The 112,586-nt window shown below is 56.0% G+C and carries 115 protein-coding genes, 1 tRNA gene and 1 other RNA gene (2 of these 117 running past the window's edge); 46 read left to right on the top strand and 71 right to left on the bottom strand.

Annotated features, from left to right (window positions below; all coding sequences use genetic code 11):
• From CU081_RS08500 to CU081_RS08490, 3 genes are all read right to left on the bottom strand, one after another.
• Positions 1 to 123, bottom strand: the 5' portion of a protein-coding gene (locus tag CU081_RS08500; protein ID WP_003862809.1) for a GntR family transcriptional regulator. It extends 651 nt beyond the left edge of the window; the window shows 123 of its 774 coding nt (coding positions 1–123); it begins with the start codon at positions 121 to 123; its stop codon lies beyond the left edge, outside the window.
• 78 nt (positions 124 to 201) lie between these two features.
• Positions 202 to 1,629, bottom strand: a complete 1,428-nt coding sequence (locus tag CU081_RS08495; protein ID WP_003862810.1) for a glycoside hydrolase family 1 protein — start codon at positions 1,627 to 1,629, stop codon at positions 202 to 204.
• A 7-nt stretch (positions 1,630 to 1,636) separates the two neighbouring features.
• Positions 1,637 to 2,962 (bottom strand): PTS sugar transporter subunit IIC, encoded by a 1,326-nt coding sequence (locus tag CU081_RS08490; RefSeq protein ID WP_003862812.1) that lies wholly within the window; start codon positions 2,960 to 2,962, stop codon positions 1,637 to 1,639.
• Positions 2,963 to 3,261: 299 nt separating this feature from the next.
• Here CU081_RS08490 and CU081_RS08485 point away from each other — a divergent pair, with 299 nt between their 5' ends.
• Positions 3,262 to 4,299, top strand: a complete 1,038-nt coding sequence (locus CU081_RS08485; RefSeq protein ID WP_003862814.1) for a LacI family DNA-binding transcriptional regulator — start codon at positions 3,262 to 3,264, stop codon at positions 4,297 to 4,299.
• Here the strand turns inward: CU081_RS08485 and lysA are convergent.
• The gene (gene lysA, locus CU081_RS08480; protein WP_003862815.1) at positions 4,269 to 5,531 is read right to left on the bottom strand and encodes a diaminopimelate decarboxylase; all 1,263 of its coding nucleotides are present in this window, start codon (positions 5,529 to 5,531) and stop codon (positions 4,269 to 4,271) included. The two genes, CU081_RS08485 and lysA, sit on opposite strands and share 31 nt — an antisense overlap.
• Positions 5,532 to 5,651: 120 nt before the next feature.
• On the opposite strand from lysA, the gene CU081_RS08475 reads away from it, so the two are divergent.
• A complete protein-coding gene (locus CU081_RS08475) occupies positions 5,652 to 6,578 on the top strand; it encodes a LysR family transcriptional regulator (RefSeq protein ID WP_022651792.1) in 927 nt (308 codons plus the stop codon).
• Here CU081_RS08475 and CU081_RS08470 read toward each other — a convergent pair.
• The gene (locus tag CU081_RS08470; RefSeq protein WP_003862819.1) at positions 6,573 to 7,265 is read right to left on the bottom strand and encodes an aspartate/glutamate racemase; all 693 of its coding nucleotides are present in this window, start codon (positions 7,263 to 7,265) and stop codon (positions 6,573 to 6,575) included. The genes CU081_RS08475 and CU081_RS08470 overlap by 6 nt on opposite strands.
• Positions 7,266 to 7,400: 135 nt before the next feature.
• On the opposite strand from CU081_RS08470, the gene CU081_RS08465 reads away from it, so the two are divergent.
• Complete coding sequence (locus tag CU081_RS08465; protein WP_003862821.1) at positions 7,401 to 7,724, top strand: cupin domain-containing protein; 324 nt, start codon at positions 7,401 to 7,403, stop codon at positions 7,722 to 7,724.
• Between the two features lie 33 nt (positions 7,725 to 7,757).
• Here the strand turns inward: CU081_RS08465 and wzz(fepE) are convergent, their stop codons facing one another.
• Positions 7,758 to 8,894, bottom strand: coding sequence for an LPS O-antigen length regulator Wzz(fepE) (wzz(fepE), locus tag CU081_RS08460; protein ID WP_003862823.1), 1,137 nt, complete (start codon positions 8,892 to 8,894; stop codon positions 7,758 to 7,760).
• Between the two features lie 544 nt (positions 8,895 to 9,438).
• Between wzz(fepE) and CU081_RS08450 the strand changes: the two genes are divergently transcribed.
• Genes CU081_RS08450 through CU081_RS08435 form a run of 4 tightly spaced genes read left to right on the top strand, consistent with a single transcriptional unit; the run spans position 9,439 to position 13,664 of the window.
• A complete protein-coding gene (locus CU081_RS08450) occupies positions 9,439 to 10,329 on the top strand; it encodes a carbohydrate ABC transporter permease (RefSeq protein ID WP_003862825.1) in 891 nt (296 codons plus the stop codon).
• Entirely contained in the window at positions 10,322 to 11,224 is a 903-nt protein-coding gene (locus CU081_RS08445) for a carbohydrate ABC transporter permease (protein ID WP_003862827.1), read from the top strand. The genes CU081_RS08450 and CU081_RS08445 overlap by 8 nt, the downstream gene beginning before the upstream one ends.
• A 12-nt stretch (positions 11,225 to 11,236) precedes the next feature.
• Positions 11,237 to 12,364 carry an ABC transporter ATP-binding protein gene (locus tag CU081_RS08440; RefSeq protein ID WP_003862829.1) on the top strand — a complete coding sequence of 376 codons (1,128 nt, stop codon included), beginning with the start codon at positions 11,237 to 11,239 and terminating at the stop codon, positions 12,362 to 12,364.
• Between the two features lie 13 nt (positions 12,365 to 12,377).
• Positions 12,378 to 13,664 (top strand): ABC transporter substrate-binding protein, encoded by a 1,287-nt coding sequence (locus CU081_RS08435; RefSeq protein ID WP_058647459.1) that lies wholly within the window; start codon positions 12,378 to 12,380, stop codon positions 13,662 to 13,664.
• A gap of 82 nt (positions 13,665 to 13,746) precedes the next feature.
• Here CU081_RS08435 and araE read toward each other — a convergent pair whose 3' ends face one another.
• The 3 genes from araE to kduI all read right to left on the bottom strand — a co-directional run bounded on the left by araE (position 13,747) and on the right by kduI (position 17,136).
• On the bottom strand, positions 13,747 to 15,162 hold the full coding sequence (araE, locus tag CU081_RS08430) for an arabinose-proton symporter AraE (RefSeq protein WP_003862834.1): 1,416 nt from the start codon (positions 15,160 to 15,162) through the stop codon (positions 13,747 to 13,749).
• 312 nt (positions 15,163 to 15,474) lie between these two features.
• Positions 15,475 to 16,236, bottom strand: coding sequence for a 2-dehydro-3-deoxy-D-gluconate 5-dehydrogenase KduD (gene kduD, locus CU081_RS08425; RefSeq protein ID WP_003862835.1), 762 nt, complete (start codon positions 16,234 to 16,236; stop codon positions 15,475 to 15,477).
• A 63-nt stretch (positions 16,237 to 16,299) separates the two neighbouring features.
• Positions 16,300 to 17,136 carry a 5-dehydro-4-deoxy-D-glucuronate isomerase gene (kduI, locus tag CU081_RS08420; protein ID WP_003862837.1) on the bottom strand — a complete coding sequence of 279 codons (837 nt, stop codon included), beginning with the start codon at positions 17,134 to 17,136 and terminating at the stop codon, positions 16,300 to 16,302.
• A gap of 300 nt (positions 17,137 to 17,436) precedes the next feature.
• On the opposite strand from kduI, the gene CU081_RS08415 reads away from it, so the two are divergent.
• Positions 17,437 to 18,612, top strand: a complete 1,176-nt coding sequence (locus CU081_RS08415; protein ID WP_003862840.1) for an oligogalacturonate lyase family protein — start codon at positions 17,437 to 17,439, stop codon at positions 18,610 to 18,612.
• Positions 18,613 to 18,799: 187 nt separating this feature from the next.
• Here the strand turns inward: CU081_RS08415 and CU081_RS08410 are convergent, their stop codons facing one another.
• The 3 genes from CU081_RS08410 to CU081_RS08400 all read right to left on the bottom strand — a co-directional run bounded on the left by CU081_RS08410 (position 18,800) and on the right by CU081_RS08400 (position 21,939).
• Positions 18,800 to 19,483: an oligogalacturonate-specific porin KdgM family protein gene (locus CU081_RS08410; RefSeq protein ID WP_003862842.1), complete on the bottom strand. Its 684-nt coding sequence runs from the start codon at positions 19,481 to 19,483 to the stop codon at positions 18,800 to 18,802.
• 318 nt (positions 19,484 to 19,801) lie between these two features.
• On the bottom strand, positions 19,802 to 20,980 hold the full coding sequence (locus tag CU081_RS08405; protein WP_003862843.1) for an acetyl-CoA C-acetyltransferase: 1,179 nt from the start codon (positions 20,978 to 20,980) through the stop codon (positions 19,802 to 19,804).
• 92 nt (positions 20,981 to 21,072) lie between these two features.
• The gene (locus CU081_RS08400; RefSeq protein ID WP_003862845.1) at positions 21,073 to 21,939 is read right to left on the bottom strand and encodes a LysR family transcriptional regulator; all 867 of its coding nucleotides are present in this window, start codon (positions 21,937 to 21,939) and stop codon (positions 21,073 to 21,075) included.
• Between the two features lie 101 nt (positions 21,940 to 22,040).
• Between CU081_RS08400 and CU081_RS08395 the strand changes: the two genes are divergently transcribed.
• Positions 22,041 to 22,505 carry a multidrug/biocide efflux PACE transporter gene (locus tag CU081_RS08395; RefSeq protein ID WP_022651793.1) on the top strand — a complete coding sequence of 155 codons (465 nt, stop codon included), beginning with the start codon at positions 22,041 to 22,043 and terminating at the stop codon, positions 22,503 to 22,505.
• 114 nt (positions 22,506 to 22,619) lie between these two features.
• Positions 22,620 to 23,849 carry an amino acid permease gene (locus CU081_RS08390; RefSeq protein WP_003862847.1) on the top strand — a complete coding sequence of 410 codons (1,230 nt, stop codon included), beginning with the start codon at positions 22,620 to 22,622 and terminating at the stop codon, positions 23,847 to 23,849.
• Between the two features lie 33 nt (positions 23,850 to 23,882).
• On the opposite strand, the gene CU081_RS08385 is transcribed toward CU081_RS08390, so the two are convergent.
• Positions 23,883 to 24,155: a GNAT family N-acetyltransferase gene (locus tag CU081_RS08385; protein ID WP_003862848.1), complete on the bottom strand. Its 273-nt coding sequence runs from the start codon at positions 24,153 to 24,155 to the stop codon at positions 23,883 to 23,885.
• Positions 24,156 to 24,165: 10 nt separating this feature from the next.
• Entirely contained in the window at positions 24,166 to 24,396 is a 231-nt protein-coding gene (gene yjdI / locus CU081_RS08380; protein ID WP_003862849.1) for a 4Fe-4S mono-cluster protein YjdI, read from the bottom strand.
• A gap of 453 nt (positions 24,397 to 24,849) precedes the next feature.
• Between yjdI and CU081_RS08375 the strand changes: the two genes are divergently transcribed.
• The 7 genes from CU081_RS08375 to CU081_RS08345 all read left to right on the top strand — a co-directional run bounded on the left by CU081_RS08375 (position 24,850) and on the right by CU081_RS08345 (position 31,203).
• On the top strand, positions 24,850 to 25,038 hold the full coding sequence (locus CU081_RS08375; protein ID WP_022651794.1) for a general stress protein: 189 nt from the start codon (positions 24,850 to 24,852) through the stop codon (positions 25,036 to 25,038).
• A 90-nt stretch (positions 25,039 to 25,128) separates the two neighbouring features.
• A complete protein-coding gene (locus CU081_RS08370) occupies positions 25,129 to 25,626 on the top strand; it encodes a YciE/YciF ferroxidase family protein (protein ID WP_003862851.1) in 498 nt (165 codons plus the stop codon).
• A gap of 62 nt (positions 25,627 to 25,688) precedes the next feature.
• Positions 25,689 to 26,195, top strand: a complete 507-nt coding sequence (locus tag CU081_RS08365; RefSeq protein ID WP_003862853.1) for a ferritin-like domain-containing protein — start codon at positions 25,689 to 25,691, stop codon at positions 26,193 to 26,195.
• A gap of 17 nt (positions 26,196 to 26,212) precedes the next feature.
• The gene (locus tag CU081_RS08360) at positions 26,213 to 27,085 is read left to right on the top strand and encodes a manganese catalase family protein (RefSeq protein ID WP_003862855.1); all 873 of its coding nucleotides are present in this window, start codon (positions 26,213 to 26,215) and stop codon (positions 27,083 to 27,085) included.
• A 70-nt stretch (positions 27,086 to 27,155) separates the two neighbouring features.
• A complete protein-coding gene (locus tag CU081_RS08355) occupies positions 27,156 to 28,559 on the top strand; it encodes a cytochrome ubiquinol oxidase subunit I (RefSeq protein WP_003862857.1) in 1,404 nt (467 codons plus the stop codon).
• Positions 28,559 to 29,569 carry a cytochrome d ubiquinol oxidase subunit II gene (cydB, locus tag CU081_RS08350; RefSeq protein WP_015571779.1) on the top strand — a complete coding sequence of 337 codons (1,011 nt, stop codon included), beginning with the start codon at positions 28,559 to 28,561 and terminating at the stop codon, positions 29,567 to 29,569. Before CU081_RS08355 ends, cydB begins: the two co-directional genes overlap by 1 nt.
• Positions 29,570 to 29,577: 8 nt before the next feature.
• On the top strand, positions 29,578 to 31,203 hold the full coding sequence (locus CU081_RS08345) for an alpha-amylase family protein (RefSeq protein WP_022651796.1): 1,626 nt from the start codon (positions 29,578 to 29,580) through the stop codon (positions 31,201 to 31,203).
• Here CU081_RS08345 and CU081_RS08340 read toward each other — a convergent pair whose 3' ends face one another.
• Genes CU081_RS08340 through CU081_RS08325 form a run of 4 tightly spaced genes read right to left on the bottom strand, consistent with a single transcriptional unit; the run spans position 31,204 to position 33,695 of the window.
• The gene (locus tag CU081_RS08340; protein WP_022651797.1) at positions 31,204 to 32,190 is read right to left on the bottom strand and encodes an SDR family oxidoreductase; all 987 of its coding nucleotides are present in this window, start codon (positions 32,188 to 32,190) and stop codon (positions 31,204 to 31,206) included.
• Positions 32,191 to 32,206: 16 nt separating this feature from the next.
• On the bottom strand, positions 32,207 to 32,725 hold the full coding sequence (locus CU081_RS08335; protein WP_032645678.1) for a 2-oxo-tetronate isomerase: 519 nt from the start codon (positions 32,723 to 32,725) through the stop codon (positions 32,207 to 32,209).
• A 10-nt stretch (positions 32,726 to 32,735) separates the two neighbouring features.
• Complete coding sequence (locus CU081_RS08330) at positions 32,736 to 33,182, bottom strand: DUF421 domain-containing protein (protein WP_003862865.1); 447 nt, start codon at positions 33,180 to 33,182, stop codon at positions 32,736 to 32,738.
• 9 nt (positions 33,183 to 33,191) lie between these two features.
• Positions 33,192 to 33,695, bottom strand: a complete 504-nt coding sequence (locus tag CU081_RS08325; RefSeq protein ID WP_022651799.1) for a hypothetical protein — start codon at positions 33,693 to 33,695, stop codon at positions 33,192 to 33,194.
• A gap of 139 nt (positions 33,696 to 33,834) precedes the next feature.
• Here CU081_RS08325 and CU081_RS08320 point away from each other — a divergent pair, with 139 nt between their 5' ends.
• Complete coding sequence (locus tag CU081_RS08320) at positions 33,835 to 34,224, top strand: YdeI family stress tolerance OB fold protein (protein ID WP_058647458.1); 390 nt, start codon at positions 33,835 to 33,837, stop codon at positions 34,222 to 34,224.
• Between the two features lie 61 nt (positions 34,225 to 34,285).
• Positions 34,286 to 35,170 carry an SDR family oxidoreductase gene (locus CU081_RS08315; RefSeq protein WP_022651800.1) on the top strand — a complete coding sequence of 295 codons (885 nt, stop codon included), beginning with the start codon at positions 34,286 to 34,288 and terminating at the stop codon, positions 35,168 to 35,170.
• Between the two features lie 33 nt (positions 35,171 to 35,203).
• On the opposite strand, the gene CU081_RS08310 is transcribed toward CU081_RS08315, so the two are convergent.
• Positions 35,204 to 37,186, bottom strand: coding sequence for an alkyl/aryl-sulfatase (locus CU081_RS08310; protein ID WP_022651801.1), 1,983 nt, complete (start codon positions 37,184 to 37,186; stop codon positions 35,204 to 35,206).
• A 171-nt stretch (positions 37,187 to 37,357) separates the two neighbouring features.
• On the opposite strand from CU081_RS08310, the gene CU081_RS08305 reads away from it, so the two are divergent.
• Entirely contained in the window at positions 37,358 to 37,756 is a 399-nt protein-coding gene (locus CU081_RS08305; RefSeq protein WP_022651802.1) for a hypothetical protein, read from the top strand.
• Between the two features lie 59 nt (positions 37,757 to 37,815).
• Here the strand turns inward: CU081_RS08305 and CU081_RS08300 are convergent, their stop codons facing one another.
• From CU081_RS08300 to CU081_RS26240, 5 genes are all read right to left on the bottom strand, one after another.
• Positions 37,816 to 38,427 carry an outer membrane beta-barrel protein gene (locus CU081_RS08300; RefSeq protein ID WP_022651803.1) on the bottom strand — a complete coding sequence of 204 codons (612 nt, stop codon included), beginning with the start codon at positions 38,425 to 38,427 and terminating at the stop codon, positions 37,816 to 37,818.
• Positions 38,428 to 38,527: 100 nt separating this feature from the next.
• Positions 38,528 to 39,157, bottom strand: a complete 630-nt coding sequence (locus CU081_RS08295; protein WP_022651804.1) for a winged helix-turn-helix transcriptional regulator — start codon at positions 39,155 to 39,157, stop codon at positions 38,528 to 38,530.
• Positions 39,158 to 39,220: 63 nt separating this feature from the next.
• Positions 39,221 to 40,396 carry an OmpP1/FadL family transporter gene (locus CU081_RS08290; RefSeq protein WP_022651805.1) on the bottom strand — a complete coding sequence of 392 codons (1,176 nt, stop codon included), beginning with the start codon at positions 40,394 to 40,396 and terminating at the stop codon, positions 39,221 to 39,223.
• A 223-nt stretch (positions 40,397 to 40,619) separates the two neighbouring features.
• Positions 40,620 to 41,288: an isochorismatase family protein gene (locus CU081_RS08285; protein WP_017382881.1), complete on the bottom strand. Its 669-nt coding sequence runs from the start codon at positions 41,286 to 41,288 to the stop codon at positions 40,620 to 40,622.
• A 259-nt stretch (positions 41,289 to 41,547) separates the two neighbouring features.
• Positions 41,548 to 41,691, bottom strand: a complete 144-nt coding sequence (locus CU081_RS26240) for a hypothetical protein (RefSeq protein ID WP_015571788.1) — start codon at positions 41,689 to 41,691, stop codon at positions 41,548 to 41,550.
• Between the two features lie 412 nt (positions 41,692 to 42,103).
• Here CU081_RS26240 and CU081_RS08280 point away from each other — a divergent pair, with 412 nt between their 5' ends.
• Positions 42,104 to 42,913 carry a DUF4225 domain-containing protein gene (locus tag CU081_RS08280; RefSeq protein WP_003862880.1) on the top strand — a complete coding sequence of 270 codons (810 nt, stop codon included), beginning with the start codon at positions 42,104 to 42,106 and terminating at the stop codon, positions 42,911 to 42,913.
• Here the strand turns inward: CU081_RS08280 and CU081_RS08275 are convergent.
• The 3 genes from CU081_RS08275 to actS all read right to left on the bottom strand — a co-directional run bounded on the left by CU081_RS08275 (position 42,910) and on the right by actS (position 44,639).
• Positions 42,910 to 43,224, bottom strand: coding sequence for a hypothetical protein (locus CU081_RS08275; RefSeq protein ID WP_003862882.1), 315 nt, complete (start codon positions 43,222 to 43,224; stop codon positions 42,910 to 42,912). The genes CU081_RS08280 and CU081_RS08275 overlap by 4 nt on opposite strands.
• A 520-nt stretch (positions 43,225 to 43,744) precedes the next feature.
• Positions 43,745 to 43,818: transfer RNA gene (locus CU081_RS08270), tRNA-Gly, on the bottom strand.
• Between the two features lie 80 nt (positions 43,819 to 43,898).
• Entirely contained in the window at positions 43,899 to 44,639 is a 741-nt protein-coding gene (actS, locus tag CU081_RS08265) for an amidase activator ActS (protein ID WP_022651807.1), read from the bottom strand.
• A 163-nt stretch (positions 44,640 to 44,802) separates the two neighbouring features.
• Between actS and idi the strand changes: the two genes are divergently transcribed.
• Entirely contained in the window at positions 44,803 to 45,345 is a 543-nt protein-coding gene (idi, locus tag CU081_RS08260) for an isopentenyl-diphosphate Delta-isomerase (RefSeq protein WP_003863454.1), read from the top strand.
• 48 nt (positions 45,346 to 45,393) lie between these two features.
• Here the strand turns inward: idi and lysS are convergent, their stop codons facing one another.
• The 5 genes from lysS to xerD form a co-directional block, all read right to left on the bottom strand.
• Entirely contained in the window at positions 45,394 to 46,911 is a 1,518-nt protein-coding gene (gene lysS, locus CU081_RS08255) for a lysine--tRNA ligase (protein ID WP_003863452.1), read from the bottom strand.
• A gap of 9 nt (positions 46,912 to 46,920) precedes the next feature.
• Positions 46,921 to 48,019, bottom strand: a protein-coding gene (gene prfB / locus CU081_RS08250; RefSeq protein WP_096147815.1) for a peptide chain release factor 2 whose coding sequence is annotated in 2 segments (ribosomal slippage) — positions 46,921 to 47,943 and positions 47,945 to 48,019 — 1,098 coding nt in all. Because the reading frame shifts where the segments join, the coding sequence is not laid out codon by codon here.
• 90 nt (positions 48,020 to 48,109) lie between these two features.
• Positions 48,110 to 49,843, bottom strand: a complete 1,734-nt coding sequence (gene recJ / locus CU081_RS08245) for a single-stranded-DNA-specific exonuclease RecJ (protein ID WP_022651808.1) — start codon at positions 49,841 to 49,843, stop codon at positions 48,110 to 48,112.
• Positions 49,844 to 49,848: 5 nt separating this feature from the next.
• Positions 49,849 to 50,562 (bottom strand): bifunctional protein-disulfide isomerase/oxidoreductase DsbC, encoded by a 714-nt coding sequence (gene dsbC / locus CU081_RS08240; protein WP_003863443.1) that lies wholly within the window; start codon positions 50,560 to 50,562, stop codon positions 49,849 to 49,851.
• A gap of 28 nt (positions 50,563 to 50,590) precedes the next feature.
• Complete coding sequence (gene xerD, locus CU081_RS08235) at positions 50,591 to 51,487, bottom strand: site-specific tyrosine recombinase XerD (protein WP_022651809.1); 897 nt, start codon at positions 51,485 to 51,487, stop codon at positions 50,591 to 50,593.
• Positions 51,488 to 51,588: 101 nt separating this feature from the next.
• Here xerD and fldB point away from each other — a divergent pair, with 101 nt between their 5' ends.
• Positions 51,589 to 52,110 (top strand): flavodoxin FldB, encoded by a 522-nt coding sequence (gene fldB, locus CU081_RS08230; RefSeq protein ID WP_003863440.1) that lies wholly within the window; start codon positions 51,589 to 51,591, stop codon positions 52,108 to 52,110.
• 1 nt (position 52,111) lies between these two features.
• On the opposite strand, the gene CU081_RS08225 is transcribed toward fldB, so the two are convergent.
• Both CU081_RS08225 and sdhE read right to left on the bottom strand, forming a co-directional pair.
• A complete protein-coding gene (locus CU081_RS08225; protein ID WP_022649305.1) occupies positions 52,112 to 52,522 on the bottom strand; it encodes a protein YgfX in 411 nt (136 codons plus the stop codon).
• Entirely contained in the window at positions 52,503 to 52,769 is a 267-nt protein-coding gene (gene sdhE / locus CU081_RS08220; RefSeq protein WP_003863437.1) for an FAD assembly factor SdhE, read from the bottom strand. The genes CU081_RS08225 and sdhE overlap by 20 nt, the downstream gene beginning before the upstream one ends.
• A gap of 294 nt (positions 52,770 to 53,063) precedes the next feature.
• Between sdhE and ygfZ the strand changes: the two genes are divergently transcribed.
• Positions 53,064 to 54,044 (top strand): tRNA-modifying protein YgfZ, encoded by a 981-nt coding sequence (gene ygfZ / locus CU081_RS08215; protein WP_003863435.1) that lies wholly within the window; start codon positions 53,064 to 53,066, stop codon positions 54,042 to 54,044.
• A gap of 85 nt (positions 54,045 to 54,129) precedes the next feature.
• On the opposite strand, the gene trhA is transcribed toward ygfZ, so the two are convergent.
• Positions 54,130 to 54,789: a PAQR family membrane homeostasis protein TrhA gene (trhA, locus tag CU081_RS08210; RefSeq protein ID WP_003863433.1), complete on the bottom strand. Its 660-nt coding sequence runs from the start codon at positions 54,787 to 54,789 to the stop codon at positions 54,130 to 54,132.
• A gap of 266 nt (positions 54,790 to 55,055) precedes the next feature.
• Between trhA and CU081_RS08205 the strand changes: the two genes are divergently transcribed.
• From CU081_RS08205 to CU081_RS08180, 6 genes are all read left to right on the top strand, one after another.
• On the top strand, positions 55,056 to 55,787 hold the full coding sequence (locus CU081_RS08205) for a MurR/RpiR family transcriptional regulator (RefSeq protein WP_003863431.1): 732 nt from the start codon (positions 55,056 to 55,058) through the stop codon (positions 55,785 to 55,787).
• 116 nt (positions 55,788 to 55,903) lie between these two features.
• The gene (gene bglA, locus CU081_RS08200) at positions 55,904 to 57,337 is read left to right on the top strand and encodes a 6-phospho-beta-glucosidase BglA (RefSeq protein WP_022651811.1); all 1,434 of its coding nucleotides are present in this window, start codon (positions 55,904 to 55,906) and stop codon (positions 57,335 to 57,337) included.
• Positions 57,338 to 57,461: 124 nt separating this feature from the next.
• Positions 57,462 to 57,821, top strand: coding sequence for a hypothetical protein (locus CU081_RS08195; RefSeq protein ID WP_022649310.1), 360 nt, complete (start codon positions 57,462 to 57,464; stop codon positions 57,819 to 57,821).
• Positions 57,822 to 57,869: 48 nt separating this feature from the next.
• Positions 57,870 to 59,879: a protein-disulfide reductase DsbD family protein gene (locus tag CU081_RS08190; protein WP_022651812.1), complete on the top strand. Its 2,010-nt coding sequence runs from the start codon at positions 57,870 to 57,872 to the stop codon at positions 59,877 to 59,879.
• 1 nt (position 59,880) lies between these two features.
• Positions 59,881 to 60,483 carry a DsbA family protein gene (locus tag CU081_RS08185; RefSeq protein WP_003863423.1) on the top strand — a complete coding sequence of 201 codons (603 nt, stop codon included), beginning with the start codon at positions 59,881 to 59,883 and terminating at the stop codon, positions 60,481 to 60,483.
• Complete coding sequence (locus CU081_RS08180; protein WP_003863422.1) at positions 60,473 to 60,973, top strand: protein disulfide oxidoreductase; 501 nt, start codon at positions 60,473 to 60,475, stop codon at positions 60,971 to 60,973. The genes CU081_RS08185 and CU081_RS08180 overlap by 11 nt, the downstream gene beginning before the upstream one ends.
• Before the next feature lie 2 nt (positions 60,974 to 60,975).
• Here CU081_RS08180 and CU081_RS08175 read toward each other — a convergent pair whose 3' ends face one another.
• From CU081_RS08175 to CU081_RS08140, 8 genes are all read right to left on the bottom strand, one after another.
• On the bottom strand, positions 60,976 to 61,719 hold the full coding sequence (locus CU081_RS08175; protein ID WP_022651814.1) for an SDR family oxidoreductase: 744 nt from the start codon (positions 61,717 to 61,719) through the stop codon (positions 60,976 to 60,978).
• A gap of 70 nt (positions 61,720 to 61,789) precedes the next feature.
• Positions 61,790 to 64,663 (bottom strand): aminomethyl-transferring glycine dehydrogenase, encoded by a 2,874-nt coding sequence (gene gcvP / locus CU081_RS08170; protein WP_058647456.1) that lies wholly within the window; start codon positions 64,661 to 64,663, stop codon positions 61,790 to 61,792.
• Positions 64,664 to 64,788: 125 nt separating this feature from the next.
• Positions 64,789 to 65,178 (bottom strand): glycine cleavage system protein GcvH, encoded by a 390-nt coding sequence (gene gcvH, locus CU081_RS08165; RefSeq protein WP_006811885.1) that lies wholly within the window; start codon positions 65,176 to 65,178, stop codon positions 64,789 to 64,791.
• Positions 65,179 to 65,201: 23 nt separating this feature from the next.
• Positions 65,202 to 66,296, bottom strand: coding sequence for a glycine cleavage system aminomethyltransferase GcvT (gene gcvT / locus CU081_RS08160; RefSeq protein WP_003860107.1), 1,095 nt, complete (start codon positions 66,294 to 66,296; stop codon positions 65,202 to 65,204).
• 397 nt (positions 66,297 to 66,693) lie between these two features.
• The gene (gene ubiI / locus CU081_RS08155; RefSeq protein WP_022651816.1) at positions 66,694 to 67,896 is read right to left on the bottom strand and encodes an FAD-dependent 2-octaprenylphenol hydroxylase; all 1,203 of its coding nucleotides are present in this window, start codon (positions 67,894 to 67,896) and stop codon (positions 66,694 to 66,696) included.
• A 12-nt stretch (positions 67,897 to 67,908) separates the two neighbouring features.
• A complete protein-coding gene (gene ubiH, locus CU081_RS08150; RefSeq protein WP_003860103.1) occupies positions 67,909 to 69,087 on the bottom strand; it encodes a 2-octaprenyl-6-methoxyphenyl hydroxylase in 1,179 nt (392 codons plus the stop codon).
• Positions 69,084 to 70,397 (bottom strand): Xaa-Pro aminopeptidase, encoded by a 1,314-nt coding sequence (gene pepP / locus CU081_RS08145; RefSeq protein WP_086527952.1) that lies wholly within the window; start codon positions 70,395 to 70,397, stop codon positions 69,084 to 69,086. The genes ubiH and pepP overlap by 4 nt, the downstream gene beginning before the upstream one ends.
• Positions 70,398 to 70,428: 31 nt before the next feature.
• Positions 70,429 to 71,007 (bottom strand): YecA/YgfB family protein, encoded by a 579-nt coding sequence (locus CU081_RS08140; RefSeq protein WP_003860099.1) that lies wholly within the window; start codon positions 71,005 to 71,007, stop codon positions 70,429 to 70,431.
• Positions 71,008 to 71,174: 167 nt separating this feature from the next.
• Here CU081_RS08140 and zapA point away from each other — a divergent pair, with 167 nt between their 5' ends.
• From zapA to CU081_RS08120, 3 genes are all read left to right on the top strand, one after another.
• Positions 71,175 to 71,504 (top strand): cell division protein ZapA, encoded by a 330-nt coding sequence (zapA, locus tag CU081_RS08130; RefSeq protein WP_003860096.1) that lies wholly within the window; start codon positions 71,175 to 71,177, stop codon positions 71,502 to 71,504.
• Positions 71,505 to 71,545: 41 nt separating this feature from the next.
• Positions 71,546 to 71,729, top strand: a non-coding RNA gene (gene ssrS / locus CU081_RS08125) — 6S RNA.
• 24 nt (positions 71,730 to 71,753) lie between these two features.
• The gene (locus CU081_RS08120) at positions 71,754 to 72,350 is read left to right on the top strand and encodes a 5-formyltetrahydrofolate cyclo-ligase (protein ID WP_003860095.1); all 597 of its coding nucleotides are present in this window, start codon (positions 71,754 to 71,756) and stop codon (positions 72,348 to 72,350) included.
• Between the two features lie 102 nt (positions 72,351 to 72,452).
• On the opposite strand, the gene serA is transcribed toward CU081_RS08120, so the two are convergent.
• Together serA and rpiA are read right to left on the bottom strand one after the other, a co-directional pair.
• On the bottom strand, positions 72,453 to 73,685 hold the full coding sequence (serA, locus tag CU081_RS08115) for a phosphoglycerate dehydrogenase (RefSeq protein ID WP_017692705.1): 1,233 nt from the start codon (positions 73,683 to 73,685) through the stop codon (positions 72,453 to 72,455).
• A 266-nt stretch (positions 73,686 to 73,951) separates the two neighbouring features.
• Positions 73,952 to 74,611: a ribose-5-phosphate isomerase RpiA gene (gene rpiA, locus CU081_RS08105; RefSeq protein WP_003860091.1), complete on the bottom strand. Its 660-nt coding sequence runs from the start codon at positions 74,609 to 74,611 to the stop codon at positions 73,952 to 73,954.
• Between the two features lie 127 nt (positions 74,612 to 74,738).
• On the opposite strand from rpiA, the gene argP reads away from it, so the two are divergent.
• Entirely contained in the window at positions 74,739 to 75,632 is an 894-nt protein-coding gene (gene argP, locus CU081_RS08100) for a DNA-binding transcriptional regulator ArgP (RefSeq protein ID WP_003860089.1), read from the top strand.
• A 48-nt stretch (positions 75,633 to 75,680) separates the two neighbouring features.
• On the opposite strand, the gene CU081_RS08095 is transcribed toward argP, so the two are convergent.
• The 7 genes from CU081_RS08095 to tkt form a co-directional block, all read right to left on the bottom strand.
• A complete protein-coding gene (locus tag CU081_RS08095) occupies positions 75,681 to 76,421 on the bottom strand; it encodes an oxidative stress defense protein (RefSeq protein WP_003860087.1) in 741 nt (246 codons plus the stop codon).
• Positions 76,422 to 76,513: 92 nt separating this feature from the next.
• Positions 76,514 to 77,149 (bottom strand): arginine exporter ArgO, encoded by a 636-nt coding sequence (argO, locus tag CU081_RS08090; RefSeq protein WP_039269094.1) that lies wholly within the window; start codon positions 77,147 to 77,149, stop codon positions 76,514 to 76,516.
• A 145-nt stretch (positions 77,150 to 77,294) separates the two neighbouring features.
• Positions 77,295 to 78,149, bottom strand: coding sequence for a small-conductance mechanosensitive channel MscS (locus CU081_RS08085; protein WP_022651818.1), 855 nt, complete (start codon positions 78,147 to 78,149; stop codon positions 77,295 to 77,297).
• A gap of 187 nt (positions 78,150 to 78,336) precedes the next feature.
• The gene (fbaA, locus tag CU081_RS08080) at positions 78,337 to 79,416 is read right to left on the bottom strand and encodes a class II fructose-bisphosphate aldolase (protein ID WP_003860079.1); all 1,080 of its coding nucleotides are present in this window, start codon (positions 79,414 to 79,416) and stop codon (positions 78,337 to 78,339) included.
• A gap of 92 nt (positions 79,417 to 79,508) precedes the next feature.
• A complete protein-coding gene (gene pgk, locus CU081_RS08075; RefSeq protein WP_003860077.1) occupies positions 79,509 to 80,672 on the bottom strand; it encodes a phosphoglycerate kinase in 1,164 nt (387 codons plus the stop codon).
• A 49-nt stretch (positions 80,673 to 80,721) separates the two neighbouring features.
• Entirely contained in the window at positions 80,722 to 81,741 is a 1,020-nt protein-coding gene (gene epd, locus CU081_RS08070) for an erythrose-4-phosphate dehydrogenase (protein WP_003860076.1), read from the bottom strand.
• Positions 81,742 to 82,078: 337 nt separating this feature from the next.
• Positions 82,079 to 84,070, bottom strand: coding sequence for a transketolase (gene tkt, locus CU081_RS08065; protein ID WP_003860074.1), 1,992 nt, complete (start codon positions 84,068 to 84,070; stop codon positions 82,079 to 82,081).
• Between the two features lie 272 nt (positions 84,071 to 84,342).
• Here tkt and CU081_RS08060 point away from each other — a divergent pair, with 272 nt between their 5' ends.
• Complete coding sequence (locus tag CU081_RS08060) at positions 84,343 to 85,101, top strand: M48 family metallopeptidase (RefSeq protein ID WP_003860073.1); 759 nt, start codon at positions 84,343 to 84,345, stop codon at positions 85,099 to 85,101.
• 45 nt (positions 85,102 to 85,146) lie between these two features.
• On the opposite strand, the gene CU081_RS08055 is transcribed toward CU081_RS08060, so the two are convergent.
• The 14 genes from CU081_RS08055 to CU081_RS07990 all read right to left on the bottom strand — a co-directional run bounded on the left by CU081_RS08055 (position 85,147) and on the right by CU081_RS07990 (position 97,841).
• Positions 85,147 to 86,787: a thiamine pyrophosphate-binding protein gene (locus tag CU081_RS08055; RefSeq protein ID WP_022651819.1), complete on the bottom strand. Its 1,641-nt coding sequence runs from the start codon at positions 86,785 to 86,787 to the stop codon at positions 85,147 to 85,149.
• Between the two features lie 13 nt (positions 86,788 to 86,800).
• The gene (locus CU081_RS08050; protein WP_022651820.1) at positions 86,801 to 88,270 is read right to left on the bottom strand and encodes an aldehyde dehydrogenase; all 1,470 of its coding nucleotides are present in this window, start codon (positions 88,268 to 88,270) and stop codon (positions 86,801 to 86,803) included.
• A 9-nt stretch (positions 88,271 to 88,279) separates the two neighbouring features.
• Positions 88,280 to 89,050 (bottom strand): aspartate dehydrogenase, encoded by a 771-nt coding sequence (locus CU081_RS08045; RefSeq protein ID WP_022651821.1) that lies wholly within the window; start codon positions 89,048 to 89,050, stop codon positions 88,280 to 88,282.
• A gap of 9 nt (positions 89,051 to 89,059) precedes the next feature.
• A complete protein-coding gene (locus CU081_RS08040; RefSeq protein WP_022651822.1) occupies positions 89,060 to 89,854 on the bottom strand; it encodes an SDR family oxidoreductase in 795 nt (264 codons plus the stop codon).
• Positions 89,838 to 90,608: an alpha/beta fold hydrolase gene (locus CU081_RS08035; protein ID WP_022651823.1), complete on the bottom strand. Its 771-nt coding sequence runs from the start codon at positions 90,606 to 90,608 to the stop codon at positions 89,838 to 89,840. Before CU081_RS08035 ends, CU081_RS08040 begins: the two co-directional genes overlap by 17 nt.
• Positions 90,609 to 90,617: 9 nt before the next feature.
• On the bottom strand, positions 90,618 to 91,148 hold the full coding sequence (locus CU081_RS08030; RefSeq protein WP_003860061.1) for a cupin domain-containing protein: 531 nt from the start codon (positions 91,146 to 91,148) through the stop codon (positions 90,618 to 90,620).
• Positions 91,149 to 91,158: 10 nt separating this feature from the next.
• Positions 91,159 to 92,415, bottom strand: a complete 1,257-nt coding sequence (locus CU081_RS08025) for an MFS transporter (RefSeq protein ID WP_003860059.1) — start codon at positions 92,413 to 92,415, stop codon at positions 91,159 to 91,161.
• A gap of 25 nt (positions 92,416 to 92,440) precedes the next feature.
• Complete coding sequence (locus CU081_RS08020) at positions 92,441 to 93,628, bottom strand: NAD(P)/FAD-dependent oxidoreductase (RefSeq protein WP_022651824.1); 1,188 nt, start codon at positions 93,626 to 93,628, stop codon at positions 92,441 to 92,443.
• On the bottom strand, positions 93,625 to 94,551 hold the full coding sequence (locus CU081_RS08015) for a VOC family protein (RefSeq protein WP_003860055.1): 927 nt from the start codon (positions 94,549 to 94,551) through the stop codon (positions 93,625 to 93,627). The genes CU081_RS08020 and CU081_RS08015 overlap by 4 nt, the downstream gene beginning before the upstream one ends.
• Positions 94,552 to 94,629: 78 nt before the next feature.
• A complete protein-coding gene (locus tag CU081_RS08010; protein WP_003860053.1) occupies positions 94,630 to 95,418 on the bottom strand; it encodes an IclR family transcriptional regulator in 789 nt (262 codons plus the stop codon).
• A gap of 12 nt (positions 95,419 to 95,430) precedes the next feature.
• A complete protein-coding gene (locus CU081_RS08005; RefSeq protein WP_003860050.1) occupies positions 95,431 to 96,180 on the bottom strand; it encodes an SDR family oxidoreductase in 750 nt (249 codons plus the stop codon).
• Positions 96,180 to 97,202 carry an aromatic ring-hydroxylating oxygenase subunit alpha gene (locus tag CU081_RS08000; protein WP_022651825.1) on the bottom strand — a complete coding sequence of 341 codons (1,023 nt, stop codon included), beginning with the start codon at positions 97,200 to 97,202 and terminating at the stop codon, positions 96,180 to 96,182. The genes CU081_RS08005 and CU081_RS08000 overlap by 1 nt, the downstream gene beginning before the upstream one ends.
• Before the next feature lie 10 nt (positions 97,203 to 97,212).
• Entirely contained in the window at positions 97,213 to 97,521 is a 309-nt protein-coding gene (locus CU081_RS07995; RefSeq protein ID WP_022651826.1) for a recombinase-like helix-turn-helix domain-containing protein, read from the bottom strand.
• Positions 97,518 to 97,841: a Rieske (2Fe-2S) protein gene (locus CU081_RS07990; RefSeq protein ID WP_003860044.1), complete on the bottom strand. Its 324-nt coding sequence runs from the start codon at positions 97,839 to 97,841 to the stop codon at positions 97,518 to 97,520. The genes CU081_RS07995 and CU081_RS07990 overlap by 4 nt, the downstream gene beginning before the upstream one ends.
• A 415-nt stretch (positions 97,842 to 98,256) precedes the next feature.
• On the opposite strand from CU081_RS07990, the gene CU081_RS07985 reads away from it, so the two are divergent.
• Entirely contained in the window at positions 98,257 to 99,468 is a 1,212-nt protein-coding gene (locus CU081_RS07985) for an MFS transporter (protein WP_032645738.1), read from the top strand.
• 3 nt (positions 99,469 to 99,471) lie between these two features.
• Here CU081_RS07985 and speB read toward each other — a convergent pair whose 3' ends face one another.
• The 4 genes from speB to CU081_RS26825 all read right to left on the bottom strand — a co-directional run bounded on the left by speB (position 99,472) and on the right by CU081_RS26825 (position 102,953).
• Positions 99,472 to 100,392 carry an agmatinase gene (gene speB / locus CU081_RS07980; RefSeq protein ID WP_003860040.1) on the bottom strand — a complete coding sequence of 307 codons (921 nt, stop codon included), beginning with the start codon at positions 100,390 to 100,392 and terminating at the stop codon, positions 99,472 to 99,474.
• A 209-nt stretch (positions 100,393 to 100,601) separates the two neighbouring features.
• Positions 100,602 to 102,578: a biosynthetic arginine decarboxylase gene (speA, locus tag CU081_RS07975; RefSeq protein ID WP_003860039.1), complete on the bottom strand. Its 1,977-nt coding sequence runs from the start codon at positions 102,576 to 102,578 to the stop codon at positions 100,602 to 100,604.
• 8 nt (positions 102,579 to 102,586) lie between these two features.
• Complete coding sequence (gene yqgB, locus CU081_RS07970; protein WP_057979949.1) at positions 102,587 to 102,718, bottom strand: acid stress response protein YqgB; 132 nt, start codon at positions 102,716 to 102,718, stop codon at positions 102,587 to 102,589.
• A 94-nt stretch (positions 102,719 to 102,812) separates the two neighbouring features.
• On the bottom strand, positions 102,813 to 102,953 hold the full coding sequence (locus CU081_RS26825) for a hypothetical protein (RefSeq protein WP_418235904.1): 141 nt from the start codon (positions 102,951 to 102,953) through the stop codon (positions 102,813 to 102,815).
• A gap of 425 nt (positions 102,954 to 103,378) precedes the next feature.
• Here CU081_RS26825 and metK point away from each other — a divergent pair, with 425 nt between their 5' ends.
• The 8 genes from metK (at position 103,379) to ruvX (ending at position 110,518) form a co-directional block, all read left to right on the top strand.
• Entirely contained in the window at positions 103,379 to 104,533 is a 1,155-nt protein-coding gene (metK, locus tag CU081_RS07960) for a methionine adenosyltransferase (RefSeq protein ID WP_003860037.1), read from the top strand.
• 416 nt (positions 104,534 to 104,949) lie between these two features.
• Positions 104,950 to 106,347, top strand: a complete 1,398-nt coding sequence (gene galP / locus CU081_RS07955) for a galactose/proton symporter (protein WP_015571832.1) — start codon at positions 104,950 to 104,952, stop codon at positions 106,345 to 106,347.
• 58 nt (positions 106,348 to 106,405) lie between these two features.
• Positions 106,406 to 106,903 (top strand): SprT family zinc-dependent metalloprotease, encoded by a 498-nt coding sequence (locus tag CU081_RS07950; RefSeq protein ID WP_003860035.1) that lies wholly within the window; start codon positions 106,406 to 106,408, stop codon positions 106,901 to 106,903.
• Positions 106,904 to 106,997: 94 nt separating this feature from the next.
• Positions 106,998 to 107,705, top strand: coding sequence for a deoxyribonuclease I (endA, locus tag CU081_RS07945; protein ID WP_022651828.1), 708 nt, complete (start codon positions 106,998 to 107,000; stop codon positions 107,703 to 107,705).
• 51 nt (positions 107,706 to 107,756) lie between these two features.
• Positions 107,757 to 108,488 carry a 16S rRNA (uracil(1498)-N(3))-methyltransferase gene (gene rsmE, locus CU081_RS07940; protein WP_022651829.1) on the top strand — a complete coding sequence of 244 codons (732 nt, stop codon included), beginning with the start codon at positions 107,757 to 107,759 and terminating at the stop codon, positions 108,486 to 108,488.
• 31 nt (positions 108,489 to 108,519) lie between these two features.
• Positions 108,520 to 109,467: a glutathione synthase gene (gshB, locus tag CU081_RS07935; RefSeq protein ID WP_003860032.1), complete on the top strand. Its 948-nt coding sequence runs from the start codon at positions 108,520 to 108,522 to the stop codon at positions 109,465 to 109,467.
• Between the two features lie 74 nt (positions 109,468 to 109,541).
• Complete coding sequence (locus CU081_RS07930) at positions 109,542 to 110,102, top strand: YqgE/AlgH family protein (protein ID WP_003860031.1); 561 nt, start codon at positions 109,542 to 109,544, stop codon at positions 110,100 to 110,102.
• Positions 110,102 to 110,518, top strand: a complete 417-nt coding sequence (ruvX, locus tag CU081_RS07925) for a Holliday junction resolvase RuvX (RefSeq protein ID WP_006811925.1) — start codon at positions 110,102 to 110,104, stop codon at positions 110,516 to 110,518. The genes CU081_RS07930 and ruvX overlap by 1 nt, the downstream gene beginning before the upstream one ends.
• 9 nt (positions 110,519 to 110,527) lie before the next feature.
• Here the strand turns inward: ruvX and CU081_RS07920 are convergent, their stop codons facing one another.
• A complete protein-coding gene (locus tag CU081_RS07920) occupies positions 110,528 to 111,508 on the bottom strand; it encodes a type IV pilus twitching motility protein PilT (RefSeq protein WP_022651830.1) in 981 nt (326 codons plus the stop codon).
• Between the two features lie 17 nt (positions 111,509 to 111,525).
• Here CU081_RS07920 and CU081_RS07915 point away from each other — a divergent pair, with 17 nt between their 5' ends.
• Complete coding sequence (locus tag CU081_RS07915; protein ID WP_003860026.1) at positions 111,526 to 112,227, top strand: YggS family pyridoxal phosphate-dependent enzyme; 702 nt, start codon at positions 111,526 to 111,528, stop codon at positions 112,225 to 112,227.
• Positions 112,228 to 112,248: 21 nt separating this feature from the next.
• Positions 112,249 to 112,586 carry the 5' portion of a YggT family protein gene (locus CU081_RS07910; protein WP_003860024.1) on the top strand. Its footprint extends 229 nt past the window's final position, so 338 of the gene's 567 nt are visible here — the first part of the coding sequence; it begins with the start codon at positions 112,249 to 112,251; its stop codon lies off the right edge, out of view.

Genomic DNA, 112,586 nt, shown 5'->3' with positions numbered 1-112,586 from the left:
GATGTTGCGCTCCGGCGGCAGACGCGATCCCACGGGATAATGCCCCTGGATAATCTGCGCCCGTAAATCCTCGCCAATCTCCTGGTACTGTTTTTTTTCCGGCAGGATGACAGCCTTATCCACGTTTTCACCTGTGTTTTTCAGTTAATGCGCGAGCCGGACGTCCTCCCGGCCAGTTTGTGCGCTATTTTACCAGAAGGCTTACTTCCATTCATCGTCTACCCTGAGCGTCAGCACACGCTCATCGCGCAGCTGGCGGAACCAGGACGCTGATTTCTTTGCCCGCCGTGCGCGTTGATTTTCAAGGTCGATCTCAATCAGCCCGTAGCGGTTTTTAAACGCGTTCATCGGCGAGACGTTGTCGGTGAAGGCCCACAGCATATAACCGTGACAGTTTGCCCCCGCCTCCCGCGCCAGCAGCGTGTAGTAGAGATGTTCGCTGATAAACGCGATGCGGTACGTGTCATCGATAATGCCGTCGCGATTGCGAAACTGCGCTTCGTTCTCCACACCCATCCCGCTTTCCGCTACAAACCAGTCAATGTTGCGATAGTCGTTTTTAATCCGCATCGCCATGTCGTAAATAATGCGCGGGAAGATCTCCCAGCCGCGGGAGGTGTTCATCCTCCGCCCCGGCAGCTCGAACGGCTCGTAGTAATACGCCGGGTGGAACGGCGTCTCCGGGTGCCAGGCGCGGGACGGGGCTTTGACGCGATGCGGGTAATAGAGGTTAATGCCCAGCTCGTCGACGGTGTTGTCGGCAATCAGCGCCAGCTCGTCAGCCGTGTAGTCCCACTGCACCTGATGCTGCGCCAGCAGGGTAAAGAGCGCCTGCGGATAGCGCCCGTGCACCAGTGGGTCGAGAAAGACGCGGTTGTAGAACAGATCGTACATCTCTGCCGCTCGCACGTCATGCGGTGCGCGCGAGCGTGGATAGGTCACTTCCGGGTTAAGAATACAACCCACTGAGCCGTCATACCCTTTCTCGCGAAACAGCTTCACCACTTTCGCCGTCGCCAGCACTTTATGGTGGTTCCACTGCATCCAGGTGCTGGTGTTCTGCTCATAGGGCCAGCGCAGTGCGTCAAGGTAGACGCGCGTCTGGACCACAATCGGCTCGTTGAAGGTAAACCAGCGGGTGACTTTGCCGTGAAAGCGCTCAAACACTTTTTCCGCATAGCGAACGAACAGCTCGACGACGTGCTTCGACGCCCAGCCGCCGTAGGTTTCCAGCAGCACGCCCGGCAATTCGTAGTGTTCCAGGCAGATCATCGGCTCAATGCCCTGACGGTGCATTTCATCGAACAGCGCGTCGTAATAGGCGGCGTACTCTTCATCTACGGTGGCGTTTTCATAGTCGGTCAAAAAGCGCGACCAGTTGATCGAGGTGCGATAGTGCGTCAGGCCCGCCTGCTTCATCAGCGCCACATCTTCACGGAAGCGATTAATAAAGTCGGTTGCCACCGCCGGGCCATAGCCGTTGTGCCAGACGTGACGATCGTTCTTGTACCAGAGATCGATCCACGAATCCTGCCCTGGCTTTTTGCCGCTCCAGCCCTCGGTCTGCCAGGCCGATGCCGCCGCGCCCAGCATAAAATCCTGCGGTATAGTTATCTGTTTTATGCTCATCCGGTCCTCATGCGTTATCGGTGGCTTGTTGCAGCGCGGCCTGCTCTGCGCGGCGTGAGGCAATTTTCACAAACGGCAGATAGATAATCACCGCGGTCACGATGCAGATAAACTGGGTGATCACCGCCCCCATGGAGCCCGCGGTTGACAGCCAGGCGTTGATCAGCGGCGGCGTGGTCCAGGGCACCATCACCACGGCTTTCCCGGCAAATCCGGTCACGGTGGCAAAGTAGCCAATCGAGCCCGTCACCAGCGGCGTGATGATGAACGGGATAGCCAGGATCGGGTTGAGCATGATTGGCATCCCGAAGATCACCGGCTCGTTGATATTAAAAATACCCGGGCCGATGGAGAGCTTAGCGATCTCCTTCATCTCTTTACGTTTGGTGGCAATCATGACGGCGATCAGCAGGCCGATGGTCAGGCCGGAGCCGCCGATGCTCATATAGACGTCCCAGAACGGCATGGTGATGATGTTTGGCACCTCTTTGCCCTGCTCGAACGCGCTCATGTTAACGGTGATTGCCCCCAGCAACAGCGGCTCGCGGATCGGCTTGATCATCTGGTTGCCGTGAATACCAATCACCCAGAACAGCTGGGCGACAAACATCAGCAGCAGGATCCCCGGCAGGCTTTGCACCACGCGCTCCAGCGGCTGTTGCACCACCTGGTAAACCGCGTCGTAGAGATACATGCCGGTAATCTGATGAAACACGAAGCCAAAGGTGGCGATGGCAGTGGTGGTGATAATGGCCGGGATCAGCGCAGAGAACGACGCGGCGACGTTCGGCGGCACCGTGTCCGGCATCCTGATTTTCAGCCCCTTGCGGTTTTCCAGCCAGCAGTAAATCTCCACTGACAGGATGGCGATAAACATGCCGAGGAACAGGCTGCGGGTATCGGAGAACTGGCGCAGCAGCACGTCTTTCACCACGTGCATCTCGCCGTCCACCAGCATTTCCACCGTGGTTGGCGTCACGCAGATAAAGCAGATCACCGCCAGCAGGCCGGGGAACAGGGACTTAATGCCGTTAATACGCCCCAGCTCAATGCCGATTAAAAACACCGCACCGATGTTGAGAAAGTTAAGCGTGGCATAGTTGAGCGCGCTGGTGATCGGCTTTAACGCCGCCAGAAACGACAGCGACTGAAAGCTCGCCAGGCCGTTTTTCGGATCCAGCACCATATTGGAGATCAGTACCGAGAACGCCCCCACAATGATGACCGGCATTAAGGTAATAAACGCAGACTTGATCGCCTGGATATAGCGATAGCTGTTGAAGGTGGTGGCAAAACTGCCCAGAGCGTCGATCAGTTTTTCCTGAAATGCCATAGGGTAATACCTCAGTAAAAGGGCTTTTATTGAATAAGATGGACAGCCGGATACTATTGGTATGCCAAAAATAGCGTCCACAGGCGCTTTGTTCTGTGATTAAGCTCTCAATGAGGTAAGAGGTATTCCAGATTGCGATTTATCACCATTTTGGCATGCCAATGACAGGCATTTATCCCGCGGGCGAGGATCGTTACCGAAAAGCGTGATCGTTATGGGGTTTTGCCCTTCCCACGTCGCTTATGCGCCGGATGGTCTGTGTTAAACTGCAAACCATTACGTGGAAACAGGAATTTCGAATGGCAACAATGCTGGATGTCTCACTGCGTGCGGGCGTGTCGAAGGCCACCGTTTCGCGCGTGCTGAACGGCACAGGTCAGGTTAAAGAGAGCACGCGTCAGCAGGTATTTCGCGCGATGGAGGAGTTGGGCTATCGTCCGAACTTTCTCGCGCGTTCGCTGGCTAACCAGACCAGCAACAGCATTGGTCTTGTCGTCTCGACGTTCGACGGTTTTTACTTTGGTCGTTTGCTACAGCAGGCGTCACGGCAGACCGAAAAGCACGGAAAACAGCTGATTGTTACCGACGGTCACGACGCCCCTGAACAGGAAGAACAGGCGGTGCAGATGCTCGCCGACCGCAAGTGCGACGCCATCGTGCTGTACACGCGATACATGAGCGAAAAGACGATCCTGAAGCTGATCAACAGCGTGCAGACGCCGCTGGTGATCATTAACCGTGAAGTGAGCCAGGCGGCGGATCGCTGCGTCTTCTTTGAACAGCAGGACGCGGCCTTCAAAGCGGTGGATTACCTGATAAGCCAGGGTCATCGGGAGATCGCCTGTATCACCGTCCCGATCCACACCCCAACGGGTAAAGCGCGGCTGATGGGCTACCGTAAGGCGCTGGAGAAGCACGGTATTCGTCTCGACGAGCGGCGGATTAAATACGGCGATGCAGGCATGACGCGGGGTTACGAGCTGTGCAAGGAGCTGATTGCGGAAAAGACATCGTTCAGCGCCCTGTTTGCCTGTAATGATGATATGGCCCTGGGCGCCTCCAAAGCATTACACCAGGCCGGGCTGAAGATCCCGCAGGATATTTCGCTGTTTGGTTTTGACGATGCCCCCAGCGCAAAGTGGCTGGAGCCTGCCCTGTCGTCGGTATATTTGCCGATCGACAACATGATCGTCACGGCAATCGACCAGGCGATCCGGCTGGCAAAAAACCAGCCGGTTGAAGCGATCCCGCCGTTCACCGGCACGCTGGTGTTACGCGATTCGGTGACAACAGGGCCGTGGTTTAATCAGACCAGCTCTAACGCCAGCAGCTCCTGAATGGTCTGGCGACGGCGAATCAGCCGCGCCACGCCGTTATCAAACAGCACTTCCGGCAGCAGCGGGCGGCTATTGTAGTTGGAAGACATAGACGCCCCGTACGCACCGGTATCATGCAGCACCAGATAATCTCCCGGTTTTACCTCTGGCAGCGAACGGGTTTCGACTTTCCCGCCTTCCTGCTGAGTAAAGACGTCACCGGATTCACACAGCGGGCCGGCAACAACGGTCTCGATGCGCGGCGCGTTGACCAGATCGCGGCCATCGGCGGCAAGCGCGGTAATGTGATGATAGCTGCCGTACATGGACGGGCGCATCAGGTCGTTGAAGCCAGCATCAATCAGCACAAAGTGACGGCTTCCCATCTCCTTCACGCTCCGCACCTGCGCCACCAGCACGCCAGCTTCGGCGACCAGGAAACGACCCGGCTCAATCTCCAGCTTCACCGCATGGCCCAGATGGGCAGCGATCCTGTCACGCGCGGCGCTCCACAGGCCGTAATAGTGATCCGTGTCGATCGCCTCTTCTCCTTCGCGGTAAGGGATCGAAAGCCCTCCCCCGGCGGAGATCGCCTCCAGATCCTGACCAAAATCGATAACCTGACGCACCATTGCGCCACAGACCTGCTCAAGATGGCCATAATCCACGCCGGACCCGATATGCATGTGAATGCCCACCAGCTTGAGGTTGTAGCGTTGTAAAACCTCCAGCGCCGCAGGCATATCGGCATACCAGATCCCGTGTTTACTGTTTTCGCCCCCAGTGTTGGTTTTCTGACTGTGGCCGTGACCAAAGCCCGGGTTGACGCGCAGCCAGACGCGATGGCCAGGAGAGACCTGCCCAAGCTGTTCCAGCATATCCACCGAACCAGCATTGACCGGGATTTGCAGCTCGTGCACGCGCGCCAGCGTGGCGTCGTCTATCAGGTCAGCGGTGAAGACGATCGCGTCGCTGTCGGCTTTCGGATCAAACCCGGCCGCCAGCGCACGTTCGATCTCACCCAGCGATACGGAGTCAACCTTCACGCCCTGCTCGCGCATCAGGCGCAGAATATGAATATTGGAGCAGGCTTTCTGCGCAAAACGCACCACGTCAAACTGATGCAGCGCGGCGATCTTCTCGCGGACAATCTGCGCATCGTAGACCCACACCGGACAGCCGAATTCGGCAGGCAGGCGCAGCAGGTTATCGGCGTTTAAATCGGTTTCGGTCTGGTTGAGCGGGCGTGGCATGGTCGTCTCCGGAAATCTGTTTTTTATCATTACGCCATAGCCTGAAGAGAATAAAAAATATCGTTTTATCGTGAGTCTATGCAAAAATGATATGGAACACGCTCAGCCATCAGGTGCCCTATGCCCGCCGTTAACCTACGCCATATCGAGATTTTTCATGCGGTGATGACCACCAGCAATCTCACTGAAGCCGCGCACATGCTGCACACCTCGCAGCCGACGGTCAGCCGCGAGCTGGCGCGTTTTGAGAAAGTGCTGGGGCTGAAGCTGTTTGAACGCACCCGCGGCAGGCTGCATCCAACGGTGCAGGGTTTACGTCTGTTTGAGGAGGTTCAGCGCTCCTGGTACGGGCTGGACAGGATCGTGAGCGCGGCAGAGAGCCTGAGGGAGTTCCGCCAGGGCGAACTGTCCATCGTCTGCCTGCCGGTCTTTTCCCAGTCATTCCTGCCGGTACTGTTACAGCCGTTTCTGGCCCGCTATCCGGAGGTCAGCCTGACCATCGTGCCGCAGGAGTCGCCGCTGCTGGAGGAGTGGCTTTCGGCCCAGCGCCACGATCTGGGTCTGACTGAAACCCTCGTCACGCCAGCGGGAACGGAACGCACGGAGCTGCTGTCGCTGGATGAGGTCTGCGTGCTGCCTGCCAGCCACCCGCTTGCCCACAAAACCGTGCTGACACCGGCGGATTTTCACGGTGAGAACTATATCAGCCTGTCGCAGACCGACAGCTACCGGCAGCTTCTGGATGGCCTGTTTGCCGAACATCAGGTGAAGCGGCGGATGGTGATGGAAACGCACAGTGCGGCGTCAATTTGCGCGATGGTGCGCGCGGGCGTGGGTATTTCGGTGGTGAACCCGCTCACGGCCATGGACTACGCCAGCAGCGGCGTGGTTCTGCGCCGTTTTAGCGTTTCCGTTCCCTTTACCGTGAGCCTGATCCGCCCGCTGCACCGGCCCGCCTCAGCGCTGGTTGATGCCTTTAGTGAACATCTGATTGCGCACGCGCGTCAGGTGGCGCTTCGCTTACCTGACCTGCAAAAACCTTTATGACAGCATAAACTCCACCGCATCCGCGGCATGGATGGCGGCGGTATCGAAGACCGGTATCGGGCTTCGGTCTGCCGGCACCAGCAGACCGATTTCGGTACAGCCGAAGATGACCCCTTCCGCTCCCTGCTGCGCCAGTTTCTCTATCACGCTGACGTACCAGGCGCGCGAAGCTTCGCTGAAGGTGCCCAGACACAGCTCATCAAAAATAATCTGGTTAATGTGCGCCCGGTCAGCCTCCTCCGGGATCAGGCTTTCAATCCCGAACTGGCTGCTCAGCCGCCCGCGGTAAAAATCCTGTTCCATGGTGTAGCGCGTCCCCAGCAGCGCCACGCGCGTCATGCCGGCGGTACGTATGGCACGCCCGGTGGCATCCGCGATATGTAAGAACGGCAGCGAACAGCGGTCTTCAATGTGCGACGCCACCTTATGCATGGTGTTGGTACACAGCAGAATACCCTGCGCGCCCGCACGCTCCAGCCCGAGCGCGGCGTCCGCCAGTATCTGCCCCGCTTTGTCCCACTCCCCGCTCGACTGGCAGGCTTCTATTTCATGGAAATCCACGCTGTGCAGCAGCAGGCTGGCCGAATGCAGGCCGCCCATACGCTGTTTAACGCCTTCATTAATCAGGCGGTAGTACGGGATCGTTGATTCCCAGCTCATGCCCCCTAACAGACCGATCGTTTTCATCTTTCCTCCTGTGCGTTTCACCCAGTGAAGCAAACTTGTGATCGCCTTTCCAGTTATTTGGCTAAACGTTTCCTTTTCTCGGCGGGTGAGATAAGTTAATTGAAACAATGTTTCATTACATAACAGGGCGAAAATATGTTTATTTTCCATAAAGAGACCACGCTTGAGGATCTGGGCAACGGCGTGACGCGTCGTATTCTGGCGCACGACGGCAGGATGATGGCGGTGGAAGTGAATTTCGAGGAAGGCGCGATTGGCCCGATGCATAACCACCCGCATGAGCAACTCACCTACGTTCTCTCGGGGGAATTTGAGTTCACCATTGGCGAGGAGAAGCATGTGGTGACCGCGGGCGACACCCTCTATAAAGCGCCGCACGTGATGCACGGCTGCGTTTGCCTGAAACCCGGCACCCTGCTGGATACCTTTACGCCGGTACGCGAAGATTTCCTGAAATAAAAAAAGGCGCTCAGTTGAGCGCCTTTTTTGATGTTATTCCGTTACCGGCTCAGGAAGTTGTTCCGGCAGCGGGTTGCGGGTGCTCATAGCCTCGCGCAGCAGCACGCTGCCACAGGCGAACAGTCCACCCAGAATACACGCCAGCAGCACGATGAGGGCTTTGCCCGGGCCATCTTTTTTCACCGGCATAGAAGGTGAAAGCTGGTATTTGAACGGCTCCAGGCTCACATCTTCGAAGGAGAGTTTTTGCAGCTGTGCCAGATAGTATTCGCGGTTCTGGAAATCGGCGTTCAGCTCAGAAACGTCCTTGAGATTTTTTTCAATCTGCAATTTCTGCGCAATCCCGTCCGCACCGAGGGCGACGGAATAATCCGGATCGTCTTTCACCGCCTGTCCATTGCTGTAAACCGGCTTTTTGATCCCAGCCGCGTTCGCCACTTCCAGCGAGTAGTTCAGGCGTTGCAGGTTGGTATTGTGGATATTGGTCAGACGGACCCGATCCAACTCCAGCTGCTGCTGTACCGTTTTGGTTCTCAGGATCAGCTGATCGCGAATGTTTTGCATGGTCTCCTGCTCGACGATGCGGGAGATGTACTGAATGTAACCATTCAACACTTTCTGCGCATCCTCTGCCGTTGGGGCTGTGAAGCTTAACGTCCAGGAGAGGTATGGTGCTTTATCGGCATTTTTTTCCTGCGTGTTATCAACAGCCTTCATCTTTTCGGCAATATTGACCACCGCGCGGTGCAGCTCCAGCGGGTCAACCTCAGCGCCATCGAGCTGAGCCATCACGTAAGGTGAGCTCTTCATGTACTCTTCAAGCAGAGACTGGGACTGAAACTTTTTGATAAACAGATTAAACACATCCGCACGGGTAATTTTCACGTCGACATCAAGCACCTGGAGCGCCACCATCATCTGGCGCAGCGAACTCCACTGCGTCTGTTCCGCGGGCGTAATGACCGCTTTACTGGTCCATTTTTGCGGTATCAGAAAGGCGATTGCCAGGCCGACCAGTGCAAATGCAAAGACAATGGTGATGATGCGTTTTTTTGCTGCCAGCAGGACGTCCAGCAGACCCAGAAGATCTATTTCTTTAACGCTGACCGCCGGGGGAGCATAGTGAGGAAAATTGAGATCCGTATGTTTTTTGAAATCCATCGCTGACATAACTGTTCTTCTTTTAAGGATGCAGTGAAATTCTGCCTGACTGGTTCCGGTGTAACAAATCATACAAGAATGTAAGAATTATCTGAATGACGAATTGGTACATCTGTAGACCTGCTATCAGATCTGGTAGTTAGCCACGCTGCGTGACTATTGTTATTCCTGCTCCCCTTTTGCTTCATTATCTCTTCCTCATGGGCCGCGGCGAACGTCCGTGGAAAGTCAAAAATGCCACCTTCCTCACTATATTGAAACAGCGTTTCGACGCTGATCACATTTCCACCATTAAGCGAATGACGCAGAAATAAATCGCAATAATATAAAATAAAACGATGTTTTAGTATCCAAGAACACCGGTTCAGCTCTTTTGAAACCCGAAGCGCTTACACCACGACGAAAGACAAAAAAGCGTTAAAAAACAAACGTAGGTTTTGCCGTTGCCAGACGTTGCACCCTGAATTTCAGCTCCCATGCCGCGCATCGCAGGCCTGGGAAAATGTAACAAAGCAGATTTCGTATTAAACCATTGATTGCCAGGTAGGTATGTATGAATGAAAACAAGCTGCTGGGGCTCGCATGGATATCACCCTATATCATCGGGCTGATACTCTTTACGGCATTCCCCTTCGTCTCATCGTTTTTCCTCAGCTTTACGGATTACGATTTGATGAGTCCGCCGGTGTTTAACGGCATCGAAAACTATCGCTACATGTTTACCGAAGACACGCTCTTCTGGAAATCCATGGGCGTGACCTTTGCCTATGTATTTTTAACCATCCCGCTAAAGCTCGCCTTTGCATTAGGAATTGCCTTTGTCCTGAACTTTAAATTACGCGGCATCGGCTTTTTCCGAACGGCCTACTATATTCCGTCGATCCTCGGCAGCTCCGTCGCCATTGCCGTATTGTGGCGCGCCTTATTTGCCATCGATGGCCTGCTGAACAGCTTTATCGGCGTTTTTGGCTTTGATCCGGTGAACTGGCTGGGCGAGCCGTCGCTGGCGCTGATGTCCGTTACCCTGCTGCGCGTCTGGCAGTTCGGTTCCGCGATGGTCATCTTCCTGGCCGCGCTGCAAAACGTACCGCAGTCCCAGTATGAAGCGGCAATGATCGATGGCGCATCGAAATGGCAGATGTTCATGAAGGTGACCGTGCCACTGATTACGCCGGTGATCTTCTTCAACTTCATCATGCAGACCACGCAGGCGTTCCAGGAATTTACCGGGCCGTACGTGATTACCGGCGGCGGGCCAACCTATTCGACCTATCTGTTCTCGCTCTACATCTACGACACCGCCTTTAAGTATTTCGATATGGGCTATGGCGCGGCGCTGGCGTGGATCCTGTTCCTGGTGGTGGCCGTCTTCGCCGGTATCGCCTTTAAGTCGTCGAAATACTGGGTGTTCTACTCCGCCGATAAAGGAGGCAAAAATGGCTGATATTCAACAACTCTCCACGGCAAGAAGCGTCGCCGAACGCGAAGTGGCCCGCACGCTGCGCAGAGAGAAAATCAACGCCTCCGTTCGCTATGTGATTCTGCTGGTTGTCGGCCTGCTGATGCTTTACCCGCTGGTGTGGATGTTCTCCGCGTCGTTCAAACCGAACCACGAGATCTTCACCACACTGAGCCTGTGGCCTGCCCACGCCACCTGGGATGGTTTCGTAAACGGCTGGAAAACCGGCACCGAGTACAACTTCGGCCATTACATGCTGAACACCTTTAAGTATGTGATCCCGAAAGTGATCCTGACCATTATCTCCTCCACCATCGTGGCGTACGGCTTTGCCCGCTTCGAGATCCCGTGGAAGAAGTTCTGGTTCGCCACGCTCATCACCACCATGCTGCTGCCCAGCACCGTGCTGCTGATCCCGCAGTACCTGATGTTCCGTGAAATGGGCATGCTCAACAGCTATATGCCGCTGTACCTGCCGCTGGCCTTCGCCACTCAGGGGTTCTTCGTCTTCATGCTGATCCAGTTCCTGCGCGGCGTCCCGCGTGACATGGAAGAGGCGGCGCAGATTGACGGCTGTAACTCCATTCAGGTGCTGTGGTACGTGGTAGTGCCGATCCTGAAACCGGCCATTATCTCCGTCGCCCTGTTCCAGTTCATGTGGTCCATGAACGACTTTATCGGGCCGCTGATTTACGTCTACAGCGTGGATAAATACCCCATCGCACTGGCGCTGAAAATGTCCATCGATGTCACCGAAGGCGCGCCGTGGAACGAAATTCTGGCAATGGCGAGCATCTCCATTCTGCCATCCATCATTGTCTTCTTCCTGGCACAGCGCTACTTCGTACAGGGCGTCACCAGCAGCGGAATTAAAGGTTAAGAGGGAAATACCATGGCTGAAGTTATTTTCAACAAGCTGGAAAAGGTCTACTCCAACGGCTTTAAAGCGGTACACGCTATCGATCTTAAAATTGCTGAAGGGGAATTCATGGTGATCGTCGGCCCATCCGGCTGCGCCAAATCCACGACCCTGCGCATGCTGGCGGGGCTCGAAACCATCAGCGGCGGCGAGGTGCGCATTGGCGACAAGATCGTGAACAACCTCGCGCCGAAAGAGCGCGGTATTGCAATGGTGTTCCAGAACTATGCCCTCTATCCGCACATGACGGTGCGCGAGAATCTGGCCTTTGGTCTCAAACTGAGCAAACTGCCGAAAGATCAGATTGAGTCTCAGGTGAATGAAGCTGCCAAAATTCTTGAACTGGAAGAGCTGCTCGACCGCCTGCCGCGCCAGCTTTCCGGCGGCCAGGCGCAGCGCGTGGCGGTAGGCCGTGCGATTGTGAAAAAACCGGATGTGTTCCTGTTCGATGAGCCGCTTTCAAACCTCGACGCCAAACTGCGCGCTTCGATGCGTATTCGTATTTCCGACCTGCATAAGCAGCTGAAGAAATCCGGAAAACCGGCGACCACCGTTTACGTGACACACGACCAGACCGAAGCGATGACCATGGGCGACCGCATCTGCGTGATGAAGCTCGGCCATATCATGCAGGTGGATACGCCGGACAACCTCTACCACAGGCCGAGGAACATGTTCGTGGCGGGCTTTATCGGCGCGCCGGAGATGAATATACGCAAAAGCGTACTGGTCGAAAAAGCGGGCCAGCTGCACATCGCCATTGGCGATGAAACCATGCCGCTGAACGCGGAGAAGCAGGAGAAAGTCGCGGCCTACGCGGGTCAGGAGATTTACTACGGCGTGCGTCCGGAATTTGTGTCGCTCTCTGATGAGCCCTTCCCGAACGGCGGCTGTAGCGGGGAGATGGTGCGCGTTGAGAACATGGGCCACGAATTCTTTGTGTACCTGAAGGTCGCGGACTACGAACTGACCGCCCGAATCCCGTCCGATGAAGCTAAGCCAATGATTGATAAGGGGCTTCATCGTAAGGTGTATTTCACGTTTGAGATGAACAAGTGTCATATTTTTGACGCAAAAACTGAACAGAACCTCTCTCTCTGATGGAGTGATAAAAATGAAAAAAGTGCTTTTAAGCGCAGCAATCTCCGCGACCCTGGGTCTTACCGCTTTGCCATCGATGGCGCAGAATGTGGATTTACGGATGTCCTGGTGGGGCGGCAACGGCCGTCACCAGGTCACCCTGAAAGCGCTGGAAGAGTTCCATAAGCAGAACCCGGACATCAACGTGAAAGCGGAATACACCGGCTGGGATGGTCACCTCTCCCGTCTGACCACCCAGATTGCGGGCGGCACCGAGCCGGACGTAATGCAGACGAACTGGAACTGGCTGCCGATCTTCTCGAAAACCGGTGACGGCTTCTACGATCTGAACAAGATGAAGGACGTGATTGACCTGTCGCAGTTCGATCCCAAAGAGCTGCAAACCACCACCGTGGACGGCAAGCTGAACGGCATTCCGATCTCGGTGACGGCGCGCGTGTTCTACTTCAATGACGAAACCTGGAAAAAAGCGGGTATTGCGTACCCGAAAACCTGGGACGAGCTGATGGCGGCCGGTAAAACCTTCGAGAGCAAGCTCGGCAAGCAATACTATCCGGTGATCCTGGAGCATCAGGATACGCTGGCGCTGCTGAATTCGTACATGATCCAGAAGTACAACATTCCTGCGGTGGATGAGAAAACCAAAAAGTTCAGCTACACAAAGGAACAGTGGGTAGAGTTTTTCCAGACCTACAAAAAGCTGATCGACAGCCACGCCATGCCAGACACCAAATACTATGCCTCGTTCGGTAAGAGCAACATGTATGAAATGAAGCCGTGGATCCAGGGTGAATGGGGCGGCACCTACATGTGGAACTCCACCATCAACAAATATTCCGACAACCTGAAGCCACCGGCGAAACTGGAGCTGGGCAACTACCCAATGCTGCCGGGCGCCACCGACGCAGGTCTGTTCTTCAAACCGGCGCAGATGCTGTCGATTGGTAAGACGACCAAAAACCCGGAGGCGGCAGCGAAGCTGATTAACTTCCTGCTCAACAGCAAAGAAGGGGTCGATACGCTGGGTCTTGAGCGTGGCGTACCGCTGAGCAAAGTAGCGGTGCAGTATCTGACCGAAGACGGCACCATTAAAGAGGACGATCCTTCCGTGGCAGGCCTGCGTCTGGCGCAGTCGCTGCCGGCGAAACTCACCGTCTCGCCATACTTTGACGACCCACAGATTGTGGCGCAGTTCGGTACTTCTTTGCAGTATATCGACTACGGGCAGAAAACCGTGGAAGAGACGGCCGCTGACTTCCAGCGTCAGGCGGAGCGTATTTTGAGACGTGCGATGCGGTAAAAACAAAGCCGGGTGGCGCTTCGCTTACCCGGCCTACACGGTATCGTAGGCCCGGTAAGCGAAGCGCCACCCGGCAATGACATTACACGCCGATATTACGTAGTTTCTCCCCTTTCATCAGCTTGCGTTCAATATGCTCCAGGGTCACGCCTTTGGTTTCCGGGATCAGCCAGAATGTCACGCCGATAAACGCCACGTTCAGCACCGTATAGAGCCAGAAGGTGCCTGCCGCGCCAATCGCATCCAGCAGCGTCAGGAAGGTCGCGCCAATGATCATATTCGACACCCAGTTGGTGGTGGTGGAACAGGTGATACCAAAGTCGCGGCATTTCAGCGGCTGAATTTCAGAGCACAGGATCCACACCACCGGTGCGGCGCTCATCGCGTAACCGGCGATGCACATCATGGTCATGCCAACGGAGAGCCAGGAGAGGCCGCTTGACGCCGTGCCGTTATCGAACTGCATCAGGCAGTAACCAAGGATCAAGGTGCCGAGCGCCATTACGCTAAAGCCAATTTTCAGGGCCGGTTTACGTCCAGCCTTATCGACGGTGAACACCGCGATAAAGGTGGCGAACATAAAGGTCAGCCCCACCACCAGCGTGGCGATCATCTGCTGTTCGGTGGTGGTAAAACCAGCCATTTTAAAGATGCGTGGGGCGTAATACATGATGATGTTCATCCCCGTGAACTGCTGCATCGCCTGTAACAGCATGCCGAGGAACACCGCGCGGCGCACGTTGCGGTTCGCCTTAAACAGGGACCAGCCGCCCTGCTTCAGCTTCAGGCTTTCGCGGATTTCGTTCAGCTCTTCACGCGCTTTTTCAGACGTGTCGCGCAGCATGCGCAGCACCTCTTCCGCCTCCACGTGACGCCCTTTTTGCGCCAGCCAGCGCGGGCTGTTCGGCAGGAAAATGACTAACACAATCAGCAGCACCGCAGGCAGCGCCAGCACGCCAAGCATTGCCCGCCAGTTGCCGCTGTAGCTGAAGTACGTATCCGACAGGAACGCCAGCACGATACCGAGCGTCACCATCAGCTGGTACATGCTGATCATCTTCCCGCGCACGTTTTCGCTCGCCATTTCGGAGAGGTAAAGCGGCGCGGTGTAGGACGCGATACCTACCGCCACGCCCAGCAGCACGCGGGAAAGCAGCAACACTTCAACGTTGGTGGCAAACGCCGAACCAAGAGAGCCAGCAACAAACAGGATCGCCCCGACCATCAGGCTGTATTTGCGCCCGAGACGGAACGACAGCCAGCCGTTAAACAGTGCGCCGATGGCCGCACCCAGCATCATGCTGCTCACCACCCACTCTTGCAGGCGGTTGCTTAACGTAAAGTGGTCGGTAATAAAGGGCAGTGCGCCCGCGATAACGCCGATATCCAGACCAAACAGTAAACCGGCTACGGCGGCCGCAACAGAAACAAACTGGTTCATGCGTCGGGTATCGCGCAGCGCAGCGGGCATAAGGGTAGAGTCATTTACAGATGTCATTGTTTCCTGCCTCAACAGCGAAATTCGTTAAGTGAAATTACGAGATACCGGAAGAAAGTGTCAGGCCGGAAATGGTGAAGATATGGATTATTTCGCTACGACACACCGATCTGTGATGGACATTACAATTTCAAATCAGGATGGTTTAACCTTATTTTTGATTAATTAGTTAATATTTAAGCAATAAATGTGTGACACCCGTCATTCATTCCTTTTCAGTATGGATTTTTCATCTTTATGGATATGGATAAAGCCAATTTTGGCGCAAAAAAAACCTCTACACGAGGGCAGAGGTTCTTTATTCGGGCTGACTTAACGTGCCAGCCAGCCGCCGTCTACGGCAACGGTGTAGCCATTAATGTAGTCCGAAGCCGGGGACGCCAGGAATACAACCGGGCCCATCAGATCGCTCGGCAGACCCCAGCGACCCGCTGGAATACGCTCCAGGATTGCCGCGCTGCGCTCTTCATCCGCACGCAGCTGCTGGGTATTGTTGGTGGCCATGTAGCCCGGCGCAATCGCGTTGACGTTGATGTTGTGCTGCGCCCACTCGTTCGCCAGCAGACGGGTCACGCCCATCACGGCACTCTTCGATGCGGTGTAAGACGGCACGCGGATGCCGCCCTGGAAAGAGAGCATGGAGGCAATATTAATGATCTTGCCACCTTTCCCCTGAGCAATGAAGTGCTTCGCAGCCGCCTGGGACATAAAGAACACGCTCTTGATGTTCAGATTCATCACGTCGTCCCAGTCCGTTTCGCTGAAGTTAATCGCGTCTTCACGACGGATCAGGCCGGCGTTGTTGACCAGAATATCGATATGCCCAAACTCCGCCACCGCGCGATCCAGCAGCTCAGGGATCGCATCGATTTTGCGCAGGTCCGCGGTCAGGCTCAGGAAACGGCGGCCCAGCGCGGTGACGCGCTCGATAGTTTCCGTTGGCTCAACGATGTTAATCCCGACGATATCGCAGCCCGCTTCCGCCAGACCTAACGCCATACCCTGCCCCAGCCCGGTGTCACAACCGGAAACCACAGCCACTTTACCTTGCAGAGAAAATGCATCCAGAATCATGTTTGTTCCTTAATCGTTCAGCGCCTGTCAGCAACAGGCAGATGTATGCTTAACTGCCTGCGACTAGCGCAGATCCTTAACAGCGACGTGGTCCATGTCATCAAAGACCTGGTTTTCACCGACCATCCCCCAGATAAAGGTATAGGCTTTCGTTCCCACGCCAGAGTGGATGGACCAGCTCGGCGAAATGACTGCCTGCTCGTTGTGCATAACGATATGGCGCGTCTCCTGCGGCTGTCCCATCATGTGGAACACGCAGGCGTCTTCATCCATGTTGAAATAGAAGTAGACTTCCATGCGGCGCTCGTGGGTATGGCACGGCATGGTGTTCCACAGGTTGCCCGGCGCAAGCTCGGTCAGCCCCATGCTGAGCTGGCAGGTTTCCAGCACATCCGGAACAAAGTATTTGTTGATGGTGCGACGGTTGCTGGTGAGGTTATCGCCAAGGGTCACCGGGGCAACGTCCGCTGGCGTGACTTTTTTGGTTGGATAAGTCGTATGAGCCGGGGCGCAGTTGTAGTAAAACTTCGCCGGTTTGCTGGCATCAATGCTGGCGAACACCACCTCTTTCGCGCCTTTGCCGACGTACAGCGCGTCGCGGTGACCAATTTCGTAGCACTGGCCATCGACGGTAATGGTGCCCGGCCCGCCGATGTTAATCACGCCCAGTTCACGGCGTTCGAGGAAGTAGCTCACGCCCAGCTGTTTGCCCACTTCACCGCCCACGGAGACGGTTTTCGCCACCGGCATAATCCCGCCCACAATAATGCGGTCAATATGGCTGTAGACCATGGTGTACTTGTCGGCTTCGAACACTTGCTCAACTAAAAACTCACTGCGCAGCCCCTGAGTATCCAGCATTTTAGCGTGCGCACTGTGGATGCTTTGTCTGACGTCCACGTAAACCTCCAGAATTGATCGTGCCCGAAGGCAAAGATAAATAACGAAACAACGTTCCGTTTTCGTGATGAACACATATTATCCCCTGACAACGGGGTTTTCAATTGCATTTAAAACAACGTTTCATTTTTCCTGCCTGTTTATGCCAGAAATGGAGTTTCGATCACGATAAATCTTTAAGACCCTCAATCTGGTTAATGAAAATGAGAAAGTGCGCTGTCAGTCACACATAATGAAACAACGTTTTGATAATTTATCACCTAGTTTTCAACCTACATTACGCGTTCAAAGGAGTGCATTATGGCTAAAGGTATGCGGGTCAAGCTGAACTATGAGGTCAGCCGCGATCCGGATACAGGCGTGGAAGTCACCCGCCTGACCCCACCGGAAGTAACCTGTCATCGCAACTACTTTTACCAGAAGTGCTTCTTTAACGATGGCAGCCACCTGCTGTTCGCCGGGGAGTTCGACGGTCACTGGAACTATTACCTGTTGGATCTGAAAAACGCCGAAGCGGTACAGTTGACCGAAGGCGCGGGCGATAATACCTTTGGCGGGTTCCTCTCTCCGGACGATAAATCCCTCTACTATGTGAAGAACGATCGCACCCTGCTGGAGGTGGATTTACAGACGCTGGCAGAGCGCGAAGTGTACCGCGTTCCGGAAGAGTGGGTCGGCTACGGCACCTGGGTCGCGAACAGCGACTGCACCAAACTGGTGGGTATTGAGATTGCCAGATGTGACTGGACGCCACTCAACGACTGGAAAATTTTCCACGACTTCTTCCACAAAGGGCCGCACTGCCGCCTGCTGCGCGTTGATCTGAAAACGGGTGAAAGCACCACCATTCATGACGAGAAGATCTGGCTGGGACATCCGATTTATCGCCCGTTCGATGACAATACCGTGGCCTTCTGTCATGAAGGGCCGCACGACCTGGTCGACGCCCGCATGTGGCTGGTCAACGAAGATGGCAGCAACGTGCGGAAAGTGAAAACGCACGCGGAAGGTGAAAGCTGTACACATGAATTTTGGGTGCCGGACGGGTCCGCGCTGATCTACGTCTCTTATCTGAAAGGTCAGCAAGGGCGTACCATCTCCCGCTTCAACCCGGACACCGGCGTGAATGAAGCGGTAATGAACATGCCCGCCTGTTCGCATCTGATGAGCAACGTTGACGGCAGCATGCTGGTTGGCGACGGTTCCGGTACGCCTGTTGACGTGAAAGACACCGGCGGCTACACCATCGATAACGATCCTTATCTGTATGCCTTTGACGTGGCGAAGAAAGCTTATTACCGTATCGCCCGTCATGACACCTCATGGGCTACGGTGGCGAACAGCCGCCAGGTAACCCACCCGCATCCGTCCTTCACCCCGGACGAAAAAGCGGTGCTGTACAGTTCCGATAAAGACGGCAAACCGGCCCTCTATATCGCGAAACTCCCCGAGCAACCTGAAATGTTGCATGCCTGAATGAGTTAGTGTTTCTGTAACTGGCCTTGCCCTCCGATTCGGAGGGCTTTTTTTTGGGTGATTGCGCGGCGCTTTTTGCCGGGTGGCGCTTCGCTTACCCGGCCTACGAAAAAATGGATTGGAAAGAATGTGTAGGCCGGGTAAGCGTTAGCGCCACCCGGCGGTTTTTAGCGAAGGAACTGAATTATCAGAAGGAGTACGCCACACCTAAACGGAAACGGGTCTGGCGTTCGTCCGTGTCTTTAACCCCCACGTTCCCCACCTCCACATACGGTGCCCAGTTTTTATCCCATTTGTAGGCCAGCTTGGCGTTATATTCGTTGGAATAATCTTTATTATTATTTCGGGCCACGCCTTCAGAACTTTTCGCGTAAACATAGTTCAGCTCGGTACGCCAGTCACCTAATACCCAACCGACCCACGCATCGCCTCGGTTAACTTTATCATCGTCCTTATTTGAGCTTGACGGGTAGCGAGTATATTCGTAACGGTAACGCGCAGCCACGTAGAAGCCATTATCGAAGCTATATTGCACATGCAGATTCGGTTTATAAATGGTGCGACTGTCTGTGCTTTCAATCGTAAACGCAGGGGTCAGGGCGATATTGTCTGTCGCTTTCCAGCGCCAGCTAATCTGATCTTCGTGACCGTTCCCCACTACATCCGCGAATGGCTGATCTGCCTTGTCCCCGCCTGATTTCCACTTCGCCTCGACTGAAAAACCGAAGCCATTATCAAAGCGGTGCGAGACGGCAACACGGTCGGCATTCGAGCCGCTGTCAATATATTCGTGACGCAGATCGACGGTAACGGCGCTAGCCGCAAAAGAGGCACTAATAAGGGAAGCAAGGAGCAGAGATTTCTTAAACATGAAAAAACCCTCAATTAAAATAACGTTTCGTTTTTATGAAACTTGAGTTTATTTTTTATGCACCGTTATTTTAGTGACAAGGATCGAAATTATTTGTTTCATTTTTTTTGGCAAAGATCGACGTGAACCCCATCAACAATAAAAGGGCATTAACCGTAAATTTCAGGGGGAAGATCACATTAAGCACTTCACAAAGCAAATAATTAACCGCGCAATAATTATTGCGGGCTTCAGAAAGAACGCAGAAGTGTTAAAAAAGGATTCTGCGGACACAAAAAAACCTCCCGTGGGAGGTTTTCTGTGCACAGAGAGGGGAAACTACCGTTCGATAGCCAGGGCCACCCCCTGCCCTCCGCCAATACAGAGCGTTGCGATCCCTTTTCGGGCGTTACGCTTTTTCATTTCGTGGACCAGCGACACCAGAATGCGGCAGCCGGAGGCGCCAATGGGATGACCCAGCGCAATTGCACCGCCGTTGACGTTGACCCGCAGCGGATCCCATTCCAGCATTTTCCCGACCGAGATCGCCTGTGCAGCAAAGGCTTCGTTGACCTCAATCAGATCCACATCGCTCAGCTCCCAGCCCGCCCGCTCCAGGCAGCGGCGCGTGGCATAGACCGGGGCGATCCCCATTAACGCAGGATCAACACCCACGCTGGCAAACGCTTTGATGCGCGCCAGCACCGGCAGCGCCAGCTCCTGGGCTTTGCTTTCACTCATCATCATCACCGCCGCCGCACCGTCGTTAATGGATGAGGCGTTGCCTGCCGTTACAGAACCGAGCGTTTCAAAGGCCGGATCGAGTTTTGCCAGCCCTTCTGCGCTGGCATCGGTGCGCGGCTGCTCGTCGGTATCGACGATGAGCGCTTCGCCGTTCTGGCGCTGGGTACTGACCGGGACAATTTCATCGCGAAAACGCCCGGAGTCGATCGCTGCACGCGCTTTTTGTTGTGAGCTGAGGGCATATGCATCCTGAAGCTCGCGGCTGATACCGTATTCCCGCGCCAGGTTTTCCGCCGTTACGCCCATATGGTAGTCGTTGAAGGCGTCCCACAGCCCGTCGTGAACCAGACTGTCAAGCAGCTGACTGTTCCCGAGCTGCGCGCCGGTCCGGCTGTCGGTCAGGACGTGCGGGGCGCGGCTCATATTCTCCTGCCCGCCGGCAATAACCACGTCCGCTTCACCGCACTGGATGGCCTGCGTCGCAAGATGGAGCGCTTTCAAACCTGAACCACAGACGTCGTTGATGGTAATTGCCGAAACTGTATTGGGCAGGCCGCCCTTCAGCGCTGCCTGGCGCGCAGGGTTTTGTCCCGCGCCAGCGGTCAGCACCTGGCCAAGGATCACCTCATCAATTTCATGTGCGGCAATCCCGCTGCGTTCCACCAGCGCTCTTACCACCACGCTGCCGAGATCAACCGCAGAGTGACGCGCAAGCGCTCCCTGAAAACAGCCGATAGCCGTACGTAACGCACCCACTATAACGACATCTTTCATCACGACCTCTGTGCAAAATGACATGACGATAGTAGAGGATTGTTATCAACAATTGACGCAAATGTTTAAAATTAGTGAGTTTAGTCACAGGATTATCGTGCGTCCTGCAAGTACTGGCGCAGCCAGCTTCCGGCGACGCCGGGCGGGGTTCGTTTGTTCCATACCAGATCGATGGCAATCGACCTCGGCCAGCCCGGCACGTTCAGCTGCACCAGCGATTTCGACGCGGCAAATTCGTCGACCAGCGCGCAGGGTAACGCGCACCAGCCAAAGCCCTGTACCGCCATACTCAGCAGTAACAGGTAATTCGGCGCAGACCAGACCGGCCCGCGCGCAAGGGGCGCTTCCCGTTCAAGATAGGTACTCAGCCGCAGCTCGCGCCAGCCATGCAGCTCGTCCGCCTGCGTCTCATGTTGCCCTGCCAGAGGATGTCCGGCAGAAACGTAAATAGCCATCCTTGTCTGCATAGGCAGACGGGTCGCGCCAATATCGGTCGGGTAGCTGTCGCGCGCTTCCGTCAGGCCAATTTGCGCCCGCTCCTTTTGCAGCAGATCGATCACGTCCTCCTCTTCCCCAATCAGGCACTCAAATTCCGTGTGCGGAAAACGCTGGTCGAACTGGCTCATCATCTGTTCCAGCACGGCCGGGTTAAGCGTATCGGAGAGAACAAAGGTAAAACGCGCCTCCGTTTGCGCCGTTAAGGATACGGCCAGCTCATCCAGGCGCGCGCTGGCGGCGAGTATCGACTGGACATAGCCCAGCACCTGTTCACCCTGGGCGGTCAACACCGGGTGACGCGCCGAGCGATCGAACAGCTCAAAGCCAAGGTCAGCTTCAAGGTTGGCGATGGAGGTGCTGATGGTGGACTGGCTTTTACGCAGCCGCCGTGCCGCAGCAGAAAACGAACCTGCGGCGACAGTTTCAACAAACGCGGTCAGTGCTTCGGGAGAATAACGCATGATGTATCTACTTTATCGATGGATACCATCTTTTATATATCACCTTAAACGATAAGAATAGACCGCATCAACGCCCATACTGGCGTCAATATGAGGTAAATATGCAACATCAGGATGCACTCCAACGTAAATTGCCGGAGCGGATCTTCCATGCCGTCTGTTTTGAAGGCATTGCTACGGCGATCCTCGCCCCGACGGCCGCGTGGCTAATGCAGCGCTCGGTGGTTGAAATGGGGGGTCTCACCATAATTCTGGCGACCACGGCAATGCTCTGGAACATTATCTATAACTTTGGCTTCGACCGTTTCTGGCCCGTCCAGCGGGTGAAGCGCACGGCGAAAGTGCGCGCCCTGCATGCGCTGGGTTTTGAATGCGGTTTTATTGTGATTGGCGTAACCATCGTTGCCGCCGTGCTGGGCGTGACGCTGCTCCAGGCCTTTACGCTGGAAATTGGTTTCTTCCTGTTCTTCCTGCCGTACACCATGCTCTACAACTGGGCGTACGACACCCTGCGGGAGAAAATCATCAAGCGCCGCCAGCAACGACGCGCCCTGGCAAGCGAATAACCTTCCGGCCGGAGACCTGCTCCGGCCCCCCCTGCGAAGCAACGGCGACCTCAACGCATAATTATGGTAAATTGCACTCCTTTTTGTTCGTTTTATAGTTGATACGTTGCTCTAATGTCGAAAATTTGGTCAAAAGAAGAGACTCTCTGGAGTTTCGCCCTCTACGGCACTGCCGTGGGCGCAGGAACCCTGTTCTTGCCCATTCAGCTCGGCTCTGCTGGCGCGATTGTCCTGCTGATCACCGCCCTTGTGGCGTATCCCTTAACCTACTGGCCGCATAAAGCGCTGGCGCAATTTATTCTGTCGTCGAAGACGAAAGGCAACGAAGGGATCACTGGTGCCGTTTCCCATTACTACGGCAAAAAGATCGGCAACCTCATTACCACGCTCTATTTTGTGGCTTTCTTTGTGGTGGTTCTGATTTACGCGGTGGCGATAACTAACTCACTCACTGAACAGCTGGCGAAACGGATGACGGTGGATACCGGCATGCGGATGCTGGTGAGTTTTGGCGTGGTGCTGATTCTGAATCTGATCTTCCTGATGGGGCGGCACATCACCATTAAGGTGATGGGTTTCCTTGTTTTTCCGCTGATCGCCTATTTCCTGTTTGTCTCGCTGTATCTGACGGGCAGCTGGCAGCCGTCGCTTCTGACGAGCCAGATGGCCTTCGACCAGCATACGTTGCACCAGGTGTGGATTTCGATCCCGGTGATGGTTTTCGCTTTTAGCCATACTCCGATCATCTCGACTTTCGCCGTGGACCGTCGCGAGAAATACGGTGAAGAGGCGATGGGTAAATGCAAAAAAATCATGAAAGTGGCGTATCTGATCATCTGCCTCAGCGTGCTGTTCTTTGTGTTCAGCTGCCTGCTTTCGATTCCACCGTCGTATATCGTGGCGGCAAAAGAGGAAGGGGTGACGATCCTGTCCGCGCTGTCGATGATGCCTTCGTCCCCGGCATGGCTGGGCATTTCCGGCATTATCGTGGCAATTATAGCGATGTCGAAATCGTTCCTCGGCACCTATTTTGGCGTGATTGAAGGGGCAACGGAAATTGTGAAATCGTCTCTGAATCAGGTGGGTGTGAAAAAAAGTCGCGCCTTTAACCGCGCGGTTTCGATTCTCGGCGTGTCGCTGATTACCTTTGCGGTCTGCTGCATCAACCCGAATGCGATCTCGATGATTTACGCCATCAGCGGTCCGCTTATCGCCATGATCCTGTTCATCATGCCGACGCTGTCGACGTACCTGATCCCGTCGTTAAAACCGTACCGCTCCATCGGTAACCTGCTGACGCTGATTGTGGGTGTGCTGTGTGTGTCGGTGATGTTTGTCGGTTGAGTGTGCTGCCCGGCGCAATGCCGGGCATCTGTTTTACGCCCGAATATCGTCATACTCCCGCGTATTATCAAACTCATGCTTCGCAAACGGACACAGCGGGATAATTTTACGGTTCTCCCCGCGCATCTTCTCTACCACCTTCGCCACCAGCTGCTTACCCACACCCTGCCCTTTCAGGCTTGGATCAACATCGGTGTGCTCAATGATGCTCAGATGCTCGCCGGTCGGGACAAAGACAATCTCCGCTACCTGATTGCCTTCGGCGTCGTTGACGTAAAACTTGTTATGGCCTTCAAGAATTTCCATGGTTCCTCACTTATTTTTGGCGGTACTTCAGCGCACCGCTCGGGCAGGTATCAATTACGCGCACAACCGTTTCTGCATCTACTTCATCCGGCGCGATCCATGGTTTACGCTTCAGGTCGAACAGCGCCGCGCTGCCGCGCACGCAGTTGCCCGAGTGTTTGCAGATCCCGGTGTTGAAGTAAACATCAATTTTCTCACCGGTGTAGGCCCGGTACCCCGCATCCAGTAGCTCCTGATCCATGATATTGCCTCTGTAATTATTGTGGTGACAAAAGAAGCATACCCTCAGCCGATCCGCCTGACCACGTCAAAAACGAGGTTTGGCCACCTTCTTTTCAACACGTTATTTCGCCAGGCACTTAAGATTATTCCGAATACAGAAGCACCCGTTGCGACGATATATTTTTGCGTTGTGTCAACTCTTGTAATAATTCACGCCACGTTCACATTAGGATTATTAGCTAAGCGAACTCCCAACATCCAGATTTATTTCTCCCTAACCAGTGGATTTACCGTCCGTTTTTAAAGTTCGTAACGAAGCGGTATTTCCTGAACACCTGCAAAATTACCGCAAAACAACCCAGACATGAAATTTGACTCTTCTCACATAACGACTAATGTTAATTCCTGAACGACAACTGATACGAATTACTTATCGTATCTCCTGACATAAACGCAACATGAGGGTTGATATATGGCAGAGCAACATCGTGGTGGTTCCGGTAATTTCGCTGAAGACCGTGAAAAGGCATCAGAAGCTGGACGTAAAGGCGGCCAGCACAGCGGCGGTAATTTCAAAAACGATCCGCAACGCGCATCTGAAGCGGGTAAGAAAGGGGGCCAGAACAGTCACGGCGGAGGCCGTAAATCTGATAACTCCTGATCTTATTTAAAGCTCTTATAAATATACCGAGAGCATGCTGCGGGCCCGTCGGCTCGCAGTACCTTCCCTTTATTTCACTGGAGCGAAAATATGAATATGAAAACTGTTGAAGATGTATTTATTCACCTGTTATCCGACACCTACAGCGCTGAGAAGCAGCTGACCCGCGCTCTAAGCAAGTTAGCTCGCGCCGCATCCAGCGAGAAGTTGAGTGCCGCGTTCACGGCCCACCTCGAAGAGACTCAGGGACAAATCGAGCGTATCGATCAGATTATTGAGCAGGAATCCGGCCTCAAACTGAAGCGCATGAAATGCGTTGCGATGGAAGGCTTAATTGAAGAAGCCAACGAAGTTATTGAGAGCACTGAGAAAAATGAAGTGCGTGACGCTGCATTAATTGCCGCAGCACAAAAAGTCGAGCATTACGAGATTGCCAGCTACGGCACCCTGGCCACCCTGGCTGAACAATTAGGCTATAAAAAAGCCGTTAAACTTCTTGCCGAAACGCTGGAAGAAGAAAAAGAAACCGATCTCAAATTAACCGATCTGGCTGTCGGCAATATTAATCAAAAAGCCCAGAAAGGATAAATATTAATTTGATGAGCATCAGCAACAAAAATTAACCAGATAATAAATCACAGGAGTTAATTATGAATCATGTAGAACACTACCATGATTGGCTACGCGATGCCCATGCGATGGAAAAGCAAGCCGAATCCATGCTGGAATCTATGGCCAGCCGTATTGATAATTATCCCGACTTACGTGCACGAATTGAACAACACGTTAATGAGACTAAACACCAAATTACCGTGCTGGAAGAAATTCTCGACCGCAATGATATTTCCCGTTCGGTCATAAAAGATTCCATGAGCAAAATGGCGGCGCTCGGCCAGTCCATTGGCGGCATGTTCCCTTCCGACGAAATTGTTAAAGGCTCCATCAGCGGCTACGTTTTTGAGCAGTTTGAAATTGCCTGCTACACCTCTCTGCTGGCTGCGGCCAAACAAGCGGGCGATACCGCCTCCATTCCTGCCATTGAGTCCATTCTGGAAGAAGAGCGCCAGATGGCTGACTGGCTGCTCCAGCATATTCCACAGACGACGGAACAGTTCCTGCTGCGCTCCGATGCGGACGGTGTTGAAGCGAAAAAATAACGAAAGAGGGAGAAACTATGTTTCGACACGTAAAACAGCTGCAATACACGGTACGCGTAGCCGAACCGAATCCGGGCCTGGCCAATCTTCTGCTTGAGCAGTTTGGCGGGCCACAGGGCGAACTTGCCGCGGCATGTCGTTACTTTACGCAAGGATTGAGCGACGACGATCCCGGTCGTAAAGATATGCTGATGGATATCGCGACCGAGGAATTAAGTCACCTGGAAATTATCGGCACCCTGGTGGGTATGCTGAATAAGGGTGCGAAAGGTGAACTGGCGGAAGGCGTTGAAAATGAAGCGGAATTGTACCGCTCCATGACCGAGAACGGCAACGACAGTCATATCACCTCCCTGCTCTACGGCGGTGGTACTCCACTGACCAACTCCGGGGGCGTACCATGGACGGCGGCGTATGTGGATACTATTGGCGAGCCCACCGCCGATCTGCGCTCTAACATTGCGGCCGAGGCGCGCGCCAAAATTATCTACGAACGGCTTATCAACGTAACGGACGATCCGGGTGTTAAAGATGCGCTGGCGTTTTTAATGACGCGTGAGGCAGCACACCAGCTCTCATTTGAGAAGGCGCTCCAGTCGATCCGTAACAATTTCCCACCGGGTAAATTGCCGCCAATCGAAGAGTACACTAATAAGTACTACAATATGTCTGAGGGGGGAGAAGTTCGCGGTAGCTGGAACAGCGATAAGCACTTCGAGTACGTGGAATCTCCTCAGCCCGCGGTCGATGGCGGTGACGGCGGCGCAAGCGTAACGCTCACGACAGAGCAGGCCACGCTGGTCAAAGCGATGTGCGCACGTACGAAATCCGACCCTAACGCCGATCCGCTTACCGGTGCCGAGCTTGGCGCAGGTAAGAAAAAACCGTAACCGGTTTTGCCAGGCAGCCTGAGGCTGTCTGGCAATGCCTTGTGCGCTATCAGTTCCAGAGGTACGGAGCATGTTCGAGCTTGATGCGTTTCATCTGGCCAGGATACAGTTCGCCTTTACCGTCTCTTTTCATATTCTCTTCCCGGCGATCACCATCGGGCTTGCGAGCTATCTGGTGGTTCTCGAAGGCATGTGGCTTCGCACAAAAAATGATGTCTGGCGCTCGCTATACCATTTCTGGCTAAAAATTTTCGCCGTCAACTTTGGTATGGGCGTGGTTTCCGGGCTGGTGATGGCTTACCAGTTTGGGACTAACTGGAGCGGCTTTTCCCAGTTCGCGGGCAGCATAACCGGCCCTTTGCTCACCTATGAAGTCTTAACCGCCTTCTTCCTCGAAGCCGGATTCCTGGGTGTGATGCTGTTCGGCTGGAACAAGGTCGGCCCCGGCCTGCACTTCTTTGCCACCTGCATGGTGGCGCTGGGCACGCTGATGTCCACCTTCTGGATCCTCGCCTCTAACAGCTGGATGCACACCCCGCAGGGCTTCAGTATTCAGAACGGTCAGGTCATTCCCGAAGACTGGCTGGCCATTATCTTTAACCCCTCATTCCCTTACCGCCTGATCCATATGTCCATCGCCGCCTTCCTGTGCAGCGCCTTGTTTGTGGGCGCGTCCGGGGCATGGCATCTGCTGCGCGGTAACGATACGCCCGCGATCCGCAAGATGTTCTCCATGGCCATGTGGATGGCGCTGCTGGTCGCGCCCATTCAGGCCGTGGTTGGGGATATGCACGGGCTGAATACGCTTGAGCACCAGCCTGCCAAAATCGCCGCGATTGAAGGCCACTGGGAAAACCCGCCCGGCGAGGCCACCCCGCTGCTGTTGTTTGGCGTACCGGATATGGAAGAGGAACGCACCAAATACGGGCTTGAAATTCCCGCGCTCGGCAGCCTGATCCTGACGCACAGCCTGGATAAACAGGTCCCGGCGCTGAAGGATTTCCCGAAAGAGGACCGCCCTAACTCGCTCATCGTCTTCTGGTCCTTCCGCATTATGGTCGGCATGGGGCTGCTGATGATTACCCTTGGCGTACTGAGCGTCTGGCTGCGCTATCGCCGTCGACTCTATCACTCACGGCCATTCCACTGGTTTGCCCTCTGTATGGGGCCTGCCGGATTACTCGCGCTGCTCGCCGGGTGGGTCACCACCGAAGTGGGCCGCCAGCCGTGGGTCGTTTACGGCTATCTGCGCACGATAGATGCGGTGTCTCTGCACAGCACGTTGCAGATGAGCATCAGCCTGCTGGCCTTTATCGTGGTCTACTGTTCGGTATTTGGCGTGGGATATGTGTATCTCGCCCGGTTGATTAAAAAAGGTCCGCAGCCTGTGGGCACGCTAACGTCTAATACATCGGGTACCCCTGCCCGTCCGCTGTCCGCCGCCGAGTCTGTTCCGGAAGAGGAGAAGATCTGATGGGCGTCGATATCCCGGTCATCTGGTTTGCCATTATTGTCTTCGCCACGCTGATGTACATCATCATGGACGGTTTCGATCTCGGTATCGGCATGCTGTTCAGCTTTGTGGGTGATGCCAAAGAGCGCGACGTGATGGTGAACAGCGTCGCCCCGGTCTGGGACGGAAATGAAACCTGGCTGGTTCTCGGCGGCGCAGGGTTGTTCGGCGCGTTTCCGCTGGCCTACGCGGTAATAATCGATGCCCTGACCATCCCGCTGACGGCCATGCTGATCGGGCTTATTTTCCGCGGCGTGGCATTTGAGTTTCGCTTTAAGGCGACCCCTTCCCACCGCAAATTCTGGGACTATTCTTTTGCTGGCGGTTCCCTGCTCGCAACCTTCAGCCAGGGGATCGTGGTTGGCGCGATGATCAACGGCTTTGACGTGGAAGGGCGTCGCTTTGTGGGCTCCTCGCTGGACTGGTTCACCCCGTTTAACCTGTTCTGCGGGCTGGGCTTAATTGTCGCCTATACCCTGCTGGCCACCACGTGGCTGATCATGAAAAGCGAAGGCGCGCTGCAAAACCGGATGCGCGAGCTAACCCGCCACGTTCTGCTGGCGCTGATTGCCGTCATTGCGGTGGTAAGTATCTGGACCCCGCTCGGCTGGCAGTTTGTCGCCGAGCGCTGGTTTACTCTGCCTAACTTCTTCTGGTTCCTGCCGGTTCCGGTTCTGGTGGCGGTATTCAGCCTGTGGATCTGGCGGCTGACGCGTAATCCCGACAGCCATGCCCGTCCGTTCCTGTTAACGCTGGGCCTGATCTTCCTCGGCTTTAGCGGCCTGGGCATCAGCCTGTGGCCACACATAATTCCGCCGCACATCACCCTGTGGGAAGCCGCCGCGCCGCCTGCCAGCCAGCTGTTTATGCTGATCGGCACGCTGTTAATCATCCCGGTGATCCTGGTTTATACCGCCTGGAGCTATTACGTCTTCCGGGGCAAAGTGTCTGATACCGAAGGTTATCACTAAGGATTACTATGGCAGGCTGGCATACACGCGCCATTATTTACCAGATAGATACTGCCCTGTTTTACGATCTGAACGGCGATGGCTGTGGCGACATCGCCGGAATCGCCGCGAAGCTACGCTACATCCGCCGGATGGGCGCGACGATTATCTGGATCACTCCGTTTTACCTCACGCCTTTTCTCGATGAAGGCTATGACGTGAGCGACCATTTGCAGGTCGATCCCCGCTTCGGCAAGCTCAACGATATCATCGCCTTTATTGAACAGGCGCGGGAGCTGGGAATGCAGGTCATTATTGAGCTGCTGATCCAGCATACCTCGGATGCGCATCCCTGGTTTCAACAGGCCCGCCGCAACCCTCAGTCACCCTATCGTGACTATTACCTGTGGTCCGACACGGACGACGACGATACGCCGCCGATGTTCCCCGGCGTGGAGAAGAGTATCTGGACATGGGACGACGAGGCGGGGCAATACTATCGGCATATGTTTTATCACCACGAGCCGGATCTCAATCTGGCCTCCCCTGCGGTGCTGAAGGAGGTTGAGAACATCATCATCTTCTGGCTAAAGCTCGGGGTGTCGGGCTTTCGCCTGGATGCGGCGTCGCACCTGACAAAACAGGCCGGACGTGGGGATGAAAAACGCGGCCTGTGGATCCTGGAGCATCTGCGCCGTCTTATCGAGCAGCGTAACCCGGATGCGATCCTGCTCGGCGAAGTCGACGTGGAGGTCGAGGCCTACAAAGATTATTTTGGTCAGAACGACCGGCTCAACCTGGTGCTGAATTTCTGGCTCAATAAGTACTTCTACGTCAGCCTTGCGGAGAAAAGCGCACGACCGCTGCGCAACGCGGTAAAGAAGATGATTGTGCCGCCTGACTCCTGCTGCTTCGCCAACTGGCTGCGCAATCATGATGAGCTGGATCTGGAAGGGATAGGAAAAAAAGCGAAGCAGACCGTCATTGATGCCTTTGCCCCTGACAAAGAAATGAGTGTGTATCAGCGAGGTATCCGCCGCCGTCTGGCGCCGATGCTTAATGGCGATCGTAAGCGGCTGGCCTTTTGCCATGCGGTCTTGTTTTCGCTGCCGGGCGTACCGGTCATGCGCTACGGGGATGAGATTGGCATGGGAGATGATTTGGAACTGGAGGAGCGTTACGCCGTACGCACCCCGATGCAGTGGGCCGGATCGCAAGGCGGCGGTTTCTCAGACGCCGACCCGGAAACTTTTATCGCCCCGATGATTGACCGCGGCCCGTACCGCTATCAAAAAATCAACGTGGCGGATTCGCTGTTGCACCGCAACTCACTCCTGCACTGCATTATCGATATCGCCAATACGCGCTCGGAGTTCCCTGAGATCGGCGTCGCGCCGTTTCGTCTTATTAATATCGACAGCGATGCGGTGCTGGGGATCTATTACGAAACCGACACGCGCAGCATTCTGACCTTCGTTAACTTTAGCGATAAGTCCGTTAATTTTACCGCCAGAGGGATCCGGCATGCGACCTGGACCGCCTGCCTGGCGGACAAACGCTACAACGACGCGCTGGTGTGCGGCAAAACCGTCGCGCTTAACCTCAGCGGCTATGGCTACCGCTGGTTCTGGACCGATCGTACCGCACTGCGCTGATTATCGTCTCCGCGAGAGCAGAAGACGCGCCACGATCGCGCCCGTGACGGCGAGGGAGCCGAGCAGCACTTTCCCCGGCATGCCGGAGGTAACGGTGGTGGCGCGCTCTTTTGCTTCGTCGGTGAAGTGCCCGTGGATTTTATGCAGATCGTTAACCGGCTGATCCAGATAGTCCTGACGGTCATCCGCATTTAGCGTATCGGTCATCTGCCCTTCCCAGGCCTTTTTAACCATCAGCCGATCCAGAAAGCCGGGAAAAAGAAATTGCCCGACAATCGACTGGACGGTGCTGCTGCCCACCCACAGCTCCCGCACCGGTTTTTGCGCTACCTTGAAAATCGCGCTGGCAGCCACTTCCGGCTGAAACACGGGGGGAACCGGTCGCATCGCCCAGGCAAATTTATTCCTCGCCCACTCGAACTGCGGCGTATTGAGGCCCGGCATCTGTACCATTGCGATCTGCACCCGGCTGTTTTCATGCATCAGCTCGGTGCGCACGGCGTCGGTAAACCCGCGGATCGCGGCCTTCGCCCCACAGTAGGCTGACTGCAAGGGAATGGAGCGGTAGGCCAGCGCGGAGCCAACCTGAATAATCGTCCCCCGGTCACGAGGAGTCATTAACTCCAGCGCGGCGCGGGTACCGTTAACATAGCCCAGATAGGTCACCTCGGTGACGCGGCGAAACTCCTCAGGCGACATGGTGCGAAACGGCGCCAGCATCCCGCCCATGGCGTTATTCACCCACACATCGATGGCCCCAAGCCGGTATTCAATCTCGTTAGCAGCATCGGTCACCGCCTTGCTGTCCGCCACGTCGGCCTGAACGGCACAGGCGTTGATCCCGAAACGGCGCAACTCCTCTTCTGTGGAGCGCAGGCTCTGCTCATCGCGGGCAATGATGCCCACATCGTAGCCCGCTTTGGCAAAGTGCAGCGCCGTGGCCTTCCCCACGCCCGCCGTACCGCCGGTAATCACGATGACAGCCATAGCCTTTCCCCTTGTTTCAGACGTTATCCCAACCGGAGAGTATTTCGATCAGTTCAGACAGGGAATAACGCACCGCTTTATCCACCACATCCTGACATTCACCGGAAAACAGCACGGTGCGGGTTTCCATCTGTCCGCGAATATTCCAGCCGAAGCAGACCGTACCGGCTGCGGTGCCATCGTCTCCGCCTTCCGGTCCCGCATAGCCGCTGATGGCAAGGCCAATATCCGCCTCGGCAATTTCGCGAATTTTAGCGGCCATCTCGGTCACCGTTTGTTCACTGACGGCGGTGAAGCGCTCAATGGTTTCGTGCCGCACGCCGAGGATCCTCTCCTTCGCCGCATCGCTGAACACCACCATGCCAACGTCATAAAATTCCGCCGTGTTCTCTTCGGCACAAAGCGCAACCGCGAGATTGCCGCCGGTACAGGACTCTGCGGTAGTTAACCGCAAACCTCTGTCCGTAAGCTGAGTGGCGAGCTTTTTCGTCAGCTCGCTGATGGTGCTGTTACTGTCGTGAATAAGATTGCTCATCGCGTTGCCCTTAATTTTCGTCAGGAATAATAGAAATATGACCATTACGCTCAAGAATAGCGTATTTTATCTTCTTCAATTCTGTAATACCGTGATTCTGGCGGGCTGATACCAATATATCATCACAGGATACATCGACCTTTTTCAGTTTATCGGCAAGGGGGACACCGTTCTCCACCAATATCACCGGCGTGCCATCAAGAATATTCTCAACAGTGGAAAAATATTTTTTCAGGAGGCCAAATATAATATCCACCACCACCAGCGTTGTTATTGTAATCATCGCACCGGTGATGGAAAAATCTTCGCCAAGCAGCGCCTGCTGTGTCGCCTCACTGATAATTAAGAGCAAAATAAGGTCAAAACTGGTCATTTGTAACAGGGCGCGCCGCCCGGCAACTTTAAACACAATGACCAGAAACAGGTAAATTGCCAGGGCACGAAAAACCATGTCCATATTCGACTCCTAGGGGTAAATAAACTGCCAGAAACGGATATCTGGCTCGTTGTTTACGCGGATGCTGTTTGTCCACTTCCCTGCTTTTGACGGCGTGATGAATAATAGAACGGTAAATTTATCGGTCTGTTGTAAACGATCGTAGACGAGAAACAGGGTATTCCCCCGGCTGTACATGCTGTCCGGTTGTGGCCAGACGCTGCCGGGCTCATACGCGTCGCTGCTTTCGCTGGTCAGGCTGAGGGTATATTTCCCCTCAGACGTCACCGGAAACGTCAGCGCCATCCGCGATTCGGTCTGGCGGCGACCGAAGCGCTCATAGCTCAGAGCCAGGGATTTTGCATCGTTTGTTTTCTCCACGTCGCTGACCACACCGCTTGAAAACAGCCCGGCAATTGCCGCCACGATAATAGCTAACAGCACAATAAAACCCACCTGACGAAATGCGTACTCAAACGTCAGTAAACGATAACTCTCTTTTATCCCAGGCACTTTTTCATTTTTTGGTTCCATGGCAGTCGTCACCGTTTCGCTTAATTGCCGAAATTTTTGATTTCTCTGTGCAAATGCTTTTAAGACTTATCACATTTGCCACATAAAGAAATAGCAACAATACTTAATAAGTCAAGACATCCAAAATGAAGGATATCAGATGAAATCATCAGTGATTTCAGCCTTGTTAATATTAATTATCCCTACTGCCTGGGCAGATAATAACGGCGGGTTACAAAAGGGTGACGCGCCGCCACCGCCGCATGCGCTGGACAGCGGTTATCGTGGTACCGATGATGCGCGCATTATGACCATTACTCAGGCGAAAGAGATGCATGATGGCGCCTCTATTTCACTGCGCGGCAATCTTATTGATGGCAATGGCGATAAATACGTATTCCAGGATAAAACCGGGAAAATCGACGTTATTATCCCGAAAGCCGTATTTGACGACAGAACCGTGGAACCTGACAACATGATCAGTATTAGCGGCTCGCTCGATAAAAAATCATCCCCACCCGTAGTCCGGGTCAGCCACTTGCAAAAATAATTCAGCGAAGCGTTAACGCTGTAACTATCCATCAAATCTCACCCCTAACAAGGAGTTAGCTATGAGTGATAATGAACAACGTACGAACGCTTACCCAACGCCACCTTTCCCGGAGCAACCCCAGACGCCGCCGGGCCTGTCCTCAGAAATGGAACCCGTACCCGACCACGGCGAGAAGAGCTACAAAGGGCATGGACGTCTTGCCGGTAAGAAGGCGCTAATTACCGGGGGCGATTCCGGCATCGGACGCGCGGTAGCCATTGCCTATGCCCGCGAAGGGGCAGATGTCGCCATTAACTATTTGCCGGAAGAGGAAGAAGACGCAGCGGAAGTCATCGCCCTGATTAAAGCGGAAGGACGGAACGCCGTCGCGCTTCCGGGCGATGTGCGCGACGAAACTTTTTGTCAGAACCTGGTGGAGCAGGCCGTCTCAAAACTGGGCGGGCTGGATATCCTGGTGAATAACGCAGGCCGCCAGCAGTATCGTGAGTCGCTGGAAGAACTGACTACGGAAGATTTTGACGCGACCTTTAAGACCAACGTCTATGCGCCTTTCTGGATCACAAAGGCGGCGTTGCGCCACATGAAAGCCCCTGCATCCATTATTAACACCTCCTCCGTTCAGGCGGTTAAACCGAGCGCCGTACTGCTTGACTATGCGCAGACCAAAGCCTGTCTCGCGGTGTTTACCAAAGCGCTGGCGAAACAGCTGGGTCCGAAAGGGATCCGCGTGAACGCGGTAGCGCCCGGACCTTACTGGACCGTGCTTCAGCCCAGCGGTGGGCAGCCACAGGAAAAAGTGAAACATTTTGGCGAGAGTACCCCTCTGGGACGCCCGGGACAGCCCGTGGAGATCGCACCGCTGTATGTCACTCTGGCCTCGGATGAGTGTTCATACACCTCCGGCCAGGTCTGGTGTTCAGACGGCGGCGACGGCGTCATTTGACGAAAAAGGCTGCGAAAGCAGCCTTTTTTACTTTTAAGGGGTGACGACAGGAAACCAGAAACTGAAGCTCTCCATGCAGCGCAGCATTTCGTCTACCTTCGCGGCGTTGCCGACGATCGTCACCTCTCCTGCCTGTTGCGCCTTTTTCAGCGTGGTTTCCTTAAGGATGATTTTGTTCAGCGTTTCGCGGCTGAGCGTAATGGTTGCATCCGGATCTTCTGCCTGGATATTGGCACTATGGTTCAGCACGCCATTCTCCAGCTCCAGCTTATACCTGCCGCCCTCGCGGCCTAAATCAACGTTAAAAATACCTCTGGCATTCGCTGCTCTGACGCCGTTAAGGTGAACGCCGAAGTAGTCAAAAATCATCTCAGTCGACATGGCACGGACCGCATCCGGGCTGGCGGTTTTGGGCGTCGGCTTTATCTTCACGCCGTTACGCAACTCTTGCGCACCGGTGAGGTAGGCGTTACGCCACGGCCCTGACTCCGCATGGTATCCCAGCTGTTCAAACGCATCGGCTTCCAGTTCGCGCGCCGCCTTATTATTCGGATCGGCAAAAACGACTTTACTGACCACCTGAGCCACCCAGCGATAATTCCCCCGGGCATAATCGACACGGGCTTTTTCAAGGATCGCGCGGGCTCCGCCCATGTAATCGACATACTTTTTCGCCGCCTCGACCGGAGGCAGTTCATCGAGCGTCGCCGGATTGCCGTCGAACCAGCCAAGATAGTAGACATAGGTGGCTTTGACGTTGTTGCTTACCGAGCCGTAATAGCCACGGCCTGCCCAGGATTTAGCCAGTCCGTAAGGCAGGGCGAAATTTGCGGCTATTTCATCCCTCGTCAGCCCCTTATTCGCCAGTCTGAGCGTCTGGTCGTTGATATAGCGGTAGATATCACGCTGGCTTTTCATCAGCTTCACCACTTTCTTATTACCCCATGTGGGCCAGTGGTGCTGCGCGATAATAATTTCCGCTTTATCCCCCCAACGATCGAGAGCGTTATTGATGTATTTTGACCATGCCAGCGGATCGTGTATCTTCGACCCGCGCAGCGAATAAGTATTGTGCAGGGTGTGAGTGACGTTCTCTGCTGCTTCAATCAGTTTTTTCTCTTCCACATACCAGAGCATTTCAGACGGCGCTTCCGACCCCGGCGCCAGCATAAAATCATAGGTGAGACCGTCGATGATCTCTTTCTGCCCGTCTTTGGTAATGGCGTGAGTGGGCGTGATAAGCGTGACCGTCCCCGCTGAGGTGGTCGTCCCCAGACCCGCTCCTATCTGACCTTTTACATTGGCCTTTAACAGGTTTCCGTAGATATAACTGGCACGGCGGCTCATGGCATTTCCGGCCATGATATTTTCCGATACCGCCTCTTCCATAAAACCTGCTGGAGCATAGACTTTCACTTTGCCGGTCATCACTCCCGCTTCATCGACCACGCCACGCACGCCGCCATAATGATCGACGTGGCTATGGGTATAAATAACGGCAACAACCGGACGTTTGCCGCGATGCTTAACGTAAAGATCCATGCCCGCTTTAGCCGTTTCCGCAGACAGCAGCGGATCGATAACCGTGATCCCCTCTTTGCCCTCTATAATCGTCATATTCGACAGATCGAGGTTGCGGATCTGGTAGACGCCTTCCGTGACCTCAAACAGACCGCCAATATTATTCAGCTGCGCCTGACGCCACAGGCTCGGGTTGACGGTATCCGGCGCTTTTTGCCCTTCTTTGATAAAAGCGTATTTCTGGGGGTTCCAGATAACGGCGCCTTTTTCGTCTTTAATCACCGCGGGTGGCAGCGAGGCAATAAAGCCTTTGTGCGCATTTCGGAAATCGGTCTTATCAAAGAAGGGCAGTTGACCATAAAGTGCATCATTCATCTCTTTCGTATGGGCAGTGGCTCCCTTCCCTTCCTTTTGTGCCAGGACAGGCAATGAGGTCAACGAGACTAATAGCAGACCAGCAACGGCCATCGCACTAACGAGAGTTTTAAATTTCATACTTCCTCGAGGAGTTATATTTACGCTGGCGGTACATGGGGGGAAAAGAGGCTATCACCAGGCTTATCTTTAACCTATGAAATTAACGTTTATAAATAAATAAGTTAATTCTTTCGTCGCTGCGGCCTTCAGGGATAATGCTGAGTCCAGTTATTTCCCCGGAGTGATTCGATGAAGAGCCTGCCGTTCTTTTTCGCTGTATTAACCCTCAGCACATTAACAGCCTGTAGTTCTCCCCAACCAGACAATGTTGAAAAAATTAATCATCTGCAAATTCCACTGGTGTTGCCGGGGGAAAAACCACCGCAGGTACAGATATCGCATATCGCGTCTCTTTATCAGGAAAATAAACAGCAGATCGAGACCCTAACGCGCAGCGTAAAATCACAGTATCTACAGGACACCACCGCAAAAGAAATTTTTGTTGCGGACAGTGCCGTTCAACGCGTCTATGCCTCGCTGACCAAACTGGAACAGTTAGATATGATTAATCAGCAATATCTGAAAGATAATAATGTCACGGGTCTGCAAAATATTCATATCGTTCTTGAACCGTTATTCACCAGCTGAAAACAAAAAACCCGGCAACTTAAGCAGCCGGGTTTTTATTAATGGGCATATCACGGGCATCAGTCGTACTGACCAAAGCGATAGCTAAGCCCTGCGGTGACGGAACTCAGGTCGCTGCTCACGCCGATCTGGTTAACATTGCCCACGTTGCTTACCCACTGATACTCCAGGCGGCCCGCCCAGTTTTTATTGAAGGCGTATTCAGTACCCACGGCTGCAAGCGGGCGCACACCTGTTTCAAAACGATTGTGACCACTTACATCGGATTCAGCGCGATAGCCCATTGCGCCGGCACGGCCGTAAATATCCCAGTCATTGGTCAGGGCATAACTGGCCTTCAGAGACAGTTGCAGGCCCTGCGTCTTCATTTGCGCCCCTGCGCCATGCTGTCCTTTAATCTGCATGTTGCCTAAATAATCATAACCACCTTCTACCGCAAGCCATGGGGTAATCTGATAACCCGTATAAACACCCCCGCCGACATTATCATGGTCAAAATCGAAGTGATCGGAATGCGTGCTCTCAAACGCTTTTGAACCCATATTGGTATCAAAATAGTGAGACCAGCCGAATTTCGCCCCGCTATACCAGGTGCCCGCATCCGCGGCGGCGAAGGCGGAAGTGGCGGTAAATACATTAGCCACAATCAATGCGATAACTGTCTTTTTCATAAAAATACCGTTTACTTGATAAAGTTAAATCTGAGAAAGCAAACGATATAGAAAATTAACGGCAGCGTTAATTCCATTTCTGTTTAATTTTAAACTTCCGCTAGAATGATTCGGGTAAATGTCTGACGTCAAGCAGGTATCCGCCGCGCTTAAAGGAGATATATTCTCCCTGCTTAAGGGCGGATAATACATTGAGTATACTGCTGCGAGAGAGCAGCGTACGATCCTGAATATATTCCAGAATCGTGGTACGCAGACGCGTCTCTTCCGGGAGCAAAATCATTTCCTGAAGGTGATTACGAATAACGGAATAGGTACGCTGCTGGAGTACCTGTGCATCACGAAATATTAAATAGGCCGTATGGTATGAAAGCAGCGCGGCGACATCCTCCCAGACGCCCTCGGCGCGAAACAACTCAGCCGCCTTGTCCGCATCGAGACGTAAAATATTCGACTCCCTTTCCGCACGGAGAAGATGCCCCTGCGTAGGCTGGATCATCTCTGCAATACCAAACAAATGCGGCTCGTAAACGGTCACTACCACCAGTCCATCCGAAGCCCGCAGCAGGGATAACTCCCCTTCCAGAAAGAGGTACATCTGCTGTTTCCCCTTCCGTAACCAGGTGAGTCGCTTACGCGGAACAACGTGCACTTTCTCCGCTATCGGCTCAAGGATGGCGGTCAGTCGTTCGATGGATTTTTCGGGTCGAACAGGCGGTAAAATATGCATGGTACAACCTTCTGACATTCAATATCTGCCATTATAGACCATATATTTTAAGCGGTTAGCCGATCAAAACTGATAGCTGTAGTTGACGCTGGCAAACCAAAGATAAGGATGGTCGTAACTTCCGGCAAACGCCACCGGCGATTTCACATGCGACGACTGCATATGAAGATACGACACGGCAAAACCAATATTGCTGGCCGGGGTGATCTGATACTGGGCCCCCGTGCCAAATCGCCACTCATCGCCGGTGGGTAAGGTCAAGGCCACATCGCTCTGGCTTTCATACGGCGAGCTGTCGAACGCCACACCGGCATTCAGTCGCCACTGAGGCGTTGGACGATACTGCACGCCCACCGCACCGTGCCACGTGTCCTTCAGGCGGCTGACGTTGTTCAGCTGCTGGTCCCCGACGACGATTTGCGGCGCGCCGAACTGGCTCCAGTCCTGCCAGCCGAGATCGCCCATAACCGACCACCGCGGGTTAATATCATGCACCAGACTGAGCATGATTTGCTGCGGCGCGCTGATCTGTGCCGACACCGGCAGGTCGTAGGTGCCGTTCTGTAGACGCGCGTTGCCGTCAATATTGAAGCTGTAGTCCGTTTCGCTGTTCCAGGTAATACCGGCTCGGGTCTGGTCAGTTAGCTGCATCAGCAGCCCAAGCCGATAGCTCATGGCCAGGTCTTCATCGCGTCGCTGGTAGTCATCATCGTTAACGCTGCGAGTCAGCGAGAAGTAACCGTAGTTAACGTTGGCGGACGCGCCAATCGAAAGACGGTCGTTAAGCTTATAGGCCAGCGAGGGGCTGAGCGTCATGGCTACCATGGTACTCTTTTTAATCAGCCTGTCGCCCGCCCAGCTGCCATAGTCGATCCCCAGCCCGTAATTACCGTAAAGCCCGACCCCGGCATAAAGATTATCGTTCACCTTCTGGCTATAAAAGGCGCTGGCATTCGGGATGGTTTTCATCACATCGCCGGGGCTTTGATGGGCATCGTTATCCAGCTGGTTGTCGATGGAGCCATCCATAACCTGTAACCCACCAGTGACCATATGATCCGGTAAGCGCGTCATGCCAGCCGGGTTGGTCATAATTGTAGAGGCATCCTGCGCACGAGCCGCCTGCCCTGCTCCGGCAAGCGCGGTATCTTCGGTGCCGGCTTCATAAAAATAGAGGGCGCTGGCATGGGCACTGGAGGCAGCTAATACGCCAGCGCACAGGAGGAGTCGTGTTTTCATCTGTGGTCCGGGAAATAAAAAATTTGCCGACAGATATAACAGGGGCGATTGATTACGTAAAAAGAAAGAGGGTTTAATTTTAAATTATGCGCGGTTCAGCCCCTCTTAATATCTCTGACAATTCAGCGACGTCCGGAATACGACGCCGCTACGTCCTGCACCTGTAATACGCTCAGGTACAGGACGATAAAATCCAGCAACTTTTATACAGGTTTATTAGGACTTACTTATAATGCTCCAGATTGGTTTCCGGGCCCGTTCTGGCAATTTCCTGAGCTTTGCCGAAACTTTCAATCAGGCACTTATATTCCGGACAGACATGCTCTGCCAGGATCTCAGCAAAGCGAGAACCTTCCTCGCGGTTCCAGGTTCTCATTAATTCAGCGACAATGGCAAACGTATCGGTAGGGATCGCCCCCGCCTGAGCCACGCGCGCGATGGTGGTATCGGTCGCGATTTTGGACCAGTTCCCCGAGGCATCCACAACACAGTAAACCTTATACCCCTCCTGGACAGCGCTAACCGCAGGGAACGCCATGCAGACGCTGGTGAGCGTGCCGGCAATAATCAGGGTCTTTCTGCCCGTCTTTTCCACTTCCTTCACAAACGCCGGATTATCCCAGGTATTAATTTGCCCGGTGCGTGGAACATACACGGCATGGGGTGCATATTTGTGAATTTCCGGGATGAGCGGGCCATTGGGACCGTCAGGAACAGAGGCCGTGGTGATCACCGGGATATTTAAAAGCGTGGCAACTTTGGCTATCGCTGTCACATAATTACGAAGGTCTGGTACAGGCACATCACGTACCGTGTTGAATAAGCCACTCTGATGGTCGATGAGTAAAATTACAGCGTCATCAGTATCAATCATACCGTTTGTAGCAGCCATATTTCTTTCCTCATGATTTCTTTTACATTGCCGTCAACTCTCCCGGCTCCGCGATTTTACATGCACATGGTCAGGGTATAATGCATTGATAAATCATAATGAATAGTAGTTCGATCCGGTCTGAATACCGCATCATTTCAGGACAATTTCTGGCACGGTACGCTGAGCCATCGACGCTGACGGAAAGCCCTCGTGAGGAGAAAAGATCTTTACAATGCCGTTATGCGGCCATTCGTATTCGTTCGGCTGAAGGCAAGCGTTACTCACTACTGGGATCGCCCTTATCCTCCCGCATGGATTCGATAAACTCCCGTTGCTCCTCTGTGAGTTCAAGCTCATCCAGCAAGCGATCTAACTCTTCTTCAGGTGATTCCTTTTGGTTCTTTCTCTTCCCGGTAGCCATACTCACCCTTGAGTTATTAGGATTAATCTCAGGGTATCCAGGGTACAGGAAATGTGCAACTTAGCGTGTTATGCCATGGGTGATTCCTTGTTTAGCAAAAGAAGGCTTTTTACTACGAAAAGAGAGCTTTGTGCCTGTTGCAATAAAGCGAGGCAAATTGCAACGTAAGCAAAGCGGTGTGACGCAGTGGCAACACCAGAATATTTCATGCAGATCCAGTGAAATTATTAGGCGGTTAATCGTTCCACTCAGCGGATCTATAATAGAGCCGGGGATATTTTAAGCAGGAGGAAGTAAACTGGGAGGATAAAGAGACGGGACACCCACGGGGGTGGGTTGTGAAAGTATTTCCTATGGTCTTCGACCTTATTGCACCTAAAATGACCAGACACATTTTGGGAAGGAGTCTTTAATGGATATTGCGTTGCTTAACAGGGGCTGGAACAGAACATGGTCAGATACCATGGTGAATCTAGAGGCCCGGAAACTCGTCGAAACAGCAAACCGGCTGTCAGCATTCTATTTGCAAGATGGTCTTACACGTATCAAGTTTGTCGAAGAGATAAAACAGGTTGTAGATAAAGAATTTGAAACAGCACGACGAGCTAAAACCGATGAAGAATGCATTGCATGCATCAAAAATCTGCGTGCTGAAACAGATAATCTACACGAACAAGAACGCCTGTTAAGAACCAGAGCCGCACAGCTTTACGCGAAGGTCGAGTTTGTTAAGGAAAATAATAAAATCGTCGGTTATGTTATATCCGCCGTAAACGTGGTGCTATCAGGCGTGGTTCTCTTTGGTGGCTTTATGATGTTATCCACTATGGGGCCGATTGGTATGCTGGCTGGGGCAGTCCTGATTGCCGATGGAATGAACGGATTAACGAAAGAAGTGCTCAACTTTGATCAGCCAGAAGGACATAAACCCTCGCAAGGTATCATTGCTGACTCCGCGATGCATACGGCCCAGTTCATGGGATTTAATCCTAACACGGGCTTGGCTCTCTATAATGGTGTTACTCTCGGTGCCAGTGTGTACAGCATTGTAGGACTCGCTCGAAAAACTGGAGCCTGGAGATTATTTCGCTGGCTTCCACACGATTACTATCGCAAAGTCAGCACAATGAGCACTCCTAAGCTAACAATGAAGATTGTCGGTTATGGTGTTAAAGCAAAAGTGATTTTCGATCTATTGACAACCGAAAATGGAACCAGTTAATCCTTGATAGTTTTTCGGTAACGCCAGGATTTATAGGAAATTACCGGCGGCTGCGCGAAGGACATAATGGCAACCCCAAAGATCATCGCCAGCCCCCATGCAACTGCTCTATCAGGTGAGCTGAAGACGATAAGTAGCAGTAGGATTAAGGCACACACAGCCACCACTCCCGCCAAGGTAACAAATCGCCTAGCGAGGTCATTTATGGCCTCTCCAAGCGTTCCTCCATATTTTTCAATGTTGCTTTTTATCTTCTGCAATTCGGGCTGCGTAAACCCTGAACGTAACAAAGCCTCATCAGTCACTTTCATATCGTCTCGTCCCTTATCTCCCAGAAGTGTTTTCCCAATCGCTGATTGTGCAAGCAATCATACTGATGAACTTTACAGCAATCCACATGATGTTTGTCCAATGAATCAGATTTCAGACAATAGAAGCCATAAAGCCCCGTTGGTGATACAGCAACAAGTGGAGCCGTTAGGCGACAACATCAGACTGTCAGAGGGATCACACCTTATCAGGATAACCGTGTACCCTTGCGGGAGCGTGGCTGAAACGCTGATAGATCCTACATGTCGTTTGTAGGTACGTTATCACCATAAACCTGTTTTCGGGAGTTATGCCAGATATGCGGCTTTTAGTTCGTTGTTGTGCTGTCGCGGTAAGAAACTGGAACCACCGCCAGCGTGGATGATATGTTTCCTTGTACTACAGACCCTGTCACGCGACGCCAGATACGGGCATAGAACATTGGGTAGTTTTAGTTTTACCTGCTAAAGCGGAGCAAAGTAACTAACTGATAAATTATAACTTGTTAATTTATGAGGAGACTGGAGCGGGCGAAGGGAATCGAACCCTCGTATAGAGCTTGGGAAGCTCTCGTTCTACCATTGAACTACGCCCGCTTTGAGGTGCGTAAGGCATTATAGACCTTACGCCTCTTCATACAAGCTTTTACCCCACTAAGTGGCGATTAAATAATCACTTAGCACTTCGGCTTACTGCCCTGCGCCGGAAGATAACGCTGCGGATCGATGGCTGTGGCCTTATAGCGGATCTGGAAGTGCAGCTTCACCGTATCCGTCCCGGTACTGCCCATGGTCGCAATCTTCTGCCCCGCCTTCACGTTCTGCCCGTTATTGACCAGCATCGTGTCGTTATGCGCATAAGCAGTAATGTAGTCCTCACCATGCTTAATCATGATCAGGTTACCGTATCCACGAAGCTGGTTACCGACATAGACCACCTTCCCGGCCCCTGAAGCGTAAACCGGCGTGCCGCGTGCGGCAGCGATATCAATACCTTTATTGCCACCTTCCGAGAGCGAGTACGGCGCAACCACTTTTCCGCTTGCAGGCCAGATCCAGCAGCGCTGACCGACCGGCGGCCAGGATGATTTAGGCACCTGATAGGATGGCGTGACTTTGGCTGTTTTACGCGTTGAGGACTTTTTCCCTGAGGAAGAACCGCCGTTAACCTTGAGCTTCTGCCCTACCTCAATAGTATACGGTGGAGAAATATTATTCAGGCGCGCCAGCTCCTTCACGCTGGTTCCCGTGGCGCGTGAGATGCGGTAGAGCGTGTCCCCGCGCTTAACGGTATAGACTGCACCGGAATAACTGCCCATATCCGAAGATTTACTCCCCGAGCATCCTGCTACAAGTAGCGTCAGCGTCAGGCAGAAAACGGCAATGATCGGGTTTCTCGTCAGGCTTCCTGCAAACAAAACAGCTCCTCGGTCAGCGTGAATGGCGCACTATGATAGCAGCCCAAACTGATGCGGGTCATGCCCTTTTCCGCTCTGTGGGCCAAACCGTTCGCATAAGAATGCAGTATAATAATTCCGCTGATGGTGCTGAACCATTAAGCATTTTGGCACTGGAGCATCAATGAGTATTCAAGAACACGTTATTTTGGTAAATGACCAGGGAAAAGTGATTGGCACTCAGGAGAAGTACGCCGCGCACACGTCACACACCCCGCTACACCTGGCCTTCTCTTCATGGCTGTTTAACGCTAACGGAGAATGTCTGATCACCCGTCGCGCCTTAAGTAAAAAAGCCTGGCCCGGCGTATGGACCAACTCCGTTTGCGGTCATCCACAGGCCGACGAAGCGACAGAGCAGGCGATTATCCGCCGCTGCCGCTTTGAAGTCGGCGCCGAAATCACAGACATCACCCCCATTGCCCCGGAGTTCCGCTACCGTGAAGCCGACCCGTCAGGGATCGTTGAAAACGAAATCTGCCCGGTCTATGCCGCCCGCGTAACGAATACCCTCGCAATCAATGACGATGAAGTGATGGAATATCAGTGGGTGGAGCTGGACGCGCTATTCCGCGCGCTGGACGCCACACCGTGGGCATTTAGCCCGTGGATGGTGCAAGAAGCGAACACTGCGCGTGAAAAACTCAGCGCCTTCGCGGCGCAATAAAAAAGCCCCGGCGATAAACGCACGGGGCTTTTTTTACGTCTTAACGGCTTATTTCACCGGACGCATCGCCGGGAACAGGATCACGTCGCGAATGGTGTGGCTGTTGGTGAACAGCATCACCATACGGTCGATACCAATACCCAGGCCAGCCGTCGGCGGCAGGCCGTGCTCCAGCGCGGTCACGTAGTCTTCGTCGAAGAACATCGCTTCGTCATCGCCTGCGGCTTTCGCGTTAACCTGATCCTGGAAGCGCTGCGCCTGATCTTCTGCATCGTTCAGCTCGCTAAAGCCGTTACCGATTTCGCGGCCACCAATGAAGAATTCGAAGCGGTCAGTGATTTCCGGGTTCTCGTCATTACGACGCGCCAGCGGAGACACTTCCGCCGGGTATTCGGTGATGAAGGTAGGCTGAATCAGGTGCGCTTCGGCCACTTCTTCGAAGATCTCGGTCACGATACGGCCCAGACCCCAGCTCTTCTCAACCTTAATACCGATGCTTTCAGCGATCGCTTTCGCAGAGTCGAAGTTATCCAGATCCGCCATATTGGTTTCAGGACGGTATTTCTTGATCGCTTCGCGCATGGTCAGTTTTTCGAACGGCTTGCCGAAGTCGAACACCTCTTCACCGTAAGGTACCTGGGTGGTGCCCAGAATGTCCTGCGCCAGGGTGCGGAACAGGGATTCGGTCAGCTCGATCAGATCTTTGTAATCCGCATAGGCCATATAGAGTTCCATCATGGTGAACTCTGGGTTATGACGTACGGAGATACCTTCGTTACGGAAGTTACGGTTGATCTCAAACACGCGGTCAAAACCGCCGACCACCAGACGCTTCAGGTACAGTTCCGGCGCGATACGCAGGTACATGTCCAGGTCCAGGGCGTTGTGATGGGTGATGAACGGACGAGCGGAGGCTCCACCTGGGATCACCTGCATCATCGGGGTTTCTACTTCCATAAAGTCGCGGTTAACCATGAACTGGCGAATGCCGGCCATGATCTGGGAGCGAATTTTGAAGGTCTTACGGGACTCATCGTTAGAGATGAGATCCAGGTAACGCTGACGATAGCGCGCTTCCTGATCCTGCAAACCGTGGAACTTGTCCGGCAGCGGGCGCAGGGCTTTGGTCAGCAGACGCAGCTCGGTGCAGTGGATAGACAGTTCACCGGTCTTGGTTTTGAACAGTTTACCTTTAGCGCCCAGGATGTCGCCCAGGTCCCACTTCTTGAACTGCTCGTTGTAGATGCCTTCCGGCAGGTCGTCACGAGAGACGTACAGCTGAATGCGGCCGCCAACGTCCTGTAAGGTCACGAAGGACGCTTTACCCATGATACGACGGGTCATCATGCGGCCCGCCACGGACACTTCAACGTTCAGCGCTTCCAGCTCTTCGTTCTCTTTACCGTCGAAGTCTGCGTGCAGTTGGTCTGAGGTGTGGTCACGACGAAAATCGTTCGGGAACGGCACGCCCTGCTCGCGCAGCGCTGCCAGCTTCTCGCGGCGGGTTTTCAGTTCGTTGTTAAGATCGACTACCGCGTCAGCGCCCTGTGCTTGTTGTTCAGACATGTTGGTTCCTCATAACCCTGCTTTCAAACTTGCTTCGATAAATTGGTCCAGGCTGCCGTCCAGCACCGCCTGCGTGTTACGGGTTTCAACCCCGGTGCGCAGGTCTTTGATGCGGGAGTCATCAAGGACGTAAGAACGGATCTGGCTGCCCCAGCCGATATCGGACTTGTTGTCTTCCATCGCCTGCTTCTCAGCATTTTTCTTCTGCATCTCCAGCTCATAAAGCTTCGCTTTCATCTGCTTCATGGCCTGGTCTTTGTTCTTATGCTGGGAACGGTCGTTCTGGCACTGTGTTACCAGCCCGGTTGGAATGTGGGTAATACGCACCGCAGATTCCGTACGGTTAACGTGCTGACCACCCGCGCCGGATGCGCGGTAAACGTCGATACGCAGGTCCGCCGGGTTGATGTCGATATCGATATCTTCATCCACTTCCGGGTAGACAAACGCGGAGCTGAAGGAGGTGTGACGACGGCCGCCGGAATCGAACGGGCTCTTACGCACCAGGCGGTGAACGCCGGTTTCAGTACGTAGCCAGCCGTAGGCGTAATCGCCAATAATCTTGATAGTGACGGATTTGATACCCGCCACTTCACCTTCGGATTCTTCGATAATCTCGGTTTTGAAACCGCGCGCTTCCGCCCAGCGCAGGTACATGCGCATCAGCATGCTCGCCCAGTCCTGTGCTTCGGTACCGCCAGAACCTGCCTGAATATCGAGATAGCAGTCAGCGCTATCGTATTCGCCGGAGAACATGCGACGGAATTCCAGCTGCGCCAGCTTCTCTTCCAGCACGTCGAGCTCTGCCACGGCTTCGTTAAAGGTTTCTTCGTCGTCGGCTTCGACAGCCAGCTCCAGCAGCCCAGAAACATCTTCCAGACCCTGCGCCATTTGATCCAGCGTATCTACGATGGCTTCGAGGGAAGAACGCTCTTTACCCAGCGCCTGCGCGCGCTCAGGTTCGTTCCAGACGTCCGGCTGTTCCAGCTCGGCGTTTACTTCTTCGAGACGCTCTTTCTTGGCATCGTAGTCAAAGATACCCCCTAAGAACGTCAGAGCGCTCCGTGAGGTCCTGAATGCGGTTTTTTACCGGATTAATTTCAAACATGGTCTGTTTTCTTTTATGAGCTTGTCAAAATGCGGTGATAAGAGCGGGATTGTACCGAATCCACGCCCTTTTTTATAGAGATTACTGACGCTAAATTGGCCAGATATTGTCGATGATGATCTGAAGGGAGCGGTTACCGCGGAACTCGTTAATATCCAGCTTATAGGCCAGCTCAACCTCGCGCACGCCGTTGTCCGGCCAGATGGAGGTATCAACGTTAAAGGCGATGCCGTCGAGCAGCGGTCCGCCGCCGACCGGTTCCACCATCACTTTGAGATGGCGTTCGCCCACGATGCGCTGTTGCAGCAAACGAAAACGTCCGTCGAAAAGCGGCTCCGGGAACATCTGCCCCCACGGGCCGGCATCGCGCAGCATCTGTGCCACCTCCATGGTCATTTCAGCCGGTGAAAGCTCACCGTCAGAAACCACTTCACCCTGCAACAGAGCCGGATCGATCCACTCGGTGACCAGTTCGCCAAACAGACGCTGGAACTCGTCGAACTTCGCCTCTTCCAGCGACAGGCCTGCCGCCATCGCGTGACCGCCGAACTTAATCATCAGGTTCGGATGCAGCGTATCCAGACGCTCCAGCGCATCGCGCATATGCAGCCCCTGAATGGAACGACCGGAGCCTTTCAGCGTGCCGTCCCCGGCGGGGGCGAACGCGATCACCGGGCGGTGGAAACGCTCTTTAATACGCGACGCCAGAATGCCCACCACGCCCTGGTGCCATTCGGGGTGATACATCGCCAGCCCGCCCGGCAGGGTGTCACCGCTGCGCTCCAGCTTTTCGCACAGGGTCAGTGCTTCGGCCTGCATCCCCTGCTCAATCTCTTTACGGGTCTGGTTGAGTGCGTCCAGCTCACTGGCCAGCACGCGCGCTTCGCCGATGTTGTCACACAGCAGCAGCGCGACGCCAACCGACATATCGTCCAGCCGCCCCGCCGCGTTCAGGCGCGGGCCGAGGGCAAAACCCAAATCGCTTGCCGCGAGCTTCAGCGGATCGCGGTTGGCAATTTCCAGCAGCGCCTTAATCCCCGGACGGCATTTACCTGCCCGAATGCGGCTTAAGCCCTGCCAGGTGAGAATACGGTTATTGGTATCGAGCGGTACCACGTCCGCCACGGTTCCCAGCGCCACCAGATCGAGATACTCCGCGAGGTTCGGCACGGCAATCCCGCGCGATTCGAACCAGCCCTTATCACGCAGCAACGTGCGTAACGCCAGCATCAGATAAAACGCCACCCCTACTCCGGCCAGCGATTTCGACGGGAAATCGCAGTCGCGCAGGTTCGGGTTAATGATGGCTTCGGCGGCAGGCAGGGTTTCTCCTGGCAGGTGGTGATCGGTGACCAGTACCGGGATCCCCAGCGCATGGGCATGATCGACCCCCGCATGAGAAGAGATCCCGTTATCCACGGTCATGATCATCTGTGCGCCACGGGCATGGGCCTGATCGACCACTTCCGGGCTGAGGCCGTAGCCGTCTTCAAACCGGTTCGGCACCAGGTAAGTCACGTTATCACAGCCCAGCGCACGCAGGCTGAGCACGCTCAGCGCGGTACTGGTTGCGCCGTCGGCATCGAAATCGCCCACCACGACAATCCGCGTGCCTTCCCGGAACGCGTCGTAGAGCATTTCACTCGCTTGTTCGATGCCACTCAGCGCTTGCCAGGGCAGCATGCCTTTGACGCTGCGCTCAAGATCGCTTGCCGTACGCACGCCACGGCTGGCGTACAGCCGCTTTAGCAGCAGCGGAAGCGTGTCTGGTAAATCCGCGGTTTCACCCGCATCGCGGCGGCGCAGTTTTATCGGGGCTTTCACGCGAATTATTTACCACCCATCTGTTTCTGGTGCTCGTCGAGGAACGCTTTCATCTCTTTTGGCCCCTGGTAGCCCGGCACCACATAGCCGTTACTCAGCACAATGGCTGGCGTACCGCTCACGCCAAACTGTACGCCCAGCGCGTAATGGTTAGCGATGTCGATATCGCAGGACGCGGGCTTCACGCCTTTGCCGTTCATCGCGTCATCAAAGGCCTTGTTGCGGTCTTTCGCACACCAGATCGCTTTCATATCCTGCTCAGGCTGGCTCTGCACGCCAGCACGTGGGAAAGCCAGGTAACGCACGGTAATGCCCAGCGCGTTGTAGTCTTTCATCTCTTCATGCAGCTTGTGGCAGTAGCCGCAGGTGATGTCGGTGAAGACGGTAATAACGTGCTTTTCCTGCGCCGCTTTGTAGACAATCATCTCTTTTTCGAGCGCGTTCAGGTTTTTCATCAGCAGCTGGTTGGTGACGTTCACCGGCTGCGCGCCGCTCACGTCGTACATGGGTCCCTGAATGATGTGCTTACCGTCTTCGGTCACGTACAGCACGCCGCTGTTGGTCAGCACCGTTTTCATGCCAGCCACCGGCGCTGGCTGGATCTCGCTGCTGGCGACGCCGAGTTTCGTCAGAGACTGTTTAATGGCGGCATCATCCGCATGGGCAAAACCGGAAACCGAAGCTGCCAGCAGGGTGAACAGCGCTAAAGACTTTTTCATATATGTTCCTGTAACAATTCGTCGGCACTCACGCGCGAGAGTGGTGCTGTTGGTGTAGCTGCCGCAGGCGTTCCGTCGCGACATGGGTGTATATTTGCGTCGTTGAAAGATCGCTGTGTCCAAGCAACATCTGCACCACGCGTAAATCAGCGCCGTGGTTTAACAGATGCGTCGCGAAGGCGTGACGCAAAACGTGCGGCGACAGCTTCTCACTGTCAATACCCGCCAGTGTGGCGTAATGTTTAATGCGATGCCAGAACGTTTGTCGCGTCATCTGCTGCGCGCGCTGGCTCGGGAACAATACATCTATGGAGACGCCGTTCAGCAGCCACGGACGCCCGTGTTCCAGATACGTCTCCAGCCAGTAGACCGCCTCTTCACCCAGCGGCACCAGCCTTTCTTTGTTCCCTTTACCGATAACGCGCACCACGCCCTGACGCAGGCTGATATCGCTCATCGTCAGGCCCACCAGCTCGGAAACGCGCAAGCCCGTGGCATACAATAGTTCAAGCATGGCTTTATCGCGTAACTCCAGCGGAAGGTCAACTGCGGGCGACTGTAATAATCTCTCAACTTGTGCTTCGCTGAGATCTTTTGGCAGCCGCTGAGGCAGTTTAGGCGATGCCAGCAGTGCGCTGGGGTCATCCGCGCGGATCTTCTCGCGGTACAGGTGCTGGAACAGGCGGCGCATGGCGCTCAGCAGACGCGCGGAGCTGGTGGCTTTGTACCCCCCTTCCATCCGCTCAGCCAGCAACCCTTGCAGGTCATCGCTTTGCGCGCTTTCAAGCGTCAGCCCCCGATGCGCCAGCCACTCGACCAGCAGCGTGAGATCCCGACGATAGGCGCTGAGCGTATTTTCAGCGAGGTTTTTCTCCAGCCACAGCGCGTCGAGAAACTGTTCGATGAGTGCGAGATCCTTTTCCACATCAGCCCCTTTGGTTCTGCAATCTGGCCATTATGCCTGATTGCCATCGGTTTCTGGTACACTACGCGCAAAGTCATAGCAAGAATTGAGATAGTTACGCGATGAATATTGGTCTGTTCTATGGTTCCAGCACCTGCTACACCGAAATGGCGGCGGAGAAAATTCGTGACATCATTGGCCCGGAACTGGTGACGTTGCATAACCTGAAAGATGACGCGGTTGCCTTGATGGAGCAGTACGATGTGCTGATTCTGGGTATCCCTACCTGGGACTTTGGTGAGATTCAGGAAGACTGGGAAGCCATCTGGGATCAGCTCGATTCGGTCAATTTTGAAGGCAAAATCATTGCGATGTACGGCATGGGCGACCAGCTGGGCTACGGGGAGTGGTTCCTCGACGCGCTCGGCATGCTGCATGACAAACTGGCGCCAAAGGGCGCGACGTTTATCGGCTACTGGCCTACGGAAGGCTATGAGTTCACCAGCCCAAAACCCGTCATTGCCGACGGCCAGCTGTTTGTCGGGCTCGCGCTGGATGAAACCAACCAGTACGATCTCAGCGACGAGCGCCTCCAGACCTGGTGCGAACAAATTCTGGGTGAGATGGCCGAGCAGTTTAGCTGATTTATTCCTGCGTTGGCTGTTGCACGATTAGCCGGCGCAGATCCCGCCACTCCGCGGGATCCATACTGTCTGCGGCCAGCCACAGGTGCTGGCGACGGTTATCCTCGACCCGACGCAGCCGTAGCATCATCCCGGTGTTGAGCATCCACGGCGTCCCTATCATTTCCCACTCTTTTCCCTGCCAGCGCAGGCGAGAATCCATCAGCAGCTTAATTTCACCCTGACGGGCGTTGATTCGACGCTGGCTGCGCACGCTATCAAACACCACAAACGACAGCAAAAGCAGCCACAGAGGGGTATAGCTTAGCGGCCACGGCACCAATAACACCATTGCCGCGACCAGACCGTGGAGCAGTAAGGACATCCACTGTGAGCGCCACGAGACGCGAAGATCAGATTGCCACAGGACCACGTTCCTGATTCCGTGTTTGAATTAATTGCACCATCCGTTGCAACTCGGTGTCGGCGGGCTTGCCGTGATTCATCAGCCAGTTGAATAAATCCGGATCGTCAGACTCAAGCAGACGGACAAACAGGCGCTTATCGTCATCGCTTAAGCTGTCGTACTCATACTCGAAGAAAGGCATGATGGAGATATCAAGTTCACGCATGCCGCGACGGCACGCCCAGTGAATACGGGCCTTGTTGTTAATATCCATGTTCTGTTTCCTGCATTACGTTTGGCACAGTCGGTATCCCGTTCGGTATTCATTATTGCTCTCCGGGAACACCTGCTAGTGTAACGTGTTTTTGACCGTTTCTTTACTGGAATATTGCGAACCTCGAGCAGGCTTCCTGAATAATCCTTATAAAGACAGCGGATTACACTATTTTGCGTAGCGCCACGCATAACCGCGTAATGGCACGAATGGCCTGCTGAAAGCGCTTGCATTGAATACAGTCTCTTTTACCATTAGGTATTATCAAAGCGTTAAGCAATTCAGGACATCACTATGGCATTTACACCATTTTCTCCTCGCCAGCCCGCCGCCTCTGCGCGTCTGCCGCTGACGCTGATTACTCTTGATGACTGGGCACTGGCGACACTGACCGGTGCGGACAGCGAAAAATACCTGCAAGGCCAGGTCACGGCGGACGTGGCGCAGTTGACTGAGCACCAGCATCTGCTGGCCGCGCATTGCGATCCAAAAGGCAAAATGTGGAGCAACCTGCGTCTGTTCCGCCGTCAGGACGGATTCGCCTTTATTGAGCGCCGCAGCCTGCGTGACGCCCAGCTTAAAGAGCTAAAAAAATACGCGGTCTTTTCTAAAGTCACCATCGCCCCGGACGATGAACACGTTCTGCTGGGGGTCGCGGGTTTCCAGGCGCGTGCAGCGCTGAAAAACCTGTTTGCCGAGCTACCGGATGCTGAAAAACAGCTGGTCAGCGAGGGAGCGACCTCCATTCTGTGGTTCGAGCACCCGACGGAGCGCTTCCTGCTGGTAACCGACGAAGCAACGGCGGAACGCGTCACTGACGCCCTGCGCGGTGAAGCACAGCTCAACAACAGCCAGCAGTGGCTGGCGCTGAACATCGAAGCGGGCCTGCCGGTCATTGACGCGGCAAACAGCGCGCAGTTTATCCCGCAGGCGACAAACATCCAGGCGCTGGGTGGTATCAGCTTTAAGAAGGGCTGCTACACCGGTCAGGAAATGGTGGCGCGTGCGAAATTCCGCGGCGCGAACAAACGCGCCCTGTGGACGCTGGCTGGTCACGCCAGCCGTGTGCCGGAAGCGGGTGAAGATCTTGAGATGAAGATGGGCGAAAACTGGCGCCGTACCGGCACCGTGTTAGCCGCCGTCCAGCTCGATGATGGCCGCCTGCTGGTGCAGGTTGTCATGAATAATGATATGGAGCCCGACAGCGTGTTCCGCGTGCGTGATGATGCAAACACGCTCAGCATTGAGCCGCTGCCGTATTCACTGGAAGATTGATGCTGTATCGCCCGGTGTTGATATTCACCCTCTCCCTGTGGGAGAGGGTCGGGGTGAGGGCATCAGACCGCACCTTACAAAAAAACTACACCTGCCCAACATACAGATAAATTGCCAGGAAGTGACACACGCTGCCGCCCAGCACAAAGCCGTGCCAGATGGCATGGTTGTACGGAATACGCTTGCAGACGTAGAAAATCACGCCCAGCGAGTAGACCACACCGCCCACCGCCAGAAGCGTCACGCCCCCCACCGCCAGCTTAATGGCTAACTGATACACCACAATCAGCGACAGCCAGCCCATTGTCAGATAGGTAACCAGCGACAACACTTTAAACCGGTGCGCAATGGTCAGCTTAAACAAGATCCCCAGCAGCGCCAGGCTCCAGATCACAATCATCAGGCCACGCGACAGCGGTGAGTTGAGCCCCACCAGCAAAAACGGCGTATAGGTACCCGCAATAAGAAGATAGATAGCGCAGTGGTCAAATTTCTTGAGCCATATCTTCGCCCGTTGATGCGGAATCGCGTGATACAGCGTTGAGGCAAGGAAAAGCAGGATCATACTCCCGCCATACAGGCTGTAGCTGGTAATGGCCATCGCGCTGGCGTTGGTATCCACTGCCTGTACCAGCAATAACACTAAGCCGACAATCCCAAAAACCAGGCCAATGCCATGGCTTATACTGTTGGCTACTTCCTCAGCCAGCGAATATCCCTGTGCGATTAATGGTCTGCTCACCATACTTAACTCCGGGAAAACAAAAGATGATTATTCATCGCCAGTCTATGCTAACTGAGAATGATTCCAGTGAACACCTGTTAGCTAAAATAAATCCATAATCAAGATTTATTCTTATAAATCAGTACAATGCAAAAGCAATCCACCGCACAGGTGTAAATGATTTTATTAACACCTGAGTAATCAAGGAGATAAATCCGTCTCCCGCCCTTCGTCATCATGGTATGCTTCAGGAATAGTGTCCGACAGCGAGTTTAGCCATTGTGAGTATGTTCAGCCATTCCGCCATTGCCAGCCTCAACAATCTGGAAATGATGGTCTACAACTATGTCATTAAGAACCGCGATAAAGTGATGTACATGACCATCCGCGAGCTGGCGGATGCGGTGGGCGTTTCCACTACCACTATCCTGCGCTTCTGCCGCAAGCTCAACTGCGATGGTTACTCGGAATTTCGGGTGCGCTTTAAACTCTATCTGGAGCAGAACGAGCCGCAGCAGGCGAATTTTGGTGCCAGTGAAATTATCAGCTTCTTTAAAAGCGTAAATAACGAAGAGTTTGATGCGCTATTAGATAAAGCCGTCGATATTATTTTATCATCTGAACGAATTATTTTTGTCGGTGCGGGCACCTCCGGATCGCTGGCAAAATATGGCGCACGTTTCTTTTCAAATATCGGCAAATTCAGTAACCATATCGACGATCCTTATTTCCCGGTCACTAACGACATGGCTAAAAATGCGCTGGCCATTGTACTCTCCGTCTCCGGCGAAACCGAGGAGATCCTGCGCTTCGCCAGCCAGTTCAGCCTGCACCACTGCAAGGTGCTCTCCGTCACCAGCCATGAACATTCTCGTCTCGCAAAGCTGGCGGACTTTAACCTCTCCTGGCATGTCCCGCAAACGCGTATTGGCGGCGTTTACGATATCACCACGCAAATTCCCGTCATCTATATTCTGGAATCATTAGGCCGAAAACTGGCGAAGAAATTAACAGAATAAAACATCCTGTTTTTTTGATGTGACAAATTACAATTTCCACAAATTGTTATATCGTGACATTTAATTCCGCTTTGCTAGACTCGAAATCAATAAGTCCTGAATTGAGAATAGCAAAGATGAAAAAACTCACCTTACCGAAAGATTTTTTATGGGGCGGCGCGGTGGCGGCGCACCAGGTTGAAGGCGGCTGGAACAAAGGCGGCAAAGGGCCAAGCATCTGCGACGTGCTCACCGGCGGCGCACACGGCGTTCCGCGTGAAATCACGCAGGAAGTGATTGAAGGCAAATATTACCCGAACCACGAAGCCGTCGACTTCTATGGCCATTACAAAGAAGACATTAAGCTGTTTGCCGAGATGGGCTTCAAATGTTTCCGTACCTCCATCGCCTGGACGCGCATCTTCCCGAAAGGCGACGAAACTCAGCCAAACGAAGAGGGGCTGAAGTTTTACGACGACATGTTCGATGAACTGCTGAAGTACAACATCGAGCCGGTGATCACCCTCTCCCACTTTGAAATGCCGCTGCATCTCGTTCAGGAATATGGCGGATGGACCAACCGTAAAGTGGTCGATTTCTTTGTGCGCTTCTCGGAAGTAATATTTGAGCGCTACAAAAATAAGGTCAAATACTGGATGACCTTCAACGAAATCAACAACCAGCGCAACTGGCGTGCGCCGCTGTTCGGCTACTGCTGCTCTGGCGTGGTCTATACCGAGCACGACAACCCGGAAGAGACCATGTACCAGGTGCTGCACCACCAGTTCGTGGCCAGCGCGCTGGCGGTGAAAGCCGCACGCCGCATTAACCCGGAGATGAAAGTCGGCTGCATGCTGGCGATGGTGGCGCTCTATCCTTACTCCTGCAAGCCAGAGGACGTCATGTTTGCTCAGGAATCCATGCGCGAGCGCTACGTCTTTACCGACGTGCAGCTGCGCGGCTACTACCCGTCTTACGTGCTGAACGAGTGGGAGCGCCGTGGGTTCTCCATCAGGATGGAAGCGGGCGACGAGCAGATCCTGCGTGAGGGCACCTGCGACTACTTAGGTTTCAGCTACTACATGACCAACGCGGTCAAAGCGGAAGGCGGCACCGGTGACGCCATTTCCGGCTTCGAGGGCAGCGTGCCGAACCCACACGTCAAGGCGTCCGACTGGGGCTGGCAGATTGATCCGGTAGGCCTGCGCTATTCGCTTTGTGAACTGTACGAACGTTATCAGAAGCCGCTGTTTATCGTCGAAAATGGTTTCGGCGCCTACGACAAAGTGGAAGAGGACGGCAGCATCAACGATGACTACCGCATCGACTACCTGCGCGCCCACGTGGAAGAGATGATGAAGGCCGTGACCTGGGACGGCGTGGATCTGATGGGCTATACCCCGTGGGGCTGCATTGACTGCGTCTCCTTCACCACCGGCCAGTACAGCAAGCGCTACGGCTTTATCTACGTCAACAAGCACGACGACGGTACCGGTGACATGTCCCGCTCCCGTAAGAAGAGCTTTGAGTGGTATAAAACCGTCATTGCCAGCAACGGCGAAACGCTGTAATGGCTCGCCCTCTCTGCAAGCGGAGAGGGCAAACCGCTTATCTTCCAGACACTTCTTTACAGCTTTTGCGTTGCCAAAATATGTTCGCCCGATAATATAGGCGTCCTGAATATTTGAGGCGAACATGATCAAGCGACAACGCAACGCTATCCTGCTTGTAGCCCTGGCCTGCCTGGTGGTGCTGATATGCACCGCCCAGCGGATGGCCGGGATGCACGCGCTTGTCATGAACGTCACCGCCACGAGCCAGTCTGTCCAGCAGGGGCAGGAGAGTGCCGACGCACCGGTAACCCCGTGTGAGCTTAGCGCCAAGTCGCTGATGTCGGTCCCGCCTGTTTTGTTTGAAGGCGCCCTGATTGCCGTCACCCTGCTGCTGGCGTTGCTGGCAGCCAGCCCGCCGCGCCGCGAACGGCAGTGGCCTCCCCGCGTTATCTCCCCGCCCCGGTTAAGGGTGCATCTGCGATTATGCGTCTTCCGTGAATGAGTCTTCGCCTGTTACTTCAGGTTAATTCATCATTTACGGAGATAATTTATGTTTACTGTATTCAGGCGACTGCTGGTCTGCCTGCTTTGGCTATGGCTGCCCCTCAGCCAGGCTGCCGACAGCGGCTGGCTGCGCGCCGCCGATAATCAGCACGCCAGCGTCAGGCTGCGTGCGCAACCCGAAAGCACTGGCGAAACCCGCCTGCTGCTGGACGTCGCCCTGCAAAAAGGCTGGAAAACCTACTGGCGCTCGCCGGGCGAAGGGGGCGTCGCACCCGCGATTAAATGGCATCAGCCCGTCGAGGTGAAATGGCGCTGGCCTGTGCCGCAGCGTTTCGACGTCGCGGGTATCACCACGCAGGGCTATCACGGCGATGTCAGCTTTCCCATCACCCTGCGGGGCGACGTCCCGAAGATCCTGAGCGGCGTGCTTACGCTCTCCACCTGTAGCAACGTCTGTATTCTTACCGACTACCCGTTTTCACTGAACATGACCGCATCCGCAGGCGCCGGTTTTGATTACGATTTCAGTCGGGCCATGGGCACCCTTCCGCTCAGCGGCGGGTTGACCTCAACGCTTAACGCCACCTATGCCCCCGGCAAGCTGACCGTAACGGCGCAGCGTGACGCAGGCTGGCAGGCGCCGTCCCTGTTTATCGACGGTATGGATGATGTTGATTTCGGCAAACCGGCCCTCACCGTGCGCGGTGATTCGCTTGTCGCCACCGTGCCCGTGACGGACAGCTGGGGCGAGGCAGCGCCCAACCTCAGCGGCAAAACCCTGTCGCTGGTTCTGGCCGATAGCGGGCAGGCGCAGGAGTCCAGCCTGAGCATTCAGCCGGGGAACGCCGCGCCGACGCTCTCGTTAGGCTGGGTGCTGCTGATGGCGCTGGCTGGCGGTCTGATCCTTAACGTCATGCCCTGCGTACTGCCCGTGCTGGCCATGAAGCTGGGCACGCTGATGCAAACCGAACGGCAGGCGCGGGGTCAGGTACGCCGACAGTTTCTTGCGTCGGTAGCCGGGATCGTGATCTCGTTCCTCGCGCTGGCGCTGATGATGACGGTTTTACGCTTAGGCAATCAGGCACTCGGCTGGGGGATCCAGTTCCAGAACCCGTGGTTTATTGGTGCGATGGCGATGGTGATGGTGCTTTTCAGCGCCAGCCTGCTGGGGTTGCTTGAAATCCGTCTCCCTTCCGGCGCCAGCACCTTCCTCGCCACGCGCGGCGGTAACGGGCTTGCGGGTCATTTCTGGCAAGGCGCGTTTGCCACGCTGCTTGCAACGCCCTGCACCGCGCCGTTCCTGGGTACGGCGGTCTCGGTCGCGCTGGCGGCGCCGCTTCCCCTGCTGTGGGGGATCTTCCTGGCGATGGGTATCGGCATGAGCCTGCCGTGGCTGCTGGTGGCGGCCTGGCCGGGGCTGGCCCAGCGCTTGCCGCGTCCGGGACGCTGGATGAACGTCGTACGCGTAGTGCTGGGGATAATGATGCTCGGCTCATCGCTGTGGCTGCTGAGCCTGCTGACGGTGCACATTGGCAGCCTGCCCGTCATCACGCTGGGCGTGCTCCTGATCCTTACGCTGCTGCTGGTCACCGCCTGGCGCTACCGCTGGCAAACGGCACTGCGCGCCGGGGTATTAGCTGTAGTAGTGGCCGGAGCAGTCGCGTTTGTATCCGGCTCCGGCGGCGAGGGTTCCCGCCGCGATCGTATCCACTGGCAACCGCTCAGCGAGCAGGCCATTGCCCGCGCGCTGGCGGAGAACAAACGGGTGTTCGTCGACGTGACCGCCGACTGGTGCGTGACCTGTAAAGCCAATAAATACAACGTGCTGCTGCGCGACGACGTGCAGGATGCGCTCTCCGCCCCGGACGTTGTCGCCCTGCGCGGCGACTGGAGCCGCCCCTCAGATACCATCAGCCAGTTCTTAACCACGCGCGGCAGCGCCGCCGTGCCGTTTAACCAGATCTACGGACCGGGATTACCGCAGGGCCACGTGCTGCCTGCGTTGTTAAGCCGCGAAGCGGTGCTGAGCACCCTGTCCGATGCAAAAGGAAAATAACATGAGAGCCTTAATAGCCTTACTTCTGCTGTCGTTATCAACGTTCGGTTTCGCCGCACCGTCAGATGACGCTTCCAGCGACCAGCTGGCAAAACTGCTGTTTAACGACACCAACAGCCCGCGAACCGGCGCGGCATCGCCGAAGCTGACCATCGTCTCCTTCACGGACTACAACTGCCCGTATTGCAAGCAGTTCGACCCAATGCTGGAGAAAATCGTGCAGGAAAATCCCGACGTGCAGCTCATCGTCAAACTGCTGCCGTTTAAGGGACAAAGCTCGGTAAATGCCGCGAAAGCGGCGCTCTCGACGTGGCAGCAGGCGCCGGATAAATTCTGGGCGCTGCACCAGCGGTTGATGATGAAAAAGGGCTATCACGATGACGCCAGCATCGCCGCCGCGAAGGTCAAGACCGGAACGGACGGCATTAAAACGGATGATAAAACCATGGACAGCTTAAAGATGAACCTCATCCTGGCGCAGGTGCTGAATATTCAGGGTACCCCGGCGACCATTATCGGCGACCAGATGGTGGCGGGCGCCATTCCGTATGACGACCTGGAGGGGCTGGTCAAAGAACAGCTGGCAAACGTCCGTGGCAAGTAAGCTTCCGCGCCTGCTGCGCGAACTGGGCGTGTGGCTGCTGATTGGCATAGCCGTGAGCCTGGCGGTGGACTATTTCCGCCAGCCCGCGCTGCCGCAGAATTTCTCCGCGACGGCACTGCACACCCTCGACGGTCAGCCCGTCGATCTTATCGCCATGAGTAAGGAGCGACCGCTGCTGGTCTACGTCTGGGCGACATGGTGCGGCGTTTGCCGCTACACCACGCCGTCGGTGGCGGCGCTTGCCGCGGACGGGGGTAACGTGATGTCGGTTGCGCTGCGCTCGGGCGATAACGCGACGCTCGAAACATGGATGAGGAAGAAGAAGGCGATGATGCCCACGGTCAACGACGCCAGCGGAGAACTGGCGCGTGAGTGGGACGTTAAGGTGACGCCAACGCTGGTGGTGATCTCTCACGGTGAGGTGAAGTCGATCACCACCGGCTGGACCAGCGGCTGGGGAATGCGCCTGCGGCTGTGGCTGGCGTCGTAGCGTTACTTCCCGCCAGCCAGCTCCAGGAAGCTACCGGTAACATAGGAGGCTTTGTCGCTCAGCAGCCAGGCAATGGCCTGGGCGACCTCCTCCGGCTGACCGCCACGCTGCATCGGTAACATCGACTTCACCCGATCCACACGCCCCGGCTCGCCGCCGGAGGCGTGAATATCGGTATAAATCAGGCCTGGCCGCACGCAGTTAACGCGAATGCCCTGTGCCGCCACCTCCAGCGCGAGGCCGGTAGTCAGGGAATCCACCGCCCCTTTTGAGGCGGCATAATCCACATATTCCCCCGGCGCGCCCAGCCGTGACGCCGCCGAGGAGACATTCACAATCGCGCCGCCCTTGCCGCCGTGTTTATGCGACATGCGCTTAACCGCTTCACGGCAGCAGAGAAAATAGCCGGTGACGTTGGTAGCCAGCACGCGGTTAATACGTTCAGCGGAGAGGTGTTCGATGGTGGATTGTTCAAACAAAATCCCGGCGTTGTTCACCAGCGCGGCGAGCGGCTCACCTTCGCGATCGATGCTGGCGAACATCGCCATCACCTGCGCCTCATCGCTGATGTCCGCGCGCACGGCAAAGGCTTTACCGCCCGCGTCCACGATCTGATTAATGACCTCTGTCGCGGCTTTGATGTTGTGATGAAAATTCACCGCAACGGTGTAGCCTTCGCTTGCCAGCTGTAGCGCGGTGGCTTTACCAATACCCCGGCTGGCGCCGGTGACCAGTGCAATTGCCATTCTTTTCTCCCAATAAAAAAGCCGGGTAGCGGCTTCGCTTTACCCGGCCTACGTTACTACAGGAACAACGTTACTGGTATTCGCTCATCGGTACGCAGGAGCAGAACAGGTTACGGTCGCCGTAAACATCATCAAGACGTTTCACGGTTGGCCAGTATTTGTTTGCCACACCTGCCGGGAAGACAGCCAGCTCGCGGGTATAACCGTGGTTCCACTCTGCTACCAGTTCGTTCTGGGTATGCGGCGCGTTAACCAGCGGGTTATCTTCCAGCGTCCACTCCCCGCCTTTCACGCGGTCGATTTCGCTGCGGATCGCCAGCATGGCGTTGATAAAGCGATCCAGTTCCACCTTGCTTTCAGACTCGGTCGGCTCAACCATCAGCGTTCCCGCAACCGGGAAGGACATGGTTGGCGCGTGGAATCCGTAGTCGATCAGGCGCTTGGCAATATCCAGCTCGCTGATGCCCGTCTCTTCTTTCAGAGGACGAATATCGAGGATGCATTCGTGCGCCACGCGACCGTCGCGGCCGGTATAGAGCACCGGATAGGCGTCCTTCAGACGCGTTGCGATGTAGTTGGCGTTAAGGATCGCTACCTGGCTGGCCTGCTTCAGCCCTTCCGCGCCCATCATGCGGATGTACATCCAGCTGATTGGCAGGATAGAGGCGCTGCCGAACGGTGCCGCGGAGACCGCGCCCTGACGGGTCAGCATGCCTTCAATCTGCACCACGCTGTGGCCTGGGACAAACGGCGCCAGGTGCGCCTTCACGCCGATAGGACCCATGCCCGGGCCGCCACCGCCGTGCGGAATGCAGAACGTTTTATGCAGGTTCAGGTGCGACACGTCCGCGCCAATAAAGCCCGGAGAGGTGATGCCCACCTGGGCGTTCATGTTTGCGCCGTCGAGGTAAACCTGGCCGCCGAACTGATGCACCACTTCACACACTTCACGGATGGTCTCTTCGTACACGCCGTGGGTGGATGGGTAGGTCACCATGATGCAGGAGAGTTTGTCGCCCGCCTGCTCGGCTTTGGCGCGCAGGTCGGCCAGATCGATGTTGCCGTTTTTGTCGCACGCCACAACCACCACTTCCATTCCTGCCATCTGGGCAGAAGCCGGGTTGGTACCGTGGGCGGAGCTTGGGATCAGGCAGATATCGCGATGGCCTTCGTTGCGGCTTTCGTGATAGTGACGGATTGCCAGCAGGCCTGCATATTCACCCTGCGCGCCGGAGTTCGGCTGCATGCAGAGCGCGTCATAACCGGTCAGCTTCACCAGCCAGTCGGAGAGCTGGTTGATCATCATGTGATAACCTTCCGCCTGCTCAGCCGGGCAGAACGGGTGCAGCTCAGAGAATTCAGGCCAGGTAATTGGGATCATCTCAGCCGCGGCGTTCAGCTTCATGGTGCAGGAGCCCAGCGGGATCATCGCCTGGTTCAGCGCCAGATCTTTACGTTTCAGAGAGTGCATGTAACGCATCATCTCGGTTTCGCTGTGATAGCGGTTGAACACCGGGTGAGTCAGGATCGCGTCGTCGCGCAGCATGCTTTCCTGAATGGAGCGGCTGTCGAGCGCAACCTCTTTGTCGAGCGTATCAACATCCAGACCGTGTGCGTCACCCAGCAATACGTTGAACAGGGTCAGGATATCGTCACGGGTGGTGCTTTCGTCCAGCGTAATGCCGACTGCATTGTGAATGTCGCTGCGCAGGTTGATTTGCGCTGCCTCGGCGCGCGCCAGCACGGCCGCTTTGTCTGCCACCTCGACGCACAGGGTGTCGAAATAGTGTTCATGACGCAGTCTGAGACCTTTCTGTTGCAGACCGCAGGCCAGGATATCGGCCAGACGGTGGATGCGGCTGGCAATGCGCTTCAGGCCAGCCGGACCGTGGAACACCGCGTACAGGCTGGCAATGTTAGCCAGCAGTACCTGCGAGGTACAGATGTTGGAGTTCGCTTTCTCGCGGCGGATATGCTGCTCGCGGGTCTGCATCGCCATGCGCAGCGCGGTGTTACCGGCGGCATCTTTCGATACGCCGATAATACGGCCTGGCATGGAGCGTTTAAATTCATCTTTCGCGCCAAAGAACGCCGCGTGCGGGCCGCCGTAGCCCATCGGCACGCCGAAACGCTGGGCTGAGCCGAAAACAATATCCGCGCCCTGTTTACCTGGCGCCGTCAGCAGCACCAGCGCCATAAAATCAGCGGCGACGCTAACAATAATCTTACGGGATTTCAGCTCGGCGATCAGTGCGCCGTAGTCGTGTACTTCCCCGGTGGTGCCCACCTGCTGCAACAGCACGCCGAAGACGTCCTGGTGATCCAGCACTTTTTCAGCGTCGTCGACAATCACCTCAAAGCCGAAGGTTTCCGCACGGGTGCGCACCACGTCCAGCGTCTGGGGATGCACGTCCGCCGCGACGAAGAAACGGTTGGCGTTTTTCAGTTTGCTCACGCGCTTCGCCATCGCCATCGCTTCGGCGGCGGCGGTGGCTTCATCCAGCAGCGAGGCAGAGGCGATATCCATACCGGTCAGATCCAGCGTCACCTGCTGGAAGTTCAGCAGCGCTTCCAGACGGCCCTGGGAGACTTCTGGCTGATATGGGGTATAAGCGGTGTACCAGCCCGGGTTTTCCAGCATGTTACGCAGGATCACCGGCGGTAACTGCACGTTGGTGTAGCCCATGCCAATGTAAGACTTATAGCGCTTGTTAAGGCTGGCGATGGCCTTAAGCTCCGCCAGCGCGGCGAACTCCGTCGTGGACTCGCCTACCTGCGGCGGCGTGGCAAGCTGGATGTCCTTTGGCACGATCTGGCCGATCAGTGCGTTTAATGAATCCGCGCCAACTGTCTTCAGCATCTCCTGCTGTTGCTGAGCATCCGGCCCAATGTGACGTTCAATGAAGGCGCCACGGTTTTCAAGCTGGCTTAAAGTCTGTGTCATGAGCGATGATTCCTGAAACGTGCAGTGAATGTGTTTTCTCCCTTTCCCTAAGGGAGAGGGCTGGGGTGAGGGTATCGTCTGTTCCCCTCACCCTACCCTCTCCCCAAAGGGGAGAGGGAAATGGCTTATTCGTCTTCCAGTAGTGCTTCGTACGCGGTCGCATCCAGCAGCGCGGCAACCTGCGCTTCGTCGCTGGCTTTGATCTTGAAGATCCAGCCGCCTTCATACGGTTCGCTGTTCACCAGCTCCGGGGAGTCGCTGAGCGCGTCGTTCACGGCAACAATTTCACCGCTTACCGGGGCGTAGATGTCAGAGGCCGCTTTAACGGATTCCGCCACCGCACAGTCATCGCCTGCGCTCACGGTTGCGCCCACTTCCGGCAGGTCAACAAACACCATGTCGCCCAGCAGCTCCTGCGCGTGCTCGGTGATCCCAACGGTGTAAGTGCCGTCCGCCTCTTTGCGCAGCCACTCGTGTTCTTTGCTGTATTTCAGTTCTGCTGGCACATTGCTCATTGAAGTTCTCCTGATAAAAATAGTTAGGCGACCGGCTTACCGGCGCGAACAAAAATCGGTTTGGTCACGTTGACCGGCATTTCGCGGTTGCGGATCTGCACCACCGCCGTTTCGCCAATCCCCGCCGGCACGCGTGCCAGGGCAATACTGTAGCCGAGCGTCGGGGAGAACGTTCCGCTGGTGATCACGCCTTCGCGATGATTGCCATCGGCATCGGTGAAGCGCACCGGCAGCTCGCCGCGCAGCACGCCTTTTTCTTTCATCACCAGGCCTACCAGCTGTTCAGTGCCCTTCTCGCGCTGCATCTCCAGCGCTTCACGACCAATAAAATCACGGTCAGCCGGTTCCCATGCGATGGTCCAGCCCATGTTGGCGGCCAGCGGAGAGACGCCTTCGTCCATCTCCTGACCGTAGAGGTTCATCCCCGCTTCCAGACGCAGCGTATCGCGCGCGCCCAGGCCCGCAGGCTTCACACCTGCCTCCACCAGCGCACGCCAGAAATCAGCGGCCTTCTCGTTTGGCATGGCAATTTCATAGCCCGCTTCACCGGTGTAGCCGGTGGTGGCGATAAACAGATCCCCCGCCTGCACGCCGAAGAATGGCTTCATGCCTTCGGTGGCTTTGCGCTGCTCGTCGCTGAACAGAGACGCGGCTTTCGCCTGGGCGTTTGGCCCCTGTACGGCAATCAGCGACAGATCGTCACGGACAGTGATGTCAATGGCGTAAGGTTCAGCGTGTTGGGAAATCCAGGAGAGGTCTTTTTCGCGGGTGGCGGAGTTTACAACGAGGCGGAAGAAATCTTCGGTGAAGTAGTAGACGATGAGGTCGTCAATCACGCCGCCAGAGGCATTGAGCATACCGGTATAGAGCGCTTTGCCCGGCGTCTTCAGTTTGGCGACGTCGTTTGCCAGCAGATAACGCAAAAACTCCCGGGTGCGGCTACCGCGCAGGTCGACAATCGTCATATGAGACACGTCGAACATACCGGCATCGGTGCGCACCGCGTGGTGCTCATCAATCTGCGAGCCGTAGTGCAGCGGCATCATCCAGCCGTGGAAGTCCACCATGCGGGCACCGCATAACACGTGCTGTTCGTACAAAGGAGTCTGTTGAGCCATCTTTTCCTCGTTGAAAAATTCACCGTGAAACCCGGTGTCGGCCTCGCGTTCGGGGGCCGACGCAAACGTTCTCTTTTACCTGAACTTACCACCGAAACCGGCGGTTAACCATAAGGTAAAACGGGTCATCACATTAGCTTATGACCAAAAATCGCTGAAAAGCCTACAGAGTTATTCACTGGGAAAATGCGATTAACCCCGCATAAAATTAACAATGATCTAACAGGATTTAGCAGATGCTGATATTTCATGCGGAAAAACGGGCCGAATTTCCGTAACATAAAAATAGTAAGATTAGATTTTCTAATGCGAAAAATGACGTGAAATTAGATTATTTCAAACGAGGAAATTTCCCCGGCGCGGAGGCCGGGAAAATAAAGTGTGACGGGGATCGAGATTAACGTAACCAGTCGGGAAGATCGTTGAGGCCCATTGCCTGACGAAGAAGCTGCGGTTTTACGCCGGGAAGGGTGTCGGCCAGTTTGAGGCCAATATCGCGCAGCAGTTTTTTCGCCGGGTTCGCTCCGGCAAACAGCTCGCGGAAGCCCTGCATACCCGCCAGCATCATCGCCGCACTGTGTTTGCGGCTGCGCTCGTAGCGACGCAGATACAGATGCTGACCAATATCTTTGCCTTCCCGATGCAGGCGACGCAGCTCTTCAACCAGCTCAGCCGCGTCCATAAAGCCGAGGTTCACTCCCTGCCCGGCCAGCGGATGAATGGTATGCGCCGCATCCCCCACCAGCGCCAGACGGTGCGCGGCAAACTGACGCGCGTAGCGACCGGTTAACGGAAACGTCTGGCGTTCGCTTTCAAGCCCGCACAGGCCCAGACGGTTATCAAACGCCACGCATAGCGCCTGACTGAAGGCATCCGGCGTCGTCTCCTGCATCTGCTGCGCTTTCTCCGGCTCTAAGGACCAGACGATGGAGCAGAGATGCGGATCGGCAAGCGGCAGGAAGGCCAGAATGCCGTCATTATGGAAAATCTGGCGCGCCACGCCGCCGTGCGGCTCTTCGGTGCGGATTGTGGCCACCAACGCGTGATGACGGTAATCCCAGAAGGTCAGCGGAATATCCGCTTTGTTACGGAGCCAGGAATTAGCGCCGTCGGCACCCACTACCAGACGCGCAGTCAGCATATCGCCACTTTCAAGAGTGATAAACGCGTCGTTTTCGCCCCACGCCACCTGATGAAGTTTCGCCGGTGCGATCAGCGTGACGTCGCTGCACTGCTGCGCTTTCTGCCACAGCGCGTGGTGGATCACCGCGTTTTCAACGATATGTCCAAGGTGGCTGTAACCCATGCTTTCATCGTCAAACGCGATACGGCCAAAGCTGTCTTTGTCCCACACTTCCATCCCGTGATAGCAACTGGCACGGAGCGCCACGATTTCAGACCAGACGCCAAGGTGCGTCAGTAGCTTTTCGCTGGCGGCATTGATCGCCGAGACGCGAAGCTCTGGCGGTGCATCCTGCGCCACAGGCTGCGGCGCTTTTTGCTCAAGCACGGCCACGCGCAGGCCGCTGCCCTGTAAACCACAAGCCAGCGCCAGTCCTACCATTCCGCCGCCCACAATGGCGACATCAACATTTTGCACGGTCAATACTCCTTAACGCGCGACCCAACCCAGGGTCCGCTGCGCCAGCACGTCACGTGCCGGAATGAACAGTTCCATCGCCATAAGCCCAAGGTTGCGACCCGCAACCAGCGGTGCCCAGCGATTGGCAAACAGGTGGACTAAACCGTCGGTGACGCCAATGGTCGCCGCTTTGTCCGCCTGGCGTCGTTTCTGGTAATGGCTCAGCACTGAGTATGCGCCACAATCCTGTTGTTCGCTCCACGTCCGGGCCAGGAGCTCGGCCAGGCTCATCACGTCACGGAGGCCAAGGTTGAAGCCTTGCCCGGCGATGGGGTGTAGCGTCTGCGCGGCGTTGCCGACCAGGGCGACGCGATGGGAGACAGTCTGCGATGCGGTCGTCAGCGCAAGCGGATAGGCCACGCGTTTTCCGGCGTGGGTGATGCGCCCAAGCCGCCAGCCGAAGGCCTTTTGCAGCTCGGAACAAAAACGTTCGTCGGACCAGGAGAGAACCTCATCGGCCCGATCCTGCGCATGGCACCATACCAGCGAGCAGCGCCCGTTCGACATCGGCAGCATGGCCAGCGGGCCGTGCTCCGTGAAGCGCTCAAATGCCCTGCCGTTATGCGCGCCAGCCGTAGAGACATTAGCGATGACCGCCGCCTGTCCATAGGGTTCAGAGCGCCATTCTACGCCGCATTGCGTGGCGATCGCGGAGCGTGAACCATCTGCCGCCACCAGCAGTTGCCCCTCCAGCGTGGTGCCGTTGTCCAGCGTCACGCTGACGGCCTCGTCACGGCGGCTGAAGCTGGCGACGCGCGCCGGACAGTGCAGCGTAACGCCAGGGGCATCCTGTAACAGACGGAACAGCCGCAGCCCCACGTCATGCAGCTCGACGACCTGCCCCAGTGCCTCAATTCGGTAATCGTGGGCATCCAGCGTCACAAACCCGGCGTGGCCGCGATCGCTGACGTGAACGGTGCCGATGGCCGTCGCGCAGTCCGCTATCGCCTGCCAGATGCCAATGCGCGCAAGCTGCTGGCAGGTTCCCTGGGCCAGCGCGATGGCGCGGGCATCGAAGCCGGGATGATCGGCCGCCTGCGGCGCAACCGCCTCAACAAGATGCACCGGAAGCTGGCCTTTGGTTAACTGCGAAATGGCCAGCGCCAGAGTAGCGCCGGTCATGCCTCCGCCAACGATGATCACGCTCATACGCGTGCCGCCGCCATCAGCGCCTCGATGTCGTCGGCTTTTTTCACCACGGTCGCGGTCAGGTTTTCGTTACCGGTTTCGGTGATGACGATGTCATCTTCAATACGAATGCCGATCCCGCGGTACTGTTCTGGCACGTCGGCATCCGGCGCGATGTACAGCCCAGGCTCGACGGTCAGCACCATGCCTGGCTCCAGCACGCGCGAACGTTCCGGTCCGTATGCCCCGACGTCATGCACATCCAGCCCCAGCCAGTGGCTCAGGCCGTGCATAAAGTACGGACGATGGGCGTTTTCGGTTATAAGGGTGTCCACATCGCCTTTCAAAATGCCGAGCTTTACCAGCCCGGTAATCATGATGCGCACCACCTCGCCCGTAACCTCCTGGATGGAGGTGCCAGGGCGGAACAGCGTCAGCGCGGTCTCCAGAGACTCAAGCACGATGTCATAGATTTCACGCTGCGCGGTGGTGAATTTACCGTTCACCGGGAAGGTACGGGTGATGTCGCCCGCGTAACCCTGATATTCACAGCCCGCGTCAATCAGCACCAGATCGCCGTCGCGCAGTTCACTTTCGTTTTCGGTGTAGTGCAGAATGCAGCCGTTTTCACCGCCGCCTACGATGGTGTTATAGGACGGGAAGCGCGCGCCGTGACGGTTAAATTCATGGTGAATTTCGCCTTCAAGCTGGTACTCGAACATACCGGGACGGCACTTTTCCATGGCGCGGGTATGCGCCAGGGCGCTGATTTCGCCCGCGCGGCGCATCACGTTCAGCTCTTCTTCAGACTTAAACAGACGCATCTCATGCACCATCGGACGCCAGTCCGTCAGGGTGGCGGGTGCAGACAAATTCTGACGTGAGCCTTTACGCAGCTTATCCAGCGCGGTGAAGACAATGTCATCCGCATACGCGTATTCGCCCTGCGCGTGATAGAGCACGTCCAGGCCATTCAGCAGTTGGTAAAGCTGCTGGTTGATTTCGCTGTAGGCCAGCGCACGGTCCACGCCCAGTTTTTCCGGCGCCGCCTCCTGCCCTAAGCGGCGGCCAAACCAGATTTCCGCGGTCAGATCGCGCACGCGGTTAAAAATCACGCTGTGGTTGTGGGTGTCATTGCTTTTAATCAGCACCAGTACCGCTTCCGGCTCGTTAAACCCGGTGAAGTACCAGAAATCACTGCTCTGGCGATAGGGGTATTCGCTGTCGGCGCTGCGCGTCACTTCCGGCGCGGCGAAAATCAGGGCAGCGCTTCCCGGCTGCATTTTTGCCAGCAGCGCCTGACGACGGCGAGAATACTCTTGACTGGAGATAACCATGACACCCTCCTGTGCGTTATTTTTCTTAGTGTAATGTTGGCTTGCGAACTTCCGGCGCGGTCGGCTGCGAGCGCGTAAAGTTGTCGTGGCACAGCAGAGACGCCACGCGCACGTACTCGATAATCTCTTCGAGAGACATTTCCAGCTCTTCCTGGTCTTCGTCTTCATCGTAGCCGAGCTGGGCGATATTACGCAGATCGTCGATCGCTTCACCCGCTTCGCCGGTCACTTTATCCAGTTTAGGCTGGGTTACGCCCAGGCCAAGAAGATAGTGGTTTACCCAACCCGCGAGCGCATCGGCGCGATCGAAGACGCTGACATCGTCGCCTTCAGGCAGATAAAGCTGAAAAAGAAAGCCATCGTCTTCCAGGGAATCGCTGGTTGCGGCGTGCATTTTACGCAGCGCTTCCGCCAGTTCGTGGCCAAACGCCAGCCCTTCGTTGGTGAGGTCGTGGATCAGCGGCTGCCATGAGCTGTCGCTGTTTCCGCCGCACAGTATGCCGCTGATCAGACCGTGCATTTCGGCAGGGGTCAGACCGACTCCCTGCTGGTTCAGTAACTGGTTTAAATCCTTGTAACCAGGCATTTCGTTCTGTATAGACATACGCATTCGTCATCAAAGGGAGGATATTCATGATATGCTACCACTTTGGACCCTGGTGATACCAGAAAAGGGCTTGTATCTTCACATCAGGGTAGCTATAGTGTCGCCCCTTCGCAGCCCCCGGGGCAGTAAGCGAAGGCAGCGCAGTCAATCAGCAGGAAGGTGGCATGTCTGCACAACCCGTCGATCTCCAGATTTTTGGCCGTTCACTGCGAGTGAATTGTCCGCCTGAACAAAGGGATGCCTTGAATCAGGCTGCGGACGATTTGAATCAGCGGTTGCAAGATCTAAAAGAACGCACTAGAGTCACAAATACTGAGCAGCTGGTTTTCATCGCCGCGTTGAACATCAGCTATGAACTGACTCAGGAAAAAGCGAAGACCCGCGATTACGCGGCAAGCATGGAGCAGCGCATTAAAATGCTCCAGCAGACCATAGAACAGGCATTGCTTGATCAAGGTCGCAGTCCCGAAAGACCGGGACCAAAGTTTGAATAACACTTCTCAGTTGACTATGGTAGAGTAACTGTGAAGACAAAATTTCTCTGAGATGTTCGCAAGCGGGCCAGTCCCCTGAGCCGATATTTCATACCACAAGAATGTGGCGCTCCATGGTTGGTGAGCATGCTCGGTCCGTCCGAGAAGCCTTAAAACTATGACGACACATTCACCTTGAACCAAGGGTTCAAGGGTTACAGCCTGCGGCGGCATCTCGGAGATTCCCTCTCTTTTCTTCTACCGACTACCATGACTCAATTCCCTGAAGTTTCTGCTTCACGCCAGGACATCCGTCAGCTTATTCGCCAGCGTCGTCGCGCCTTAAGCGCCGAGCAACAGGCACATTTTGCCCAGCAGGCCGCCGCCCGCATGATGGCCTATCCGCCTGTGGTGATGGCAAACACCGTCGCCCTGTTTCTCTCGTTTGATGGTGAGCTGGATACCCAACCGCTTATCGACCAGCTCTGGCGCGCCGGGAAAAAAGTTTATCTGCCGGTGCTACATCCCTTTAGCCGAGGCAATCTGCTGTTTCTGCACTACCATCCGCACAGCGAGCTGGTGGTAAATCGTCTGAAAATCACCGAACCCAAACTCGACGTGCGCGACGTGCTGCCGCTATCTGAACTGGATGTGCTGATTACGCCGCTGGTGGCGTTTGACGAGCAGGGCCAGCGATTAGGCATGGGCGGGGGGTTCTATGACAGGACGCTGCAAAACTGGCAGCAGTACGGATTGCAGCCGGTGGGGTATGCGCATGATTGCCAGGGCGTGGAGGTATTACCCGTAGAGAAATGGGATGTGCCGTTGCCGGCGGTGGTGACGCCCAGTAAAACCTGGACCTGGTAGAATAAAGCCGGGTGGCGGCTACGCCTTACCCGGCCTGCATAAATCATCGAACATTGTAGGTCGGGTAAGCGTAAGCGCCACCCGACACCACAGACCGCACCATCAGTACAGCAGACGCGCGCGAATCGTCCCCGGAATGGCCTTCATGCTCTGCAATGCTTTCTCGGCGATGTCTTCATCCGCTTCAATATCAATAACCACATAACCCATCTGCGAGTTAGTTTGCAGATACTGCGCAGCAATGTTAACGCCCTGCTCGGCAAAGATCTGGTTGATGGCGGTCAGCACGCCAGGACGGTTTTCGTGGATGTGCAGCAGACGACGCCCACCGTGCAGCGGCAGAGACACCTCCGGGAAGTTCACCGCAGAGAGCGTTGAACCGTTATCGGAATATTTGCTCAGTTTACCCGCCACTTCCAGGCCGATATTCTCCTGCGCTTCCTGAGTAGAACCGCCAATGTGCGGCGTCAGAATCACGTTGTCGAACTCGCACAGCGGAGAGGTGAACGGATCGCTGTTAGTGGCCGGTTCCGTCGGGAACACGTCAATCGCCGCGCCCGCCAGATGTTTACGCTTCAGCGCGTCGCACAGTGCAGGAATGTCAACCACGGTACCGCGCGCGGCGTTGATCAGCAGAGAGCCCGGCTTCATCAGCGCCAGCTCTTCTGCGCCCATCATGTTTTTGGTGGACGCATTTTCCGGCACGTGCAGGCTTACCACGTCGCTCATGTTCAGCAGGTCAGAAAGATGCTGCACCTGCGTCGCGTTACCCAGCGGCAGCTTGCTTTCGATATCGTAGAAAAACACGTGCATGCCGAGAGATTCCGCCAGAATACCGAGCTGCGTACCGATATGGCCGTAACCGATAATCCCGAGCTTTTTCCCACGGGCTTCGTAGGAGCCCGCAGCCAGCTTATTCCACACGCCGCGGTGCGCTTTGGCGTTAGCCTCCGGAATGCCGCGAAGCAGCAGCAGCAGCTCGCCAATTACCAGCTCCGCCACGGAACGGGTGTTAGAGAACGGCGCGTTAAAGACCGGGATACCGCGTTTTGCGGCGGCATTCAGATCAACCTGGTTGGTGCCGATGCAGAAACAGCCAATCGCCACCAGCTTTTCCGCCGCAGCAATAACGTCTTCAGTCAGTTGGGTACGGGATCGCAGGCCAATGAAATGGGCATCACGGATGGACGCTTTCAGCTCTTCAGTGTCCAGCGCGCCTTTGTGAAATTCGATGTTGGTGTAGCCTGCTGCGCGAAGGCTATCGAGCGCTTTCTGGTGCACGCCTTCAACCAGCAGGAATTTAATCTTGTCTTTCTCCAGTGATACCTTTGCCATTTACCCGACCCTGTTTTTATCTGAACTGATGTTGTGCTGGATATAAATCCCGTGCAGCCAACATATCAAAAAAAACTATTGCAGCAATATGAACGTTTGCGTCGGCACTCTGAAGAAAAGTCATACAGGGCAAAATGGCAGAGGAAAATGCTGCGGAAAATTACGAACGTGGCAGGATCGGCAAAAGAGGCGGAAAAACGTGACACAAGTCACCGAATTTAGCGTTTCAAAAATTTTTTAGCGGGGGGAGGACTCCCCCCGTCAGATCATTTTACGATGGTTTTCACGCCGTCAGCGGTGCCGATCAGCGCCACATCCGCGCCACGGTTGGCGAATAGCCCTACGGTCACTACGCCTGGAATGCCGTTGATGGCGTTTTCCAGCGCAATCGCGTCAAGAATTTCCAGACCGTGAACGTCGAGGATCACGTTGCCGTTGTCGGTCACTACGCCCTGACGGTATTCCGGACGACCGCCCAGCTTCACAAGTTGACGGGCAACCGCGCTGCGCGCCATCGGGATCACTTCGACCGGCAGCGGGAAATTCCCCAGAATGTCGACCTGCTTGGAGGCGTCCGCGATGCAGATGAACTTATCCGCCACGGAAGCGATGATTTTTTCGCGGGTCAGCGCCGCGCCACCGCCTTTGATCATCTGCATGTGGCCGTTGATTTCATCCGCGCCATCAACGTAAATGCCCAGACGGTCCACTTCGTTGAGGTCGAAAACGGTGATGCCGAGGCTTTTCAGCTTTTCCGTGGAAGCATCGGAGCTGGAAACCGCACCCTCGATCTGCCCCTTCATCGTGCCCAGCGCATCGATAAAGTGTGCCGCCGTGGACCCCGTACCAACACCGACAATGGTACCCGGCTGTACGTACTGGAGAGCGGCCCATCCTACTGCTTTTTTCAGTTCATCCTGCGTCATGATCGTTTTGCCTGTGGTGTGAAAAATCAGGGCGCATTATAGAACACGTCGAATGGATTTCGTCTGCCACGAAGGGAAAATTGTGTCATAGTGCAGATTAAGCAAAATTAAGGAGTCAGCCAGAGCAATGAAACGTCCGGACTACAGAACACTACAGGCACTTGATGCAGTTATTCGTGAACGCGGTTTTGAGCGCGCGGCGCAAAAGCTGTGCATCACCCAGTCCGCCGTATCACAGCGTATCAAACAGCTTGAAAACATGTTCGGGCAGCCGCTGCTGGTGCGTACCGTACCGCCGCGTCCGACAGAGCAAGGACAAAAGCTCCTCGCCCTGCTGCGTCAGGTTGAACTGCTGGAAGATGAATGGCTGGGCGATGAACAAACCGGCTCCACGCCGCTGCTGCTGTCGCTGGCGGTGAACGCCGACAGTCTGGCAACCTGGCTGCTGCCGGCCCTTGCGCCGGTGCTGGCCGACTCCCCAATCCGCCTGAACCTTCAGGTTGAAGACGAGACCCGCACTCAGGAACGCCTGCGCCGTGGCGAAGTGGTTGGGGCGGTCAGTATTCAGCCGCAGGCGCTGCCAAGCTGTCTGGTGGATCAGCTGGGCGCGCTGGATTACCTGTTTGTCGGTTCAAAAGCCTTTGCCGAGCGCTACTTCCCGAACGGCGTGACTCGCGCCGCGCTGCTGAAAGCCCCTGCCGTCGCGTTCGACCATCTTGACGATATGCATCAGGCCTTCCTGCAACAAAACTTCGATTTGCCGCCGGGCAGCGTGCCGTGTCATATCGTTAACTCGTCCGAAGCCTTCGTACAGCTCGCGCGTCAGGGCACGACCTGCTGCATGATCCCGCATTTGCAGATTGAGAAAGAGTTGAAAAGTGGTGAGCTGATTGATTTAACCCCGGGGCTGTATCAGCGCCGGATGCTCTACTGGCACCGTTTTGCCCCGGAAAGCCGCATGATGCGCAACGTCACCGACGCGCTGCTGGCGTTTGGGCATAAGGTGTTGAGACAGGATTAATCGCTTGAATTCCCTCTCCCTGTGGGAGAGGGTTAGGGTGAGGGCAAACTACTGCGCCTTAGCCGCCTCAGTTTGCTGAGTTTGAGTTGGCTCCAGCTGGAACACCACATCAACCTGATCGTCGAACTGAATGGTTGGCTGCTCGTAGGTTTCCTGAGCAGAAACCGGCGCGGCGTCCGCCTTCATCATCCGCACCATCGGGCTTGGCTGGTAGTTTGAAACGTGGTAACGGACGCTGTAAACCGGACCGAGCTTGCTCTTGAAGCCGGATGCCAGCTGCTGCGCCTGATGAATGGCATCATCAATTGCCGCTTTACGCGCTTCGTCTTTATATTTTTCCGGTTGCGCAACGCCCAGCGAGACGGAACGAATTTCGTTCAGCCCTGCCTTCAGCGCACCATCCAGCAATCCGTTGAGCTTATCAAGCTGGCGTACAGTCACTTCCACAGTACGCACGGCGCGATAGCCTTTCAGGATGCTTTTGCCGTTCTGGTAGTCGTAATCCGGTTGGGTACGCAGGTTCGCAGAGCTGATGTCTTTTTTCGCGACACCGTTCTGTTCCAGGAAAGAGAGGTATTGCGCAACACGATCGTCTGCCTGTTTCTTGGCGGAAGCAGCATCTTTCGCCGCCACGTTCACTTCAATTGCCAGGGTTGCAACATCCGGTACCGCATCCACGCTTGCCGTACCTGAAGTGACGATGTGCGGGCCGTTTGGCAGTTCATTCGCCTGCACCGACACCGCACCTAAACTTACTAATGCCGCCAGGGCCATCACCTTAAACTTCACTGTCATTCCTCCATGTTGCGAAGAGTGCCCTGTTAACAGGGCTCATGCCAGCAAGCTTAGCGGGTCTTGTCCAGATGTCCATAAGACAACGCTTAGTTGAACAATCCCTGTACGTGATGAATGCCCTCTTTCGCCAGCTGGAAGGCAATAAACCACATCACCAGCCCCACCAGGGTATTAATAATGCGCTGTGCTTTGGCGGTACGCAGTCGTGGCGCCAGCCACGCCGCCAGGATCGCAAGACCGAAGAACCAGAGGAAGGAGGCGCTGACCGTACCGAGCGCAAACCAGCGTTTCGGCTCAACGTCCAGCTGTCCGCCCAGGCTGCCCAGTACCACAAAGGTATCAAGGTAGACGTGCGGGTTAAGCCACGTCACGGCGAGCATGGTGACGATAATCTTCCAGCGCCCCTGCTTCATCACTTCGGCGCTAGCCAGCTCAAGATTGCTGCTCATGGCCGTTTTCAGGGCACCAAACCCGTACCACAGCAGAAACGCTACGCCGCCCCAGGTAACCAGCGCCAGCAGCCACGGCGACTGCATCAACAGGGCGCTGCCGCCAAAAATCCCGGCGCAAATCAGCAGCAGATCGCTCACCGCACACAGCAGGGCAATCATCAGATGATACTGGCGGCGAATGCCTTGGTTCATCACGAACGCATTTTGTGGACCAAGGGGAAGGATCATGGCCGCACCTAACACAAGCCCCTGAAAATAATAAGATAACATGACGTAATTCTCGCAGAGTTGTCCTGGAGGCAGACTATACTGCGGGAACGTCATTAGAGGAAATGGATAATATTAATTGGGGATTAGCTGGGCTAATAAAAGAAAAGCCCGGTGTCGCTGACGCTTACCGGGCCTACGGGAGACGTTACTCTGCTTCTTTGACTTTTTTGACGTTTACGTCCATCTGCGGGTACGGGAAGCTGATGCCGTTGGCATCGAAATCACGCTTGATGCGCTCCAGCACATCCCAGTAAACGTTTTGAAGATCGCTGCTTTTGCTCCAGATGCGCACCACAAAATTAATAGATGACGCGCCCAGCTCATTCAGACGAACGGTCTGCTCGCGGTCCTTCAGAATACGGTCATCTGAAGCAATGATGTTGGTAATCAGAGACTTAACCTGATCGATATCGGAGTCGTACGCCACGCTGATGATCAGCTCGTTACGACGCACCGGCTCGCGGGAGAAGTTAATGATATTGCCCGCAATGATTTTCCCGTTCGGGACTACCACAATGCGACCATCCACGGTACGCAGGGTCGTGGAGAAAATCTGAACCTGCAACACGGTACCGGCAATACCGCCCAGATCCACATACTCACCGGAACGGAACGGACGGAAGGTCACCAGCAATACGCCCGCCGCCAGGTTAGACAGCGAACCCTGCAATGCCAGACCAATGGCCAGACCGGCAGCACCGAGCACAGCGATGACGGATGCCGTCTGCACGCCGACACGCCCCAGCGCCGCAATCAGCGTAAAGGCGATAATGCCGTAACGGACCAGCGCGGAGAGGAAATCGGCGACTGTGGCATCAATGTGTCGTGCGACCATCACCCGGTTGACAGCGTTCGAAACGATACGCGCCACGATCATCCCGACAATGATGATGGCAATAGCGGCAACAATATTCACGGCGTAGCTCAGCAGTAGCGCCTGGTTGCGCACCAGCCAGTTACCCGCGTTATTGATGCTGTCTACAACATCAAGTTGTTCCATTTATTCTTCCTTTTGTTAAACCAAAACACAAAATCCATCCCCCATGGAGACAGGCAGGTCAGTAAAGGGTAAACAAAAAGCACCGGCTTTGCCAAACAGATCACAAAATCAGGTATTGCAGGATATTGAAAAAGCATAAAAAAAGGCCCGCATATGCGGACCTTCTTGACGCTATGAACAGCTCAAATTACAGAACGTCAACCGCGTTCAGTTCTTTGAATGCCTGCTCCAGACGAGTAATCATAGAAGTCTGGGCAGCGCGCAGCCATACGCGTGGATCGTAGTATTTCTTGTTCGGCTGGTCTTCGCCTTTCGGGTTGCCCAGCTGACCTTGCAGGTAAGCTTCGTTGGTTTTGTAGTATTGCAGGATACCGTCCCAGGTTGCCCATTGGGTGTCGGTATCGATATTCATTTTCACTACGCCGTAGCTTACGGAATCTTTGATTTCCTGAGCAGAAGAACCGGAACCGCCGTGGAAGACGAAGTTCAGGCTGTTGTGCGGCAGGTTGTGTTTTTTGGACACGTATTCCTGAGAATCACGCAGGATGGTCGGGGTCAGAACCACGTTACCTGGTTTGTATACGCCGTGTACGTTACCGAAGGACGCTGCGATAGTGAAGCGTGGGCTGATTTTGCTCAGCTCGGTGTAAGCGTAATCAACGTCTTCTGGCTGAGTGTACAGTGCAGAAGCGTCCATGTGGCTGTTGTCCACACCGTCTTCTTCACCGCCGGTGCAACCCAGTTCGATTTCCAGGGTCATGCCCATTTTGGACATACGCGCCAGGTACTTAGAGCAGATCTCGATGTTTTCTTCCAGAGACTCTTCGGACAGGTCGATCATGTGAGAAGAGAACAGTGGCTTACCGGTTGCTGCGAAGTGTTTTTCACCTGCGTCCAGCAGACCGTCGATCCATGGCAGCAGTTTTTTCGCGCAGTGGTCAGTGTGCAGGATAACCGGAACACCGTAGTGCTCAGCCATCTGGTGAACGTGATGTGCGCCAGAGATAGCGCCCAGGATTGCAGCACCCTGAGGAATGTCAGTTTTCACGCCTTTACCTGCGATGAACGCAGCGCCACCGTTAGAGAACTGAACGATAACTGGAGCTTTAACTTTAGCAGCAGTTTCCAGTACGGCGTTGATGGAGTCGGTACCCACGCAGTTAACTGCTGGCAGAGCGAAGTTGTTTTCTTTAGCTACCTGGAACACTTTCTGTACGTCATCACCAGTGATAACGCCAGGTTTTACGAAATCAAAAATTTTAGACATGTTGCTTAGTCCTGTATCTTCGGCCGTTAGAAATGGTGCGAGCTCTGATAAGCGCGCTGAAAATTGGGCAGGTTTCCCTGCCCCTGAATGGCTTACTTCTTAGCGCGCTCTTCGAGCATTGCTACTGCTGGCAGAACTTTGCCTTCCACGAATTCGAGGAATGCGCCGCCACCAGTGGAGATGTAGGAGATCTTGTCAGCGATACCGAACAGGTCGATTGCTGCCAGGGTGTCACCACCGCCTGCGATAGAGAACGCTTCGCTGTCTGCGATTGCGTTAGCCACGATCTCAGTCCCTTTGCGGAAGTTCGGGAATTCGAACACGCCGACAGGACCGTTCCACAGGATAGTTTTTGCGTTTTTCAGGATTTCAGCCAGTTTCTGTGCAGAAACGTCGCCCAGGTCCAGAATCTGCTCTTCATCTTTGATGTCGTTAACAGATTTCAGGGTTGCGGTAGCAGTTTCGGAGAACTCGGTTGCCACGCGAACGTCAGTTGGAACCGGGATATCACAGGTACCCAGCAGACGTTTGGCTTCGTCAACCAGATCCGCTTCGTACAGGGATTTACCCACGTTGTGGCCTTGCGCAGCAACGAAGGTGTTCGCGATACCACCGCCAACGATCAGCTGGTCAGCGATTTTGGACAGAGAATCCAGTACGGTCAGTTTGGTAGAAACTTTAGAACCACCAACGATAGCGACCATTGGACGAGCAGGTTCTTTCAGTGCTTTACCCAGCGCTTCCAGTTCGTCAGCCAGCAGCGGACCTGCACAGGCGACGTCTGCGAATTTACCGATACCGTGGGTAGATGCCTGCGCACGGTGAGCCGTACCGAATGCATCCATCACGAATACGTCGCACAGCGCAGCGTATTTTTTGGACAGGGTTTCGTCGTCTTTCTTTTCGCCTTTGTTGAAGCGAACGTTTTCCAGAACAACCAGCTCACCTTCGGCAACTTCCACGCCGTCCAGGTAATCTTTCACCAGGCGAACCGGGCTGGACAGTTTGTCTTTCAGGTAATTAACAACCGGCAGCAGAGAGAACTCTTCGTTGTACTCGCCTTCAGTTGGACGGCCCAGGTGGGAGGTGACCATCACTTTAGCGCCCTGCTTCAGAGCCAGTTCAATGGTTGGCAGAGATGCACGGATACGCGCGTCGCTGGTCACTTTGCCATCTTTAACCGGTACGTTCAGATCGGCACGGATGAAAACGCGTTTACCTGCCAGATCCAGATCGGTCATCTTAATTACAGACATGGTGAATCCTCTCGTTGATTCTTAAAGTTTTGCAAGCGCAAGGTGCGCTCTACCTGAAACCTTTCGCGGCCATGGCTAACGTGGTGTCGAGCATTCGGTTAGCAAAGCCCCATTCGTTATCACACCAGACCAGCGTCTTGATGAGGTGCGCACCACTGACTCGCGTCTGCGTGCCATCCACGATGGCGCTATGCGGGTCGTGGTTAAAATCTACTGAGACCAACGGTAATTCCGTATAGTCAACTATACCATGAAATGCTCCCTGTGCCGCTTTTTGCAGCAACAGGTTGACTTCACAGGCTTTTACCGGTTTTTTCACCGTCACGCTAAGATCGATTGCGGTGACGTTTATCGTCGGAACGCGCACGGCAATCGCTTCAAAACGGTCGTTAAACTGCGGGAAAATACGGGTGATCCCGGCAGCCAGTTTCGTATCCACCGGAATGATTGACTGGCTCGCCGCGCGAGTGCGTCGTAAATCCGGATGGTAGGCGTCGATTACCTGCTGATCGTGCATGGCGGAGTGAATCGTGGTCACGGTGCCGGATTCAATGCCATAAGCATCGTCTAACAGTTTAATGACCGGAATAATGCAGTTGGTGGTGCAGGAGGCGTTGGAGACAATGCGGTGTTCAGCGTGCAGCTCGTGCTGGTTAACACCAAACACGACGGTGGCGTCGAGGTCGTTACTGCCGGGATGGGAGAACAGCACTTTTTTCGCGCCAGCATTCAGATGCGCTTCGCCATGTTCACGGTTACCGTACACGCCGGTACAGTCCAGCACCACATCCACACCCAGTTCGCGCCAGGGCAGCCCTTCAATACTGTTCTCATGCAGCACGCGGATGGCATCGTCACCGACGAACAGCTGTTCCCTTTCCTGGCGAACGTCCCAGGCAAAGCGACCGTGGCTGGTGTCATATTTCAACAAATGTGCCATGCCCGCAGCATCCGCCAGTTCATTGATTGCCACCACGGTGATTTCCGCACGACGCCCGGATTCATATAAAGCACGAACCACGTTGCGCCCGATGCGACCGAAGCCATTAATCGCTACGCGTACGGTCATAGATCTCCTGCAAAGCTATCCCTGAGTTTGAGGTGGCTGAAAGAGTAATCCAGCGACGCCCGAAGGGGAATCCTTGCTGTCACAAACTGCGATTGATTGGTCAATTGTCGAACATTTAATCGACTGAAACGCTTCAGCAAGAATAAGCGAATCGGGGAATAAAAGGAATGTCTGTCCAGATGAATAAGCGAGCTATATGACTTGCGTCACATTTTGGGTGGAATAATGCTTACAAAAAAGCCGGGTGGCGCGTTAGCGCTTACCCGGCCTACTTTATTCTCCCTCTCCCCGTGGGAGAGAGCCAGGGTGAGGGCATCAGCCCGCACCGGACAAACAATTACAGCAGTTCTTTCGCCTTAGCGACAACGTTTTCAACGGTGAAGCCGAACTCTTCAAACAGCTGTTCAGCTGGCGCAGACTCACCAAACGTGGTCATCCCGACGATAGCGCCGTTCAGACCCACGTATTTGAACCAGTAGTCTGCGATACCCGCTTCCACTGCCACGCGAGCGGAGACCGCTTTAGGCAGTACGGATTCGCGGTACGCGGCATCCTGCTTGTCGAACGCATCGGTAGACGGCATGGAAACCACACGCGCCTTCACGCCTTCGGCAGTCAGTTTTTCCCATGCTGCTACAGCCAGTTCAACTTCTGAACCGGTGGCGATGAAGATCAGCTCAGGCTGGCCCGCGCAATCTTTCAGCACGTAACCACCGCGTGCGATGTTCGCCAGCTGCTCTGGAGTACGCTCCTGCTGCGCCAGGTTCTGACGGGAGAGGATCAGCGCGGTTGGACCGTCCTGACGCTCAACGCCGTATTTCCACGCCACCGCAGATTCAACCTGGTCACATGGACGCCATGTGCTCATGTTCGGGGTCACGCGCAGGGAAGCCACCTGCTCTACTGGCTGGTGAGTTGGACCATCTTCGCCCAGACCGATGGAGTCGTGGGTGTAGACCATCACCTGACGCTGTTTCATCAGCGCAGCCATACGCACGGCGTTACGTGCATATTCCACAAACATCAGGAAGGTAGAAGTGTACGGCAGGAAACCACCGTGCAGAGCGATACCGTTGGCAATCGCAGTCATACCGAACTCACGTACACCGTAATGGATGTAGTTACCGGCAGTATCTTCGTTGATTGGCTTAGATCCGGACCACAGGGTCAGGTTTGATGGCGCCAGGTCAGCGGAGCCGCCGAGGAATTCTGGAAGCAGAGGGCCAAACGCTTCGATCGCATTCTGAGATGCTTTACGGCTGGCGATCTTGGCTGGGTTCGCCTGCAACTTCGCGATGAACTCGTTCGCTTTGGCGTCGAAGTCAGACGGCATGTCACCTTTCATACGACGGGTGAACTCAGCCGCTTCCTGTGGGAAGGCTTTCGCGTAAGCCGCGAACTTCTCGTTCCAGGCCGCTTCTTTCGCCTGACCCACTTCTTTCGCATCCCACTGAGCGTAGATTTCAGACGGGATTTCGAAGGCAGGGTGTTTCCAGCCCAGCGCTTCACGGGTCAGTGCAATTTCCGCGTCGCCCAGCGGTGCGCCGTGGGAGTCGTGAGTGCCCGCTTTGTTCGGAGAACCGAAGCCGATGATGGTTTTGCACATCAGCAGGGACGGTTTGTCGGTCACGGCGCGCGCTTCTTCTACGGCACGTTTAATCGAGTCAGCATCGTGGCCATCAACGCCGCGCACAACGTGCCAGCCGTAGGCTTCGAAACGTGCTGCGGTGTCGTCAGTGAACCAGCCTTCAACATGACCGTCGATGGAGATACCGTTGTCGTCGTAGAACGCAACCAGTTTACCCAGCTTCAGGGTGCCTGCCAGGGAGCACACTTCGTGAGAAATGCCTTCCATCATGCAGCCGTCGCCCAGGAAGGCGTAGGTGAAGTGGTCAACGATGTCGTGGCCAGGACGGTTAAACTGCGCCGCCAGGGTCTTCTCTGCAATCGCCATACCTACGGCGTTAGCGATGCCCTGACCCAGCGGACCGGTAGTGGTTTCAACGCCAGCGGTGTAGCCCACTTCCGGGTGACCTGGAGTTTTGGAGTGCAGCTGACGGAAGTTTTTCAGCTCTTCGATTGGCAGATCGTAGCCGGTGAGGTGCAGCAGGCTGTAGATCAGCATAGAGCCGTGGCCGTTAGACAGCACGAAACGGTCGCGGTCTGCCCATGCCGGGTTCTGCGGGTTATGGTTCAGGAAATCACGCCACAGGACTTCGGCGATGTCAGCCATGCCCATAGGGGCGCCCGGGTGGCCGGATTTGGCTTTCTGTACTGCGTCCATGCTCAGCGCACGAATAGCATTAGCAAGCTCTTTACGTGAGGACATTTTAACTCCAGATCGGACTGTTAAAGGCCATGCCCTTGACGACAGCGCGTTTTGGGCTACGCCGGAAAAAAGTGCCAACAATGTAACCCAAGCCGCAGGGCATGTACATGGAGCATTCTTTTGCTGCTTAAGAAATCTCTGGATCATGCTCGCATGTTGCGCAATCTGCTCGCCCGCCCCTGTAGATATTCCTTATACTTAGCCCGACACCGGCTTCGTTGACGGTGCATTTTTCGGAATTAATTCAGATTAACGAGTACGGAAGCAACATCATGAAAATGCGTGCAATCGGGCTGGCTGTGGGAACAACGCTCCTGCTAAGCGGCTGTCAGAATATGGATTCTAACGGCCTGATGACCTCAGGCGCAGAAGCTTTTCAGGCCTACTCACTGAGCGATGCGCAGGTGAAAGCGCTGAGCGACGAGGCCTGTAAGGATATGGATGGAAAAGCTACGCTTGCCCCGGCAAACAGCACCTACACGCAGCGTCTGAACAAGATTGCTTCCGCGCTGGGCGACAACATTAACGGTCAGCCGGTGAACTACAAGGTGTATATGGCGAAAGACGTGAACGCCTTCGCGATGGCTAACGGCTGTATCCGCGTATACAGCGGCCTGATGGACATGATGACCGACAACGAAGTGGAAGCGGTGATCGGCCATGAAATGGGTCACGTTGCTCTGGGTCACGTGAAGAAAGGGATGCAGGTTGCGCTGGGCACCAATGCCGTGCGTGCAGCGGCGGCCTCTGCGGGCGGCATTGTCGGCAGCCTGTCCCAGTCGCAGCTGGGCGACGTGGGTGAGAAACTGGTTAACTCCCAGTTCTCCCAGCGTCAGGAGTCGGAAGCGGATGACTACTCTTACGATCTGTTGCGCAAACGCGGCATCAATCCATCAGGTTTAGCCACCAGCTTCGAAAAACTGGCGAAACTGGAGGAAGGCCGTCAAAGCTCCATGTTTGACGATCACCCGGCCTCCGTTGAACGCGCGCAGCATATCCGTGACCGCATGGCGGCAGACGGTATTAAATAATACTCCGGCCCGGTGCGCGCCGCGCTACCGGGCAACAAGACTCAATCAGTACAGCGTTTTCTGTGGCGGCCCGGCAAACTTAAGGGCGCCAATCTGCCCCATCCGCACCTCTACCACCGACGGCCCCGGCATCGCTAACGCTTCCATCATCACCGCGTCAAAATCCTCGGCCTGCTCAACGCTCCAGGCCTGTAGACCAATCGCCTGCGCCAGCAGGGTAAAATCCGGCGTATGCAGCGCGTTATAATACTGACGCCCGCCAAAATATTTATCCTGAATACCACGCATTACGCCGTAGCCCCCGTCGTTCATGATCAGCAGCGTCACGTTGGCTTTCTCCTGCGCCAGCGTCGCCAGTTCGCCTAAATTGAGGCTCAGGCCGCCGTCGCCCACCAGCCCCACCACCTTGCGCTGTGGGTTGGCAATCGCGGTGCCGATAGCCATCGGCAGGCCCATGCCAATCGCCCCGGCGAGGGAGTGAATATTCATCAGCGGACCGTTAGCCCTGAACAGGCGGCTACCCCACAGGCTGCCGGACACGGTGATATCGCGCACCAGCAGGCCGTCTTTCGGCAGGGCTTTCTCAATGGCGTCGTTAAGCTTCGCATAGGCGCCGCACTGCTCGCGCAGCCCCTGCTCAGCTTGCCCGACAGCCTGCTGTACCTGCGTATCCCACTGGGCGTTGCCCCACTCGCGGCCCTGCACTTTTTCAGCCAGCGCGCCAAGCAGCGCGGAACAATCGGCTATCAACGTGCTATCCATCAGATAGTTACGGCTTGCTGCCGCCGGGTCGATATCGAGCTGCACCCGCGGGGAAGGCAGCTCAAGCGTCCAGGATCGGGTTTCGTTGCTGCGCAGGCGAGAACCGGCCACCAACGTAAAATCACACTGCGCAATGAGCGCCTCCACCGACGGCGAGTTGTGGAACGCCCGCAGGCTGGCGCGGTGGTTGTCCGGCAGCACGCCGCGCGCGTGGGTGCTGGAAATCACGGTGATGCCCGCATCTGCCAGTTTTTTCACCGCCTCAGCGCTTCCCAGCGCCCCGCCGCCCAGCCACAGCAGCGGCTGTTTCGCCTGTTTGAGCTGCGCCCACAGCGCGTCAACCATTCCGGTATCCACGGCCGGAGCCGATACCGGTTTGATCGGAGCGGTTACCAGCGACAGCGGAATTTTGGCGCTCTGAATATCAATCGGGATTTCCACCGAGACCGGTCCGCACGGCGGGGTCTGCGCGTCCTGGATGGCTTTATGCAGAATCGCTATCGCCTGATTCGCATTGCTGATGCGGTACGCCCGTTTTGAGCTGGCCTTCAGGAAGGTCAGCTGGTCACGGGTTTCATGGATAAACCCGGTGTCGGCGTCCAGCCAGGCTTTCTCAACCTGCCCGGTTAAATGCAGCAGCGGCGTGCAGGCATTCATGGCTTCCACCAGCGCGCCTACCGCGTTCCCGGCCCCCGCGCCGGTGCTGGTCAGCGCCACGCCGAGGCCGGAAAAGCGCCCGTGAGCATCGGCCATGGTGACGGAACCGGCTTCACCGCGCGCGGGCACAAAGCGGATATTGCCCCGCTGCCCAACCGCATCCGCGATCGGCAGGTTGTGAATGGAGATGACGCCGTAGATGGCCTCAACCTGATACTGCTCCAGCGTTCTGGCGATGGCGTCGCCGACGGTTATCATTTCGCTCATTGCTCACCCTTTCTCAGTCGCACCAGTGGTTGACGCTGTTACCCGTCGCCAGATAAATGCTCTTTTGTTGCATCCAGGCTTTCAGCCCCTGGATACCCTTCTCGCGGCCCAGACCGCTCTCTTTAAAGCCCCCGAACGGGGTCGAAATCGCAAAAACCTTGTAGGTGTTGATCCACACCGTGCCTGCCTCCAGCTGCTCGCTGAGACGCAGGGCGCGACCGGTATCGCGCGTCCAGATCCCCGCCGCCAGGCCGTACACCGAGTCGTTCGCCTCGTGGATAAGCGTGGCTTCATCGCCAAACGGCATCGCCACCAGCACCGGGCCGAAGATCTCTTCCTGACAGGCGCGGGCGCTGTTGCTCAGCCCTTCGATAATGGTTGGCAGAAAGAAGCTGCCGTTTACCAGAGCGGGATCGGCGGGGATCTCGCCGCCGCACAGCACGCGGCCCCCTTCACGCTTCGCCAGTTCGACGTACTGGATCACGCTCTGGCGATGTTTTTCGTTGATCAGCGGTCCTACATGGACGCCGTCGGTAAACGGATGTCCGACGCGCAGCCCGCGTGTTAATTCCAGCAGCCTCGCCATCAGCGGGGCGTAAATACTCTCGTGGATAAACAGCCGCGACCCGGCGATACACGCCTGCCCCGCCGAGCTGAAAATGCCGTAGCAGATCCCGCGCGCGGCCTGTTCGATATCGGCATCCTCCAGCACGATGGTCGGCGATTTGCCGCCCAGTTCCAGCGAGGCCGGGATCAGTTTTTCCGCCGCCACGTGCGCCAGATGACGGCCCGTGGTGGTGCCGCCGGTAAAGGAAATTTTCCGCACGCGAGGATGACGCGCCAGCGCATCGCCAATCACCGAGCCTTTGCCCGGCAGGACGCTCAGCAGCCCGGCGGGCAGCCCGGCCTGTTCAAAAATCCGCGCCAGCTCCAGCGCCATCAGCGGCGTGGCTTCGGCGGGCTTGAGGATCACCGCGTTCCCGGCGGCAATCGCCGGTGCGACCTTCTGCATCTCGCTGGCAATCGGCGAGTTCCACGGCGTGATGGCCGCCACCACGCCAAGGGGCTCGTAGCAGCTCAGCGTCAGCAGATCCGGCTGGCGCGGCGTCGGAAGTTCCCCTTCCAGCAGCTCGCAGGCGGCGGCAAAGTAGCGCGCCGTTCCCGCCGCGCTCATCACCAGCCCGCGTGCTTCCGCCAGCGGCTTGCCGTTATCACGGCTCTGCATCTGCGCCAGCGCATCGACGCGGGATTCAATAAGATCGGCAACGTTATGCAGGATCTTCGCGCGCATGTGCGGCAGACTGTTACGCCATGCGGGATCGCGCCAGGCGCGCTCTCCGGCGGCTACCGCCTCCTCCAGGTCATCCAGACTGGCGGCATTCAGCGTCGCGTTGATCGACCCGTCTGCCGGAAAGTGGCTCTGCATCGGGTTGCCGCCGCCGCGTCGCCACTGGCCGCCGATAAAAATCTTCAGATCGTCCATCGTCACTCCTCAGCTCAGGGCCAGCTCGCGGCAGGCGCGCACCGCGCTCAGTGCCGCCAGGGTGGAGGTTTTAGGATTAGAAGCCAGCGGCAGTCCGCTCAGCTCCAGATGGAACTCGCCGAATAATCCTTCGACATGCAGCGTGTGGGTGTTACGTTTCGTTGCCGGGTCAACCATCAGTTGCACGCGGGTGTCGTCCATCCCGACGCCGCCGAGCGCCACGGTCGCCGCCACGTTGGCGTTCGCCGGGAACAGGCGCGCCGCCTCGCGGGCGCTGCCCTCGAAGAAAACCTTTGCCTCTGACACCGCATTCAGATCGATAAGCTGCTCGGCATAGCTGCCGCGCCAGCTGGCCGGGCTTTTGCGCGACTGATAGGTGACGCGCTCAAGCCCGCCCTCTTTCGCCGCCGCCAGCCCGTCGATACCGGCCACCGCACCGGAAAGCAGGGTCAGTTTTCCGCCCGCGGCGAGCAGACGCTGCTCCAGCGCGCTGTCCGCCAGCGCGCCGGTGGAAATGATGGCCAGATGCCAGCCGCGACGCAGGATCTCTTCCCCGTACTGGGCCACCGCCTGCTGGCTGGCGCATTCCAGCACCAGATCCGGCGTTTGTGCGCACGCCATCGGCGACGTCAGCGCCTCGACCGCATTGCCAAACTGGTCGTGAATGGCGGGATGGTGAGACGCGCGCGCCACGATCCAGCCAATAGCCACACCGGCGGGCAGGCGCTCAATCACCGCCTGCGCCATGGCGCCAAAACCAATCAACATTACCTTTTTCATGATGTGTCCTTACAGATGGCGGCAGAAGCCGCCGGAAACGTCCAGCGCCGCGCCGGTGGTAAACGAGGCCAGCGGCGAGGCGAGGAACAGCAGCGCCTGCGCGGGCTCCTGCGGCTTGCCGAGGCGCGCCATTGGAATGCCACGCTTGCGCGCGATATCCGCCGTCCACTCCGGCCAGCTTTGGCTTTTGTCCGCCCGGCGTTCAAAGCGGCGCTGCCACTGACCGGATTCCACCATGCCGAGCAGTATGGAATTGACGCGAATGCCCTTGCCCACCAGCTCTTTCGAGAGCGTCAGCGTCATGTTCAGCAGCGCGGCACGAGCGGCGGAGGTGGCGATCATGTGCTCCTCCGGCTGTAGCGCCAGCAGGGAGTTGACGCAGGTAACAGAGGCAATGTCCGATTGCTCCAGCAGAGGCTGAAACGCCTGCACCGGGTTAATCACCCCGAACAGTTTGAGTTCGGCTTCGTGCAGCCACGCCTCGCGCGGCGTGTCATGGAAGTGCGCCACGTAGCCCTGCCCGGCGTTGTTGATCAGCATATCCGCCGCGCCAAAACGCGCCTGCACCGCATCCGCGAAGGCCTGAACTTCGTCGGCATTCAGCACGTCGCAGCGGAAAGCGAAAATCTCCCCGTGGGGAAATTCGTTTTGCAGCGTCGCATGGGCGCTGGCGAGCCGGTCCTCGTCACGGCCGCAGAAGGCGACTTTCGCCCCTTCCCCCAGCAGCAGGCGCAGCGTTTCAAAGCCAATGCCGGAAGAACCGCCGGTGACTACCGCTACGCGCCCGTCAATTTGTGCATTCATCGCGCACCTCTTCGTTAATGCGTAAAAGCTGTTGGTTGAAAAACGCGTCGTTATCGAGATAGCTGGCGTGCCCGGCCTGCGGAATGGCGATAAACGGCATGCCGTAGCGCAGCGCCAGACCCTGAACCAGCTCCGGCTGGGTGATGGCATCCTGCTCGCCGCACCAGACTTCAAAACTGCCGGAATAACGCTTCAGCCAGCCGTGGATGTCGTCATGCGCCAGCATCCACGAGGCGGCAAGGTAGCCTTCCGGGCGCAGCACCCGCATGCCCGCCGCGACGGTGGCGATATCTTCCGCGCGCGCGCCGGGGCGCAGCAGCTTCGGGGCGCGGGTCTGGGCGAGGATTTCGCCCCCCAGCGCCATCTGCTGCTCTCGGTTGCGCCAGACCTGCTCCCGCTGCTCCGGCGCGGCATTGCCGTACCCCTGCGCCGCGTCGGCCAGCACCAGATGAATGACGCGATCCGGGAACTTTGCCGCAAAGGCGCTGGCCACCAGCGCCCCCAGGGAATGGCCGACCAGCACTGCCTGCCAGACACCGGCGCGATCCAGCATGGCCGCCAGCGCGTCGGCGTAATCCCCCGCGTTTGCCCGCGCTACGGCCAGCATCGGGCTTTCGCCATAGCCCGGCATGTCCCACGCCAGCACGCGAAAACCGTTCAGCGCCATCTGCTTGTGCCAGGAGGCGGCGCCGGAGCTGATCCCGTGCAGCAGCATCAGCGGAATGCCGCTTCCCTGTTCACGAAAACCCGTCATCATGCCCCCTTAGTTCCGCTTCACTTTGGAAAGCGGATGATCGGACGGATAGGTCGGGATTTCCGGCTTATTGGTCCCCAGCATGACGCACATCAGCGCCTCTTCTTCACCGTGGTTAAACAGGCCGCGATAGATGCCCGGCGGAACGGAGATCAGGTCACGCTCGCGCAGCACGGTTTCGGTGTAGTTGTCGCCGTCCTGGATCATCAGCGTGATCTGCCCCTTGAGCATGAAGAACACCTCTTCCACGTCGTCGTGCAGGTGCAGCGGTCCTTCGCACTTCGACGGCAGCACCATGGTGGAGAAGGTAAAATGGTCCGCCTGCACGGTATTGGTGTCGTTCGCCACGCCGGTTGCGCCGGTGCCGATGTAGCGCATCTGCGCCCGGCGATATTTCGGATCAAAATCGGCCTGGAACTTCAGCGCGTTCCAGTCGTATTTACGGCCTTCGAAGCGCGCGATGCGCGACTCGACCCACTCTTCCATCGTCAGATGGTCAGGTTTGATGCCTGTTTTGTTGGTTACGATTGAATCAGTCATGACACTCTCCTCAGTAACGTCTCAGCAGCGGCAGTAACAGGACGCAGCCCACCGCCGCCATCACCGCCAGAAAAATCAGCCCGGAATCCATGCTGTGGGTAAAGGCGATCAGCGCGCCCATCACCGCCGGCGACAGCGCGCCCGCAAAGTTTCCCAGCCCGTTGAAGATACCGCCCGCCGTGGCGCTCACACGGGGATGGGTGGCCTTCGCCAGCAGGGCGAAAATGTTGGGTGCGCCGGTGCCCCACATAAAGGTGCTGAAGCTCATCGCCGCAATGATGGCAAGCGGGGTGTCGAGGTGCATCACCGCCGCCAGGCCTACCGCCGCCCCCGCCATCGAGATAAAGCAGGCCGCCGCGCGCTTATCGACCCGGTCAGAGAGCCACGCGCCAATCACTTCCCCTGCCAGCATGGCGATGAACGGCATCGACGACAGCCAGCCCGCATGCTCCAGGTGGATGCCTTTGCCCTTAATTAAGTAGCCAGGCAACCAGCCGTTGATGCCCCACAGGTAGGTCAGGAAAGCGATGTTAAAGATGCAGATGATCCAGAAGTGCGGGCTGACAAACAGCTCGCGCCGTGCGGCGCGCCGCTCGTCCTGTGATGCCTGCGAGGTACCGGGTTTTGCCTCCAGGCGTATCCCGCGCAGACCAATGCGCACAAAGATAAGCACCGGCACGGTAAGCATGGCCATCACAAAGAAAGTGCTCTGCCAGCCAAAGGTGTTTAGCAGCCAGAGGGAGAGCGGGAAACCAATCGCCGCGCCCACCGGGGTGCCCAGCAGCCACAGCATGGTGGCGCGTGCCTGCAAATGCTGCGGGAAGTTGTGGCGTACAATGGCGAAGGCCAGCGGGAACAGCGGTCCTTCCGCCACGCCCAGCAGAATACGCAGGACGATCATCAGCGTGTAGTTATGGGTAAAGCCCATCGCCACCATCAGCACGCACCACACTGCCATCATCCCGGTGAGCAGGCGCAGCGGCGCGATTTTGTCGCCTAAACCGCTTAAAAACACCGATGAGAAGCCGTAGCTCAGCAGGAAAGCGCTCATCAGAATGCCGAGGCGCGTGGTGTCGAAATCAATGCCCATCGCCTGCTGGAAATGGGTATCTGAAAAGAGCGCCGCGATGCTGATTTTGTCGAAAAACGCCAGCAGCACGCAGGCCAGCAGCGACAGCGGGATGGCCCAGCGCACCGCTTTTTCGGGCGTGCGGGTCCCCTCACCGCTCGCCTCAACCGGCGCGGTGTTAGTCTCTAGTGTGGTCATTTCTCCCCCTACGGGTGCGGGTTAGCTATCGCAGTGACATCAGTGAAAATGTCGGGTCGGCAAGCGGTACGTCCGACAGATCCCGCCCTGCCGCCATCCAGCGCTTCGCCAGCTTGACGGTGCGCGCATCGTTGAACGCCACAAGCTGCGTTAGCCGCCCGTTGTCGTCCAGCGAGAAGTACAGCGCCTCTTCACGCAATATCGTTCGGCAGCCTGCCTGCGGAATGCCGAGGATCTGAATGTTGTGCTGGTATTGATCCGACCACAGCCACGGCGCGTCGTCATAACCTGGCGCATCGGGATTGAGCATCGCTTTCGCCGTCGCCACCGCCTGATTCTGGGCGAAGGCCCAGGACTGGATGCACAAGCCGTAGTGATGGTGCTGGGCGACATCTCCTGCGGCAAAGATGAACGGATCCGAGGTGCGTCCCTGGGCATCCACCACGATCCCGCGCCCGGTTTTCAGCCCCGCGTCACGCGCCAGCTCCAGATTGAGATCGACGCCGATCCCCACCACCACTGCATCAAAGGTTTCACGGTTGCCGTCGCAGTGGACGACCGGCAGGCCGCCGTCGTCCTCCAGCTCCAGCGCGCCGCAGCCGGTACGGATCTCCACCCCCTGCTCGCGGTGGATGGCCTCCAGGCGCTGGGACACCTCGCCGCTCACCGAGCGCATGCAGAGCGCAGGCTGCTGCTCGAACAGCGTGACCGCCACGCCGCTTTTCCGCGCGGAAGCGGCAATCTCAAGGCCAATCCAGCCGCCGCCGATAATCGCCAGTTTGTGACTTTCCGACAGGCGACTTTTCAGGCGCTGCGCGTCCTGCCAGTGGCGCAGGGTATAGACCTGCGGATGGCTGGCCCACGCCTGCGAAGGCAGGCGCGCCCGACCGCCGGTAGCGATTAAAAGGATGTTGTAACTAAGCTGCTCGCCGTTGCTAAGAAGGACTTTTTTTTCATCGCGATCGACAGATTCAGCGCGCAGCGGTCGGTACCAGGTCAGGTCCAGCGCCTGCTGCACCTCGTCGGTAAACAGCCTTGGGAGCGCCGCGTCCGGTTCCAGCAGAGACGCTTTTGACAGCGGCGGCCGCTCGTAGAAATCCCATTCCTCTTCCGCTACCACGCAAATCTCGCCGTCGAAGCCCTCGTCACGCAGGGTTTTCGCCGCCCAGCCGCCTGACTGGCCGCCGCCGATAATGACAATGCGCGATGTCATACCGCCTCCGGCTTTTTCTGCTGACGGCGCGTGTCGTGGTCAATCCCGCCTTCCACCGCCCACTCGGTGAAGGAGACCAGGGAATGCTCCAGCTCGCGCGGCTGCCAGTTTTCCGTCAGGTAATCATCGTTGGTGTAATACTCAAACGCGCCGCCGGTCGGGCTGTTGACGTACCAGAAGTACGCCGACGACACCGGATGACGTCCCGGTCCGATAAAGGTGCTCCAGTCATGTTTATTCATCGCGATACCGCCGCCGATCACCTCGTGGATGTCGCGCACGGTGAAGGCCACGTGGTTAAGGCCGCGCTTGCGGTTCGGCAGTTGCAGCAGGAACAGGTTGTGATGGCCGCCACGCACGCCGCAGCGCAGGAACACGGCGCGGTTGATATAGCGATCCGAGACCTGGAAGCCGAGCACCTCGCGGTAGAATTTTTCCACCGCCGCCAGCTCCTCCACGAAGAACACCACATGCCCCACGTTGATCGGCTGGGCGCGATCGTAAACCGGGCTGGGGGTGTCGATACGGCGGGCGTCGCCCCACTGGTTTATTGGCTCGACGTTAAGCTCCACGTCGGTCTGCTGGGTCACCTGCACGCGCAGCGTCATGCCGTTCGGATCGAGGCATTCCAGCGCGTCGCCCACTTCGCGAAAGCCGGGCTGCTGCGCCAGCTTCGGGCGCAGCGCGTCGAGATCGGACTGTGCGGCAACCGCCCAGGTCATGCGGCGCAGGGTGTTGCCCGCTTCAAACGCGGGCGGCAGGTCGGGGCTGTCGATCGGGTTAAGCTCCACGCGCGCGCCGCTCAGGGTGGTGAAACGCTGGCCGCTGGCATCGCCCGTCAGGCCAAAATCACGCATAAATTTGGCGCAGTGCGTCAGGTCTTCCACACCAAATTCCAGCTTTTCAATTCCGGTTACACTCATCGTTCGTTGCCTCATCTGGCCCAGATTGGGCGTAAAACATGCCCGACGCAGTCAAGCGCCTGGCGTTAACTCACTGATTTAACTGGCCTGTGATAGATACCCTAAGAAGCCAGAAATTTTATCCGCCGCAAGGCGAACCTCGTTTTGCAGGCGCTCGCGGTCGCTCTGCGGGATCTCCTCCGACGGCACCAGAATGCTGACTACCGCCGCCACGCGGCCGCTTCGGTCATACACCGGGTAGACGATGGAAGAGATGCCGTGGCGGAAGAAGGATTCGCCGATGACATACCCGCGGGCTTTGTCCTGCTGCACCATCTGCCACAGGGCTTCACGGTCGTGAAGCTGCCCCGGCGTGTTGCCCGGCAGACGCTCATGCGGGAACAGCTGTTCGAAATCAGCGCGGGAAATATCGGTCAACAGCATGCGGCCCAGCGAGGTACAGTGCACCGGCAGACGGGTACCAATGCTGACCTGGTTGATACGCGACCCGGCGGCGCTGACGCGGGCGATGTATATAATGTCGCGCCCGTCGCGGATCGCCAGATGGCTGCTGCACTGGCTCACGTCGCGCAGTTGCTCGATCACCGGCTGGCCGACCTGCGCCACGTCCAGCGAGGCGATGTACTCAAAGCCAAGACGCAGCACGTTCATGCCCAGCGAAAAGGTATTGGTGCGCGTGTTGCGCTCCAGAAAGCCCATGTACTCCAGCGTCTGCACCACGCGATAGGCGGTCGCCTTCGGCATATCCACCAGCCGGTGCAGCTCGGCAAAAGTCAGATCGCGATGCTGCTCGCCAAAGGCCAACAGCAGCTGTAAACCGCGCTCCAGCCCCGGCACCAGATACTTCACTTCCTGATCGTTTGCCATCATCGCCCTACCTTAGTTAAAGACAAAACCGCCGTTGACCGGGATCAGCTGTCCGGTGATGAACCGAGACAGATCGCTTAGCAGCCAGACCACGCTGCCGGTGACATCTTCCGGCTGCTGCGCGCCGGTTAACGCGCGTCCGTTTTCGTAGAGCTGATGCCGTTCGGCGGGGACATATTCCGTCGCCTCGACGCGGGTTAACCCCGGCGCGATGGCATTAATGCGTATACGCTTTTCACCCAGTTCGCGCGCCATTGATCGGGTCATGGCAATGACGGCCCCCTTGCTGGCGACGTAGGCCATCAGGCGCGGCGCGCCCCACAGCGCGGTGTCGGACGCCACGTTCACAATGCCCGCCCCTTCACGCAGCAGCGGCACGGCGGCGCGCGTCACCAGCCAGGTGCCTTTGACATTGACGCTCATCACCCGATCCCAGAGATCCGGATCGTAATCGAGCATGTTTTTGCCGCCGACGCCCGTCGCCATCGCCGCGTTGTTCACCAGGCCATCGATCTGACCCTGCTCGCCAATGGCGCTGAACACCTGCTCAATGGACTGTGGATCGGCCAGATCGATAACGTGCGGTTCGATCGCATAGCCCCGCTCGCTCAGGGCGTGGGCGCTTTCGGCCAGCTCGCCCTTCAGGATGTCGCACATCACCACCGCCGCGCCCTGCTCCGCGCAGGCTTTGGCAAAGTGAAAGCCCAGCCCGCGCGCGGCGCCGGTTATGACGATGCGCTTGCCGCTCAGCAGCCCGTTCATCAGGCGGCTCCCTGCTGTGCTTCACGCATCGCCAGCTGCTCTTTGGCGGCCTTTTGCATCATGCGGCGCAGGCGCGAAAGACCGACGTCGTGCTGATACAGGTACTCATGATCGCGCGCGTTTGGCGCTAGGCTTTCCAGCACCACGCGGTCCTGCTCCAGCACTTCCCAGTGCAGTTTTTCCAGACGGTTGCGGTACATGAAACGCCACATATCGCGCTGCCAGCCCTGCACCCGGCGAATGCGCCAGAAGAAGACGCGGCAGTTGTCGTTATCTTCCGGCACCACCATGCCGACGATAAAGAAGTGGCCGCCCGGCCCGAAGCGCTTCTTGTACGGAATGGAGAGGCGCATCCAGCAGGTGCCGCTGTTGCCCAGCTCCACCCAGTCAAAATTGACGCCGCTCTGCCCTTTCTTCTCGAAAATAAAACCGGTTTTGGTCGGCTGGAGCACCATGTCGGCCTTGCGATCCCCTTCCGCCATCGAGTGCGACGAGGAGTGCAGATAGGTGCCGTGCATCGGGTCCATCACGTTTTCCAGCGCGTACTGGTAATTGCATTTCCACGCGGCGGTGCAGAGGAAGTTGCTGAAGCTGTCCGTATCGGCGAGCTCGTCCGGGAAGGTCAGTTCGTCCGGCTGCTGGTCCGCGGTGACGCCAAACCAGAGGAAGATGGCGCCGTGCGCTTCCTGCACGCTATAGCTGCGCACGCACTGCTGGCCGACCAGCGGACATTTATCCACGGCGGGTACGTCTTTCACCTCGCCGTTGCCCGCCACCTCTACGCCGTGATACCAGCAGGCAATGCGGTCCCCAAGGTTCCAGCCCATCGACAGGCGCGCGCCGCGGTGCGGACAGCGGTCCTCCAGCGCCTGAACCTGGCCATCTTTATTGCGCCAGACCACAATCTGCTCGCCCAGGCGGGTGATGCCCACCGGCGCAGACTGCACTTCCCAGCTCGCCAGCACCGGATACCAGAGGCCACGCAGGCCTTTATCCAGATAATGTTGTACGGTCGTCGTCATCGCGTTGCCCTCAGTAGCCGTTAACCTGTAAGAATGCCTGGAAGCTGGCGTCGCTCCACGGCTCGCCCTGCTGGTCGTGCATGCGCACCGCGTTCAGCCCGCTTACCAGCTCCGGCAAGGTTTCAACGCCCTGCTCGAAGAGATCTTCCAGCGTCGCAATCAGCTTCACTTCCCAGCTTTCCGGCTCGCGGCTGCGGGTTTGCCAGATCAGGTTGGTGTAATCACCCGGCTTATGAATGGCGCCATTACCGCCCTCTGCCGGTGGGGTAAACTGGCGGCTTTCCGGCAGCGCCGGGTTGAAGTTCAGGGTGTCGCTCATGCCACGGTCTCCTCGACGAAGGTAATCTGAATCTGGTTTTCAAAGACCCGAACCGGGTAGCGGTTGAGGTTGCGCCCGCCGGGGCCGTGCAGGCACTGACCGGTTTTGACGTCGAATACCGCCTCGTGCAGCGGGCATTCCACCTTGCCGTCTTCCACGAAGCCCTGACTCAGCAGGGCATAGGCGTGCGGGCATACGTCCTCCAGCGCGTAATATTCACCGTCGATCAGGTAAACGCCGATCTCTTTACCGTCGACGTTGCCGCTAAAAGGGAAATCTTCCTGTACTTGCTCTGCGTCACATACGCCTATCCAGCTCATCACGATCCTCCAGGCTTTTGTTTCATATATGAAACTCTGTTTCTTATTTAATACGGTCAATATAAAAGCGATGAATGTTTCGTCAAGCGACAATGTGACGAATTTGTTAATTGATCAGCAATTAATTAACTAAGTGTGCAAGGGATCACGAAAAAATGCAGCGATATGAAATTTTCATTATTGCAGCGTGAGAAATACGTTTTTTTAATGGCCTCTTATTTTGAATAAAAGATATTGACTTCCTTTCTTTTTACTCTTTAAAAATAAATGAACGTCACCTCTTTCGCGTTTCACCTGTGAAACTCATTTTTAATTTATCTTTACTAAACAAAGAGTTTCACAGGTGAACCATTTTAGCTCCGTGACAATCACATTGATGAAAAATATAAGTTACAAAAAACGTAAGGCGGACATGATGACGGCAAGATGGCAAGGCACGATTGCGCTTTTATTACTCATTATTATTTCGTACGTCGATCGGGTAAATATCTCGGTAATAATTTTAAACCCGGAATTTGCCGAACATTTTCAGTTAAATGAAAACAGAATGTTACAGGGCCTGCTCATGACCTGCTTTCTTCTGGGTTATGGTTTTTCCGCTCTATTATTAACGCCGGTTATTGAAAGCAAACTTCATTATCGGCAGGGATTATTAAGCAGCATTGCGATTTGGGCCGCGGTCTGCGCGGCTTCACCTTTGCTCGGCTCGCTGACGGGAATGCTCATCGCCCGCGTGATTCTGGGGATCGCGGAGGGTCCGCTATTTTCGCTGAAAACGCGCTTTATCAGCGATAACTTTAGCGCGCAAGAGATCGGTAAACCCAACGCCGTGACCGCGCTGGGCGTCTCGCTCGGGCTGGCCGTGGGCTTTCCGCTGGTGACCTGGCTGATGTCGCATCTGGGCTGGGCCGGATCGTTTTATGCACTGGCGGCAATCAACCTTCTCCTCGGGGGCAGCTTAATCTGGCGTTTTCTGCCCGCGCCGCGCAAGCTCCCGACCGCGAAAAAACCGGGGTTTGTCCACACCTTCACGCTGGCCTGGCAGACGCCGCTGCTGGGCTGGATCATGGTGGTTGAAATCGCCACCCTGAGCTATCTCTGGGGGAGCAGCGCCTGGCTGCCCGCGTGGCTGCGTGACGAGCATCATTTCTCGCTGCATGCCACGGGCTGGCTTGCGGCGATCCCCTTCCTGCTCAGCCTGGGGTCAAAGTTTCTGGGCGGCGTGCTGCTCGACAAAATGCGTCCGGAACAGGCACCGATGCTGTTTGTGGCGGGCGGGGCGATGACGGCGCTGTCCGTGGTCGCGCTGATGCTCAGCCATCAGCCTGCCTGGCTGGCGCTGTTTATGCTTTCGGCTAATGTCTTCTGGGGGCTACAGGGGGCGGCTATTCCGGCGGTGATCCAGCATCACGCCGCGCGGGAAGCGGTGGGCAGCGCTTACGGCATAATCAATGGGATCGGCAATATCTGCGCGGCGTTTATTCCGCTGCTGATGGGGATGGTGATGAGATCGGTGGGGTCGGTCAGTTCAGGCTTTTCGGTGCTGGTCGTCTCGCAGGTTGTCACCCTGCTTGCCGGGGGAATGTTGCTGCTGCGCATGCGGCGCGCAGCAGCAATCAGCGCGTAAGGCTTATTCGCCTTTTTTCGCCGCCTGGATGTAGAGCATTTCCAGCGCCAGGGTCGCCGCGGCCAGCGCGGTGATCTCGGACTGGTCATAGGCCGGAGCCACTTCCACCACGTCCATCCCGACGATGTTCAGATCCTTCAGGCCGCGCACCAGCTTGATGGCGCGATCTGACGTCAGGCCGCCGATCACCGGCGTACCGGTCCCCGGTGCGAATGCCGGATCAAGGCAGTCAATGTCGAAGGTCAGGTAGACAGGCATATCGCCGACGATCTGCTTAACCTGAGACAGAATATCGTCCACGCCGCGATCGTTCACCTGGCCCGCGTCGAGTACGGTGAAGCCGTTGTCTTTGTCGAACTCGGTGCGGATGCCGATCTGCACGGAGTGGTTTGGATCGATCAGGCCTTCCTTCGGCGCGGTGTAGAACATGGTGCCGTGGTCGAACTCGCAGCCGTTCGCGTAGGTGTCGGTGTGCGCATCGAAGTGCACCAGCGCCATTTTACCGAAGTGCTTCGCGTGGGCGCGCAGCAGCGGCAGGGTCACGAAGTGGTCACCGCCGAAGGAGAGCATGCGTTTACCGGCCGCCAGCAGCTTCTCGGCGTGCGCCTGCAATTTTTCGCTCATTTCACGCGCGTCGCCGAAGGCGTACACCAGATCGCCGCAGTCCACCACGTTCAGGCGCTCGCGCATGTCGAAGTTCCACGGGAAGCGGTTGTGCTCCCAGGCCAGGTTAGTGGAAACCTGACGGATCGCCGCCGGACCATGACGACCACCCGCGCGACCGGACGTTGCCATGTCGAACGGTACGCCGGTGATCACCCAGTCCGCATCGCTGTCGTACGGCTGGAAGTTCATCGGAAGGCGTAAAAAACCAAACGCGTTAGATACCAGAGAGTTATCGTACTGATGACCTAAAGTGCTCATGTCCTGACCTCTTATAAAGTCGATACATTAAAAACAGATGAAAAAAAATCCCCTCCGCGTCGTTAAACCCGACGAGGAAGGGATTGATTCGTAAATCGCTAATTGGGGCGAATTATCGCCGTTAATTCATACGGGTTCAAGTGAGTATAGGGCATTGTGCGGTCTGTTGCCCTCACTCCGCCCCTCTCCCACCGGGAGAGGGAGTTTACCTACTCATCTTCCAGGTAGGTGTACCCGTACAGACCCGCTTCAAACTCTTCCAGGAACTGCTGCTGTAACGCGTCGTCCAGACCGGTGTTTTTCACCTGATCGCGGAACTGGGTGAGCAGTTTTTTCGGATCCAGCTGAACGTATTCGAGCATGTCCGCCACGGTGTCCCCTTCGTCGGACAGCTCAACCTCCACGCTGCCGTCAGGGAAGACAAACACGTCAACCGCTTCGGTATCACCGAACAGGTTGTGCATGTTGCCGAGGATCTCCTGATACGCCCCCACCATAAAGAAGCCCAGCATTGGCGGGTTCTCCGGATCGTACTCCGGCATTGGCATCGTCGTTGCGATACCGTCACCGTCAACGTAATGGTCAATCGCGCCGTCAGAGTCACAGGTGATGTCCAGCAGCACGGCGCGGCGTTCCGGGGCGTGGTTCAGCCCTTCCAGCGGCAGAACCGGGAACAGCTGGTCGATACCCCAGGCATCCGGCATCGACTGGAACAGGGAGAAGTTGACGTACATTTTGTCCGCCATACGCTCCTGCAACTCGTCGATAATCGGACGGTGCGCGCGGTTGCTCGGGTCGAGCTGTTTCTGCACTTCGTGGCACATATTCAGGTAGAGCTGCTCGGCCCACGCGCGCTCTTGCAGGCTGAATGTGCCTGACGAGTAGCCGACGTGAATATCGTGCAGGTCCATCTGGCTGTCGTGCAGCCATTCGCGCAGGGAACGACGCGTGCCCGGCTCGTGCATCTCCTGCCAGGTTTCCCACATGCTTTGCAGGGAACGTGGGGCATCGTCTGCCGGAGGCGTGGCTTCGGTGATTTCGCTACGCTCAACGCCAATGATGTTAGAGACCAGTACCGTATGGTGCGCCGTGACCGCGCGGCCGGATTCGGTGATCACCGTCGGGTGCGGCAGGCCGTGCTCTTCGCAGGCATCGCCAATCGCCCAGATGATGTTGTTGGCATATTCGTTCAGGCCATAGTTTACCGAACAGTCAGACTGCGAGCGGGTCCCTTCGTAGTCCACGCCCAGGCCGCCGCCCACGTCAAAGCACTGAATATTCACGCCGAGCTTATGCAGCTCAACGTAGAAACGTGCCGATTCACGCACGCCGGTGGCGATGTCGCGAATGTTGGCCATCTGCGAGCCGAGGTGGAAGTGCAGCAGCTGAATGCTGTCCAGACGACCGCGCTCGCGCAGAATTTCCACCAGCTGAAGCACCTGGTTCGCCGCGAGGCCGAACTTGGATTTTTCACCGCCGGAAGACTGCCATTTACCGGAACCCTGCGACGCCAGTCGCGCACGCACGCCAAGGCGCGGGATCACGTTCAGACGCTCGGCCTCTTCCAGCACGATCGCGATTTCGGTCATCTTCTCGATCACCAGATAGACCTTGTGGCCCATCTTCTCGCCAATCAGCGCCAGACGAATGTATTCGCGATCTTTATAGCCGTTACAGACGATCACCGACCGGGTCATGCCCGCGTGCGCCAGAACCGCCATCAGCTCCGCTTTAGAGCCTGCTTCCAGGCCCAGCGGCTCGCCGGAGTGGATCAGGGACTCAATCACGCGACGGTGCTGGTTGACCTTGATCGGGTAAACGAGGAAATAGTCGCCGTTATAACCATACGATTCCCGCGCGCGTTTGAACGCGGCGTTAATAGAACGCAGGCGATGTTGCAGGATCTGCGGGAAGCAGAACAGTGCAGGCAAGCGCTGACCCTGCGCTTCACGGGTTTTCACCAGTTTAGCGAGATCCACGCGCGCTTCCGGGACGTCCGGATCCGGGCAGACACTGATGTGGCCCAGCTCGTTAACGTCGTAGTAGTTATTGCCCCACCAGGCAATATTGTAAGTGCGCAGCATCTTGCTGGCTTCCTCGGAGCTCATCGCAACCTCCTGCATAGAACGTAGTACACCCTGTTCGCCCGCTGACGAAGGCGAAAAAGAAGACATGTCGTCAGACATAGCGAACCTCAACTCTTTGTATTAAGTGTAAAACAGTTGACTACTATCGCAGCGTTATACGGCGATAACAACCCATTAACGGCTCCATTTCCCAGCAGAGTATGCTGAAATCCAGACCGTGCGACCGGTTTCTTATTCATATCATTGTAAAACACGTATCCGAACTCTGTATGACAAGGTTCGGCGAAACCACGAGAAAACTCCTGTATTAACAAGAGCGCCCTTGTTCAGTTTTCACAAAGCGTGACCGGCTCTGGAATCCTGAGAAGCACCGAGATGGGTATAACATCGGCAGGTGTTTAGACCAGAAGTGCGGGTGGGAATCAAATGCGCGCCAGAACGGCTGCGCTGAATGAGCGGAAAACGATGGTTCATTATCTGGTATCACCTCCACGGCCGCCTCTGCTGAAACGGACCACAAGCCAAAGCTAAAAGTTCACTGCTTAACCCGGCTGGAAGTGGCGACACGATGTGTTCATCGAGCGCTTATTTTATATGAGCCGCGCGCCGCGTTTTATACCGAGAAGGTCGCTAAAAAGCAAAACAAAAATGCGCAGGTTGCCAGCGTCGTCAGGAAAAATTTCCAGCCGTGTTTTCAACGCAATGAGAGGTGAGTCAAAAAAAACTGGAAATCGGGTGAAGAAGTGACCTAAAATAGACGTCCAGATGTTAATCCATCCATACCGATTAACACTCAGACTGCCAGTGTCAAAATCCTGTAGGCCTTGGTAGAATTATCTCCTATGGCTATTCCACACAGCAGCTTGAGCTAACCAAATTCCTCTTAGGTGAAATAAAACATGGCAAAACACCTGTTTACGTCCGAGTCCGTATCAGAAGGACATCCTGATAAAATTGCTGACCAAATCTCCGATGCGGTGCTGGATGCGATCCTCGCGCAGGATCCAAAGGCGCGCGTAGCGTGTGAAACCTATGTCAAAACCGGCATGGTTCTGGTTGGCGGTGAGATCACCACCAGCGCATGGGTTGATATCGAAGAGATCACCCGTAACACGGTGCGTGAGATCGGCTATGTACATTCTGATATGGGCTTTGATGCCAACTCCTGCGCCGTACTGAGCGCGATTGGCAAACAGTCTCCGGACATCAACCAGGGCGTTGACCGTGCCGATCCGCTGGAACAGGGCGCGGGCGACCAGGGCCTGATGTTCGGCTACGCAACCAACGAAACCGACGTGCTGATGCCAGCGCCGGTGACCTACGCACACCGTCTGGTGCAGCGTCAGGCTGAAGTGCGTAAAAACGGCACTCTGCCGTGGCTGCGTCCGGATGCGAAAAGCCAGGTGACCTTCCAGTATGACGACGGGAAAATCGTCGGTATCGATGCCGTGGTTCTTTCCACGCAGCATGCTGAAGAGATTGACCAGAAATCCCTGCAAGAAGCGGTGATGGAAGAGATCATCAAGCCGGTTCTGCCAACTGAATGGCTGAGCTCTGCGACCAAATTCTTCATCAACCCAACCGGACGCTTTGTTATCGGCGGCCCAATGGGTGACTGCGGTCTGACCGGTCGTAAAATCATCGTAGATACCTACGGCGGCATGGCACGTCACGGCGGCGGCGCATTCTCCGGTAAAGATCCGTCTAAAGTTGACCGTTCTGCCGCGTACGCTGCACGTTATGTGGCGAAAAACATCGTTGCTGCCGGTCTGGCTGACCGCTGTGAAATTCAGGTTTCCTACGCCATCGGCGTGGCTGAGCCAACCTCCATCATGGTGGAAACCTTCGGTACTGAAAAAGTGCCTTCTGAACAGCTGACCCTGCTGGTGCGTGAGTTCTTCGACCTGCGTCCATACGGTCTGATTCAGATGCTGGATCTGCTGCACCCAATCTACCAGGAAACCGCAGCGTACGGTCACTTTGGCCGCGAACATTTCCCATGGGAAAAAACCGACAAAGCCGCCCTGCTGCGTGATGCTGCCGGTCTGAAATAATCGACTGCCAGCAGCTTAAACAGGCCAGCCTTTGTGCTGGCCTTTTTTATGTCGGGTGGCGGCTATGCCTTACCCGACCTACGGGTAGTGAGTTTTTGTAGGCCGGGTAAGGCGCAGCAGCCACCCGACAATGTTTGGAACCGTTTACACCTCACTCTCTATACCCCGCTTTCAGAATATTCTCTTTGCATGATCGCATTTCTTCTGCTGTTACATTCCCTTTCAGTTAAGTCTGAAATTTGTGCAAACGCGATGCACATCAATTAATTTACCTCTATATTTTCAAAGCTTTAATTATTTTTACGGTTACAAGCCAGTGTAACCGATTACACCGTTGTGATTTGACTCACATATTTTTATGAGCCGCTCACCTACTCTTAATATCGTAAAAACTGATAACCCAACTGGAGGGCATAATGCCTGACAATAATAAACAGGGGCGTACGTCCAATAAGGCAATGACGTTCTTCGTCTGCTTCCTCGCCGCTCTGGCAGGATTACTCTTTGGCCTGGATATTGGCGTAATTGCCGGTGCATTACCTTTCATCACCGATGAGTTCCAGATTAGCGCACATACTCAGGAATGGGTGGTTAGCTCCATGATGTTCGGTGCCGCCGTCGGCGCGGTCGGCAGCGGCTGGCTCTCCTTTAAGCTCGGGCGTAAAAAGAGCCTGATGATTGGCGCGATCCTGTTCGTTGCCGGCTCACTGTTCTCTGCCGCTGCGCCTAATGTTGAAGTGCTGATCATCTCCCGCGTGCTGCTCGGTCTGGCAGTGGGCGTGGCGTCTTATACTGCCCCGCTGTACCTGTCTGAAATCGCTCCGGAAAAAATCCGCGGCAGCATGATTTCCATGTATCAGCTGATGATCACCATCGGTATTCTGGGGGCTTATCTCTCCGATACCGCCTTCAGCTACAGCGGCGCATGGCGCTGGATGCTGGGCGTCATCATCATTCCTGCCATCCTGCTGCTGATTGGCGTCTTCTTCCTGCCGGACAGTCCGCGCTGGTTTGCCGCCAAACGCCGCTTCCATGATGCCGAACGCGTGCTCTTACGCCTGCGTGATACCAGCGCCGAAGCCAAAAACGAGCTGGAAGAGATCCGCGAAAGCCTGAAGGTCAAACAGTCCGGCTGGGCGCTGTTCAAAGAGAACAGCAACTTCCGCCGCGCGGTGTTCCTCGGCGTGCTGTTACAGATCATGCAACAGTTCACCGGGATGAACGTCATCATGTATTACGCGCCGAAAATCTTCGAACTGGCGGGCTACACCAACACCACCGAGCAGATGTGGGGCACCGTGATCGTCGGCCTGACCAACGTGCTGGCGACCTTTATCGCTATCGGTCTGGTGGACCGCTGGGGACGTAAGCCAACCCTGACGCTGGGCTTCCTGGTGATGGCCGTCGGGATGGGCGTGCTGGGTACCATGATGCACATGGGCATTCACTCCCCAACGGCACAGTACTTCGCCGTGGCGATGCTGCTGATGTTTATCATTGGGTTTGCGATGAGCGCCGGTCCGCTGATTTGGGTGCTGTGCTCTGAGATCCAGCCGCTGAAAGGACGTGATTTTGGCATCACCTGCTCTACCGCGACCAACTGGATTGCCAACATGATCGTCGGCGCAACGTTCCTGACCATGCTTAATACTCTGGGTAATGCCAACACCTTCTGGGTCTACGCCGGTCTGAACCTGTTCTTTATTGTTCTCACTATCTGGCTGGTTCCTGAAACCAAACATGTTTCACTGGAACACATTGAACGTAACCTGATGAAAGGTCGTCCTCTGCGCGAAATAGGCGCACACGACTGATCCTCCTGCGGGAGGCGCCTCTTGCGCCTCCCCGCTTCCCGCTTTATGCTCTGCCCCTATGAAAGCACCCCGTCTCCCCATCGCCATTCAGCAAGCCGTTATGCGCAGCCTGCGGGAAAAACTCGCCCAGGCCAACCTGAAGCTCGGCCGCAATTATCCTGAACCGAAGCTGGTCTATCAGCAGCGTGGCACCGCGGCAGGTACCGCCTGGCTGGAATCGTATGAGATCCGCCTCAACCCGGTGTTGATGATGGAAAATCAGCAGGCGTTTATCGAAGAAGTGGTGCCGCACGAGCTGGCGCATCTGCTGGTGTGGAAGCACTTTGGCCGCGTCGCGCCGCACGGCAAAGAGTGGAAGTGGATGATGGAGGCGGTGCTCGGCGTTCCGGCCCGTCGCACCCATCAGTTCGAGCTGGAATCGGTACGCCGCAATACCTTCCCCTACCGCTGCCAGTGCCAGCAGCACCAGCTTACCGTCCGCCGCCATAACCGCGTAGTGCGGGGCGAGGCGACCTACCGCTGCGTTAAATGCGGCGAACCGCTGGTTGCGGAATAATCACGCGAACTTTCAGGAACTTTCCTGATCTGACTGATTGCATACGGGAACAACATTCGTTACGTTGCGGGCTCGTTTTGACACGGAGTGTAAGATGTCCCGTAATGTTTCTCTCGCGGTCGCTTTTCTGGCGACAGCGCTCTCCGGCCATGCTCTGGCCGACGGTATTCACAGTTTCTCTCAGGCAAAAACCGCAGGCGTAAAGATTAACGCCGACGTACCGGGTGATTTCTACTGCGGCTGTAAAATTAACTGGCAGGGTAAGAAAGGGGTCGTGGATCTGGGATCCTGCGGCTATAAGGTGCGCAAGAACGAGAACCGCGCCAGCCGAATCGAATGGGAACACGTCGTTCCGGCCTGGCAGTTTGGCCACCAGCGCCAGTGCTGGCAGGACGGTGGACGTAAAAATTGCGCAAAAGATCCGGTCTACCGCCAGATGGAAAGCGATATGCACAACCTGCAACCCGCCGTGGGTGAGGTCAATGGCGACCGCGGAAACTTCATGTACAGCCAGTGGAACGGTGGCGAAGGCCAGTACGGTCAGTGCGCCATGAAGGTCGATTTCAAAGAGAAAGTCGCCGAACCGCCTGCCCGCGCGCGCGGTAGCATCGCCCGCACTTATTTCTATATGCGCGACCGCTACGATCTCAAACTTTCCCGCCAGCAGACGCAGCTCTTCAATGCCTGGGACAAGCTCTACCCGGTGACGGACTGGGAATGCCAGCGCGACGAACGTATCGCCAAAGTCCAGGGGAATCACAACCCTTACGTCCAGCGGGCTTGCCAGGCGCAAAAGAGCTAACCTACACTACGGCAATTCGCTTATATCGCATGACACATGGAATTTCTGACTATGCGCATCCCTCGCATCTATCACCCTGAACTGATTACCCCAGGCGGCGAAATCGCCCTGTCTGATGATGCTGCAAACCATGTAGGTCGCGTGCTGCGCATGGGTGCAGGCCAGGCGATTCAGCTCTTTGACGGCTCTAATCAGGTTTTCGACGCTGAAATTACGCGCGCCGATAAAAAAAGCGTGCACGTGAAGGTGCTGCGTGGCGACGTGGATGACCGGGAATCGCCGCTGCACATTCACCTGGGCCAGGTGATGTCGCGTGGGGAAAAGATGGAGTTCACCGTTCAGAAATCCATTGAACTGGGTGTAAGCCTCATTACGCCACTTTTTTCTGAGCGCTGCGGCGTTAAACTGGATGCGGAACGTCTGAACAAAAAGATCCAGCAGTGGCAAAAAATTGCCATTGCGGCCTGCGAACAGAGCGGCCGCAATCGTATCCCGGAGATCCGCCCGGCGATGGATCTGGAGGACTGGTGTGCAGAAGAGGAAAGCGGGCTTAAGCTCAATCTTCATCCGCGCGCCAGCGCCAGCATCAATACGCTGCCGCTGCCCGTTGAGCGTGTACGCCTGCTGATTGGCCCGGAAGGCGGCCTGTCGGCTGACGAAATTGCCATGACGGCGCGTTACCAGTTTACTGATATTCTGTTGGGACCTCGCGTTCTGCGCACTGAGACAACGGCACTCACCGCCATTACCGCGCTACAGGTGCGATTTGGCGATCTGGGTTGAAGCAAAGCCTGACCCATAACCGGAGAAGAAGATGATTAAGCTCGGCATCGTGATGGACCCCATCGCAAACATTAACATCAAGAAAGACTCCAGCTTCGCTATGCTGCTGGAAGCGCAGCGTCGCGGCTATGAACTCCACTACATGGAGATGAACGATCTTTACCTGATCAACGGTGAAGCCCGCGCACGCACCCGCATCGTTAACGTCGAGCAGAACTACGAAAAATGGTACGAATTCGGTACCGAGCAGGATATTGCCCTGGCCGACCTCAACGTCATCCTGATGCGTAAAGATCCGCCGTTCGACACCGAATACATTTATTCCACCTATATCCTTGAGCGTGCCGAAGAGAAAGGCACGCTGATCGTCAACAAGCCGCAGAGCCTGCGCGACTGCAACGAGAAGCTCTATACCGCATGGTTCTCTGACCTGACGCCGGAAACGCTCGTCACCCGCAGCAAAACGCAGCTGAAAGAATTCTGGCAGAAGCACGGCGACATCATCATGAAACCGCTGGACGGCATGGGCGGCGCGTCGATCTTCCGGGTGAAAGAAGGCGATCCGAACATTGGCGTGATTGCCGAAACGCTGACCGAGCTGGGAACCCGCTACTGTATGGCACAGAACTATCTGCCAGCCATTAAAGACGGCGACAAGCGTGTGCTGGTCGTAGACGGCGAGCCGGTGCCTTACTGCCTGGCGCGTATCCCGCAGGGAGGGGAAACCCGTGGCAACCTGGCGGCTGGCGGCCGTGGCGAACCGCGTCCGTTAAGCGAAAGCGACTGGGAAATTGCCCGCCGCGTCGGCCCTACGCTTAAAGCCAAAGGCCTGATCTTCGTTGGCCTCGATATCATCGGCGATCGTCTGACCGAAGTGAACGTCACTAGCCCAACCTGCATTCGTGAAATCGAAGCGGAATTCCCGATCTCGATCACCGGAATGCTGATGGACGCTATCGAAAAACGTTTACAGAAATAACCTGTGACAGCGCCTGTGTTTATCCCCATACTGGGCGCTGTCGCTTTTTAAACCAGGAAACAGTACCTCTGACAATGAATTTACAGCATCACTTTCTTATTGCCATGCCTGCTCTCCAGGATCCGATTTTCCGCCGCGCCGTGGTCTATATTTGTGAATACAACGAAGACGGCGCGATGGGGATTATCATCAATAAGCCGCTGGAAAACCTCCAGGTGGAAGGCATTCTGGACAAGTTGAAAATCCCTGCTGAAGCGCGGCTGCCGGAAATCCGTCTCGATAAACCGGTGATGCTCGGCGGCCCGCTTGCAGAAGATCGTGGTTTTATCCTGCATACCCCGCCGGTTTTCTCGTCCAGCATTCGTATCTCCGATAACACCGTCGTCACCACCTCTCGCGACGTGCTTGAAACGCTGGGCACTGCCAGTCAGCCTTCTGAGGTGCTGGTTGCGCTCGGCTACGCCTCCTGGGAAAAAGGGCAGCTGGAACAAGAAATTCTGGACAACGCCTGGCTGACAGCCCCTGCGGATATGAATATCCTGTTTAAAACCCCTATCGCCGATCGCTGGCGTGACGCGGCAAAACTGATTGGCATTGATATTCTGACCATGCCTGGCGTTGCGGGGCACGCGTAATGAGCGGCACCCTTCTCGCCTTCGACTTCGGCACCAAAAGCATCGGCGTCGCTGTGGGTCAACGGATCACCGGCACCGCCCGCCCGCTCACGGCGCTGAAAGCTAACGACGGCACGCCGGACTGGAACCTTATTGAGCGCTTGCTCAAAGAGTGGCAGCCGGACGACGTGATTGTCGGCCTGCCGCTAAACATGGATGGCACCGAGCAACCGCTTACCGCCCGCGCGCGCAAGTTCGCGAACAAAATCCATGGCCGCTTTGGCGTCTCCGTTAAGCTGCACGATGAACGTTTGAGCACCGTCGAGGCACGCGCTGGCCTGTTCGAACACGGTGGCTTCCGGGCGCTGAACAAAGGCAGCGTGGATTCAGCTTCAGCCGTCATTATCCTCGAAAGCTATTTCGAACAGGGTTACTGAGCGCCGGGGCTACAGCCGCCCCTGCGCCCGTCGCTCCGCCAGACTCTGCTCAAAGTTCTGCATTCCCGCCTGCTGCCCCGTTTGAATAATGCCCGGCAGTTGCCAGGTTTTGCCTTCGCGGATCAGATTTGCCGCCGCCGAGGTATTCACCAGTAGCTCATACAGCGCCACGCGCCCACCCTGGACATCCTGACGTAGCTTCTGCGCCAGGACCGCACGCAGGCTTCCCGCCAGCTGATTACGCACCGGATCTTTCTCCTGCGCCGGAAAGGTGTCGACCAGGCGCTCGATCGCCTGCGCCGCACCGCGCGTGTGCAGCGTGGCCAACACCAGATGGCCGGTTTCCGCCGCCGTCAGCGCCAGGCGTATCGTCTCGCTGTCACGCAGCTCACCAAGCAGAATCACATCCGGATCTTCACGCAGCGCGCTGCGCAGCGCCTCGGAAAAGGACGGGCTGTGCTGGCCTATCTCCCGCTGCTGGATCAGGCAACGTTCACTCTGGTACATAAACTCCACCGGATCTTCCAGGGTCAGAATGTGCCCGTCTGTCTGGTGATTGAGAAAATCGACCATCGCGGCCAGAGTGGTCGATTTCCCGCTGCCGGTGGCGCCGGTGACCAGAATCAGGCCATTGTCATTGGACAAAAGCTCCGGGATCGCGCGCGGCACGCCTAACGCAGAGAGCTGCGGGCACGTCAGCGGCAACAGGCGCAGCGCGATCGAAACGCCGTGCATATGCTTAAACGCACTGCCGCGCAGCCGCTGACCGCCTGTGAGGGTAACGGCAAAATCCACCTGCCCGTTTGCCCACCAGGCGCCCTGCTGTTCGTCATTGAGCCACGCTTTTAATAACGCCTCCACATCCGGGGGCGGAAACGGCGCAGGTTCAAGACGGCCTGACCTGCGCCAGCGCGGTGGTGAATCACTGCACAGGTGTAGATCGGAGACGTTATGCTTTACACTAAGGGCCACAATTTCTTCCACATCCATAGACAACTCCTCGGAAAATGAACGACATTGCGCATAACCTGGCACAGGTCCGGGACAAAATCTCAGCCGCGGCAACGCGTTGCGGCCGTGCTTCAGAAGAAATTACGTTGCTTGCAGTCAGCAAAACCAAGCCTGCGAGCGCCATCGCAGAAGCGATAGCCGCCGGTCATCGTGCCTTTGGTGAAAACTATGTGCAGGAAGGCGTAGATAAGATTCTCGCTTTCCGGGAACGGGGAAATGCAGACCTGCAATGGCACTTTATCGGTCCGCTACAGTCGAACAAAAGCCGTCTGGTAGCAGAGCACTTCGACTGGTGTCACACCATCGATCGTCTGCGTATCGCTACCCGTTTGAGCGACCAGCGCCCTATTGAGATGCCAGCGCTTAACGTGCTAATTCAAATCAACATCAGCGATGAAAACAGCAAGTCCGGCATTACGCTGAGCGAACTGGATGCGCTGGCGGCGGACGTGGCGGCGCTGCCGCGCTTAACCCTGCGCGGGCTGATGGCTATCCCGGCGCCAGAGTCAAGTTATGAAAGGCAGTTTGCCGTAGCACAGCAAATGGCTGTAGCATTTGAGGCGCTTAAAGCGCGCTATGACACGGTAGACACGCTTTCTCTGGGCATGTCGGATGATATGGAAGCCGCCATCGCGGCAGGCAGCACCATGGTGCGCATCGGCACGGCAATTTTCGGTGCGCGCGATTACCCCCAATAATAAGGAAACCTGAGGAACGCCATGAAGACGTTGACTTTCCTGCTTTCAACGGTCATTGAACTGTATACGATGGCGCTGCTGTTGCGCGTCTGGATGCAGTGGGCCCGTTGTGATTTTTACAATCCATTCTCACAATTTATCGTGAAAATCACGCAGCCCATTGTGGGGCCGCTTCGCCGCATCATTCCGGCAATGGGGCCGATTGACAGTTCATCTTTGCTGATGGCGTTTATTCTGAGCGTTATCAAAGCGATCGTGCTGTTTATGGTCATCACTTTCCAGCCGATTATCTGGATTTCAGCCGTTCTGATCCTGGTTAAAACCGTCGGCTCGCTGATCTTCTGGGTCCTGCTGGTGAT

The sequence above is a fragment of the Enterobacter sp. CRENT-193 genome (assembly GCF_002787395.1).
GTDB classification, from domain to species: domain Bacteria; phylum Pseudomonadota; class Gammaproteobacteria; order Enterobacterales; family Enterobacteriaceae; genus Enterobacter; species Enterobacter hormaechei_C.
The sequence above is the reverse complement of the archived record's forward strand: the minus strand, read 5'-3'. Positions and strand labels throughout refer to the sequence as shown.

Excerpts from the sequence above, each read along its gene's own strand:
- CU081_RS08495 (WP_003862810.1), bottom strand. The coding sequence starts at position 1,629 with ATGAGCATAAAACAGATAACTATACCGCAGGATTTTATGCTGGGCGCG.
- CU081_RS08490 (WP_003862812.1), bottom strand. The coding sequence starts at position 2,962 with ATGGCATTTCAGGAAAAACTGATCGACGCTCTGGGCAGTTTTGCCACC.
- CU081_RS08485 (WP_003862814.1), top strand. The coding sequence starts at position 3,262 with ATGGCAACAATGCTGGATGTCTCACTGCGTGCGGGCGTGTCGAAGGCC.
- lysA (WP_003862815.1), bottom strand. The coding sequence starts at position 5,531 with ATGCCACGCCCGCTCAACCAGACCGAAACCGATTTAAACGCCGATAAC.
- CU081_RS08475 (WP_022651792.1), top strand. The coding sequence starts at position 5,652 with ATGCCCGCCGTTAACCTACGCCATATCGAGATTTTTCATGCGGTGATG.
- CU081_RS08470 (WP_003862819.1), bottom strand. The coding sequence starts at position 7,265 with ATGAAAACGATCGGTCTGTTAGGGGGCATGAGCTGGGAATCAACGATC.
- CU081_RS08465 (WP_003862821.1), top strand. The coding sequence starts at position 7,401 with ATGTTTATTTTCCATAAAGAGACCACGCTTGAGGATCTGGGCAACGGC.
- CU081_RS08450 (WP_003862825.1), top strand. The coding sequence starts at position 9,439 with ATGAATGAAAACAAGCTGCTGGGGCTCGCATGGATATCACCCTATATC.
- CU081_RS08445 (WP_003862827.1), top strand. The coding sequence starts at position 10,322 with ATGGCTGATATTCAACAACTCTCCACGGCAAGAAGCGTCGCCGAACGC.
- CU081_RS08440 (WP_003862829.1), top strand. The coding sequence starts at position 11,237 with ATGGCTGAAGTTATTTTCAACAAGCTGGAAAAGGTCTACTCCAACGGC.
- CU081_RS08435 (WP_058647459.1), top strand. The coding sequence starts at position 12,378 with ATGAAAAAAGTGCTTTTAAGCGCAGCAATCTCCGCGACCCTGGGTCTT.
- araE (WP_003862834.1), bottom strand. The coding sequence starts at position 15,162 with ATGACATCTGTAAATGACTCTACCCTTATGCCCGCTGCGCTGCGCGAT.
- kduD (WP_003862835.1), bottom strand. The coding sequence starts at position 16,236 with ATGATTCTGGATGCATTTTCTCTGCAAGGTAAAGTGGCTGTGGTTTCC.
- CU081_RS08415 (WP_003862840.1), top strand. The coding sequence starts at position 17,437 with ATGGCTAAAGGTATGCGGGTCAAGCTGAACTATGAGGTCAGCCGCGAT.
- CU081_RS08410 (WP_003862842.1), bottom strand. The coding sequence starts at position 19,483 with ATGTTTAAGAAATCTCTGCTCCTTGCTTCCCTTATTAGTGCCTCTTTT.
- CU081_RS08405 (WP_003862843.1), bottom strand. The coding sequence starts at position 20,980 with ATGAAAGATGTCGTTATAGTGGGTGCGTTACGTACGGCTATCGGCTGT.
- CU081_RS08400 (WP_003862845.1), bottom strand. The coding sequence starts at position 21,939 with ATGCGTTATTCTCCCGAAGCACTGACCGCGTTTGTTGAAACTGTCGCC.
- CU081_RS08395 (WP_022651793.1), top strand. The coding sequence starts at position 22,041 with ATGCAACATCAGGATGCACTCCAACGTAAATTGCCGGAGCGGATCTTC.
- CU081_RS08390 (WP_003862847.1), top strand. The coding sequence starts at position 22,620 with ATGTCGAAAATTTGGTCAAAAGAAGAGACTCTCTGGAGTTTCGCCCTC.
- CU081_RS08385 (WP_003862848.1), bottom strand. The coding sequence starts at position 24,155 with ATGGAAATTCTTGAAGGCCATAACAAGTTTTACGTCAACGACGCCGAA.
- yjdI (WP_003862849.1), bottom strand. The coding sequence starts at position 24,396 with ATGGATCAGGAGCTACTGGATGCGGGGTACCGGGCCTACACCGGTGAG.
- CU081_RS08375 (WP_022651794.1), top strand. The coding sequence starts at position 24,850 with ATGGCAGAGCAACATCGTGGTGGTTCCGGTAATTTCGCTGAAGACCGT.
- CU081_RS08370 (WP_003862851.1), top strand. The coding sequence starts at position 25,129 with ATGAATATGAAAACTGTTGAAGATGTATTTATTCACCTGTTATCCGAC.
- CU081_RS08365 (WP_003862853.1), top strand. The coding sequence starts at position 25,689 with ATGAATCATGTAGAACACTACCATGATTGGCTACGCGATGCCCATGCG.
- CU081_RS08360 (WP_003862855.1), top strand. The coding sequence starts at position 26,213 with ATGTTTCGACACGTAAAACAGCTGCAATACACGGTACGCGTAGCCGAA.
- CU081_RS08355 (WP_003862857.1), top strand. The coding sequence starts at position 27,156 with ATGTTCGAGCTTGATGCGTTTCATCTGGCCAGGATACAGTTCGCCTTT.
- cydB (WP_015571779.1), top strand. The coding sequence starts at position 28,559 with ATGGGCGTCGATATCCCGGTCATCTGGTTTGCCATTATTGTCTTCGCC.
- CU081_RS08345 (WP_022651796.1), top strand. The coding sequence starts at position 29,578 with ATGGCAGGCTGGCATACACGCGCCATTATTTACCAGATAGATACTGCC.
- CU081_RS08340 (WP_022651797.1), bottom strand. The coding sequence starts at position 32,190 with ATGGCTGTCATCGTGATTACCGGCGGTACGGCGGGCGTGGGGAAGGCC.
- CU081_RS08335 (WP_032645678.1), bottom strand. The coding sequence starts at position 32,725 with ATGAGCAATCTTATTCACGACAGTAACAGCACCATCAGCGAGCTGACG.
- CU081_RS08330 (WP_003862865.1), bottom strand. The coding sequence starts at position 33,182 with ATGGACATGGTTTTTCGTGCCCTGGCAATTTACCTGTTTCTGGTCATT.
- CU081_RS08325 (WP_022651799.1), bottom strand. The coding sequence starts at position 33,695 with ATGGAACCAAAAAATGAAAAAGTGCCTGGGATAAAAGAGAGTTATCGT.
- CU081_RS08320 (WP_058647458.1), top strand. The coding sequence starts at position 33,835 with ATGAAATCATCAGTGATTTCAGCCTTGTTAATATTAATTATCCCTACT.
- CU081_RS08315 (WP_022651800.1), top strand. The coding sequence starts at position 34,286 with ATGAGTGATAATGAACAACGTACGAACGCTTACCCAACGCCACCTTTC.
- CU081_RS08310 (WP_022651801.1), bottom strand. The coding sequence starts at position 37,186 with ATGAAATTTAAAACTCTCGTTAGTGCGATGGCCGTTGCTGGTCTGCTA.
- CU081_RS08305 (WP_022651802.1), top strand. The coding sequence starts at position 37,358 with ATGAAGAGCCTGCCGTTCTTTTTCGCTGTATTAACCCTCAGCACATTA.
- CU081_RS08300 (WP_022651803.1), bottom strand. The coding sequence starts at position 38,427 with ATGAAAAAGACAGTTATCGCATTGATTGTGGCTAATGTATTTACCGCC.
- CU081_RS08295 (WP_022651804.1), bottom strand. The coding sequence starts at position 39,157 with ATGCATATTTTACCGCCTGTTCGACCCGAAAAATCCATCGAACGACTG.
- CU081_RS08290 (WP_022651805.1), bottom strand. The coding sequence starts at position 40,396 with ATGAAAACACGACTCCTCCTGTGCGCTGGCGTATTAGCTGCCTCCAGT.
- CU081_RS08285 (WP_017382881.1), bottom strand. The coding sequence starts at position 41,288 with ATGGCTGCTACAAACGGTATGATTGATACTGATGACGCTGTAATTTTA.
- CU081_RS26240 (WP_015571788.1), bottom strand. The coding sequence starts at position 41,691 with ATGGCTACCGGGAAGAGAAAGAACCAAAAGGAATCACCTGAAGAAGAG.
- CU081_RS08280 (WP_003862880.1), top strand. The coding sequence starts at position 42,104 with ATGGATATTGCGTTGCTTAACAGGGGCTGGAACAGAACATGGTCAGAT.
- CU081_RS08275 (WP_003862882.1), bottom strand. The coding sequence starts at position 43,224 with ATGAAAGTGACTGATGAGGCTTTGTTACGTTCAGGGTTTACGCAGCCC.
- idi (WP_003863454.1), top strand. The coding sequence starts at position 44,803 with ATGAGTATTCAAGAACACGTTATTTTGGTAAATGACCAGGGAAAAGTG.
- lysS (WP_003863452.1), bottom strand. The coding sequence starts at position 46,911 with ATGTCTGAACAACAAGCACAGGGCGCTGACGCGGTAGTCGATCTTAAC.
- dsbC (WP_003863443.1), bottom strand. The coding sequence starts at position 50,562 with ATGAAAAAGTCTTTAGCGCTGTTCACCCTGCTGGCAGCTTCGGTTTCC.
- fldB (WP_003863440.1), top strand. The coding sequence starts at position 51,589 with ATGAATATTGGTCTGTTCTATGGTTCCAGCACCTGCTACACCGAAATG.
- sdhE (WP_003863437.1), bottom strand. The coding sequence starts at position 52,769 with ATGGATATTAACAACAAGGCCCGTATTCACTGGGCGTGCCGTCGCGGC.
- ygfZ (WP_003863435.1), top strand. The coding sequence starts at position 53,064 with ATGGCATTTACACCATTTTCTCCTCGCCAGCCCGCCGCCTCTGCGCGT.
- trhA (WP_003863433.1), bottom strand. The coding sequence starts at position 54,789 with ATGGTGAGCAGACCATTAATCGCACAGGGATATTCGCTGGCTGAGGAA.
- CU081_RS08205 (WP_003863431.1), top strand. The coding sequence starts at position 55,056 with ATGTTCAGCCATTCCGCCATTGCCAGCCTCAACAATCTGGAAATGATG.
- bglA (WP_022651811.1), top strand. The coding sequence starts at position 55,904 with ATGAAAAAACTCACCTTACCGAAAGATTTTTTATGGGGCGGCGCGGTG.
- CU081_RS08195 (WP_022649310.1), top strand. The coding sequence starts at position 57,462 with ATGATCAAGCGACAACGCAACGCTATCCTGCTTGTAGCCCTGGCCTGC.
- CU081_RS08190 (WP_022651812.1), top strand. The coding sequence starts at position 57,870 with ATGTTTACTGTATTCAGGCGACTGCTGGTCTGCCTGCTTTGGCTATGG.
- CU081_RS08185 (WP_003863423.1), top strand. The coding sequence starts at position 59,881 with ATGAGAGCCTTAATAGCCTTACTTCTGCTGTCGTTATCAACGTTCGGT.
- CU081_RS08175 (WP_022651814.1), bottom strand. The coding sequence starts at position 61,719 with ATGGCAATTGCACTGGTCACCGGCGCCAGCCGGGGTATTGGTAAAGCC.
- gcvP (WP_058647456.1), bottom strand. The coding sequence starts at position 64,663 with ATGACACAGACTTTAAGCCAGCTTGAAAACCGTGGCGCCTTCATTGAA.
- gcvH (WP_006811885.1), bottom strand. The coding sequence starts at position 65,178 with ATGAGCAATGTGCCAGCAGAACTGAAATACAGCAAAGAACACGAGTGG.
- gcvT (WP_003860107.1), bottom strand. The coding sequence starts at position 66,296 with ATGGCTCAACAGACTCCTTTGTACGAACAGCACGTGTTATGCGGTGCC.
- ubiH (WP_003860103.1), bottom strand. The coding sequence starts at position 69,087 with ATGAGCGTGATCATCGTTGGCGGAGGCATGACCGGCGCTACTCTGGCG.
- CU081_RS08140 (WP_003860099.1), bottom strand. The coding sequence starts at position 71,007 with ATGTCTATACAGAACGAAATGCCTGGTTACAAGGATTTAAACCAGTTA.
- zapA (WP_003860096.1), top strand. The coding sequence starts at position 71,175 with ATGTCTGCACAACCCGTCGATCTCCAGATTTTTGGCCGTTCACTGCGA.
- CU081_RS08120 (WP_003860095.1), top strand. The coding sequence starts at position 71,754 with ATGACTCAATTCCCTGAAGTTTCTGCTTCACGCCAGGACATCCGTCAG.
- serA (WP_017692705.1), bottom strand. The coding sequence starts at position 73,685 with ATGGCAAAGGTATCACTGGAGAAAGACAAGATTAAATTCCTGCTGGTT.
- rpiA (WP_003860091.1), bottom strand. The coding sequence starts at position 74,611 with ATGACGCAGGATGAACTGAAAAAAGCAGTAGGATGGGCCGCTCTCCAG.
- argP (WP_003860089.1), top strand. The coding sequence starts at position 74,739 with ATGAAACGTCCGGACTACAGAACACTACAGGCACTTGATGCAGTTATT.
- argO (WP_039269094.1), bottom strand. The coding sequence starts at position 77,149 with ATGTTATCTTATTATTTTCAGGGGCTTGTGTTAGGTGCGGCCATGATC.
- CU081_RS08085 (WP_022651818.1), bottom strand. The coding sequence starts at position 78,149 with ATGGAACAACTTGATGTTGTAGACAGCATCAATAACGCGGGTAACTGG.
- fbaA (WP_003860079.1), bottom strand. The coding sequence starts at position 79,416 with ATGTCTAAAATTTTTGATTTCGTAAAACCTGGCGTTATCACTGGTGAT.
- pgk (WP_003860077.1), bottom strand. The coding sequence starts at position 80,672 with ATGTCTGTAATTAAGATGACCGATCTGGATCTGGCAGGTAAACGCGTT.
- epd (WP_003860076.1), bottom strand. The coding sequence starts at position 81,741 with ATGACCGTACGCGTAGCGATTAATGGCTTCGGTCGCATCGGGCGCAAC.
- tkt (WP_003860074.1), bottom strand. The coding sequence starts at position 84,070 with ATGTCCTCACGTAAAGAGCTTGCTAATGCTATTCGTGCGCTGAGCATG.
- CU081_RS08060 (WP_003860073.1), top strand. The coding sequence starts at position 84,343 with ATGAAAATGCGTGCAATCGGGCTGGCTGTGGGAACAACGCTCCTGCTA.
- CU081_RS08055 (WP_022651819.1), bottom strand. The coding sequence starts at position 86,787 with ATGAGCGAAATGATAACCGTCGGCGACGCCATCGCCAGAACGCTGGAG.
- CU081_RS08050 (WP_022651820.1), bottom strand. The coding sequence starts at position 88,270 with ATGGACGATCTGAAGATTTTTATCGGCGGCCAGTGGCGACGCGGCGGC.
- CU081_RS08045 (WP_022651821.1), bottom strand. The coding sequence starts at position 89,050 with ATGAAAAAGGTAATGTTGATTGGTTTTGGCGCCATGGCGCAGGCGGTG.
- CU081_RS08040 (WP_022651822.1), bottom strand. The coding sequence starts at position 89,854 with ATGAATGCACAAATTGACGGGCGCGTAGCGGTAGTCACCGGCGGTTCT.
- CU081_RS08035 (WP_022651823.1), bottom strand. The coding sequence starts at position 90,608 with ATGACGGGTTTTCGTGAACAGGGAAGCGGCATTCCGCTGATGCTGCTG.
- CU081_RS08030 (WP_003860061.1), bottom strand. The coding sequence starts at position 91,148 with ATGACTGATTCAATCGTAACCAACAAAACAGGCATCAAACCTGACCAT.
- CU081_RS08025 (WP_003860059.1), bottom strand. The coding sequence starts at position 92,415 with ATGACCACACTAGAGACTAACACCGCGCCGGTTGAGGCGAGCGGTGAG.
- CU081_RS08020 (WP_022651824.1), bottom strand. The coding sequence starts at position 93,628 with ATGACATCGCGCATTGTCATTATCGGCGGCGGCCAGTCAGGCGGCTGG.
- CU081_RS08015 (WP_003860055.1), bottom strand. The coding sequence starts at position 94,551 with ATGAGTGTAACCGGAATTGAAAAGCTGGAATTTGGTGTGGAAGACCTG.
- CU081_RS08010 (WP_003860053.1), bottom strand. The coding sequence starts at position 95,418 with ATGGCAAACGATCAGGAAGTGAAGTATCTGGTGCCGGGGCTGGAGCGC.
- CU081_RS08005 (WP_003860050.1), bottom strand. The coding sequence starts at position 96,180 with ATGAACGGGCTGCTGAGCGGCAAGCGCATCGTCATAACCGGCGCCGCG.
- CU081_RS08000 (WP_022651825.1), bottom strand. The coding sequence starts at position 97,202 with ATGACGACGACCGTACAACATTATCTGGATAAAGGCCTGCGTGGCCTC.
- CU081_RS07995 (WP_022651826.1), bottom strand. The coding sequence starts at position 97,521 with ATGAGCGACACCCTGAACTTCAACCCGGCGCTGCCGGAAAGCCGCCAG.
- CU081_RS07990 (WP_003860044.1), bottom strand. The coding sequence starts at position 97,841 with ATGAGCTGGATAGGCGTATGTGACGCAGAGCAAGTACAGGAAGATTTC.
- CU081_RS07985 (WP_032645738.1), top strand. The coding sequence starts at position 98,257 with ATGACGGCAAGATGGCAAGGCACGATTGCGCTTTTATTACTCATTATT.
- speB (WP_003860040.1), bottom strand. The coding sequence starts at position 100,392 with ATGAGCACTTTAGGTCATCAGTACGATAACTCTCTGGTATCTAACGCG.
- speA (WP_003860039.1), bottom strand. The coding sequence starts at position 102,578 with ATGTCTGACGACATGTCTTCTTTTTCGCCTTCGTCAGCGGGCGAACAG.
- yqgB (WP_057979949.1), bottom strand. The coding sequence starts at position 102,718 with ATGAATAAGAAACCGGTCGCACGGTCTGGATTTCAGCATACTCTGCTG.
- CU081_RS26825 (WP_418235904.1), bottom strand. The coding sequence starts at position 102,953 with ATGAACCATCGTTTTCCGCTCATTCAGCGCAGCCGTTCTGGCGCGCAT.
- metK (WP_003860037.1), top strand. The coding sequence starts at position 103,379 with ATGGCAAAACACCTGTTTACGTCCGAGTCCGTATCAGAAGGACATCCT.
- galP (WP_015571832.1), top strand. The coding sequence starts at position 104,950 with ATGCCTGACAATAATAAACAGGGGCGTACGTCCAATAAGGCAATGACG.
- CU081_RS07950 (WP_003860035.1), top strand. The coding sequence starts at position 106,406 with ATGAAAGCACCCCGTCTCCCCATCGCCATTCAGCAAGCCGTTATGCGC.
- endA (WP_022651828.1), top strand. The coding sequence starts at position 106,998 with ATGTCCCGTAATGTTTCTCTCGCGGTCGCTTTTCTGGCGACAGCGCTC.
- rsmE (WP_022651829.1), top strand. The coding sequence starts at position 107,757 with ATGCGCATCCCTCGCATCTATCACCCTGAACTGATTACCCCAGGCGGC.
- gshB (WP_003860032.1), top strand. The coding sequence starts at position 108,520 with ATGATTAAGCTCGGCATCGTGATGGACCCCATCGCAAACATTAACATC.
- CU081_RS07930 (WP_003860031.1), top strand. The coding sequence starts at position 109,542 with ATGAATTTACAGCATCACTTTCTTATTGCCATGCCTGCTCTCCAGGAT.
- ruvX (WP_006811925.1), top strand. The coding sequence starts at position 110,102 with ATGAGCGGCACCCTTCTCGCCTTCGACTTCGGCACCAAAAGCATCGGC.
- CU081_RS07920 (WP_022651830.1), bottom strand. The coding sequence starts at position 111,508 with ATGGATGTGGAAGAAATTGTGGCCCTTAGTGTAAAGCATAACGTCTCC.
- CU081_RS07915 (WP_003860026.1), top strand. The coding sequence starts at position 111,526 with ATGAACGACATTGCGCATAACCTGGCACAGGTCCGGGACAAAATCTCA.